Annotated in this window: 110 protein-coding genes, 2 tRNA genes and 2 pseudogenes (2 of these 114 only partly in view); 85 read left to right on the top strand and 29 right to left on the bottom strand. The window is 68.4% G+C overall.

Annotated elements, in window-relative coordinates; all coding sequences use genetic code 11:
- From ACFOWZ_RS19650 to ACFOWZ_RS19625, 6 genes are all read left to right on the top strand, one after another.
- A protein-coding gene (locus ACFOWZ_RS19650; protein ID WP_382374420.1) for an ABC transporter ATP-binding protein crosses the window boundary here: on the top strand, positions 1–5 show its 3' end. Its footprint begins 736 nt before the window's first position; 5 of the gene's 741 nt are visible here — the last part of the coding sequence; the start codon falls outside the window, past its left edge; it ends in the stop codon at positions 3–5.
- The gene (locus ACFOWZ_RS19645) at positions 2–982 is read left to right on the top strand and encodes an ABC transporter substrate-binding protein (RefSeq protein ID WP_382374417.1); all 981 of its coding nucleotides are present in this window, start codon (positions 2–4) and stop codon (positions 980–982) included. Before ACFOWZ_RS19650 ends, ACFOWZ_RS19645 begins: the two co-directional genes overlap by 4 nt.
- A gap of 19 nt (positions 983–1,001) precedes the next feature.
- A complete protein-coding gene (locus tag ACFOWZ_RS19640) occupies positions 1,002–1,340 on the top strand; it encodes a hypothetical protein (protein WP_382374415.1) in 339 nt (112 codons plus the stop codon).
- A 240-nt stretch (positions 1,341–1,580) separates the two neighbouring features.
- Positions 1,581–3,173 (top strand): citramalate synthase, encoded by a 1,593-nt coding sequence (cimA, locus tag ACFOWZ_RS19635; protein WP_382374413.1) that lies wholly within the window; start codon positions 1,581–1,583, stop codon positions 3,171–3,173.
- Positions 3,174–3,182: 9 nt separating this feature from the next.
- Complete coding sequence (locus ACFOWZ_RS19630) at positions 3,183–3,941, top strand: fumarylacetoacetate hydrolase family protein (protein ID WP_030467916.1); 759 nt, start codon at positions 3,183–3,185, stop codon at positions 3,939–3,941.
- Positions 3,942–4,008: 67 nt separating this feature from the next.
- Positions 4,009–4,668 (top strand): LuxR C-terminal-related transcriptional regulator, encoded by a 660-nt coding sequence (locus ACFOWZ_RS19625; protein WP_382374411.1) that lies wholly within the window; start codon positions 4,009–4,011, stop codon positions 4,666–4,668.
- A 6-nt stretch (positions 4,669–4,674) separates the two neighbouring features.
- Here the strand turns inward: ACFOWZ_RS19625 and ACFOWZ_RS19620 are convergent, their stop codons facing one another.
- The gene (locus ACFOWZ_RS19620; RefSeq protein ID WP_382374409.1) at positions 4,675–5,931 is read right to left on the bottom strand and encodes an FAD-dependent oxidoreductase; all 1,257 of its coding nucleotides are present in this window, start codon (positions 5,929–5,931) and stop codon (positions 4,675–4,677) included.
- A gap of 382 nt (positions 5,932–6,313) precedes the next feature.
- Between ACFOWZ_RS19620 and ACFOWZ_RS19615 the strand changes: the two genes are divergently transcribed.
- The 3 genes from ACFOWZ_RS19615 to ACFOWZ_RS19605 all read left to right on the top strand — a co-directional run bounded on the left by ACFOWZ_RS19615 (position 6,314) and on the right by ACFOWZ_RS19605 (position 7,485).
- Positions 6,314–7,051 carry an HAD family hydrolase gene (locus tag ACFOWZ_RS19615; RefSeq protein WP_382374407.1) on the top strand — a complete coding sequence of 246 codons (738 nt, stop codon included), beginning with the start codon at positions 6,314–6,316 and terminating at the stop codon, positions 7,049–7,051.
- Positions 7,052–7,212: 161 nt separating this feature from the next.
- A tRNA-Gln gene (locus ACFOWZ_RS19610) sits at positions 7,213–7,284 on the top strand.
- Between the two features lie 128 nt (positions 7,285–7,412).
- Positions 7,413–7,485 (top strand) — tRNA-Glu (locus ACFOWZ_RS19605).
- 681 nt (positions 7,486–8,166) lie between these two features.
- On the opposite strand, the gene ACFOWZ_RS19600 is transcribed toward ACFOWZ_RS19605, so the two are convergent.
- Positions 8,167–8,868 (bottom strand): IclR family transcriptional regulator, encoded by a 702-nt coding sequence (locus tag ACFOWZ_RS19600; protein WP_051783466.1) that lies wholly within the window; start codon positions 8,866–8,868, stop codon positions 8,167–8,169.
- A gap of 73 nt (positions 8,869–8,941) precedes the next feature.
- Between ACFOWZ_RS19600 and leuC the strand changes: the two genes are divergently transcribed.
- The 3 genes from leuC (at position 8,942) to ACFOWZ_RS19585 (ending at position 11,789) form a co-directional block, all read left to right on the top strand.
- A complete protein-coding gene (leuC, locus tag ACFOWZ_RS19595) occupies positions 8,942–10,348 on the top strand; it encodes a 3-isopropylmalate dehydratase large subunit (protein ID WP_382374404.1) in 1,407 nt (468 codons plus the stop codon).
- Positions 10,349–10,350: 2 nt separating this feature from the next.
- Complete coding sequence (leuD, locus tag ACFOWZ_RS19590; RefSeq protein ID WP_030467922.1) at positions 10,351–10,953, top strand: 3-isopropylmalate dehydratase small subunit; 603 nt, start codon at positions 10,351–10,353, stop codon at positions 10,951–10,953.
- A 185-nt stretch (positions 10,954–11,138) separates the two neighbouring features.
- On the top strand, positions 11,139–11,789 hold the full coding sequence (locus tag ACFOWZ_RS19585) for an HU family DNA-binding protein (protein ID WP_382374402.1): 651 nt from the start codon (positions 11,139–11,141) through the stop codon (positions 11,787–11,789).
- Positions 11,790–12,423: 634 nt separating this feature from the next.
- Here ACFOWZ_RS19585 and ACFOWZ_RS19580 read toward each other — a convergent pair.
- From ACFOWZ_RS19580 to ACFOWZ_RS19570, 3 genes are read right to left on the bottom strand one after another with little or no spacing between them, the layout of a single operon-like run.
- Positions 12,424–13,341 carry an NUDIX hydrolase gene (locus ACFOWZ_RS19580; RefSeq protein ID WP_382375099.1) on the bottom strand — a complete coding sequence of 306 codons (918 nt, stop codon included), beginning with the start codon at positions 13,339–13,341 and terminating at the stop codon, positions 12,424–12,426.
- Positions 13,341–15,632 carry an RNA degradosome polyphosphate kinase gene (locus tag ACFOWZ_RS19575; protein ID WP_382374400.1) on the bottom strand — a complete coding sequence of 764 codons (2,292 nt, stop codon included), beginning with the start codon at positions 15,630–15,632 and terminating at the stop codon, positions 13,341–13,343. Before ACFOWZ_RS19575 ends, ACFOWZ_RS19580 begins: the two co-directional genes overlap by 1 nt.
- 59 nt (positions 15,633–15,691) lie before the next feature.
- Positions 15,692–15,883: a hypothetical protein gene (locus ACFOWZ_RS19570; protein WP_382374398.1), complete on the bottom strand. Its 192-nt coding sequence runs from the start codon at positions 15,881–15,883 to the stop codon at positions 15,692–15,694.
- A 158-nt stretch (positions 15,884–16,041) separates the two neighbouring features.
- Here ACFOWZ_RS19570 and ACFOWZ_RS19565 point away from each other — a divergent pair, with 158 nt between their 5' ends.
- Positions 16,042–17,478, top strand: a complete 1,437-nt coding sequence (locus ACFOWZ_RS19565; protein ID WP_382374397.1) for a hypothetical protein — start codon at positions 16,042–16,044, stop codon at positions 17,476–17,478.
- Here ACFOWZ_RS19565 and ACFOWZ_RS19560 read toward each other — a convergent pair.
- From ACFOWZ_RS19560 to cofC, 3 genes are all read right to left on the bottom strand, one after another.
- Positions 17,400–18,578, bottom strand: coding sequence for an acyltransferase family protein (locus tag ACFOWZ_RS19560; RefSeq protein WP_382374395.1), 1,179 nt, complete (start codon positions 18,576–18,578; stop codon positions 17,400–17,402). The two genes, ACFOWZ_RS19565 and ACFOWZ_RS19560, sit on opposite strands and share 79 nt — an antisense overlap.
- Positions 18,579–18,715: 137 nt before the next feature.
- Positions 18,716–19,681, bottom strand: a complete 966-nt coding sequence (locus tag ACFOWZ_RS19555; RefSeq protein WP_382374393.1) for a hypothetical protein — start codon at positions 19,679–19,681, stop codon at positions 18,716–18,718.
- Between the two features lie 53 nt (positions 19,682–19,734).
- Positions 19,735–20,358, bottom strand: a complete 624-nt coding sequence (gene cofC, locus ACFOWZ_RS19550; RefSeq protein WP_382374391.1) for a 2-phospho-L-lactate guanylyltransferase — start codon at positions 20,356–20,358, stop codon at positions 19,735–19,737.
- 135 nt (positions 20,359–20,493) lie between these two features.
- Between cofC and ACFOWZ_RS19545 the strand changes: the two genes are divergently transcribed.
- The 4 genes from ACFOWZ_RS19545 (at position 20,494) to ACFOWZ_RS19530 (ending at position 23,798) form a co-directional block, all read left to right on the top strand.
- Positions 20,494–21,141 (top strand): lysophospholipid acyltransferase family protein, encoded by a 648-nt coding sequence (locus ACFOWZ_RS19545; protein WP_382375097.1) that lies wholly within the window; start codon positions 20,494–20,496, stop codon positions 21,139–21,141.
- A gap of 5 nt (positions 21,142–21,146) precedes the next feature.
- A complete protein-coding gene (locus ACFOWZ_RS19540) occupies positions 21,147–22,157 on the top strand; it encodes an NAD(P)H-dependent glycerol-3-phosphate dehydrogenase (protein WP_382374389.1) in 1,011 nt (336 codons plus the stop codon).
- A complete protein-coding gene (locus ACFOWZ_RS19535) occupies positions 22,154–23,221 on the top strand; it encodes a cystathionine gamma-lyase (RefSeq protein ID WP_382374387.1) in 1,068 nt (355 codons plus the stop codon). Before ACFOWZ_RS19540 ends, ACFOWZ_RS19535 begins: the two co-directional genes overlap by 4 nt.
- A 118-nt stretch (positions 23,222–23,339) precedes the next feature.
- Positions 23,340–23,798 (top strand): cysteine dioxygenase, encoded by a 459-nt coding sequence (locus ACFOWZ_RS19530; RefSeq protein ID WP_030467934.1) that lies wholly within the window; start codon positions 23,340–23,342, stop codon positions 23,796–23,798.
- On the opposite strand, the gene ACFOWZ_RS19525 is transcribed toward ACFOWZ_RS19530, so the two are convergent.
- On the bottom strand, positions 23,779–24,423 hold the full coding sequence (locus ACFOWZ_RS19525) for a pyridoxamine 5'-phosphate oxidase family protein (protein WP_382374385.1): 645 nt from the start codon (positions 24,421–24,423) through the stop codon (positions 23,779–23,781). The two genes, ACFOWZ_RS19530 and ACFOWZ_RS19525, sit on opposite strands and share 20 nt — an antisense overlap.
- A gap of 67 nt (positions 24,424–24,490) precedes the next feature.
- On the opposite strand from ACFOWZ_RS19525, the gene pdxR reads away from it, so the two are divergent.
- Entirely contained in the window at positions 24,491–25,861 is a 1,371-nt protein-coding gene (gene pdxR, locus ACFOWZ_RS19520; protein ID WP_382374383.1) for a MocR-like pyridoxine biosynthesis transcription factor PdxR, read from the top strand.
- A 51-nt stretch (positions 25,862–25,912) separates the two neighbouring features.
- Here the strand turns inward: pdxR and ACFOWZ_RS19515 are convergent, their stop codons facing one another.
- Positions 25,913–26,080: a hypothetical protein gene (locus ACFOWZ_RS19515; protein WP_382374381.1), complete on the bottom strand. Its 168-nt coding sequence runs from the start codon at positions 26,078–26,080 to the stop codon at positions 25,913–25,915.
- A 56-nt stretch (positions 26,081–26,136) separates the two neighbouring features.
- Between ACFOWZ_RS19515 and ACFOWZ_RS19510 the strand changes: the two genes are divergently transcribed.
- A complete protein-coding gene (locus ACFOWZ_RS19510; protein ID WP_382374379.1) occupies positions 26,137–27,186 on the top strand; it encodes a D-alanine--D-alanine ligase family protein in 1,050 nt (349 codons plus the stop codon).
- A gap of 77 nt (positions 27,187–27,263) precedes the next feature.
- On the opposite strand, the gene ACFOWZ_RS19505 is transcribed toward ACFOWZ_RS19510, so the two are convergent.
- Together ACFOWZ_RS19505 and ACFOWZ_RS19500 are read right to left on the bottom strand one after the other, a co-directional pair.
- Positions 27,264–27,827, bottom strand: coding sequence for a DUF3515 domain-containing protein (locus tag ACFOWZ_RS19505; RefSeq protein ID WP_382374377.1), 564 nt, complete (start codon positions 27,825–27,827; stop codon positions 27,264–27,266).
- Between the two features lie 19 nt (positions 27,828–27,846).
- The gene (locus tag ACFOWZ_RS19500; RefSeq protein ID WP_089925682.1) at positions 27,847–28,080 is read right to left on the bottom strand and encodes an Lrp/AsnC ligand binding domain-containing protein; all 234 of its coding nucleotides are present in this window, start codon (positions 28,078–28,080) and stop codon (positions 27,847–27,849) included.
- Positions 28,081–28,177: 97 nt separating this feature from the next.
- On the opposite strand from ACFOWZ_RS19500, the gene ACFOWZ_RS19495 reads away from it, so the two are divergent.
- From ACFOWZ_RS19495 to ACFOWZ_RS19475, 5 genes are read left to right on the top strand one after another with little or no spacing between them, the layout of a single operon-like run.
- Positions 28,178–29,146, top strand: a complete 969-nt coding sequence (locus ACFOWZ_RS19495; protein WP_382374375.1) for a thiamine-phosphate kinase — start codon at positions 28,178–28,180, stop codon at positions 29,144–29,146.
- Between the two features lie 56 nt (positions 29,147–29,202).
- Positions 29,203–29,613, top strand: coding sequence for a GNAT family N-acetyltransferase (locus tag ACFOWZ_RS19490; RefSeq protein ID WP_382374373.1), 411 nt, complete (start codon positions 29,203–29,205; stop codon positions 29,611–29,613).
- A gap of 10 nt (positions 29,614–29,623) precedes the next feature.
- A complete protein-coding gene (locus ACFOWZ_RS19485) occupies positions 29,624–30,145 on the top strand; it encodes a gamma carbonic anhydrase family protein (protein WP_382374371.1) in 522 nt (173 codons plus the stop codon).
- Positions 30,146–30,161: 16 nt separating this feature from the next.
- Positions 30,162–30,836, top strand: a complete 675-nt coding sequence (locus tag ACFOWZ_RS19480; RefSeq protein WP_030467943.1) for a uracil-DNA glycosylase — start codon at positions 30,162–30,164, stop codon at positions 30,834–30,836.
- A 43-nt stretch (positions 30,837–30,879) separates the two neighbouring features.
- The gene (locus ACFOWZ_RS19475) at positions 30,880–32,097 is read left to right on the top strand and encodes an MFS transporter (RefSeq protein ID WP_382374369.1); all 1,218 of its coding nucleotides are present in this window, start codon (positions 30,880–30,882) and stop codon (positions 32,095–32,097) included.
- Between the two features lie 13 nt (positions 32,098–32,110).
- Here ACFOWZ_RS19475 and rpmB read toward each other — a convergent pair whose 3' ends face one another.
- A complete protein-coding gene (gene rpmB / locus ACFOWZ_RS19470) occupies positions 32,111–32,302 on the bottom strand; it encodes a 50S ribosomal protein L28 (protein ID WP_030467945.1) in 192 nt (63 codons plus the stop codon).
- A gap of 148 nt (positions 32,303–32,450) precedes the next feature.
- Here rpmB and ACFOWZ_RS19465 point away from each other — a divergent pair, with 148 nt between their 5' ends.
- From ACFOWZ_RS19465 to ACFOWZ_RS19450, 4 genes and pseudogenes are all read left to right on the top strand, one after another.
- Positions 32,451–34,061, top strand: a complete 1,611-nt coding sequence (locus ACFOWZ_RS19465; protein WP_382374367.1) for a DAK2 domain-containing protein — start codon at positions 32,451–32,453, stop codon at positions 34,059–34,061.
- Between the two features lie 14 nt (positions 34,062–34,075).
- Positions 34,076–34,573: pseudogene (locus ACFOWZ_RS19460) on the top strand (OB-fold nucleic acid binding domain-containing protein); the annotation flags it as partial.
- 1,365 nt (positions 34,574–35,938) lie between these two features.
- Positions 35,939–37,201, top strand: a pseudogene (locus tag ACFOWZ_RS19455) (ATP-dependent DNA helicase RecG); the annotation flags it as partial.
- Between the two features lie 548 nt (positions 37,202–37,749).
- Positions 37,750–38,883: a sialidase family protein gene (locus ACFOWZ_RS19450; RefSeq protein ID WP_382374365.1), complete on the top strand. Its 1,134-nt coding sequence runs from the start codon at positions 37,750–37,752 to the stop codon at positions 38,881–38,883.
- A gap of 2 nt (positions 38,884–38,885) precedes the next feature.
- Here the strand turns inward: ACFOWZ_RS19450 and ACFOWZ_RS19445 are convergent, their stop codons facing one another.
- On the bottom strand, positions 38,886–40,106 hold the full coding sequence (locus tag ACFOWZ_RS19445; RefSeq protein ID WP_382374363.1) for a hypothetical protein: 1,221 nt from the start codon (positions 40,104–40,106) through the stop codon (positions 38,886–38,888).
- A 317-nt stretch (positions 40,107–40,423) separates the two neighbouring features.
- Between ACFOWZ_RS19445 and ACFOWZ_RS19440 the strand changes: the two genes are divergently transcribed.
- The 3 genes from ACFOWZ_RS19440 (at position 40,424) to ACFOWZ_RS19430 (ending at position 45,760) form a co-directional block, all read left to right on the top strand.
- Positions 40,424–43,801 carry a pyruvate carboxylase gene (locus tag ACFOWZ_RS19440; protein ID WP_382374361.1) on the top strand — a complete coding sequence of 1,126 codons (3,378 nt, stop codon included), beginning with the start codon at positions 40,424–40,426 and terminating at the stop codon, positions 43,799–43,801.
- A 121-nt stretch (positions 43,802–43,922) separates the two neighbouring features.
- Entirely contained in the window at positions 43,923–44,996 is a 1,074-nt protein-coding gene (locus ACFOWZ_RS19435; protein ID WP_382374359.1) for an MBL fold metallo-hydrolase, read from the top strand.
- Between the two features lie 80 nt (positions 44,997–45,076).
- Complete coding sequence (locus tag ACFOWZ_RS19430) at positions 45,077–45,760, top strand: SDR family NAD(P)-dependent oxidoreductase (protein WP_382374357.1); 684 nt, start codon at positions 45,077–45,079, stop codon at positions 45,758–45,760.
- Here the strand turns inward: ACFOWZ_RS19430 and ACFOWZ_RS19425 are convergent.
- Complete coding sequence (locus tag ACFOWZ_RS19425) at positions 45,732–46,157, bottom strand: TFIIB-type zinc ribbon-containing protein (protein ID WP_382374355.1); 426 nt, start codon at positions 46,155–46,157, stop codon at positions 45,732–45,734. The two genes, ACFOWZ_RS19430 and ACFOWZ_RS19425, sit on opposite strands and share 29 nt — an antisense overlap.
- A 31-nt stretch (positions 46,158–46,188) precedes the next feature.
- Between ACFOWZ_RS19425 and rsmD the strand changes: the two genes are divergently transcribed.
- Both rsmD and coaD read left to right on the top strand, forming a co-directional pair.
- Positions 46,189–46,743 (top strand): 16S rRNA (guanine(966)-N(2))-methyltransferase RsmD, encoded by a 555-nt coding sequence (gene rsmD / locus ACFOWZ_RS19420; protein WP_382374353.1) that lies wholly within the window; start codon positions 46,189–46,191, stop codon positions 46,741–46,743.
- 53 nt (positions 46,744–46,796) lie between these two features.
- Positions 46,797–47,279, top strand: coding sequence for a pantetheine-phosphate adenylyltransferase (gene coaD / locus ACFOWZ_RS19415; RefSeq protein ID WP_030467954.1), 483 nt, complete (start codon positions 46,797–46,799; stop codon positions 47,277–47,279).
- On the opposite strand, the gene ACFOWZ_RS19410 is transcribed toward coaD, so the two are convergent.
- Entirely contained in the window at positions 47,276–47,716 is a 441-nt protein-coding gene (locus ACFOWZ_RS19410; RefSeq protein WP_382375095.1) for a GNAT family N-acetyltransferase, read from the bottom strand. The genes coaD and ACFOWZ_RS19410 overlap by 4 nt on opposite strands.
- Before the next feature lie 100 nt (positions 47,717–47,816).
- Between ACFOWZ_RS19410 and ACFOWZ_RS19405 the strand changes: the two genes are divergently transcribed.
- The 6 genes from ACFOWZ_RS19405 to mutM all read left to right on the top strand — a co-directional run bounded on the left by ACFOWZ_RS19405 (position 47,817) and on the right by mutM (position 51,325).
- Positions 47,817–48,533 carry a DivIVA domain-containing protein gene (locus ACFOWZ_RS19405; protein WP_030467956.1) on the top strand — a complete coding sequence of 239 codons (717 nt, stop codon included), beginning with the start codon at positions 47,817–47,819 and terminating at the stop codon, positions 48,531–48,533.
- 137 nt (positions 48,534–48,670) lie between these two features.
- Positions 48,671–49,252 carry a YceD family protein gene (locus ACFOWZ_RS19400; RefSeq protein ID WP_382374350.1) on the top strand — a complete coding sequence of 194 codons (582 nt, stop codon included), beginning with the start codon at positions 48,671–48,673 and terminating at the stop codon, positions 49,250–49,252.
- Between the two features lie 2 nt (positions 49,253–49,254).
- Complete coding sequence (gene rpmF / locus ACFOWZ_RS19395) at positions 49,255–49,437, top strand: 50S ribosomal protein L32 (protein WP_030467958.1); 183 nt, start codon at positions 49,255–49,257, stop codon at positions 49,435–49,437.
- A 16-nt stretch (positions 49,438–49,453) separates the two neighbouring features.
- Complete coding sequence (gene rnc, locus ACFOWZ_RS19390) at positions 49,454–50,257, top strand: ribonuclease III (protein WP_382374348.1); 804 nt, start codon at positions 49,454–49,456, stop codon at positions 50,255–50,257.
- A gap of 8 nt (positions 50,258–50,265) precedes the next feature.
- Positions 50,266–50,466 (top strand): hypothetical protein, encoded by a 201-nt coding sequence (locus ACFOWZ_RS19385; protein ID WP_030467960.1) that lies wholly within the window; start codon positions 50,266–50,268, stop codon positions 50,464–50,466.
- A 1-nt stretch (position 50,467) separates the two neighbouring features.
- Complete coding sequence (mutM, locus tag ACFOWZ_RS19380) at positions 50,468–51,325, top strand: bifunctional DNA-formamidopyrimidine glycosylase/DNA-(apurinic or apyrimidinic site) lyase (protein ID WP_382374346.1); 858 nt, start codon at positions 50,468–50,470, stop codon at positions 51,323–51,325.
- Here the strand turns inward: mutM and ACFOWZ_RS19375 are convergent.
- Positions 51,315–53,174, bottom strand: a complete 1,860-nt coding sequence (locus ACFOWZ_RS19375) for an AAA family ATPase (RefSeq protein WP_382374344.1) — start codon at positions 53,172–53,174, stop codon at positions 51,315–51,317. The genes mutM and ACFOWZ_RS19375 overlap by 11 nt on opposite strands.
- A 188-nt stretch (positions 53,175–53,362) precedes the next feature.
- On the opposite strand from ACFOWZ_RS19375, the gene ACFOWZ_RS19370 reads away from it, so the two are divergent.
- Positions 53,363–53,689 (top strand): PadR family transcriptional regulator, encoded by a 327-nt coding sequence (locus ACFOWZ_RS19370; RefSeq protein ID WP_030467969.1) that lies wholly within the window; start codon positions 53,363–53,365, stop codon positions 53,687–53,689.
- The gene (locus ACFOWZ_RS19365) at positions 53,686–54,783 is read left to right on the top strand and encodes a DUF1700 domain-containing protein (protein WP_382374341.1); all 1,098 of its coding nucleotides are present in this window, start codon (positions 53,686–53,688) and stop codon (positions 54,781–54,783) included. The genes ACFOWZ_RS19370 and ACFOWZ_RS19365 overlap by 4 nt, the downstream gene beginning before the upstream one ends.
- Positions 54,784–54,816: 33 nt before the next feature.
- On the opposite strand, the gene ACFOWZ_RS19360 is transcribed toward ACFOWZ_RS19365, so the two are convergent.
- Entirely contained in the window at positions 54,817–55,257 is a 441-nt protein-coding gene (locus ACFOWZ_RS19360; RefSeq protein WP_030467971.1) for a MarR family winged helix-turn-helix transcriptional regulator, read from the bottom strand.
- Between the two features lie 303 nt (positions 55,258–55,560).
- On the opposite strand from ACFOWZ_RS19360, the gene ACFOWZ_RS19355 reads away from it, so the two are divergent.
- The 4 genes from ACFOWZ_RS19355 (at position 55,561) to ACFOWZ_RS19340 (ending at position 59,918) form a co-directional block, all read left to right on the top strand.
- Positions 55,561–58,077, top strand: a complete 2,517-nt coding sequence (locus tag ACFOWZ_RS19355) for a DUF4118 domain-containing protein (RefSeq protein ID WP_382374339.1) — start codon at positions 55,561–55,563, stop codon at positions 58,075–58,077.
- Positions 58,074–58,754 (top strand): response regulator, encoded by a 681-nt coding sequence (locus ACFOWZ_RS19350; RefSeq protein ID WP_382374337.1) that lies wholly within the window; start codon positions 58,074–58,076, stop codon positions 58,752–58,754. Before ACFOWZ_RS19355 ends, ACFOWZ_RS19350 begins: the two co-directional genes overlap by 4 nt.
- Before the next feature lie 7 nt (positions 58,755–58,761).
- Positions 58,762–59,262 carry a hypothetical protein gene (locus ACFOWZ_RS19345; RefSeq protein WP_382374335.1) on the top strand — a complete coding sequence of 167 codons (501 nt, stop codon included), beginning with the start codon at positions 58,762–58,764 and terminating at the stop codon, positions 59,260–59,262.
- Positions 59,263–59,447: 185 nt separating this feature from the next.
- The gene (locus ACFOWZ_RS19340) at positions 59,448–59,918 is read left to right on the top strand and encodes a hypothetical protein (RefSeq protein ID WP_382374333.1); all 471 of its coding nucleotides are present in this window, start codon (positions 59,448–59,450) and stop codon (positions 59,916–59,918) included.
- Here the strand turns inward: ACFOWZ_RS19340 and ACFOWZ_RS19335 are convergent.
- Positions 59,891–60,613: a CAP domain-containing protein gene (locus tag ACFOWZ_RS19335; protein ID WP_382374331.1), complete on the bottom strand. Its 723-nt coding sequence runs from the start codon at positions 60,611–60,613 to the stop codon at positions 59,891–59,893. The genes ACFOWZ_RS19340 and ACFOWZ_RS19335 overlap by 28 nt on opposite strands.
- 81 nt (positions 60,614–60,694) lie before the next feature.
- Between ACFOWZ_RS19335 and ACFOWZ_RS19330 the strand changes: the two genes are divergently transcribed.
- The 4 genes from ACFOWZ_RS19330 to smc are packed head-to-tail and all read left to right on the top strand — an operon-like array spanning position 60,695 to position 65,817.
- Positions 60,695–60,967, top strand: a complete 273-nt coding sequence (locus tag ACFOWZ_RS19330) for an acylphosphatase (RefSeq protein ID WP_382374329.1) — start codon at positions 60,695–60,697, stop codon at positions 60,965–60,967.
- Positions 60,968–61,000: 33 nt separating this feature from the next.
- Positions 61,001–61,507, top strand: coding sequence for a sigma-70 family RNA polymerase sigma factor (locus tag ACFOWZ_RS19325; protein WP_382374327.1), 507 nt, complete (start codon positions 61,001–61,003; stop codon positions 61,505–61,507).
- Positions 61,504–62,094 (top strand): anti-sigma factor family protein, encoded by a 591-nt coding sequence (locus ACFOWZ_RS19320; protein WP_382374325.1) that lies wholly within the window; start codon positions 61,504–61,506, stop codon positions 62,092–62,094. Before ACFOWZ_RS19325 ends, ACFOWZ_RS19320 begins: the two co-directional genes overlap by 4 nt.
- A gap of 60 nt (positions 62,095–62,154) precedes the next feature.
- Entirely contained in the window at positions 62,155–65,817 is a 3,663-nt protein-coding gene (gene smc, locus ACFOWZ_RS19315; protein ID WP_382374323.1) for a chromosome segregation protein SMC, read from the top strand.
- Between the two features lie 104 nt (positions 65,818–65,921).
- Here the strand turns inward: smc and ACFOWZ_RS19310 are convergent, their stop codons facing one another.
- The 3 genes from ACFOWZ_RS19310 to ACFOWZ_RS19300 all read right to left on the bottom strand — a co-directional run bounded on the left by ACFOWZ_RS19310 (position 65,922) and on the right by ACFOWZ_RS19300 (position 67,499).
- Positions 65,922–66,635, bottom strand: a complete 714-nt coding sequence (locus ACFOWZ_RS19310; RefSeq protein ID WP_382374321.1) for a lysophospholipid acyltransferase family protein — start codon at positions 66,633–66,635, stop codon at positions 65,922–65,924.
- A 24-nt stretch (positions 66,636–66,659) separates the two neighbouring features.
- Positions 66,660–66,998: a hypothetical protein gene (locus tag ACFOWZ_RS19305; protein WP_030467982.1), complete on the bottom strand. Its 339-nt coding sequence runs from the start codon at positions 66,996–66,998 to the stop codon at positions 66,660–66,662.
- A gap of 75 nt (positions 66,999–67,073) precedes the next feature.
- Positions 67,074–67,499, bottom strand: a complete 426-nt coding sequence (locus ACFOWZ_RS19300; RefSeq protein ID WP_382374319.1) for a hypothetical protein — start codon at positions 67,497–67,499, stop codon at positions 67,074–67,076.
- 66 nt (positions 67,500–67,565) lie between these two features.
- Here ACFOWZ_RS19300 and ACFOWZ_RS19295 point away from each other — a divergent pair, with 66 nt between their 5' ends.
- Complete coding sequence (locus ACFOWZ_RS19295) at positions 67,566–68,489, top strand: GNAT family N-acetyltransferase (RefSeq protein WP_382374317.1); 924 nt, start codon at positions 67,566–67,568, stop codon at positions 68,487–68,489.
- Here the strand turns inward: ACFOWZ_RS19295 and ACFOWZ_RS19290 are convergent.
- Both ACFOWZ_RS19290 and ACFOWZ_RS19285 read right to left on the bottom strand, forming a co-directional pair.
- On the bottom strand, positions 68,439–69,998 hold the full coding sequence (locus tag ACFOWZ_RS19290) for a sodium:solute symporter (RefSeq protein ID WP_382374315.1): 1,560 nt from the start codon (positions 69,996–69,998) through the stop codon (positions 68,439–68,441). The genes ACFOWZ_RS19295 and ACFOWZ_RS19290 overlap by 51 nt on opposite strands.
- Entirely contained in the window at positions 69,986–71,107 is a 1,122-nt protein-coding gene (locus ACFOWZ_RS19285; protein ID WP_382375093.1) for an anhydro-N-acetylmuramic acid kinase, read from the bottom strand. Before ACFOWZ_RS19285 ends, ACFOWZ_RS19290 begins: the two co-directional genes overlap by 13 nt.
- Before the next feature lie 120 nt (positions 71,108–71,227).
- Between ACFOWZ_RS19285 and ftsY the strand changes: the two genes are divergently transcribed.
- Positions 71,228–72,526: a signal recognition particle-docking protein FtsY gene (ftsY, locus tag ACFOWZ_RS19280; RefSeq protein ID WP_382374313.1), complete on the top strand. Its 1,299-nt coding sequence runs from the start codon at positions 71,228–71,230 to the stop codon at positions 72,524–72,526.
- A 253-nt stretch (positions 72,527–72,779) separates the two neighbouring features.
- Here the strand turns inward: ftsY and ACFOWZ_RS19275 are convergent, their stop codons facing one another.
- Complete coding sequence (locus ACFOWZ_RS19275; protein ID WP_382374311.1) at positions 72,780–73,520, bottom strand: IclR family transcriptional regulator; 741 nt, start codon at positions 73,518–73,520, stop codon at positions 72,780–72,782.
- Positions 73,521–73,597: 77 nt separating this feature from the next.
- Between ACFOWZ_RS19275 and aceB the strand changes: the two genes are divergently transcribed.
- The 4 genes from aceB (at position 73,598) to ACFOWZ_RS19255 (ending at position 78,108) form a co-directional block, all read left to right on the top strand.
- Positions 73,598–75,082, top strand: a complete 1,485-nt coding sequence (aceB, locus tag ACFOWZ_RS19270; protein WP_382374309.1) for a malate synthase A — start codon at positions 73,598–73,600, stop codon at positions 75,080–75,082.
- Entirely contained in the window at positions 75,082–76,251 is a 1,170-nt protein-coding gene (locus ACFOWZ_RS19265) for a DUF6986 family protein (RefSeq protein ID WP_382374307.1), read from the top strand. Before aceB ends, ACFOWZ_RS19265 begins: the two co-directional genes overlap by 1 nt.
- Positions 76,252–76,326: 75 nt before the next feature.
- Positions 76,327–76,794 carry an Imm1 family immunity protein gene (locus ACFOWZ_RS19260; RefSeq protein WP_382374305.1) on the top strand — a complete coding sequence of 156 codons (468 nt, stop codon included), beginning with the start codon at positions 76,327–76,329 and terminating at the stop codon, positions 76,792–76,794.
- 30 nt (positions 76,795–76,824) lie between these two features.
- On the top strand, positions 76,825–78,108 hold the full coding sequence (locus ACFOWZ_RS19255; protein ID WP_382374303.1) for an FAD-dependent oxidoreductase: 1,284 nt from the start codon (positions 76,825–76,827) through the stop codon (positions 78,106–78,108).
- Here the strand turns inward: ACFOWZ_RS19255 and pucL are convergent.
- Positions 78,035–78,913, bottom strand: coding sequence for a factor-independent urate hydroxylase (gene pucL / locus ACFOWZ_RS19250; protein ID WP_382374301.1), 879 nt, complete (start codon positions 78,911–78,913; stop codon positions 78,035–78,037). The two genes, ACFOWZ_RS19255 and pucL, sit on opposite strands and share 74 nt — an antisense overlap.
- Before the next feature lie 5 nt (positions 78,914–78,918).
- Entirely contained in the window at positions 78,919–79,440 is a 522-nt protein-coding gene (uraD, locus tag ACFOWZ_RS19245; RefSeq protein ID WP_382374299.1) for a 2-oxo-4-hydroxy-4-carboxy-5-ureidoimidazoline decarboxylase, read from the bottom strand.
- Between the two features lie 85 nt (positions 79,441–79,525).
- On the opposite strand from uraD, the gene ACFOWZ_RS19240 reads away from it, so the two are divergent.
- From ACFOWZ_RS19240 to ACFOWZ_RS19185, 12 genes are all read left to right on the top strand, one after another.
- Positions 79,526–80,272: a hydroxypyruvate isomerase family protein gene (locus ACFOWZ_RS19240; RefSeq protein WP_382374297.1), complete on the top strand. Its 747-nt coding sequence runs from the start codon at positions 79,526–79,528 to the stop codon at positions 80,270–80,272.
- Positions 80,269–81,126 carry an NAD(P)-dependent oxidoreductase gene (locus tag ACFOWZ_RS19235; protein WP_382374295.1) on the top strand — a complete coding sequence of 286 codons (858 nt, stop codon included), beginning with the start codon at positions 80,269–80,271 and terminating at the stop codon, positions 81,124–81,126. The genes ACFOWZ_RS19240 and ACFOWZ_RS19235 overlap by 4 nt, the downstream gene beginning before the upstream one ends.
- Before the next feature lie 3 nt (positions 81,127–81,129).
- Positions 81,130–82,842, top strand: coding sequence for a glyoxylate carboligase (gene gcl, locus ACFOWZ_RS19230; protein ID WP_382374293.1), 1,713 nt, complete (start codon positions 81,130–81,132; stop codon positions 82,840–82,842).
- Between the two features lie 58 nt (positions 82,843–82,900).
- The gene (locus ACFOWZ_RS19225; protein ID WP_382374291.1) at positions 82,901–83,914 is read left to right on the top strand and encodes a glycerate kinase family protein; all 1,014 of its coding nucleotides are present in this window, start codon (positions 82,901–82,903) and stop codon (positions 83,912–83,914) included.
- A gap of 5 nt (positions 83,915–83,919) precedes the next feature.
- Positions 83,920–85,209 (top strand): allantoinase AllB, encoded by a 1,290-nt coding sequence (gene allB, locus ACFOWZ_RS19220; protein WP_382374289.1) that lies wholly within the window; start codon positions 83,920–83,922, stop codon positions 85,207–85,209.
- A complete protein-coding gene (gene alc, locus ACFOWZ_RS19215) occupies positions 85,206–86,198 on the top strand; it encodes an allantoicase (RefSeq protein ID WP_382374287.1) in 993 nt (330 codons plus the stop codon). Before allB ends, alc begins: the two co-directional genes overlap by 4 nt.
- Positions 86,199–86,572: 374 nt before the next feature.
- Positions 86,573–88,081 carry an alpha/beta hydrolase gene (locus tag ACFOWZ_RS19210; protein WP_382374285.1) on the top strand — a complete coding sequence of 503 codons (1,509 nt, stop codon included), beginning with the start codon at positions 86,573–86,575 and terminating at the stop codon, positions 88,079–88,081.
- A gap of 351 nt (positions 88,082–88,432) precedes the next feature.
- Positions 88,433–89,722 carry an ammonium transporter gene (locus ACFOWZ_RS19205; protein WP_382375091.1) on the top strand — a complete coding sequence of 430 codons (1,290 nt, stop codon included), beginning with the start codon at positions 88,433–88,435 and terminating at the stop codon, positions 89,720–89,722.
- On the top strand, positions 89,719–90,057 hold the full coding sequence (locus tag ACFOWZ_RS19200) for a P-II family nitrogen regulator (protein ID WP_030468004.1): 339 nt from the start codon (positions 89,719–89,721) through the stop codon (positions 90,055–90,057). The genes ACFOWZ_RS19205 and ACFOWZ_RS19200 overlap by 4 nt, the downstream gene beginning before the upstream one ends.
- Positions 90,058–90,076: 19 nt before the next feature.
- The gene (locus tag ACFOWZ_RS19195; RefSeq protein ID WP_382374282.1) at positions 90,077–92,401 is read left to right on the top strand and encodes a [protein-PII] uridylyltransferase; all 2,325 of its coding nucleotides are present in this window, start codon (positions 90,077–90,079) and stop codon (positions 92,399–92,401) included.
- A gap of 302 nt (positions 92,402–92,703) precedes the next feature.
- Entirely contained in the window at positions 92,704–93,264 is a 561-nt protein-coding gene (locus ACFOWZ_RS19190) for an AAA family ATPase (RefSeq protein WP_382374280.1), read from the top strand.
- Positions 93,261–93,875 carry an HAD family hydrolase gene (locus ACFOWZ_RS19185; RefSeq protein ID WP_382374278.1) on the top strand — a complete coding sequence of 205 codons (615 nt, stop codon included), beginning with the start codon at positions 93,261–93,263 and terminating at the stop codon, positions 93,873–93,875. Before ACFOWZ_RS19190 ends, ACFOWZ_RS19185 begins: the two co-directional genes overlap by 4 nt.
- Here ACFOWZ_RS19185 and ACFOWZ_RS19180 read toward each other — a convergent pair.
- Positions 93,868–97,467 (bottom strand): nSTAND1 domain-containing NTPase, encoded by a 3,600-nt coding sequence (locus ACFOWZ_RS19180; protein WP_382374276.1) that lies wholly within the window; start codon positions 97,465–97,467, stop codon positions 93,868–93,870. The two genes, ACFOWZ_RS19185 and ACFOWZ_RS19180, sit on opposite strands and share 8 nt — an antisense overlap.
- Positions 97,468–97,492: 25 nt before the next feature.
- Here ACFOWZ_RS19180 and ACFOWZ_RS19175 point away from each other — a divergent pair, with 25 nt between their 5' ends.
- From ACFOWZ_RS19175 to ACFOWZ_RS19165, 3 genes are read left to right on the top strand one after another with little or no spacing between them, the layout of a single operon-like run.
- Positions 97,493–97,957 carry an NUDIX hydrolase gene (locus ACFOWZ_RS19175; RefSeq protein WP_382374274.1) on the top strand — a complete coding sequence of 155 codons (465 nt, stop codon included), beginning with the start codon at positions 97,493–97,495 and terminating at the stop codon, positions 97,955–97,957.
- A gap of 26 nt (positions 97,958–97,983) precedes the next feature.
- On the top strand, positions 97,984–99,543 hold the full coding sequence (gene ffh, locus ACFOWZ_RS19170) for a signal recognition particle protein (RefSeq protein ID WP_382374272.1): 1,560 nt from the start codon (positions 97,984–97,986) through the stop codon (positions 99,541–99,543).
- Between the two features lie 2 nt (positions 99,544–99,545).
- Positions 99,546–100,601 (top strand): amidohydrolase family protein, encoded by a 1,056-nt coding sequence (locus ACFOWZ_RS19165; protein ID WP_382374270.1) that lies wholly within the window; start codon positions 99,546–99,548, stop codon positions 100,599–100,601.
- On the opposite strand, the gene ACFOWZ_RS19160 is transcribed toward ACFOWZ_RS19165, so the two are convergent.
- Positions 100,598–101,077 (bottom strand): carboxymuconolactone decarboxylase family protein, encoded by a 480-nt coding sequence (locus ACFOWZ_RS19160; protein WP_382374268.1) that lies wholly within the window; start codon positions 101,075–101,077, stop codon positions 100,598–100,600. The two genes, ACFOWZ_RS19165 and ACFOWZ_RS19160, sit on opposite strands and share 4 nt — an antisense overlap.
- A 149-nt stretch (positions 101,078–101,226) precedes the next feature.
- On the opposite strand from ACFOWZ_RS19160, the gene ACFOWZ_RS19155 reads away from it, so the two are divergent.
- The 15 genes from ACFOWZ_RS19155 to dprA form a co-directional block, all read left to right on the top strand.
- The gene (locus ACFOWZ_RS19155) at positions 101,227–102,105 is read left to right on the top strand and encodes an RNA polymerase sigma-70 factor (RefSeq protein WP_382374266.1); all 879 of its coding nucleotides are present in this window, start codon (positions 101,227–101,229) and stop codon (positions 102,103–102,105) included.
- A gap of 555 nt (positions 102,106–102,660) precedes the next feature.
- A complete protein-coding gene (locus tag ACFOWZ_RS19150; RefSeq protein WP_382374264.1) occupies positions 102,661–103,437 on the top strand; it encodes a CPBP family intramembrane glutamic endopeptidase in 777 nt (258 codons plus the stop codon).
- Positions 103,437–104,168 (top strand): LamB/YcsF family protein, encoded by a 732-nt coding sequence (locus ACFOWZ_RS19145; RefSeq protein WP_382374262.1) that lies wholly within the window; start codon positions 103,437–103,439, stop codon positions 104,166–104,168. The genes ACFOWZ_RS19150 and ACFOWZ_RS19145 overlap by 1 nt, the downstream gene beginning before the upstream one ends.
- A 122-nt stretch (positions 104,169–104,290) precedes the next feature.
- Positions 104,291–104,746, top strand: coding sequence for a 30S ribosomal protein S16 (rpsP, locus tag ACFOWZ_RS19140; protein ID WP_030468016.1), 456 nt, complete (start codon positions 104,291–104,293; stop codon positions 104,744–104,746).
- Complete coding sequence (locus ACFOWZ_RS19135) at positions 104,743–104,982, top strand: RNA-binding protein (protein ID WP_030468017.1); 240 nt, start codon at positions 104,743–104,745, stop codon at positions 104,980–104,982. Before rpsP ends, ACFOWZ_RS19135 begins: the two co-directional genes overlap by 4 nt.
- Positions 104,983–104,999: 17 nt before the next feature.
- On the top strand, positions 105,000–105,515 hold the full coding sequence (rimM, locus tag ACFOWZ_RS19130; protein ID WP_382374259.1) for a ribosome maturation factor RimM: 516 nt from the start codon (positions 105,000–105,002) through the stop codon (positions 105,513–105,515).
- Positions 105,505–106,251, top strand: a complete 747-nt coding sequence (gene trmD, locus ACFOWZ_RS19125) for a tRNA (guanosine(37)-N1)-methyltransferase TrmD (RefSeq protein WP_382374257.1) — start codon at positions 105,505–105,507, stop codon at positions 106,249–106,251. Before rimM ends, trmD begins: the two co-directional genes overlap by 11 nt.
- Positions 106,252–106,402: 151 nt before the next feature.
- Complete coding sequence (gene rplS, locus ACFOWZ_RS19120) at positions 106,403–106,762, top strand: 50S ribosomal protein L19 (RefSeq protein WP_030468020.1); 360 nt, start codon at positions 106,403–106,405, stop codon at positions 106,760–106,762.
- A gap of 99 nt (positions 106,763–106,861) precedes the next feature.
- The gene (lepB, locus tag ACFOWZ_RS19115; RefSeq protein ID WP_382374255.1) at positions 106,862–107,506 is read left to right on the top strand and encodes a signal peptidase I; all 645 of its coding nucleotides are present in this window, start codon (positions 106,862–106,864) and stop codon (positions 107,504–107,506) included.
- Positions 107,507–107,510: 4 nt separating this feature from the next.
- Positions 107,511–108,374: a signal peptidase I gene (gene lepB, locus ACFOWZ_RS19110; protein ID WP_382374253.1), complete on the top strand. Its 864-nt coding sequence runs from the start codon at positions 107,511–107,513 to the stop codon at positions 108,372–108,374.
- Complete coding sequence (locus ACFOWZ_RS19105) at positions 108,371–109,162, top strand: ribonuclease HII (RefSeq protein WP_382374251.1); 792 nt, start codon at positions 108,371–108,373, stop codon at positions 109,160–109,162. Before lepB (ACFOWZ_RS19110) ends, ACFOWZ_RS19105 begins: the two co-directional genes overlap by 4 nt.
- Positions 109,162–109,485, top strand: coding sequence for a DUF2469 domain-containing protein (locus ACFOWZ_RS19100; RefSeq protein ID WP_030468024.1), 324 nt, complete (start codon positions 109,162–109,164; stop codon positions 109,483–109,485). The genes ACFOWZ_RS19105 and ACFOWZ_RS19100 overlap by 1 nt, the downstream gene beginning before the upstream one ends.
- A 156-nt stretch (positions 109,486–109,641) precedes the next feature.
- Complete coding sequence (locus ACFOWZ_RS19095) at positions 109,642–110,013, top strand: YraN family protein (RefSeq protein ID WP_051783525.1); 372 nt, start codon at positions 109,642–109,644, stop codon at positions 110,011–110,013.
- Position 110,014: 1 nt separating this feature from the next.
- Positions 110,015–111,538, top strand: coding sequence for a YifB family Mg chelatase-like AAA ATPase (locus ACFOWZ_RS19090; protein ID WP_382374247.1), 1,524 nt, complete (start codon positions 110,015–110,017; stop codon positions 111,536–111,538).
- A 1,010-nt stretch (positions 111,539–112,548) separates the two neighbouring features.
- Positions 112,549–112,866, top strand: partial view of a DNA-processing protein DprA gene (gene dprA, locus ACFOWZ_RS19085; RefSeq protein ID WP_382374245.1) — the start only. It continues 816 nt past the right edge of the window; the window shows 318 of its 1,134 coding nt (coding positions 1–318); its start codon is at positions 112,549–112,551; its stop codon lies beyond the right edge, outside the window.

The following is a 112,866-nucleotide window of genomic DNA, read 5'->3' as shown; positions in this document are numbered from 1 at the left end:
CTTGAGAACCGCACTCGTCACAGCCGCTCTGCTGCTCGTCTCCGGCTGTGGCGCCACGGTCGCGCAGGACGCCTCGAAGACCGACCCGGTCACCGTCACGAACTGCGGCCAGCAGGTCACGTTCGACGAGGTTCCGTCCAAAGTGGTCACGAACGACACCGGCATCACCGAGCTGATGTTCGCGCTGGGTCTCAAGGACCGCATGGCCGGGTACGTCGTGAACGGCGACAACACCGCCGACCTCAAGACCTCGCCGTGGAAGGCCGACTTCGACAGCACCCGCAAGCTCGCCGACAAGATCTCCAAGGAGGTCGTGCAGGGCGCCAACGCCGACCTCGTCTTCGCCGGCTGGAACTACGGTTTCAGCGAGAGCACCGGTTTCACACCGGACGCGTTGAAGCAGCTCGGGATCGGCACGTACCAGCTCACCGAGGCGTGCCGGAACGGCGTCGGCAAGCAGCGCGGCATCATGCCCGCCCTGGACGCGTTGTACACGGATCTCCGCAATCTGGGGAAGATCTTCCGCGTCGAGGCGAAGGCGGAGGAGCTCATCAAGGGCTACCAGCAGCAGATCGACAACGCGGCCGAGCTCATGGAGGGCAAGCCGCGCCCGAAGGTGTTCCTCTACGACAGCGGCCAGGACCAGCCCTTCACGTCCGGGAAGAACGCGGCCCCGCAGGACGTCATCGGCAAGGCCGGTGGCGACAACGTCTTCGGCGACCTCAACGACAGCTGGACCACGGTCAACTGGGAGGCCGTCGTGCAGCGCAACCCCGACGTGGTCCTGATCGTCGACTACGCGGACGGCGACTTCAACACACCTGAGCAGAAGCAGAAGTTCCTGGAGGGCTTCGCGCCGCTCGCGAATTCCCCGGCGATCAGGAACAAGCGCTTCTACGCCCTTCCGTACGCGGCGCTGGTCGAGTCGCCGCGCAACCCGGCGTCGATCGAGGCCTTCGCGAAGTACCTGGCTTCTGCGTGACCTCGGGGCCCTGCTTGTGATGTGGGCCACTGGCCTCAACGTGACCTACGAGGTGAAGAACGTCGGCGCCATCGCCTGTCAGGGTGACGTTCTGCTCGGCTCGGCTCCGATCGAGCACTCGGAGCGGATCGGTGAAGTCGGATCTGGGAAGTGGTTCGGCATCGGCATGTCCGCCTCCCCGCAGACCGCCTACGTACCGGGCGTGGTGCCGGACGTCGCCTGCATCCTGGACCTGTACGCCAATGACCACCTCCAGTGGATCGACCGGAGAGGCACCGTCGACCGGGAAGTCTTCCTCTCCGTGCAGAACCGGGCCGCCAAGCCCTGCGACGGGAAGTTCGTCCTCTCGTCCATCTGAGATGCCGTGCTGAGTACTGCCAGGCGTGCGGCAGTACTCAGCGTAACCACATAGTGGGAGATTTCCTCCCGGCGCTTGGTACGTCGTGCTGAGCTGTGGCAGCATCCGCTACATGGCTCAGCACCTCGCCATCATTATCGACGAGCGCGTCGGGTAGTTGCCGCCCCTGGCACCCGACGCGCAGACCTCTCGCATCCCGCGGGGGGTCTTTTTGTTTGTCCGGATGAGGAGATGACCCCGATGGCCGGCCCTACCGACGAGTTCCACGTCTACGACACGACGTTGCGCGACGGCGCACAACGTGAGGGCATTTCGTACTCCGTCACGGACAAGCTCGCGGTGGCGCGGCTGCTGGACGGGCTCGGCGTCGGGTTCATCGAGGGCGGCTGGCCCGGCGCTCTGCCCAAGGACACGGAGTTCTTCGCCCGTGCCGCGGCCGGTGACCTGGAGCTCAAGCACGCCAAGCTGGTCGCGTTCGGAGCGACCCGCAAGGCAGGGGTGAAGGTCGAGGAGGACCTGCAGGTCAAGGCGTTGCTGGACTCCCAGGCGCCGGTGATCACGCTGGTTGCCAAGTCCGACCTCAGGCACATCGAACGCGCGTTGCGCACGGACACCGACGAGAACCTCAGGATGGTGCGCGACACCGTCCGGTTCCTCAAAGACCACGGAAGGCGCGTCTTCCTCGACGCCGAGCACTTCTTCGACGGATATGCGTTCTCCCCGGACACCAGCCTGCGCGTGCTGGAGTCCGCTGTGGAGGGTGGCGCGGACGTCGTCGTGCTGTGCGACACGAACGGTGGTCAGCTGCCGTTGGGTCTCGCTGAGACGGTCGCGGAAGTCGTCAAGAAGACCGGCTTCCGAGTAGGCATCCACTGCCAGGACGACACGTCCTGCGCCGTGGCGAACACCATCGCGGCCGTGCAGGCGGGCGCGACGCACGTTCAGTGCACCGCCAACGGATACGGCGAGCGAGCAGGCAACGCCGACCTGTTCGCCGTCGTGGGAAACCTCGTGACCAAGCTCGGCGTGGACGTGCTCCCGACCGGGGCACTGGCCGAGCTCACCCGTGTCTCCCATGCGTTGGCCGAGATCGCGAACATCGCACCCGACACCCACCAGGCCTACGTCGGGTCGTCAGCATTCGCTCACAAGGCGGGTCTGCACGCGAGCGCGATCAAGGTGGATCCGGAGCTGTACAACCACATCGATCCGGACATCGTCGGCAACGACATGCGGGTGCTGGTCACCGAGATGGCCGGCCGGGCGAGCATCGAACTCAAGGGACGTGAGTTCGGGCTCGACCTGGCCGGCCGGTCAACCGAGGTCGGCAGCGCGCTGAAGCGCGTCAAGGAACTGGAAGCGAAGGGCTGGTCGTTCGAGGCCGCCGACGCCTCCATGGAACTGCTGCTGCGCTCGGAGCTGTCCCAACTGGACACTCCTCCGTTCACGCTGGAGTCCTACCGGGTCGTGCTGGACCACCGCTCGGACGGTGAGATCGTGTCCGAGGCCACGGTGAAGGTGCACGTGGCGGGGGAGCGGGTCATCGCGACCGCCGAGGGCAACGGTCCCGTGCACGCGCTGGACGCGGCCCTGCGCAAGGCGTTGCTGCCGCACCTGTCGTGGTTGGACACGGTGGAGCTGGCCGACTACAAGGTGCGCATCCTCACCGAGCACCCCGGCACGGACGCCGTGACGCGCGTGCTCGTCGAGTCGACCGACGGTGAGCGCGAGTGGACGACCGTGGGCGTGCACGGGAACATCGTCGAAGCCTCGTGGCTCGCGCTGTGTGATGCGCTCGTGCACAAGTCGATGCGGAGTTCCAAGCCCGTCTAAGGTTGGAACGTGCGTATCGCCCGGATTGCTCACCCCCAAGGCGTGGCTTTCGTCGCCGTTCACGGCGACGAGGCCGCGGAAATCGCCGAACACCCCTTCGGCACGCCCACGTTCACCGGCCGCAAGTGGCCGCTGGCCGACGTCAGGCTGCTGGCGCCGATTCTGCCGACCAAGATCATCGGCATCGGCCGCAACTACGCCGACCACGCCGCCGAGCTCGGCAACGAGGTGCCGGCCGAGCCGTTGGTGTTCCTCAAGCCCAACACGTCGGTCATCGGCCCGAACGTCGAGATCAAGATCCCGGCCGCGTCCGAGCGCGTGGACTTCGAGGGCGAGCTGGCCGTCATCATCGGCCAGCCGTGCCGCGAGGTCTCGAAGGCCAAGGCGATGGGCGTCGTGATGGGGTACACCATCGCCAACGATGTCACCGCGCGCGACCTGCAGAAGAAGGACGTGCAGTTCACGCGTGCCAAGGGTTTTGACACGTTCTGCCCGATGGGTCCCTTTATCGAGACGGAGTTCGACCCGTCCGACGTCCGCGTCGTCACCGAGGTCGACGGGGAGGTCAAGCAGGACGGGCGTACTTCGTTGATGGTGCACGACATTCCGTCGCTCATCGAGTACGTCTCCGGGATCATGACGCTGCTCCCCGGCGACGTCATCCTGACCGGGACCCCGGCGGGCGTCGGGCCGATGACGGCCGGACAGACCGTTTCCGTGACTGTGGACGGCCTTGGCACGCTCACCAATCCGGTCGCAAATAGGTAGCCGTACGGAGCAATCCGGCGTTCGGCAGGTTACGCACTCGGGTACCCGCGAGTAACTTCCCGGTGTCATGACGGACCTGGCGTCCACCCGTGTGCTGCTGGTCGACGGTTCGCAGCTCCTCACCGAGGGACTGCGGCTCTCGCTGCACCGCACGCACTGCTTCCGCGTTGTGGGCATCGCCCACACCGTGGCCGATGCCGCGCGCAGTCTGCGCAGCACACCGGTGGACCTGGTCGTCACGGACTTCGACGTGCCGGGCGCCGGTCCGCTGCGCACCGTGCGCGACACGGCGCAGTACCGGCCGAGCGCCCGTGTCGTCGTCCTGTCCAATGCGGACAGTCCGAGCTGGGCCCGCGCGGCGCTCGACGCCGGCGCGGTGGCCTACCTGCTCAAGACCTCACCCGTGGCCGAGCTGCTGCCGCTGATCGCGGCCGCCGTGCGGGGTGCTCCCGCCACGATCGACGCACGGGTGGGGTCGCTGGCACGTCTGCCGGCACGGATGCCTCCGCCCGCCTCCCTCGCCCAGCTGTCGGCGCGCGAGTTCGACGTGCTGGCCGAGATGGCGAAGGGCATGGACAACGCGCGCATCGCCCAGCGGCTCTTCATCAGCAACGACACCGTGAAGACCCACGTGAAGGCGATCCTGCGCAAGCTGGGCGCCCGGGACCGCGCCCACGCCGTGGCGATGGTGCTCGGCGAGTCCTCCGAGGCCTTCGTCACGACCTAGTGGTCGTCACGACCTGGCGATGGTCTGCGGTGCTCGGCGGGCGAACTCCGGCGCGTGCTCCGGGCGCGGCCCGATCGCGATCACGTACGCCGGCACCACCTGCAGGAACGGGAACCGCTGGGCGAGCCTGAGCGGCAGCGGCACGCCGGGGTTCGAGACCGTCTCCGTGCTGTTGAGCTTGCGGCCGAGGAACAACCGGTGGATGACCCGCTGCAGGGTCTGGATCACCACGGTCGGGAACAACCGCCGCCGGCGCACCTTCGCGAGCGCCGCGGGTGAGACCGTGCCCTGCCGCAACGGCTTCGCGAGCAGCCTGGCGGCCGCCACGGCGTCCTGCACGGCCAGGTTGATGCCGACGCCACCGACGGGCGACATCGCGTGCGCCGCGTCACCGATGCACAGCAGACCGTCGACGTGCCAGCGCCGCAACCGGTCCAGCTTCACGTCCAGCAGCTTCGCCTCGTCGAGGGACTTGATGTGGTCCACCCGGTCGGCGAGCCACGGGACGAGCGTGACCACGCGCTCCCGGAACTTCTCGACGCCCTCGGCGCGGAGCTTCTGGTCCGTGCCCTTGCGGATCAGGAAGGCGCACTGGAAGTACTCGCCGCGCGGGATGAGGACCATGGCACTGCCCGCGCTGAACCGGCCACCGCCGCCCTTGACCGGGTCGTCCTCGTTGCGCGGCAAGCGGAACCACCACACGTCCATCGGCGCGCCGAAGCTGTACACGGGCAGGTTCACCGCGTCGCGCAGGATCGAGCTGCGCCCGTCCGCGGCGACGACGAGGTCCGCCGCGATCTCGCCCTCGTGCCCGTCGACCCGGTCCCGGTACTTCACGCCGGTGACCCTGTTGCCGCTCCTGGTGATCGCCGTGACCTCGGTGTTCATCCGCAGCGTGAACGTCGGTTCGAGCTTGCCCGCGTCCGCCAGCAGGTCGAGGAAGTCCCACTGCGGCACCATCGCGATGCGCTTGTTCGGGCCGGGGAGCTTCCTCAGGTCGGCGATCGTGGCCGTGGCGTTGCCGTCGAGCAGCGCCTCCATCCTGTCGATGTCCTGGTGCGGCACCTGTGCGAACGCGGGCCCCAGTCCCAGCTCGTCCATCAGTGTGAGCGTCGAAGCGTGCACCGTGTCGCCGCGGAAGTCGCGCAGGAAGTCGGCGTGCTTCTCCAGCACCGTGACCTCGACACCACCGCGCGCCAGCAGCAGCCCCAGCACCATCCCCGCAGGTCCGCCTCCGACGACGAGGCAGGTTGTCCTCTCCATGTCGATCCCCTCTTTTCAACCACTGTTGAATAAACTCAGCATGCTCTTGATCGCCACACGCGTCAAGCCGAGTTCCGTGTGACGCGGCTCGCCGGGCAGGGTCGAGTACTCTGTAGACGGTCTGGGAAACCAGGCCCCGAAACGGTTGCGGCAGATGCGGAACGTCCTTGTGCGAGCTAAGGTGTCGCGCTCGCGGAACAGCCCGTTCGGGCAGGCGTCGTTGCGTCGCCGAACAACACTCGACCGGGGGATTGCAATCGGCGCCTGGGCGAGCGTCACTGGTTCGTTCGGGGCCTCAAGGTCCGCTTGATCGTGCAAGGACCTATAGGAATCACCTCGTTAGCCGAATCGGACGAGGCCCCCTCGCACCTAACCTTCCGGGGTGACAACTGCGTCCCCGACTTTCACGCGTAAGAGAACCGGCGAGATCCGCGCTGTCTGCCTGGACGTCGACGACACACTTGTCGACTACAGCACGTCTTCGCGCGCCGCGTTGGCCTCGATGGTCGGTAACGCCGACGCCTGGTCGTTGTGGCAGCGAATCACCGACGACCACGTCTCCCGCCAGCTCGCCGGCGAGCTCCAGTACGAGTCGATGCGCAACATCCGCACCCAGGCCTTCTTCGCCGCGTTGGGCGAGGAGTTGACCCTGGAGGAGGCCACCCGCCGCGAGCTGGGCCGCCAGGAGGTCCTCACCGCGGGCTGGTGCCTGTTCCCCGACGTGATCCCGATGCTCGACTGGCTGCGTGCGACAGGCCTGCCCATCGCCGCGATCAGCAACGCCTCCGGCCGTCACCAGCGCGTGAAGATCGCCCAGCTGGGCCTCTCCGAGTACTTCGACGCAGTCCTGATCGCAGGCGAGGTCGGCTGCGCCAAGCCGGAGCGCGTGATCTTCCACACGGCCTGCCTCGCCCTGGGTGTCCCGCCCGGCGACACCGTCCACGTGGGAGACAGGCTGCACGCCGACGCCATCGGCGCGCGTGACGCCGGGATGCACGGCGTTTGGATCAACCGCACGGGCCCGACCGGGGGAACGCTGCCCGCCGGCCTGTCGTCCATCACGTCGCTCGCGGAACTGCCGGAGCTCCTCGTGTGCGAACTCTCCGCCGCAACCGCATGAGATAGACCCCGAGACCGGCCTCTACCTGCGTGTTTGCCTGCGGGTGGGGGCCGATTTCACTTCTGGTGGGGGCGTGGTCTAGTATTTCTCCCGGCAGCAACGAGGGCCTCGGAACTCCCAAGAGACAGCACAGGGACAACGAAGTCGATCGTGAAAGCCAATGGGGTATGGTGTAATTGGCAGCACGACTGATTCTGGTTCAGTTAGTCTAGGTTCGAGTCCTGGTACCCCAGCTGCGAAGGAAGAACTGCCCTCGGGTAAGCTTCCGGAGCTGCTGAAAATAGCAAGAAGAAGAACTGAATAGCCGGATTTGGACCGGACAGAACGATCTGATAAGGTTCAAACCAGCAAGAAGTTCTAGGGCCCCGTCGTCTAGCGGCCTAGGACGCCGCCCTCTCAAGGCGGTAGCGAGGGTTCGAATCCCTTCGGGGCTACAGAGGTGGGAGAGGCCTGTCAGCGGAAAGCGCTGACAGGCCTCTTTCGCATTGTCTTCTGGGGGCCGAGCCCCCAGACCCCCAGCCGGCGGGGCTTCGCCCCCCGGACCCCCCGTAGGTTGCCTGCGTTGTGTGGTGAGGGCGTCGCTTCGCTCGCCATCTTGGGGGCTTCGCTTCGCTCGCCAGTGGATGGGGGCTCGCTTCGCGTCGCCAATGCGCTCGGTGGGGCTTCGCTTCGCTCGCCGGAAACTGGGTGAGGCGGTTTAGAGGCGCCGTTTCTTGGATTGGAACTCGTCGGCGAGGAAACCCGTGACGCCGTAGTCAGAGTCACATCGGAACTTGAGCTCCTGTGTGTTCTGAATCGCCGAACCGGTCGAACTGACGCCGCCGGCACCCTCACTGGCACCATCGCGCAGAATCCCGCACTGGGCTGCACACTCCGCGGCAGACGTCACAGGGCTTCTTCCCCGTGTGGTGCGGGTAGAGGTTCGCTTGGGCTGTTGTCTTGCCGCTCCTCGTCGTCCTTGGCGATCTTCTTCGTGGTGTGGCGGTCTCGGGAGCGGCGTTCGCGTGTTGAGACAGGGGTTCCGCGTGTCGCGTTGGAAGGTGCGGCGTGTCGCGGGGCACAACGGCAACGGCCGCCCTCCCGTGGGAAGGCGGCCGTGTGTTTGCGTTGGTGCGTTAGAGGCGGCTTTGGAGGGCCTCGGCCGCTGCCAGGAGGTCGGCTGCCCAGCGGGCGCCAGGGCGGCGGCCCATTCGGTCAATCGGGCCGCTGACTGAGACCGCAGCCACTACTGCGCCCGAAGAGTCGCGGACCGGGGCCGAGACCGAAGCCACGCCTGGTTCTCGTTCGGCGACGCTTTGTGCCCAGCCGCGGCGGCGGACCTCCAGGAGAGTGCGTTCGCCGTACACGGCGTCGGCCAGGACGGCGCGCTGGGTGCCGGGGTCCGACCACGCGGCGAGGACTTTGGCGCCGGAGCCCGCCGTCATCGGGAGGCGCGCGCCGATGGGCACGGTGTCGCGCAGGCCCGACGGCGGTTCGGCCGCCGAGACGCACACGCGTTGCATGCCGTCGCGGCGGTAGAGCTGCACGCTCTCGCCGGTGATGTCGCGCAGGCGTGGCAGGACGGAGGAAGCCGCGTCCAGCAACGGGTCCGTCGCGCCACCGGCGAGCTCGGCGAGAGCCGCGCCAGGACGCCAGCGGCCGTCAGAGCCTCGGCGCAGCAACCGGTGCACCTCGAGGCCCACGGCCAGGCGGTGCGCGGTTGCCCGCGGCAGGCCGGTGCGATTGCACAACTCGGCCAGGCCGCACGGATCTTTTGCTACGGCGTTCAACACGGCCACTGCCTTGTCCAGCACGCCGATCCCGCTATGCTGTCCCACAAGCCGATACTAACTTCCCAGACAGTGAGAAGTCCAGATCTGTCGGCACGTCCATACTGTGGGAGATGTCGCGATGAGCCGCACGCTCGCGGAGAAGGTGTGGGAGGCACACGTTGTGCGCCACGGCAGTGGTGCGGAGCCGGACCTCCTCTACATCGACCTCCATCTGCTCCACGAAGTCACCAGCCCCCAGGCGTTCGACGGGCTGCGCCTGGCGAACCGGAAGCTGCGCAGGCCCGACCTGACGATCGCGACCGAGGACCACAACGTCCCCACGGTCGACATCGACAAGCCGATCGCCGACCCGGTGTCGCGCACGCAGGTCGAGACGCTTCGCCGCAACTGCGCGGAGTTCGGTGTGCGGCTGCACCCGATGGGAGACCTCGAGCAGGGCATCGTCCACGTGGTGGGCCCGCAGCTCGGCCTCACGCAGCCCGGCATGACCGTGGTGTGCGGTGACAGTCACACGTCCACGCACGGTGCGTTCGGTGCGCTGGCGTTCGGCATCGGCACGTCCGAGGTGGAGCACGTGATGGCGACGCAGACGTTGCCGTTGCGTCCGTTCAAGACGATGGCCATCAACGTCGACGGCGCGCTCAAGCCCGGCGTCACGGCGAAGGACATCATCCTCGCGGTCATCGCGAAGATCGGAACCGGTGGCGGGCAGGGCTACGTGCTCGAGTACCGCGGCGCGGCGATCGAGAACCTGTCGATGGAAGCGCGCATGACGGTCTGCAACATGTCGATCGAGGCGGGCGCGCGCGCCGGCATGATCGCACCGGACCAGACGACTTTCGACTACATCGAGGGGCGTCCGCACGCACCGTCCGGCGCGGACTGGGACGCGGCCGTCGAGTACTGGAAGACGCTGCGCACCGACGACGACGCGACGTTCGACGCCGAGGTGCACATCGACGCCGACGAGCTCACCCCGTTCGTCACGTGGGGCACGAACCCGGGGCAGGGCCTGCCTCTGGGCGCGAACATCCCCGACCCCGAGCAGATCGTGGACGAGAACGAGCGCGTGGCCGCCGAGAAGGCGCTGACGTACATGGGCCTCGAGCCCGGCACGCCGCTGCGCGACATCCGCGTGGACACCGTCTTCCTCGGCTCGTGCACGAACGGACGCATCGAGGACCTGCGCGCCGCCGCGGACGTGCTCAAGGGCAAGCACGTCGCTTCAGGAGTACGGATGCTGGTCGTTCCCGGTTCGATGCGGGTGCGCAAGCAGGCCGAGGAAGAGGGCCTGGACAAGGTCTTCCTCGACGCGGGCGCCGAGTGGCGGCAGGCCGGCTGCTCGATGTGCCTTGGCATGAACCCGGATCAGCTCGCCCCCGGTGAGCGCAGCGCGTCGACCTCGAACCGCAACTTCGAGGGCAGGCAGGGCAAGGGCGGCAGGACGCACCTCGTGTCGCCGCTCGTCGCCGCCGCCACGGCCGTGCGCGGCACCCTCTCCGCCCCCGCAGACCTGGAGAACTGACCATGGATGCCTTCACCACCCACACGGGCGTCGGCGTGCCGCTGCGCAGGTCCAACGTGGACACCGACCAGATCATCCCGGCCGTCTACCTCAAGCGCGTGACCCGCAGCGGGTTCGAGGACGGCCTCTTCGCCGCCTGGCGCGGTGACGAGCACTTCATCCTCAACCAGGAGCCCTTCAAGGCGGGCAGCGTCCTCGTGGCGGGTCCCGACTTCGGTACCGGTTCCTCCCGCGAGCACGCCGTCTGGGCGTTGATGGACTACGGCTTCCGCGTGGTCGTGTCGTCACGTTTCGCAGACATCTTCCGGGGCAACGCCGGCAAGCAGGGCCTCGTGGCGGCGCAGTGCAGCCAGTCCGATGTCGAGCTGCTGTGGAAGTTGCTGGAGTCCGAACCCGGCACGCCGGTCACCGTGGACCTCACCGACAAGACCGTTCGCGCCAAGGACTTGGTAGCCCCGTTCGAGATCGACGACTACACCCGCTGGCGCCTTCTGGAGGGCCTCGACGACATCGCTTTGACGCTCCGCCACGAGGCCGAGATCAGCGATTTCGAGGCCAATCGCCAGACTTGGTTGCCCACAACGGATCCGCTTCAGGCGGTCTGAGAGGGGGCCGGATTCTCCCCTTGAGAGGGGCGAATCCGGCGCCTCCTGTCCCTCGAAGGGGCGCAATTAGCCACGCCACAACGAAAATTTTGGCGTGGCGATTGGTATTTCTTGCGATTTGGGCCTACCGTTGCGTTCTAGTCGGCCCGACGCTAGGGCCGTGAGCGTCCTGGGAGGGACTGAAGGTGAACAAGGCCCAGCTCATCGAGGCGCTCGCCGAGCGCCTGGGAGACAAGAAGACCGCGGGTGCTGCTGTTGACGGCATCGTCGATGTGATCGTGCGTAGCGTCAACAAGGGCGAGAAGGTCAACATCACGGGCTTCGGCGTCTTCGAGAAGCGTGCCCGTGCGGCTCGCACCGCGCGCAACCCGCGCACGGGCGAGACCGTGAAGGTCAAGAAGACCAACGTGCCCGCGTTCCGCCCCGGCTCGACGTTCAAGGACGTCATCAGCGGTGCGAAGAAGCTGCCGAAGGCTGTTGCCGCCAAGGCTGCTGCCAAGCCGGCCGCTGCTGCCGCTGCGAAGCCCGCGGCTGCGAAGGCGCCCGCCACCAAGGCGGCGACCACCCGCGCAACCACCACGCGCACCCGCACGGCCGCGGCCGCCACCAAGGCGCCCGCGACCCGTCGCACCACCACGGCCGCCGCGAAGCCCGCTGCTGCCAAGGCGCCCGCGAAGGCGACCGCCACGAAGACCGCCGCCGCCAAGACGACGGCTGCGAAGGCCCCCGCGGCCCGCAAGACCGCTGCCGCCAAGACGACGGCTGCGGCCAAGCCCGCTGCGAAGACCACGGCTGCCAAGCCGGCTGCTCGCAAGACGGCTGCCAAGAAGAAGTGAGACGGGCCTCCTGAGGGAGGCTGCGTCACTTCAGCAACTACGCGGAAGGCCCCGGTGTGCGCACACCGGGGCCTTCGTGTTTGTCTGCTGTGCTTGTTGGCCGCTGCTTCGCAGGCGGCGGCGAGTTCGCCCTCAGTCGGTCGTCCGGCCACCGCTTCGGGCCGAATCGCCTTCGGCGGTTGACCCGAAGAGGCGACCGGACGACCGACGCGAACTCGCAGATCCGAGGCGCGGCCCTGGAGCCGTTGGCCTGGGAGAGAAGGTCGCCCGCACGTGTTCGGCGCCCCGAAAAGACCGGCCCTCGATTGTCGAGAGCCGCCCGCTGTCGAACCAGAGCCCAGGGCAGGCGCGCCTGGAGCCGTTGAGCCTCCAGGCAACGCGGGCCGACGTCTCGAGCCCCGGAAAGACCGGTCCGCAATTGTCAGCCACCACCGCTGTCGAACCGTCCGCCCACCCAATACGTATAACGTCCGAGAAGGCCGGGAAACGCCCTGCCCGCCAATAGAAATAACGCCCACACGCCTGCGAACGCCTCCCGGACAAGCGAAACCGCCGCCTCCCGGCCCGACTTGGTTGCCAGAGGCGAACTTTCGTCGAGCGGGGAGACGGCGGCTGAAAACGTCTGCAACAACCCTCAGGGGCGGGGCAGTGCCGAGGCCAGGTAGTGCGCCGACACCAGCGTTGGCCAGCGCGAAGGCGAGTCCGAAGTGGACCACGTGCCGAACGGCCGCGTGAAGGCGAGCACCCACACGCTGCCCTTCTTGCAGGGGATTTCGTCGAGCCGCAGCCCGCCCAGCTCTGCCAGCGACTGCACGACCGACGGGATGACGCCGCCCTGGGAGCACACGACGGCCCTGCCCTCGTCGGTCGCGACCTCCAGCAGTCGCACGAGACCCGCGTCCGGGTCGGGCCAGAAGCCCTCCTCGGACAGTCGGGGCTCCTCCGCGATCTCCACCGCGAGGTCCTCGGCCACGCCTCGCACGGTGTCCACACAACGCACCCTGGGAGCCGTGTGGACGCGCGTGGGCGACCACAGGGGCAGCAACGAGCGCAGCGCCGCGGCCTGCCGCCAGCCGGCGTCTGAGAGGGGACGAAGGTCATCGTCGTCGTCCCACTCGGACCGCTTTCCCGCCTTCGCGTGCCGCACCAGCAACACCAGCAACAGGTCGGCGGGCAGCCGGCAGAACTCCTTCAGCACCGCGCGGTCCGGTTCGTAGGTGAGCAACGCCGAGGCCTCTTCGACCGGCAGCCAGCGGAGTTCGTCCACCTCCTCATTGGGTTCGAAAGAACCGGAGACGGCCTCGGCGGCGTAGTAGTCGACCGTCTTGGGCACGCCTCGCACCGAGTACGAGACCTGCCGCAAATGGCGGCCGAGCACGCAGGAGAATCCGGTTTCCTCCTCCACCTCGCGCACCGCGCAGGCGGGAATCGTCTCTCCTGCGTCGAGTTTGCCCTTCGGCAAGGACCAGTCGTCATAACGCTGGCGGTGCGCGACCGCGACTTCGACGTCACCGTCGGCATCGCGCCAGAGCACCGCCCCAGCAGCTTTGATCACCCAAGAGCTCCGTGCTCGTGCAGCAGTTCCATTTGGTGGTCGCGCACCGACGAACCGTCCGACGGTGACGCGTCCCATTCCCCGTCCGAGCGCAGCACCCAGCAGCGCGTCTGCGGGTCGAGCGCCGAGGTGAAGACCTCGTCCAGCTGCTTCTTCAGGCGTGGCGTGTTCACGCGCACGGCGACCTCGACGCGGCGGTCGAGGTTGCGGTGCATCATGTCCGCGCTGCCGATCCAGTACTCGTCGCAGGCGACGAAGTGGAAGATCCGCGAGTGCTCCAGGAACCGGCCGAGGATCGAGCGCACCCGGATGTTCTCCGACAGGCCCTTGATGCCCGGCTTCAGGCCGCAGATGCCGCGCACGACCACGTCCACGGGCACACCGGCCTGTGATGCTCGGTACAGCGCGTCGATGACCTGCTCGTCCACGAGCGAGTTCACCTTGATGCGCACACCGGAGGTCTCACCCGCCTGCGCGCGCTCGATCTCGAGGTTGATGCGCTCCACGATGCCCTTGCGGACGCCGTAGGGGGCGACGAGCAGCGAGCGGTACTCGTCCTGGCGCGCGTAACCCGTGAGGACGTTGAAGAGGTCCGTGAGGTCCGCGCCGATCGTCGGCTCGGCGGTCAGGATGCCGACGTCCTCGTAGAGCCGCGCGGTCTTCGGGTTGTAGTTGCCGGTGCCGATGTGGCAGTAGCGCCGGATCGTCGAGCCCTCCTGGCGCACCACGAGAGAGGTCTTGCAGTGCGTCTTCAGGCCCACCAGGCCGTAGACCACGTGCACGCCGGCCTTCTCCAGCGTGCGGGCCCACTTGATGTTCGCCTGCTCGTCGAAGCGCGCCTTGATCTCGACCAGCGCCACGACCTGCTTGCCCGCCTCGGCCGCGTCGATCAGCGCGTCCACGATGGGCGAGTCGCCGGAGGTGCGGTACAGCGTCTGCTTGATGGCGAGCACGTGCGGGTCCGCGGCGGCCTGCTCGATGAAGCGCTGCACCGACGTGGAGAACGAGTCGTACGGGTGGTGCACGAGGACGTCGCCCTCGCGCAGCGTCGCGAACACGCTCTTCGGCGTCTCGCGCTCCCCGAACGCCGGGTGCGTCGCCGGCACGAACGCCGGGTCCTTCAAGGTCTTGCGGTCGATGCCGTAGAGCTGCCACAGGCACGACAGGTCGAGCAGGCCCGGCACGGTCACGACGTCGTGCGGGTCCACGTCCATCTCGCGCAACAACAGTTCGAGCATGTGCTCGGTCATGTCGTCGGCGACCTCCAGGCGCACCGGCGGGCCGAACCGGCGGCGGGCGAGCTCACGTTCCAGCGCCTGCAACAGGTCCTCGTCGCGGTCCTCCTCGACCTCCAGGTCCGCGTTGCGCGTCACCCGGAACGCGTGGCACTCGATGACCTCCATGCCGGCGAACAGCTCGCCCAGGTGCGCGGCGATGAGTTCCTCCAGCGGCAGGAAGGTCGCCGACGAGGACGACCGGTCCGCCTCGACGCGGACGAGCCGCGGCACGTTGTCCGGCACCTTCACGCGGGCGAACCGCTCGCCGCCGCCCTCGGGGTCCCGCACGGTCACGGCGAGGTTCAGGGACAGCCCGGAGATGTAGGGGAACGGGTGCGCCGGGTCGACGGCCAGCGGCGTCAGCACCGGGAAGACCTGCTCGCTGAAGTAGTTCGACAGCCTCAGCCGGTCGTAGTCGGTGAGGTCGCCCCACGCCACGATGCTGATCCGGTGCTCTTCCAGGCCAGGCCGGATGTGGTCGAGGAACGCGCGGGCGTGCTGCTCGACGAGTTCCTGCGAGCGCTTGGAGATCGCCACGAGCTGCTCGAGCGGCGTGAGCCCGTCCGCACTGCGCACCGTGAGGCCGGTCTCCGCGCGCCGCTTCAGGCCCGCGACCCTGACCATGTAGAACTCGTCCAGGTTCGACGCGAAGATCGCGAGGAACTTCGCGCGCTCCAGCAGCGGCTGCGAGGAGTCCTCGGCCAGCGCGAGCACGCGGGAGTTGAAGTCCAACCAGGACAGTTCCCGGTTGAAGTACCGGTCGTCCGGGAGGTCCGTGGGCAGGGCGCTCGACGTCACCGCGGGCGGCGCCGAGGGGACGCTGCGCACCGGCGTCGCCACCGGCTGGGTCGGCTGGGTCTTCGTCCGCGGAGGGTTGGAGGCCCGCCTGGTCGCCGCGCGAGGCTGCTTGCGCGGGGTCGCCGCGGGCGGAGGCGTCGCCTTGCTGCGCGTCGAGCGGCGTCGGGAGGGTGTCGCCTTGCCGTCGTTGTCGTCCGTGCTCACGCCCCGCATTGTTCCGCACTATCGCCGCGCGCGCCCCTAGCCAGAACGACCGACTGGTGAACTCCTCGTCACAGAACAGGCCTGCGCAGGGCGGTGACGACCCCGTCGGGACTACGTTCGAGGGTCACCCGCTGACCCGGACGCAGCATTCGCCAGCCACCCGCGGTGACCGCCTCGGCGCTCACGTCGACGAGAACACCGTCGTCCCGGAGCACAGTGGCGGAACCGTCACTGTTGAACGTGGATACGGTCGCCTGCACGGAGCAGAAGCCTAGACGTTCGGACCTACACGTCTCATTCGAGCCGCTGCCAGGGTCGATCCATGAAGGTTATAGCCACAATCACTGCGGCGACCCTGTTGGCCTTCACCACGGCAGGACTGGCAACGGCTGCGACGGCCGAACCCAGGACTCCGAAGGTGGACAAACCACGGCTGCAGGCGGCGGCCAAGAACGTGCGCCTGAAGGCCTCACTTCCCGGCACCGAACGGGCCATCTCGATCGCGTTCGCCCAGTACGGGCCTCGCGACGTCGCGTTCGTCAGCATGGAGACCGGGCTGAAGACGTTCGACGTCACCGATCTGGACCAGCCCAGGCTCCTCGACCACCTCACCAAGGAGGAGATGGCGCTGCCGGGCGACGACCCGACGAAGCGCTTCTGGGAGAACGAGGACATCAACGTCGACCCCAAGCGCAAGCTCGCGTTCCTGGCGCGCGAGGTCAACTCGTTCGGCCGCACGCTGCCCGGCGACCGCCCGACCGGCAACTACATCGTGTCCGCTGTGGACCCGGCCGACCTCAAGATCCTGAGCTTCCACCGGCAGAACACGGGTCACACGAGCACCTGCATCAACGACTGCCAGTTCCTCTGGACGGCGGGGCTCGACCGGTCGGACGCCAGGACCGGGCGGATCTTCGTCACCGACATCCGCGATCCCCGGACGCCGAAGGAGCTGCCGGTCTCGGTCGACGTCCGCGGCAAGGCGGGCGAAGGCAAGATCACGCACGACGTCCAGGTCGACGCCCAGGGCATCGCGTGGGTGGCGGGCGACGACGGCACCCGCGGCTACTACACCCAGGGCTGGCACCGCGACCCGTTGAGCGGCAAGTACCGCGAGGCGAAGGCGTGGGACCCGGTCGCCTACGCGGGCGGCACCGTGCCCAAGGCGGACATGCCGACCTCGTTCACGCACAACTCGTTCCGCCCGGTCGGCCGCACGCTCGGCGACGGTCCCGCGCCCACGCGTGAGAACCCGGCCGGTTCGCTGCTGCTGCACACCGAGGAGGCGTTCGGGTCACCCACGTGCAAGACCGAGGGCCGGTTCGTCATCTCCTCACTGCAGGGCACGCACAACGGTGAGGGCTGGGGCGAGAAGCCCGAGGAGATGAGGACGGTCGGCATCTGGAGCCCCGACGACCAGGAGGGCACGATCCCCGGCAACGTCACGTGCTCCGCGCACTACTTCGACGTGCAGAAGCGGATCGTGGCCTACTCCTGGTACAACCAGGGCACCAGGCTCCTGGACATCTCCAACCCCGCCAGGCCGATCCAGATCGGCTACTGGCGCCCGGACACCGCGACGTCGTGGGCGCCGTACTGGCACCGCAACACGGTGTTCGTCGCCGACATCTCGCGCGGCGTCGAGATCCTGGAGCTGGAGAAGGGCGCGTACGACGCGCAGGCGAGCGGGACCCCCGTGACGCTCACCACGCAGCACGCCACCGAACTGGCCAGGGAGAGCGACTCCGAACCCGTGCCGCTCGCTCCGAACCCGTTCTACGGCTGGGCCTGCCCGATGGTCGCCAACCGCGACGACTCGGACTGCGGCGTGGGAGCCTGCGGCGCACCCTGCTGAGTTCCGTTCTGGGCAACGGCCGTCTTGACGGCGGCCGCGGCACGCTGGCGAGTGATCACCCGACGGCCGACGTTGATCATCGGGATCTCGACGGTCACGTAGAGGACGCTCGCCAGCACCAGTCCCAGCGCCGTGACCACCACGGACTGTCCGATGCCCGACAAAGCGGGCCAGAAGAACGCGATGACCGTCGCGGCGATCGTCTGCACCAGGTAAAGCGAGTACGAGCGTTCGCCGACGAACTGCATCGGCTTCGTGGACAGGAAAGTGGTGGCCGGTCCCGGTGCGATCAGCGAGGTGAGCAGCACCGCGGTCGCGAGCGCGTAGACCGGAATGACCAGCACGTGACCTGGAATTCCGTTGAGTCCGTCGAGGAGTGCGGCGATCGGCTTCACGCTCAGGTGCACCGCGACGAATCCGAGCGAGACGATGATTTGCGCCACCGGATTCGTGAGCGGGCGAAGCAGCGCGAATCCGCGCGGGCTGTGCAGCGCGATCGCCAGCAGCACACCGGACAGGATCGAGAAGTAGTGCAGCGGCCAGCCGGGGTTGCTGTGCGACACGGTGAAGTTCACGACCACGAGCGCGAGCAGCATGCCGAGGGCGGTGGCACCGGCGCGGCGCTTGAGCACGACGGTGCCCAGCGCGATCGCCACCAGCGGCCAGACCAGGTAGAACTTCTGCTCGATGCCCAGTGACCAGGACTGTCCGTACGGGCTGGACCCGGCGAACTCGTTGGTGAAGGTCAGGAAGTACTTCAGCGCCGGGCCGATGCCGTTGCTGACGAACGTGCCCGCGACCGCCGAGCCGACGGCCGTGACGAGCAGGATCACGAAGTAGACGGGCAGAATCCGGAACGCCCGCCGCAGGTAGAACTCCTTCAGCGAAATCCGTCCGGTGCCGCGCTCCTCGCGCAGCATCAGGGTGGTGATGAGGAATCCGCTGAGGACGAAGAACATCTGGACCCCCGCCCACCCCTGCAGCCAGTCCGGGCCCCCGTAGTGGAAGAACACCACCAGCACCGCGGCAATGGCCCTCAGGCCGTCAAGAGCGGGAAAGCGGCGCAACGCCAGGTAGTCGGCGTGCGTCAACGACTTCATGCAGGAACACCTCGGGGCAAGCGTCGGGGTACGGCGCCGGGGGCTACGCCGTTCGCATCAGGGGATACGGATGTAAAGGTGCTGGGGTTTCCCGCCGCGTTGCTCGAAACAACATTTTCGTGGCGTTCGTCACTGTTTCAACAGCGCGACAACGGTGACAGCGCGGACAGGGGAGCGACCGCCGCAACACGCCACCCCTGCTGCGTGAGCGCGCCGCCGTGGACCTCCAGCCAGTAGCCGCCTTCTGTCGTGTGCATGGTCGCGCCACTGCGGATGTCCGTGACGTAGGACGACTCCGACTGCCACGACACGAAGTCGCCGCTGACCCGCGGGAAGACGATCCCCTCGGTCCTGGGCTTGATCTCCGCGAGCTCACGCGCTTCGGTCCAGCCCTCCCGCCAGCCGTGCAACGCGTCGCCCTGGGTCCACACCACCGTGCGCCCGTCGGACGTGGCGGTCCCGGGTCTCGCCTTGGTCAGCTGCTCCGGCAGCGCCCCTTCGGCGCGGAACCTCCCGTCCTGCAACCACAGGACCGCGTCGCCGAGGAACACCGGCTCCTTGCCTTGACCGATGATCCTGTCCTTCTTCTTGGCGAGGTCGTAGACGTGCACACCGGAACCGTCGGACCAGGCGGCCTTGCCGTTGTGCACCACGGCACCGCTCTCACCGATCCGCACAGGCGCGCCGTCGTTGCGCGCGTCCCACGCGTACGTCGTCATGGTGCCGTCGGACGGGCCCTGTTTCGTCGAGAACGTCACCCAGCGCCCGTCGAACTCGACGTCGAAGAGCTGCGCGTCGTTCTGCACGGCCATGACCTGCTGACGCTTCTTGCTGTCGCGCAACACGAGCTCGGTGGTCCTGTTGCGCGTGGTCTTGACCAGCGTGACGTCGGCGTTCTCGTTCGCGGCGACGACGGTGACCTTCTCGTGCGAGCCGGTCTCCGTGGTGTTGCGGGACAGCTGGTCCTTCCAGTCCTGGGGCAGGTCCACCCGGCACGAGTTCAGCGTGCTCGGTGCGGTGTAGTCGGACGGCCGGTCGATCGGAACGGCGGCGACACAGCCCGCGACGGCCGTGATCCCCGCCAGCGCGATGAGCGCTCGCATCAGTCTCCCAAGTCGTGATCACCCCAGTGACCCGGAAGACGCGTGAGGACCGCTCAGGTTGTCCAGGCGGGCAATGCGTTCGCGGTGTGCGCGCCGAGCCCGAGGGTGAGCGCGAGCCGCAGGTCTTCTTCCGTGTCCACGTCACAGCGCAGCGACGGCCACGGTCCGATCAACGCGACGGCACCGGAAATCCGGTGGTGGCCGGCGGACCCGACGCCGAACCTCGGGTCGAGCTCACCGCCGGGTGCGGCGAGGAGCAACGTCGTGCCGGTGCCCTGACGGTCGGGAACGAACGCGCGCCGGTTGTTCGCTGCTTGGAGCGCCGCCTGGAGTTCCGCCGGCTTGAGCGCGGGCAGGTCGGCCTGGAGCGCGCCGATGCGGTCGGACCGCAGTGTGCGCGCGCCGTGCTTCAACGCCGCGTTGAGTCCGGGCTCGGCGGGCTCCGGCAACGACTCGACGCCCAGCGCCGCCATCTCGGCGGCGACGGCCGGGTCCGATGTGATCGTCACCACGCGACGGACACCGGGCGTGGCCGCGGCGGCGCTCACCGTGTCCATGGCGAGCGCGAGCGCCAGCGCCGCGTGTGACACCGGATCTCCTCCGGTGGCGCTGGTCAGCCTGGTCTTTGCCCTGTCGAGCGTTTTGACCGGAACCACGAGGTCAACTTCATCCCGCACCTCGCCATAGTCCACGATTCGACGACTAGTGTGCTCATGGGCGCAGTACGTGCTGGTCAGGAGTGAGGAGAGGTCAGCGTGGCCAAGGAGAAGGGCGGCTTCTGGGTCGGAGTCGCCGCGGCGATCGTCTACCCCATGTCGTTCGTGCTGGGCAGGCACCGGATCCTGCACGGCGACCGCATCCCGCGCCAGGGATCGGCGCTGCTGGTGATGAACCACATCTCGCACCTCGACCCGTGCTACGACGCCGTCTTCGTGCACAAGAACGACAGGGTGCCGCACTTCCTCGCCAAGCACAGCCTGTGGAACGTGCCGATCATGGGCGCGATCCTGAAGGGGGCGAAGCAGATCCCGGTCTACCGGGGCACGTCCGACGCGCAGCAGAGCCTGCGGGAGGCGCACAACGCGCTGGCGACCGGTCAGGTCGTGGTGATCTATCCCGAGGGCACCATCACCAAGGACCCGGACGGCTGGCCCGCGAACTCCCGCACCGGCGTGGCGCGGCTCGCGTTGCAGCACGACGGTCCGGTGATCCCGGTCGCCCGCTGGGGCACGCTCGACCTCTACAACCACTACCAGAAGAAGTTCCGCCCGTTCCCGCGCAAGACGATCACGCACGCCGTCGGCGAGCCGATCGACCTGTCCGCCTACCGCGGCAAGGAGGAGACGCTCCCGTTGCTGCGCGAGGTCACCGATCTGCTGATGAACCACGTGAAGGCCCAGCTCGCCGAGGTGCGCCAGGAGCAGGCGCCCGAAGGCTTCTACGGTCCGAGGAAGGCCTGAACACAATGGCGATCGAACGTGTTGCGGTGCTCGGCGCCGGTTCGTGGGGCACGACCTTCGCGAAGGTGATCGCGGACTCCGGTCCCGAGGTCGTGCTGTGGGCGCGCAGGCAGGAGGTCGCTTCGACGATCACCGAGACCCGCGTGAACGCCGACTACCTGCCCGGCATCTCGTTGCCCGCCAACCTCGCCGCCACCTCCGACCCGGCGAAGGCGCTCGACGGGGCGGACGCGGTGGTGCTGGCGGTGCCGTCGCAGACGCTGCGGGTGAACCTGTCGGCGTGGAAGGAGCTGCTGCCGCCGGACGCGACGCTCGTGTCGCTGTCCAAGGGCGTCGAGCTCGGCACGCTCAAGCGGATGAGCGAGGTGATCCGCGAGGTCGCCGGCGTCGACGAGTCGCAGGTGGCCGTGGTGTCCGGGCCGAACCTGGCCAAGGAGATCGCCGTCGGCCAGCCGACCGCGACCGTCATCGCGTGCACGGACCACGACCGCGCGGTCGACCTGCAGCACGCGTGCTCCAACTCGTACTTCCGCCCGTACACCAACACCGACGTCGTGGGCTGCGAGCTCGGCGGGGCGTGCAAGAACGTCATCGCGCTGGCGTGCGGCATGGCGGCGGGCATGGGCTTCGGCGACAACACGATGGCGTCGATCATCACCCGCGGCCTGGCCGAGACCGCGCGGCTGGGCGCGGCGCTCGGTGCCGACCCGCTGACGTTCGCCGGCCTGGCGGGTCTGGGCGACCTGGTGGCGACCTGCGCGTCGCCGTTGTCGCGCAACCGGACCTTCGGCGAGCGGCTCGGCAAGGGCGAGACCCTCGCGCAGGCGCAGGAGGCCGCGCACGGTCAGGTCGCCGAGGGCGTGAAGTCGTGTTCGTCGATCCGCGAGCTCGCGGCCGCGCACGGCGTGGACATGCCGATCACCGAAGGCGTGCACCAGGTGTGCCACGACGGGCTGAGTGTGCGCGAGCTCGGTGTCGCGCTGCTGGGCCGCGACCGGAAGCACGAGCGCCAGTGAACGACTCCTACGGTGACGGCACCCGAGTGGTGCATTCGGTTTCGGGTGGGCCGGGAGAGCCTTACGGCGCGCAGCCGGTGTTCGCGTCGGCGTACCACCTCGGAGGCGACGACTTCTACGGCCGCGTCGGCAACCCGACCTGGCGTGCGCTGGAACAGGCGCTGGGGTCGTTGGAGGGCGGGGAGTGCGTGGTCTTCCCGTCCGGCATGGCCGCGATCATGACGTTGCTGCGGTCGGTGCTGTCCACAGGGGACACTCTCGCGGTGCCGTCGGACGGTTATTTCCTCACCCGGCGCGTTGTGTCCGAAATGGACGTCAAGGTGATCGAGGTGCCCACGGCCGGGCCGTACCCGTCCTTCGAGGGCGTGCGGCTGGTGCTGCTGGAGACGCCGTCGAACCCCGGTCTCGACGTCTGCGACATCGCGGCGTTGGCCGACGCGGCACATGCGGCGGGTGCGTTGCTGGCCGTGGACAACACGACCGCGACCCCGCTCGGGCAGCGGCCGCTGGAGCTGGGCGCGGACATCGTGGTGGCGTCGGACTCCAAGGCGGTGTCCGGGCACAGCGACGTCCTCTTCGGACACGTGACGGTGGCGTCGCCGGAGCTCGCCGCTCGGGTGCGGGAGCTGCGCACGTCGAACGGCGCGATTCCCGGGCCGTTCGAGACCTGGCTCGCGTTGCGCGGCCTGGCGACCCTGGACCTGCGGCTCGCGCGGCAGGCTGAGAACGCGGCGGCGATCTACGAGTTGCTCAAGGGGCGCGTCGACGGGCTGCGCTGGCCGGGTGCGCCTGAGGACCCCGCCTACCTCGTCGCGGCACAGCAGATGCGCCGGTTCAACGGCGTGCTGACGTTCGAACTGCCGTCGGTCGAGGCGGTCGACGAGTTCCTGTCGCGCCTGGAGGTGGTGTCGGCGGCGACGTCGTTCGGCGGCCTGCACTCCACCGCGGACCGGCGCGCCCAGTTCGGTGATCCGGTGCCCGAGGGCCTGGTGCGGTTCTCGGCCGGCTGCGAGGACACCGCGGACCTGGTCGCGGACGTGTCCCAAGCTCTGGGCCTGGTTTGACAGAGGGTCCCGGTTCCGGGACCCTCTGGCACATGTCCTTCAGCGCACTGTGTTGTACCTGGCGATAGTCCCGCGTCCTCTTTTCGCGCACTCGCCATGGTTAGGACTGTTCTTCCCGATGTTCGCCGTTCCCGAGAACACCGTCGTACTGCCTGAAAACTCCGCGCTGCTGCACCCCGTCCGGGTGGCGCTGTCGTGGGCGGCCGACCGCGACCGCTGGAAGCACCTGCTCCGGTACGACCCGGAGGAGCGTTTCTCGGCGTTGGTCGACAAGACCGACGACCAGGAGATCTGGCTGATGAGCTGGCTCCCCGGTCAGACGGCCTCGCTGCACGACCACGCCACGACCTCGGGTGCGTTCACCGTGGTCAGCGGCCTGCTGACCGAGGTCGTCACCACGAAGATCCAGGTCGTGCACTCCCTTCACGCCGGTCAGTCGCGCGTGTGGGGGCCGGGCTACGTGCACCAGGTGCGCAACGACGGCGTGGATCCGGCCGTGTCGATCCACGTCTACCGTCACGGCACACGCGCCATGAACCCGTACCGCTACGACCCGGTCAACGGGCCCGTGCGCTGACGTGCGGCGGGATGGCCTTGTCCGTCTCGTGTGGCACCGGCGCACCCCACGTCTGCACGAGCGGCATGTGTCCTGCCCACACGAGGTTCGCTTCGAGGTCCGACGGTTCCTCGCCCGGACCGCCCTCGCGCACCTTCACGCTCGCCTCGGTGAGATCGATCTCCAGCGCGACGGTCTGCGCGAGCTCCTTCTTGGACGGACTGCGCGCGTAGTCCCAGCTGCCCGGCGTGACGTGCTCGACGATTACCCTCAGCGCGTGTTCGGGGTCCTCGGCGACCTTCGCGGTGCCGTGAATGATCGCCGACCGGTAGTTCATCGAGTGGTGGAACACCGACCGCGAGTACACGACGCCGTCCACGAGCGTGACCGCGACGCAAACAGGCTTGCCTTCGATCATGCTCCTGATGGACCGTGAGCCCGTCGACCCGTGCAGGAAGATGCGGTTGCCGTCCCGCCCGTACGCGGTGGGGATGAGGAACGGCGCCCCGTCGACCTCCACGGCGAGGTGGCAGACCAGGCCCGCGTCGAGGATGTCGTAAAGCACCTGGCGGTCCTGGACGGCTCGCTTCTTGCCGCGGACGACGGTGCTGCGCGGGGTGGGGGAGAGCTGCACGTCAGTGGTCATGCTTCTACTGTGTCGGTCCAAGTGGCATCATTGAAGCGCCAGTTCTGATCGATTTGAGAAGGCCACTTTGGCTGAGACCGCGCTTCCCGTGGCGCTGGACCGCGAGTCCGCCGAACCGCTCGCCGTCCAGCTCGCCGACGCACTCCGTTCCGCTGCGTCGGAAGGTCGCCTGCGCGCGGGCGACCGTTTGCCGTCAACGCGCGCGTTGGCCGAGTCGCTCGGTGTGTCCCGCACGGTCACCGCCGCCGCCTACGAACAGCTCCACGCGGAGGGCTGGATCGCGGGCCGTCACGGTTCCGGCACCTACGTCACCACGACCCCGCCCGGCCCGCTGCGCAAACGTTCGCGCAAGCCTGTCGTCCCGGCGATCACCGACTTCGTCGACCTCGGGACCGGGGCACCGTGGGCGGGTGGCCTCGACCGCGCGGCCTGGCGGCGGGCCTGGCGTGCCGCGGCCGACGCGCCCCCGTTGTCCCGCCCCGAACGCGCGGGCCTGCCCGAGTACCGCGAGGCCATCGCCGAGCACCTGCTGCGCCACCGCGGTCTCGCCGTCAACGCCGATCCCGTGCTGGCCACCGGCGGCACCACGGCGGTGCTGACGGAGATCGCGGTGGCCGTGCTGCGCCGCGGGGACGCCGTGGCCGTCGAGGAACCCGGTTACCAACGGGCGGTGGGCGTGTTCCGCGCGGCCGGGCTCCGGGTCGTCCAGGCGGCCGTCGACGCGGAAGGCCTGCTGCCGGACGCCGTTCCGGCCGGTGTTCGCGCCGTCTACTGCTCGCCGGCGCACCAGTACCCGTTGGGCGGCCGCATGTCGGCGGGCCGGCGGGTCGCGCTGGTCGAACGGGCGCGCCGCGACGGCTGGCTCGTCATCGAGGACGACTACGACGGCGAGCTGCGCTACGACGTGGCCCCGCTGCCGTCGCTCGCCGCGCTGGCGCCGGACGTCGTGGTCCACCTCGGCACCACGAGCAAGATCCTCACCCCGACGCTGGGCGCCGGGTGGATGGTCGCCCCCGAGCACATAGCCACGGCCGTGCTGGAGCACCGCGACCTGACCGGCACCAGCCCGGCGGCCGCGGGGCAACGGGTCGTCGTCGAGCTGGCGCGGACCGGTGACCTCGGCCGGCACCTGCGCAAGCTGCGGCGCGAGCTGTCCGAACGGCGCGCGCTCATCATCGACACGTTCGCGGACGCGGGGATCAAGGTGCTCGGCGACGACGCGGGCGCGCACGTCGTCGTGCTGCTGCCCAACACCGAACTGGAGCGCGACCTCATGCGGCAGGCGCTCGAACGCGGCCTGCGGGTGGACGGCCTGGCCCGGCACTACGTGAACCGGGCCAAGCTCCACGGACTGATCATCGGGTACAGCGCGTGCTCGCGAGAACAGCTCGTGAGCGCTCTGCCGGTGCTGACCGAGCTGCTCAGCACGAGCGGCTGACGGTCACGGTCTTGCGGGCGGTGACGCAGCCGAGCTGCTCGTTCACCCGGATCACGGGGAGTTCGCCGCGTCCGTGGTGGTGTCGATGCGCCCGAGCTCCTCACGGTCTCGGAGCCTGCGCTCCCCGGCCGGTGCCGGTGCGTCGACGGGTTCGGCCGCGATCAGCACGCCGGCGCAGCCCATCAGCTCGGCGTCGTCGAGCGGTTCGATCTCCAGCACCGATCGAGGCCAACTGCGCAGTAGGCACAATCGCCCAAACGGGTAGGGTCCCCGGCATGACGCAGCGCAAGAAGAGGGTGGCCGTGGTGTTCGGCGGCCGCAGCTCCGAGCACGAGGTCTCCTGCCAGTCAGCCAAGAGCGTCCTGCCCTACCTGGACGCCGACCGCTTCGAGGTGGTGCCGGTGGGCATCACACCGCAGGGTCAGTGGGCGCTCGGCACGGACCCGAACGCGCTGGAGGCAGGCGCCGGCAACCTCCCCACGCTGCGCAACGCGTCAGTGGCCGCGATCGAGCCCGGTCAGGCGTTGAAGGACGTCGACGTCGTCTTCCCGCTGCTGCACGGCGCGTGGGGTGAGGACGGCACCATCCAGGGCCTGCTCGAACTGGGCGGCGTCCCGTACGTCGGTCCCGGCGTGTTCGCCAGCGCCGCCGCCATGGACAAGATCTTCGCGAAGAAGATCCTCCAGGCCGAGGGCCTGCCCGTCGGCAAGTTCGTCGCGCTGGACCGCGCCGCCACCACGCTGACCCTCGACGAGCGCGAGCACCTCGGCCTGCCGGTGTTCGTGAAGCCGTCGCGCGCCGGCTCGTCCGTCGGCATCTCGAAGGTGAGCGACTGGGCCGACCTCGACGCCGCGATCTTCGAGGCGCGCCAGCACGACCCCAAGGTCATCATCGAGGCCGCCGTGCCGAACATGCGCGAGATCGAGCTCGCCGTGCTGGAGTTCCCGGACGGCCGCGTCGAGGCCTCGCTGCCCTGCGAGCTGCGTCCGGTCGGCGAGCGCGTCGAGTGGTACGACTTCGACGCCAAGTACGTCGACGACTCCTACGAGGCCGACATCCCGGCGAAGCTCGACGACGACATCGCCGCGCAACTGCGCGAAATGGCCGTCACCGCGTTCAAGGCGCTCGACTGCCAGGGTCTGTCCAGGGTGGACTTCTTCCTCACCGAGCAGAACGAGCTCATCATCAACGAGCTCAACACCATGCCGGGCTTCACCCCGATCTCCATGTACCCCAAGGCGTGGGAGGCGACGGGCATCGACTTCGCGACGCTGCTGACCACGTTGATCGAGACGGCGATCGCCCGCGGCAGCGGCCTCCGCTAGCCCCCCGTTTTTGGCGCGAAAAGCACGTTCGGGCCGATAGATCGCCCGAACGTGCTTTTCGCGCCAATCAACTATGGCTAGGGAGAGGTCTTGACCGGTTGCTTGGGCAGCAGGTCGCGCACCGTTGTCGAGATGTCCTGCAACGGTCCGGTGCCCGCGTCGTCGGGCACCGTCAGCGCCACGTACACACCGCGGTCCACGATCACCCACGTCGAGCTGCCGGAACCGGGCAGTTGCAGCCACTGGACGTCGGAGATCACCCGCAGCTGCGAGGTCGCGTTCAGCTCGTTCGGCCGCGGCAGGCCGCAGCGCAGGACCACCGGATCGTGTTTGGCGTCACCCCACGCGACCGTGGCTGGCGGCGCCGGCGAGGCGAGTTCCCTGCGCGGCAGCATGTCCTTCCCGGACGGCAGCCCGACCGGGAGCTTCTCGACCAGGGAAGCGCATTCCGGTGCTTCCGCCGACGGTGCGTCGATCGAGACCAGCGCGAGGGGACCCGTGCGACCGGGCACGTCCTCCGTCTGGTTTCCCGTGCCCAGCACCAGGCCGAGCCCTGCGACACCGATGGCGAGCAGCACGGCGAGCCCGACCGCCGCGAGCAGCGGCCGGGACAGCGCCGACGTGGATTCCTGCTGAGTCACCCAGCTATGGGAACACGAGCTAGAGATGCACCACCGGGCAGGTCAGCGTCCGAGTGATGCCTTCGACGTTCTGGATGCGCGCGACCACGAGCTGGCCGAGCTGGTCGACGGTGTCGGCTTCGGCGCGGACGATGACGTCGTAAGGACCGGTGACGTCTTCGGCGGTTGCTACCCCGGCGATCCCGGAGATCTCGGAGGCGACTGCAGCGGCCTTGCCGACCTCGGTCTGGATGAGGATGTATGCATGCACCACGGCGTGCCCCTTCGTCGCGACAGGTTGGGTCGAGGTAGGAACGTGTCACGCAACGTACCCCAGTTGGGGTTCCGAATGCTCAGATTGGGAGGCAACTTTGCGTCCGGAGCCGCCGCACGACGCGGAGACGGTCGCCGATGTGGGTGAGTTCCATCTCATCCACCGGGTGACGACCGGTCGGGCGCAGCCGGAGACGACCATCCTCGGTCCCGGGGACGACGCGGCCGTCGTGGCGGTGCCCGACGGACGGGTCGTCGCCTCGATGGACGTGCTGGTCGAGGGTGTCCACTTCAGACTCGACTGGTCCAGTCCCGAGCAGGTGGGCCGAAAAGCGGCCGCGGTGAACCTCGCCGACGTCGTCGCGATGGGAGCGTTGCCGTCCGCTCTGCTCGTCGGTTTCGCGTGTCCCGCGGACACCCCCGCGTCGGTCGTCGAGGGGATCATGTCGGGCCTCTGGCAGGAGGCGGCCAAGGCCGGCGCGGGCATCGTCGGCGGCGACATGGTCAGCTCCGCCACACTGGTGATCTCCATCACCGCCATGGGTGACATGAACGGGCTCGAGCCGATCACGAGGTCCGGAGCGCTCGTCGGCGACGTCGTGGCGGTGACGGGACGGCTCGGCTGGGCGGCCGCCGGGCTGGCCGTGCTCGGCCGCGGGTTCCGTTCGCCGGTCGGCATCGTGAACGCCCAGCGCACCCCGGAGCCGCCGTACGAGGAGGGCCCGAAGGCCGCGGAGGCCGGCGCCACGTCGATGATCGACGTCTCGGACGGACTGCTGCAGGACCTCGGCCACATCGCCGACTCGAGCGGGGTCGCGATCGACATCCGCACCGAGCTGCTGCCGTTGCACCCGCGCCTGCTGGACGTGGCGTCGGCGCTCGGCGGCGACGCGCGGCACTGGGCGCTGACCGGCGGTGAGGACCACGCCCTCGCGGCGACGTTCCCCGGCCCGAAGGCAGTGCCCGAGGGCTGGACGACCATCGGCACGGTCCGCGCGGGCGAAGGAGTGACGGTCGACGGCAGGATCTACGAAAAACCTGCTGGCTGGGAGCACTGGCGCGCGTAGAATTCACCTCTGTGGAACTATGCACGAGAGCGTATGACCATCCAGACTCGGTCAAGATGATCGCCGACCTCCAGCAGGTCTACGTCGAGCGTTACGGCGACGAGGACGTCACGCCGGTCGACCCGGCGCAGTTCGCCGCACCCCTCGGCTACTTCGTGATCGGCTACCTGGACGGCGTGCCCGTCGCGTGCGGTGGCTGGCGCGTCAACGACGAGGTCGAGGGCGCCGCCGAGATCAAGCGGATGTACGTCGTCGACTCCGTGCGCGGCAAGGGCCTCTCCCGGCTCGTGCTGGCCCACCTGGAGGTGACGGCGCGCGAGGCAGGGCTGGAGCGGATGATCCTGGAGACCGGACTGCGCCAGCCGGAGGCGATCGGGCTCTACACCTCCAGCGGGTACGAGCGCATCGAGAACTTCGGCGTGTACCGGGACCACCCGGAGAGTCGCTGCTTCGGGAAGCCGTTGTAGGTTCGGGCGCATGGCCATCTATGCGTTGGGGGACTACACGCCGCAGATCCACCCGGACGCGTACGTGCACCCGGACGCGACCGTGATCGGCGACGTGCGCATCGGCGCGCATTCGTCGGTGTGGCCCCAAGCCGTGCTGCGCGGCGACTACGGCCGCATCGTCGTGGACCAGCGGACGTCGATCCAGGACGGGACCGTGATCCACTGCACCGAGGTCCACCCGGTGCACATCGGCTCGTCGTGCGTCATCGGCCACAACGTGCACATCGAGGGCGCGACCGTGGCCGACGAGTGCCTGATCGCGTCGGGTTCGGTGGTGCTCAACGGTTCCATCGTGGAGAAGGGTGCGATCGTCGGCGCCGGAGCCGTGGTGTCGTTCGACGGCCACGTCCGCGAACGCACGATGGTGCTGGGAGTTCCTGCTCGCGAGCGTGCTGGATATGTTGTGCCAGAACAGGCTTGGGCTTTCATCGTCGAGAAATATGTGCAGAACATCGGTTTGTACCGGGAGAAGCTGCGTCGTCTCGACTGAGATAGGGTTCACAGCCGTGGCTCGTCCCCTCAACGAAGTTGTCGAAGCCGGTTGGGCTGAAGCTCTCGCCCCCGTTGCTGACCAGATCGCCGCCATGGGTGAGTTCCTGCGCGCGGAGGTCGCCGCCGGCCGCACCTACCTGCCTGCGGGCGAGAACGTGCTGCGCGCGTTCAAGCAGCCGTTCCACCAGGTGAAGGTGCTGATCGTCGGGCAGGACCCGTACCCGACGCCCGGCCACGCGGTGGGCCTGTCGTTCTCCGTGGCGCCCGACGTGCGGCCCATCCCGAAGTCGCTCATCAACATCTACAAGGAGTACGCCGAGGACCTGGGACACCCGATCCCGTCCAACGGCGACCTGACCCCGTGGTCCGAGCGCGGCGTGCTGCTGCTCAACAGGGCGCTGACCGTGCAGCCCGGCAAGGCCAACTCCCACCAGGGCAAGGGCTGGGAGGCCGTGACGGAGCAGGCGATCAAGGCGCTCGCCGCCCGTGACGCACCCCTGGTCTCGATCCTGTGGGGCCGCAACGCGCGCAACCTGCGCCCGTTGCTCGAACCGTTGCCCGCCATCGAGTCCGCGCACCCGTCGCCGCTGTCGGCGCACTCCGGGTTCTTCGGCTCGAAGCCCTTCAGCCGGGCCAACGAACTGCTGGAGAAGCAGGGCGCGGAGCCGATCGACTGGAAGCTCCCGTAATTCGGATGTCCCCGCACGTCTCGCGCCACTAGCGTCGGGCGGCGTGCGGGGAAATCGTGATCTGACGTTGACGGCCGCGGGAGCGGCCGTCTCCGAGTTCGGCAACTCGTTGTCGCTGCTCGTCCTGGTCTTCTGGGCCACTCCGATCAGCTCGTTGCTGGTCGCCGCCATCCTGATCGCCGAACTGCTGCCGCTCGTGCTCGGAGCACCTCTCGCCGGCGTGCTCGTCGACCGCCTTCCCAACCGCCGCCTGCTGATCGTCGCGCTGCTGTTCCAGGGCGTCGCGATCGCGGCCATCGCCCCGTTGATGGGGCAGCCCGTCTTCGTGGTGGCGCTGGTGTTGCTCTCGGGCTGCGGCCGTGCGGTCGCCCAGCCCTGCATCTCCGCTCTCGTGCCGCACATCGCCGGCGAAGAAGAAGCCACGCGCGGTTACGCGTGGCTCAGCACCGGGCGCAGTCTCGGCAGCATGACGGGTGTCACCGGTGGTGCGCTGCTCGCCGGGTTCTTCGGTCACCCCGCCGCGTTGCTCATCGACGGGGGCACGTTCCTCGCCTACGCGGTGCTGCTGGCGTTCGTGCGCACGGAACGCCGGCCTTCCGGCGAGCACTCGTCGCGCCCCAGTGCGCTCGCGGGCATCCGGCACGTCCGGCGTGATCCGGTGCTGTTCGCGGCGATCATCGGGCTGGCCTTCTGCGTCGGCGCGGTCGTGGTGATCAACGTGGCCGATCCCGCGTTCGTCCGGTACGTGCTGCACGGCGACGAGTTCGTGCTCGGCGCGATGCAGGCGTGCTGGATGACCGGGATCCTGGTCGGCAACAGGCTCGCCGCCCGGTTGGAGACCGTTTCCGGGGTTGCGCACGCGATCGCCGTCGCCGCCATCACCACGGGCATCGGGGTGCTGATCCCGGCGACGTTCCCGTTCGTTGTCGCGGCCGGGACCGGCTGGGTCATCGGTGGCATCTCGAACGGTGTGCACAACGTGGCCCTGAACGCCATCGTGCGGTTGCGCACGCCCGAGGAGATGCGCGGGCGGGCGTTCGCCGCGGTCGGGTCGATGGTGATCGGGGCGAACCTGCTGGGCACGGCTGCTGCGGGCGGGTTGTTGCTCGTCATCGGGCCGCAGGCGGTGTTCGCGCTGGGTGGTGCCGGGGCGTTGCTCAGCGGTGTCGCCTGTCTGGTGTTCGTGCACCGGGCCCTGAAACGCGCAGTGTTCGACAAAAAAGAAGAGAGCCCGGCTTCCGCCGAGCTCTCCTCGAGTTGATCCTGTGGCGTTATCAGCCGCGCACGACCTTGCCGGCCTTCAGGCACGAGGTGCACACGTTGATGCGCTGGCGCTGCGAGGCCGAAACCTTCGCGCGCACAGACTGGATGTTCGGGTTCCAGCGGCGGTTCGTCTTCCGCTGGGAGTGCGAAACCGAATGGCCGAAGCCCGGCCCCTTGCCACAGACGTCGCACACGGCAGCCACGTCAGCCACTCCTTCAGGTTCCTCAAGCGGTAAGTCTCGCGTCCCGGTGGGCGCGCAAGCGTGCACAAGCCTCAACCGGGCACGGCAACCCAGCAAGGGTAGCTGGTTGGTTCACCCGCGACCAAACCGGGTGGATACCCTCGCCGCCATGCAGGTCATGGATGCGGTCGCGGTGCGCAGGTGGGCGGACGCGTGCGTGCGGTCGTTGGACGCCAACCGGGAGTCGATCGACCAGATCAACGTCTTCCCCGTACCGGATGGTGACACAGGTACCAACCTGCTGCACACGATGCAGTCGGCGCTCGACGCGCTGCTGCGCTCGCCCATCTCCACGGTCGGTGACGCGTTGTCCGCGCTGGCCCGCGGAGCCCTGGCCGGGGCCCGCGGCAACTCCGGCGTGATCCTGTCGCAGGTGCTCAGGGGCCTGGCGGAGTCCGTGCAGGAGGTCTCCGTCGTCACCGGGTCCGCACTGCGCAAGGCTCTCCAACGGTCCGATGAACTCGCCACTGCTGCTGTGTCCAAGCCTGTGCCGGGCACGGTCCTGTCGGTGCTGCACGCCGCCGCCGAGGCCGCTCGCGACTGTCCGTCGGACGAGCTGGACGAGGTGGTGATGGCGGCGTCGCGCGCGGGTGCGATCGCATTGGCCGATACGCCGCGTCAGCTCGCTGTGCTGGCCAAGGCGGGGGTCGTCGACGCGGGTGGACGTGGGCTCGTTGTGTTGTTGGACACACTGGCCGCGGTGATCACCGGGCAGGCCGTGGAAGCGCCGGTGGACGCGCCGTTGCTGCCGCGCACGCCCGAGTCGTTGACGACCGAGCGCGAGGGCGGGTCGTCGGAGTTCGAGTACGAGGTCATGTACCTGCTCGACGACACCTCGGAGGAGGAGGTCGTCGAGCTGCGTGCGTCGCTGAACCTGCTCGGTGACTGCGTGTCGGTGGTGGGTGACGGCGCTTCGCTGTGGACCGTCCACGTGCACTGCAACGACATAGGCGCGGCCATCGAGGCAGGTGTGCGCGCTGGACGTCCACACCGCATCACGGTGGCGCGGTTCGCCGACCAGATCGCCGCTCAGGCGTCCCGCTTCGTGCGTGACAGGGCGATCGTGGTGGTGGTGAGCGGCGCTGTGGACCTCTTCCGTGCAGAGGGTGCCATCGTTTTCGACCTCGCTTCATCTTCGGCGACGCCCACCGACCTGTTGTCGTCCATCGTGTCGACGCGCGCGCGTCACGTCGCCGTGCTGCCTGGTGATCCGGACATCCGTGAGGCGCTAGAGGAGGCCGTGGCCTACGCACAGGCCGCAGGGCAGGACGTGGTGGTGGTGCCGACGTTCTCGCCAGTGCAGGCCCTCGCGGCGTTGGCCGTGCACGACGTGTCCCGGCGCGCTGGTGATGACGTCGTCGCCATGGCCGAGGCCGCTGCCGCCACGCGCCGCGGTGAGCTCTCGATCGCCGCCGACGAGGCCATCACCTGGGTCGGCCGCTGCCAGCCGGGCGACCTGCTGGGCATGCTGGACGGCGAGGTCGTGCTGATCGAACCCGGTCCCGCCACCCCGGAGTTGCTGATGGACCTCTCCTGCCGCCTGGTCGACCGCATGCTGGCCGGCGGCGGCGAACTGGTGACCGTGATTTTGGGCGCCGACAGCCCAGGTGGTTTGGTGGACGTGCTCGAAGACCACCTGCGGGTCACCCATCCGGAGGTGGAAGTGACGGCGTATCCGGGCGGTCAGCCGGACGCGGTCATTTTTGTCGGTGTCGAGTAGTTCAATGGGGCGCGATGATCTCCTTCGACGACAAGCTGCAGCCGTTGCTCGGCAAGAAGACCGCCGACGCACTGGAGACCGGCCTCGGCCTCACGACGGTCGGTGACCTGCTGCGCCACTACCCGCGCCGCTACGACGAGCGCGGGAAGCTGACCGACATCAGGTCCCTGGAAATCGACGAGCACGTGACGGTGCAGGCCGAGGTGCGCAAGTGCACCAAGCGGCGCATGAAGGCCCGGCACGGCCACATGACCGAAGCGGTGATCACGGACGGCACGTCCGAACTGCACCTCGTGTTCTTCGGCAAGGTGGCGTTCGTGGCCGAGCAGGAGCTGCTGCCGGGCACGCGCGCGCTGTTCGCGGGCAAGGTCGGCCGCTACCGGCAGAACCTCCAGCTGGTGCACCCGGCGTTCGAGATCCTCACCCCGGAGCAGGACGGATCGTCGTTCCTGCAGGCCTTCCTGCCCGTCTACCCGGCGTCGCAGCACATCAACACGTGGAACATCGCGAACTGCGTCAAGCAGCTGCTGGAGATCTGGGACGGCGTGCCGGAGGACCCGCTGCCCGCCGACTTCCGCGCCGAGCAGGGCCTGATCGGCCTGGAGGAGGCGCTGAGGGCGATCCACCGCCCGGAGAGCTGGGCGCAGATCTCCGTGGCGCAGCAACGGCTGAAGTGGGACGAGGCCCTGGCCGTGCAGCTGACGCTCGCGCAGCGCCGCAAGGCTTCCAGGGCGCGCCCCGCCCCTTCGTGCGCGCGCCGTGCCGGCGGGATCCTGGACGCGTTCGACGCGCGGCTGCCGTTCGAGCTGACCAAGGGCCAGGTGGAGGTCGGCGAGCAGATCGCCTCCGACCTCGAGTCGGTCGTGCCCATGAACCGCCTGCTGCAAGGGGAGGTGGGGTCGGGCAAGGCTCAACCGCTCGACTCGCTCGTGCTCACGCCGACCGGCTTCCGTCGCATGGGCGACCTCCACGTTGGCGATGAAGTGATCGCACCGAGTGGCGAGGTCACGACGGTGACTGGCGTGTTTCCTCAGGGAGAGCGCGATGTCTACCGCGTCGTCCTTTCCGATGGACGCAGCGTCGAGTCTGATCTCGAGCACCTCTGGGCTGTGAACACGACAGTGCGCCGAGATCGGGGCAATCCGCTCAAGGTTCTGACGTTGCGGGAGATCCGCGACGATCTCACGACCGCGAACGGTGGGCCGAAGTGGCATCTGCCCGTGGTGGAAGCGCCTGAGCTGGACTGCCTGAGCGAACGGCCACTGGACCCGTACGCGCTGGGGTTGGTGATCGGGGCCGGCTCGCTGCTCGACGGCACGTTCACCGGCGCCGATCCGGAGCTGCTGGTCGCACTGGAGGAGGCCCTTCCGGAGGGCGCACGCCTCGCTGAGCCCGACTGGCCGACCCCGGTACTCACCGCGTTGCGGACAGCGGGGGTCCACGGCCACGCCGCCGCCGAGAAGTTCCTGCCGGAGAGCTACCTGGTCGCTCCGGTCAAGGTCCGTCACGCGGTCCTGCAAGGGCTGTTGGACACCGAGGGCACGCCTGACCAGGAGCACGTCACGTTCTTCTCGGCGTCGGCACGGCTCGCCGAGCAGGTCTCCTGGCTGGCGGAGTCGCTCGGTGGCACGGGCAGGGTCCGCCCGGTCGAGATAACGGGAAGCACGTACCACCACGTCAGTCTCCGGTTGCCGAACGAGTTCCCGCCGTTCCGACTGACTCGGAAAGCGGAACTCGTCAAGGAACGCACCAAATACGAGAAGCCCGTGCGGGCGATCCGAGCGGTCGAGTTCGTCGGCCGCAAGCCGGTGCAGTGCATTTCGGTCGCGCATCCGGACCAGCTCTACGTCACCGACCACTTCGTGGTCACCCACAACACCATGGTCGCGTTGCGAGCCATGCTCCAGACCGTCGACGCGGGCCGTCAGTCCGCCATGCTCGCCCCCACGGAAGTCCTTGCGGCACAACACGCCCGTTCGCTGCAGGAGATGCTCGGCGACCTCGCCCAGGCAGGCCAGCTGGGCGGCGCGGAGGACGCGACGCGCGTGACGCTGCTGACCGGCTCGATGAACACGGCCCAGCGGCGCCAGGCGTTGCTCGACATCGTGACCGGCGAGGCGGGCATCGTCGTCGGCACGCACGCGATCATCCAGGAGAAGGTGGAGTTCCACTCGCTCGGCCTCGTCGTGGTCGACGAGCAGCACCGCTTCGGCGTCGAGCAACGCGCCGCTCTTTCCGCGCGGGGCGAACGCGAGAACCCGCACGTGCTGGTGATGACCGCGACCCCGATCCCGCGCACGGTGGCCATGACCGTCTACGGCGACCTGGAGGTCTCGGCCCTGCGCGAGCTGCCGGGCGGCCGCTCGCCCATCAAGACCTCGGTGGTCCCGGTGCGCGAGAAGCCGACGTGGCTGGACCGCGCGTTCGCCCGCGTGCGCGAGGAGGTGGCGGCAGGCCACCAGGCGTACTTCGTCTGCCCGCGCATCGGCGACGAGGAACCCGCGAAGTCCGACGACGAGGACAAGCGCCCGGCGCTGTCCGTGATCGACGTGGCGACCATGCTGGCGCAGGGCCCGTTGCGCGGCCTGCGCGTGGAGATCCTGCACGGCCGCATGCCCCCGGACGAGAAGGACGCCGTGATGCGCGCCTTCGCGGCCAACGAGGTCCAGGTACTCGTCGCCACCACCGTCATCGAGGTGGGCGTCAACGTCCCGAACGCCACCGTCATGGCCATCATGGACGCGGACCGCTTCGGCGTCTCACAGCTACACCAGCTCCGCGGCCGCGTGGGCCGAGGCAGTGCGCCGGGCCTGTGCCTGCTCGTCACCGAAATGCCGGAGATGACGGCCACGATGGAACGCCTCCGCGCCGTCGAGTCCACTCTGGACGGCTTCGAACTGGCCCAGCTGGACCTGGAGCTGCGCCGGGAAGGCGACATCCTCGGCGCCGCCCAGTCAGGCCGCCGCTCGGCCCTGAAGATGCTCTCCCTGCTGCGCGACGAGGACATCATCGCGGACGCGCGGGTGGCCGCCCAGCGCGTGGTGGACGCGGACCCGGACCTGGTGAGGCATCCGGGGCTGGCGGGGATGGTGGCGACGCTGCTGACGGAGGAACGGGCGGAGTTCCTGGAAAAGACCTAGGAGTGCTTCGTTAGGTTGCACTGACCTGCAGGTATGCGAACGGATCGGCTGTTGGACGCGCACCGCGAGCTCTGCGGCGAGGTGGCGCTACCCGCTCTCGCGGCCACTACCAGCAAAGTTGGCAGTAGTTAGCGTGATCAGTAAACGATTATATTCGCCGCTAAGTACAGCCAACTGACGGACACGACACCGTGAGAGCGCGACTACCGGCGCTTTTGCTGCCCAGACTCCTGGTCGACCTGACAAAGCACTACTAGCCGCCCACGCCCGCCGGAAAGGCCGCGGTCTGACCGACCGCGGCCGACCGTCTGCTCTCGGCCGCCGACAAACCTTGCCCGTTCGTCTGCCGACCCACGCCGAGCGCCTGGCCCAGTCGCGCCCGCTCCACCACACCTCGATCGATCGGTTCTTCGCCGATCGGCACCACCCCAGCCAGCCGCCACCCGTGAGCCGCCAGCCGCGCCTCAAACCCTCCCACCTCCCAATCACCTGAAGGTGTACGCGCGCCACCCGCCACCCCACCCCACCCGAGCCGTACGTTCCCACCCGTGCGCCGCCTGATCACCACCACGCTCGTGGCCGTCCTCGCCCTCTCGATCCTGGCCCCACCCCCAGCCGGAGCGAGCCCCAAGGTGCTGACCGGCGAGGAATCCCGCTACCCCCACGCCATCCGCCTCGAACACGGCTCCCGCCGCGGCGCGATCCTCGTGGTGCTCGACCGGTTCCAGGACGTCGATGTCCTGCGCGCCAACCGCAACGGCCAGCGGTTTCGCAAGATCAGCAGGTTCAGCGATCCCGAGGCCTCCCACGCGCTGTGCTGCGGTCACCTCTACGAGCTGCCGCGGCAGGTCGGGGACATGCCCGCGGGCACCGTGTTGTGGGCGGGGTCGGTGGGGCTCAAGTCGGAGGGGTTGAAGGCGCGGATCTGGCGCAGCCGCGACGCCGGTGAGACGTGGGAGTACCTGTCCGAGTGCGCGCGGGCGGGCAAAGGCGGCGGGCTGTGGGAACCGGACCTTTCCGTCGACGCGGACGGCAGGCTGAACTGCTACTTCGCCGACGAGACGGATCCGGGGCACAGCCAGTACATCGGCAGGACGGTGTCCGAGGACGGCAGGAACTGGTCGGCGAAGCAGAAGATCGTCGCGGTCCAGCCCAGGGCGTACCGGCCGGGGATGTCGCAGGTCAAGCGGTTGCCGACGGGCGAGTACTACATGATGTACGAGATCTGCGCGCAGCCGAACCAGTACTTCTGCGAGGCGTTCCACCGGACGTCACCGGACGGCGTGCACTGGGGCGACCCGAAGTGGTTCGGGGAGCGGCCGACGACGAAGGACGGCAAGTACTTCGCGCACACGCCGTCGATCGTGCTCGCGCCCAACGGCACGTCGCGCGGGCGCGTGATCCTCATGGGGCAGATGCTGATGTCCGCCAACGGCAAGGTCGATCCCGGCAACGGCAGGACGGTCTTCGTCTCGGAGAACGGCGGCGCGGACGGCTGGTACGAGGCGCCCGCGCCGGTTCCGGTGCCCGGCGCGCGCGACGACAACTGCCCGAACTACCACCCCGCCGGGGTGGCGTCGCTCGACGGGGCTTCGCTGATCGGGTTCGCCAGCGACTACGTGGCCGAGGGCGTCTGCCACACGAGCTGGGCGACCAGCGGCCTGCCGCCGTTCCCCGGCTGAGGTCAGTTCTGGCGCGGCTTCGGCAGCTGCTCGGTCGCCTGCTCGGCAGGGGCTTCGTCGGCCGAACCGTCCTCCAGCGGCTTCAGCACCGTCATCGCCGCCTCCACCGCCGCCTGGGCCGCGTGGAACTGCGTGGCGAGGTTGTCGTGCGCCGCCCGCAGCGAGGCTTCCTTCTCGGACGCCGCCGCCGCGCGCTGGTCGGCCTCGGCCACCGCGGCGGCCGACTTCTCCTCGGCCTCGCGGACGAGGGCTGACGTCCTGGCCTCGGCGTCGCGCACCAGCGTGGTGGCCTTCTCGTCGGCCTCGCGCACCGTGGTCTCGGCCTTCTCCGAGGCCTCGCGCAGGGTCGTCGCCGCCTTCTCCTCGGCCGCGCTGACCAGGGCGGTCGCCTGCGCGGACGCGTCGGAGGTGGTCTTCTCGGCCTTCGCGAGCGCCTCGGCCTCGAGGTCGGCGAGCACCTTCTCGGCCTCGGCCTGCTTGGCCTTCAGGGCGTCGTCGAGCTTCTGCAACGCCTCGACGCGCGCGACCTCGGACTCGGCGGCGATGCGCTCGGCCTCGGCCCGCGCGTCCGCCAGCACCTTCTGGTGCTCCGCGGTCAGCTTCGCCTCGAGGCCGTCGTACTCCTTGTCCAGTTCGTCGTGGTACGCCTTGTACTTCTGGTCGAGCTCCACTCGGCGGGCGTCCAGGTCGGCCGACTTCTGCTCGAACTCGGCGGCCACGCGCTCGCCCTCCGCGCGCACCTCGGCGACGAGGTTCTCGTGCTCCGAGACGAGCTTGGTGCGCAGCGCCTCGTGCTCGGCCTCGAGCTCCGCCCTGCGTTCGGCGAACTGCTTCTCGAGTTCGGTCGTGCGCTGCTGGTGGGCGACTTCCAGCTGCTTGCGGCGGGCCTCGGTCTCGGCGAGGAGGCGGTTGTGGCTCTCCCGCTGCTCGGCGGCCTGCTTCTCGGCCTCGGCACGGGTCGCGGCGGCCTTGTCGAGGGCGTCCTTGCGGATGTCCGCGATCTCTTCCTCGGCCAGCGACATCATCACGCGGACACGCTCGGTGACGTTCGACGCGCTCACGGGGCTGTTGGCGAGGTTGTGGAGCTGCATCTTGGTCTTGTCGAGATCGGCGCGCATCGAGTTCAGGAGCTTGGTCAGCTCCGCCACCTGCGCGGCAGCCGCGTCTCGGGAGCGGTTCGCGTTCTTGAGGTCGAACTCCAGGCGAGTGACGCGTTCATTCACCTGTCGCTGGTTGTAACCACGAAGGACAACGTCGAAATGCGGTGTGCGGGCAGTAGGCTGCCCGGCTCCATCAGCCCCGGCCATATGGCTCACCCTACCGAGATGGTTATCAAGATCGTCACTCGATCTGGTTAATCCCACTACCGGGTGGAGTCTGACCGGGTGGCTGGTGTTCAGCCAGCCCTCAAACCGCGACAATTCTCACGAGCCGGACCGATCACGATGACACCCATCACGTGAGACAGTCCTCCCAACAGGCAAGAGTCGCACGGTAACGTGCCCGAACTGACCGTCGAGTAACTCCGGGAGGGCAACGGATGTTCCGCAAGGTTCTTGTCGCCAACCGCGGCGAGATCGCGATTCGCGCGTTCCGAGCCGCCTACGAACTGGGCGCTGGAACGGTCGCCGTCTTCCCTCACGAGGACCGCAACTCGCTGCACCGGTTGAAGGCGGACGAGTCCTACGAGATCGGCGAACCCGGACATCCCGTCCGCGCCTACCTCTCCGTCGACGAGATCATCAAGGCTGCCCGGAAGGCCGGCGCCGACGCGATCTACCCCGGTTACGGATTCCTGTCCGAGAACCCGGAGCTCGCGATGGCCTGCCGCGAGGCCGGTCTCACGTTCATCGGCCCCGTCGCCGAGGTGCTGGAGCTCACGGGCAACAAGGCGCGCGCCATCGCCGCCGCCCGCGAGGCCGGCCTGCCGGTGCTGGAGTCGAGCGAGCCGTCGTCGAACGTGGACGAGCTGCTCGAAGCGTCGAAGTCGATGCGGTTCCCCGTGTTCGTCAAGGCCGTCGCCGGTGGTGGTGGCCGAGGCATGCGCAAGGTCGACGACCCGGCCGTGCTGCGCGAGGCCCTCGAAGCCGCGTCGCGTGAGGCGGAATCGGCGTTCGGCGACCCGACCGTGTTCCTCGAGCAGGCCGTGGTCGAGCCGCGCCACATCGAGGTGCAGATCCTCGCCGACGGCCAGGGCAACGTGATCCACCTCTTCGAGCGCGACTGCTCCGTGCAGCGGCGCCACCAGAAGGTCATCGAGATCGCGCCCGCGCCGAACCTCGACCCCGAGCTGCGCGACCGCATCTGCAACGACGCCGTGAAGTTCGCGCGCCACATCGGCTACCGCAACGCCGGCACCGTCGAGTTCCTCCTCGACCCGCAGGGCCACTACGTCTTCATCGAGATGAACCCGCGCATCCAGGTCGAGCACACGGTCACCGAGGAGGTGACCGACGTCGACCTCGTGCAGTCGCAGATGCGCATCGCTTCTGGTGAGTCGCTGGACGACCTCGGCCTGTCCCAGGAGACCGTCCAGCTGCGCGGTGCGGCGCTGCAGTGCCGCATCACCACGGAGGACCCGGCCAACGGCTTCCGCCCGGACACCGGCACGATCAGCGCCTACCGCTCGCCCGGTGGTTCCGGCATCCGCCTCGACGGCGGCACGGCCGGCGCGGGCATGGCGATCAGCCCGCACTTCGACTCGATGCTCGTGAAGCTCACGTGCCGCGGCCGCAACTTCGGTCTCGCCGTCGCCCGTGCGCGCCGTGCGATCGCGGAGTTCCGCATCCGCGGTGTGTCCACGAACATCCCGTTCATCCAGGCCGTGCTGGACGACCCGGACTTCTACGAGGGCCGCGTCACCACGTCGTTCATCGAGAAGCGCCCGCACCTGCTGACCGCGCGCCACTCGGCCGACCGCGGTACGCGCCTGCTGACCTACCTCGCGGACGTCACGGTCAACCACCCCAACGGCACTCGCCCGACCGCGGTGGACCCGCGCGAGAAGCTGCCGGTCGTCGACCTCAACGCCGAACCGCCCGCCGGCTCCAAGCAGAAGCTCGTCGAGCTCGGCCCCGAGGGCTTCGCGCGGTGGATGCGGGAGAGCAAGGCGGTCGGCGTCACGGACACGACGTTCCGCGACGCGCACCAGTCGCTGCTCGCCACTCGAGTACGCACCAAGGACCTGCTCGCCGTAGCGCCGCACGTCGCGCGCATGACGCCGGAGCTGCTGTCCCTGGAGTGCTGGGGCGGCGCGACCTACGACGTGGCGCTGCGGTTCCTCGCCGAGGACCCGTGGGAGCGGCTCGCGGCGTTGCGCGAGGCCGTGCCGAACATCAACCTGCAGATGCTGCTGCGCGGCCGCAACACGGTCGGCTACACGCCGTACCCGGAGGCGGTCACCAAGGCGTTCGTGCAGGAGGCGACGAACACCGGCATCGACATCTTCCGGATCTTCGACGCCCTGAACGACGTCGAGCAGATGCGCCCGGCGATCGAGGCCGTGCGCGAGACCGGGACGGCGGTCGCCGAGGTCGCGCTCTGCTACACGAGCGACCTGTCCAACCCGGACGAGCGTCTGTACACACTGGACTACTACCTCAAGCTCGCCGAGCAGATCGTCGGCGCCGGTGCGCACGTGCTGGCCGTCAAGGACATGGCGGGCCTGCTGCGGGCACCGGCCGCGGCGCGGTTGATCTCCGCGCTGCGCAAGGAGTTCGACCTCCCGGTCCACCTCCACACGCACGACACGGCGGGTGGCCAGCTGGCCACGTACCTCGCCGCCGTCCAGGCGGGTGTGGACGCGATCGACGGCGCCACCGCGTCGATGGCGGGCACGACGTCGCAGCCGCCGCTGTCGTCGATCGTGGCGCTGACGGACCACACCGAGCACTCCACCGGCCTCAACCTCCAGAACGTGTGCGACCTGGAGCCGTACTGGGAGGCCGTGCGCAAGATCTACGCGCCGTTCGAGTCCGGCATCCCCGGCCCGACCGGCCGCGTGTACCACCACGAGATCCCCGGTGGTCAGCTCTCGAACCTGCGCACCCAGGCGGTCGCACTCGGCCTCGGCGAGAAGTTCGAGGAGATCGAGTCGATGTACGCGGCCGCCGACCGCATGCTCGGCCACCTGGTGAAGGTGACGCCGTCGTCCAAGGTCGTCGGTGACCTCGCGCTGCACCTCGTCGGTGCCGGCGTGGCACCGAAGGACTTCGAGGCCGACCCCGGCAAGTACGACATCCCGGCGTCGGTGATCGGCTTCCTGCACGGCGAGCTGGGCGACCCGCCCGGCGGCTGGCCGGAGCCGTTCCGCAGCAAGGCTTTGGAGGGCCGCCCGGCTCCCAAGCCGATCGAGGAGCTGTCGGCAGAGGACGAGGCGGGGCTGGTCGACGACCGCCGCGCGACCTTGAACCGCCTGCTGTTCCCGGCGCCCACGAGAGAGTTCCGGGCTCACCGCGACGCCTACGGCGACACGTCGGTGTTGCGCTCCAAGGACTTCTTCTACGGCCTGCGGCCGGGCGAGGAGTACTCGGTCGACCTGGAACCGGGCGTCCGCCTGCTCATCGGCCTGGAGGCGATCTCCGAGGCCGACGCGCGCGGCATCCGCACGGTCATGGCGACCCTGAACGGCCAGCTGCGCCCGATCCAGGTCCGCGACCGTTCGGTGGCGGCCGACATCCCGGCCGCGGAAAAGGCTGATCGGAGCAACCCGAACCACGTCGCGGCACCGTTCGCGGGCGTGGTGACGGCGGCGGTGGCCGAGGGCGACAGCGTCGACGCGGGCCAGACCGTCGCGACGATCGAGGCCATGAAGATGGAGGCCGCGATCACCGCCCCGAAGGCGGGCCGCGTGCAGCGCCTGGCGTTGCGCGGCGCCCAGCAGGTCGAAGGTGGAGACCTGCTGATCGTCCTGGAGTAGCTGATGTTGTGCGAAGGGCCCGGCCTCGGTGGCCGGGCCCTTCGTGCTGCGAGGGGCGAGGAACTCGACGACGATTCCGTGCGTTGCACCGAGCACGGGGTCAGGGAGAGGGAATCGCATCATGAAGAAGGCGTTGGCCGGGCTGCTCGGACTGGCGGGCGTGGCGTGGGCGCTGCGGGACGTGCCGAAGCAGCTGGGAGGAAGGCCGGACCCGGCGCAGATGGCGCGGTCGCCGCGCTACCGCAACGGCAAGTTCCACAACGACAAGGAAGTCCGCACGGTCCCGGACCGCGACTCCTTCTCGTTGCGCGACTTCATCTCCGGCGGTGAGGACCGCAAGCCGTCCGTGGCGGTTCCGCTCGTCGGACCCTCCGCTCCTGTCGGCTCTGGGCTGCACATCACCTGGTACGGCCACGCTTCCGCGTTGATCGAGATCGACGGGGCCGCGGTGTTGGTGGATCCCGTGTGGAGTGACCGGGTGTCGCCGTCTGCGCACGTCGGGCCTCGGCGGTTGCACCCAGTGCCGCACGAGTTGTCGGATTTGCCTGCTTTGAGTGCGGTTGTGGTGTCGCACGACCACTACGACCACCTGGACATGCAGACGGTTCGGGAGCTGACTCGGGTGTCGTCGGCGGTGTTCGTGGTGCCGTTGGGGTTGGGGGCGCATCTTCGGCGGTGGGACGTGCCTGGCACGCGGATTGTTGAGTTGGACTGGGACGAGTCGTTCTCCGTTGACGGGTTCACGCTCACTTGTACTGCGGCGCAGCACTTTTCTGGGCGGTCGGTGCAGCGGAACGTCACCTTGTGGGCTTCTTGGGTGATTGCTCGTGGTTCTCGGTCTGTGTTCTACAGCGGGGACACTGGGTACTTTCCTGGGTATTCGGCTATCGGGGCTGCTCATGGGCCGTTTGATGCTGTGTTGATGCAGGTTGGGGCGTACAACGATGCTTGGCCTGACATCCACATGACGCCTGAGGAAGGGGTGCAGGCGTTTGAGGATCTTGGGGGTGGGTTGTTGATTCCTGTCCACTGGGCGACTTTCAACCTGGCGCTGCATCCTTGGACTGAGCCTGTGGATCGGGTTTGGCGGGAGGTCAAGGCTCGGGGGATGCGGGTTGCGGTGCCTCGGCCTGGGGAGCGGGTTGATGTGGATTCGCCTGGTGAGGTGGATGGGTGGTGGCAGGGGCTCGTTTGAGTTTTCTGGTCGCGCCGGTTGCGCAGGCCGTCTCGCTTGATCACCAGGCGTACGTTGGGGTGTAGTCGATTTGGGGAGCAATGCGTACAGCAGTGGTTACTGGTGGTGGCACTGGCATTGGGCGGGCCATCGCGCTTGAGTTCGTCAAGCAAGGGATGGACGTCACGATCACCGGGCGGCGGGCAGAGGTGCTCGCTGAGGTTCCTGGTGTTCGGCACGTTGCCTTTGATGCCACCGATCCGGATGCGGTCGCTGGGGCGCTGTCGCGGCTTCCGTCCAAGGTGGACGTTCTCGTCAACAACGCCGGTGGCAACGTCAGTCACGAGGACACCAAGACTCGATGGCTTGCCAACTACGAGGCGAACGTCGTCAGTGCTGTGTTGGTCACGGAGGCTTTGGCTCCGCGGCTCGCCGACAACGGCCGGGTGATCACCATCGGGTCGATCGCCGGGCGGCGGGGTGGTGGGAGTTACGGGGCCGCGAAGGCTGCGGTGGAGGCGTGGACTGCTGATCTTGCTGGGGAGCTCGGTGGGCGTGGGATCACCGCCAACGTCGTGTCGCCCGGGTTGATCGTGGACACCGAGTTCTTCGGGGAGTCGATGACTGAGGAGCGGCTGGAGATGCTGATCTCGCAGACGAAGAACGGGCGGGCTGGGACGCCTGAGGACGTGGCTGCGCTTGTCGGGTTCCTCGGGTCGGAGGCTGCTGGGCACATCACGGGGCAGGTGCTGGCCGTCAACGGTGGGGCGCACCTGGGGCGGTAGCTCGCAGGCGGCGGAGGGCCCGCTGGACCTCGTTGCGGTGTTTGGCCGACTTCAGCCACGTGGGGAGTTTGGCCAGGACGGTCATTCGCCGCGTTGAAGAAGAAGGTGGGTCCTCGCGCAGTTTTGCGGTCACGTAGGACTCCAGCAGGTCCAGGTGTGCGGTGTTCAGTGCCCACAGCGTGTGGCCGGCGCAAGGGGTTCGCAGCCACAGGTCCGGTACGAAGCGCTGGTCGTCCCAGCACCAGGTTCGGGCGTAGGGGCGCGTGTGGGCGCAGGTTGGGCAGACCAGGCGGCCTGAGGTGATCAGGGCCTGGGCCGTGCAGGACGGGCACACCGCCAGGACCGGGTGGTCGGCCAGTGCGCAGAGGCAGTCGCCGGAGTCTTGGTGGCGGGTCATGCGCACAGGATGCACCTGGGACGATGGAGCGGTGACGCGAATTGTTGCCGGGACTGCCGGAGGTCGGAGGCTCAAGGTGCCGCCGAAGGGGACTCGGCCCACGTCCGAGCGGGTGCGGGAGGCGCTGTTCAGTTCCCTCGAGGCCATGATGGATCTCGAGGGGGCGAAGGTGCTGGACCTGTACGCGGGGTCGGGGGCGCTCGGGTTCGAGGCGTTGAGTCGAGGGGCCGGGCACGCGACGTTCGTGGAGTCGGACAAGCGGGCCGCTGAGGTGCTCAAGGGCAACGCGCGGGAGCTCGGGTTCGGCAACACGACCATTGCGAACCGGACGGCTGAGGTCTTCGTCACCGGTGAAGGGGACAAGTTCGACGTCGTGTTCGCCGATCCGCCGTACGCGGTGAGTGATGACGAGCTCGCGAAAGTTCTGAACGGGCTCGTGCCTCGGCTCGCCGGGGATGCGGTGCTGATTGTCGAACGTGCTTCGCGAAGTGGCGAACCTGCTTGGCCGGACGAGGTGGAACCCTTGCGTGCCAAGCGATATGGGGACACCGCGGTCTATTGGGCGCAGGTGCGTACTGATGGGTGACGAGAACCACGGACACGCCTGGAGGCGTCCGATCGGGTGCTAACGTCCGATCCATGACGCGTGCCGTGTACCCCGGCTCCTACGACCCGGTAACCAACGGCCACCTGGACATCATCGGGAGAGCCGCGCACCTCTTCGACGAGGTCGTCGTCGCCGTGCTCATCAACAAGAACAAGCGCACCCTGTTCTCCGTCGAGGAGCGCCAGGAGATGCTGCGCGAGGTCACCGCGCAGTGGGACAACGTGCGCGTCGACTCCTGGCACGGGCTGCTGGTCGACTACTGCCGCGAGAACCACATCAAGGCCATCGTGAAGGGCCTGCGCGCGGTCAGCGACTACGACTACGAGCTGCAGATGGCGCAGATGAACCACCAGCTCACGGGCGTCGACACGCTGTTCATGCAGGCCAGCCCGCAGTACTCGTTCCTCGCGTCCTCGCTGGTCAAGGAGGTTGCGACGTACGGCGGTGACGTCTCGACGCTGCTGCCGGCCTCCGTCGAGCAGCGGCTGCAGCAGCGCCTCGCGGAGACCCGTTAAAGAGGCAGCTTCATCCCCACGTGCGACGCGGTGAAGCCGAGCCGCTCGTAGAACCTGTGCGCGTCCACCCGTGACGCGTCCGTCGTGAGCTGCACCAGACCGCAGCCGCGTGCGCGGGCCTCGTCGATCGCCCACCTCATCAGGTGCTCGCCGAGGCCGTTGCCGCGCTGGTCGGAGCGCACGCGCACGGCCTCGACCGTGACGCGGGTCATGCCCAGGCGGGACAGGCCGGACGTGAACGTGAGCTGCAGGGTCCCCACGACCTCCCCGCCGGCCTCGGCCACGGCCAGGTACTGGTGCGGGTCGGCGTCGATCACCTCGAACGCCTTGAGGTAGGAGGGGTCGCCGGGCTTCTCGCGCCGGGCTCCGAGCGGGTCGTCGGCGAGCATCGCCACGATCGCGTCGACGTCGGCCGCGGTGGCCCGCCTGATGCTGATGGTCACGGCAAATCCTGACACGCCCTGCCGATCTCCCTCTTTCGGGGAGATCGGCAGGGCACACTTGTGGGTGGGAGCCACAGGGGTTAGGGAGTGAGACGTGTACCGGGTGTTCGAGGCACTCGACGAGCTCGTCACGATCGTCGAGGAAGCGCGCGGAGTTCCGATGACCTCGGGCTGCGTGGTGCCGCGCGGTGATGTGCTCGAACTGCTCGACGACGTGCGCGACGCGATCCCCGCGGAGCTCGACGACGCGCAGGACGTGCTGGACCACAAGGACGAGCTGGTCGGCAAGGCCAAGCACGACGCGGAAGCGGGCGTGTCGAAGGCGCGTGCGGACGCCGACCGCATGCTCGCGGAGGCGCAGGCCGAGGCCGAGGCGATGCTGTCCGACGCGCGCGCCCGCGCCGAGCGGATGATCGCCGAGGCGGAGGACCAGGCGGAGCGGACCGTGGCCGCCGGCCGGCAGGAGTACGACGACCTGGTGGGCCGTTCGCACGCCGAGGCCGAGCGGATGATCCAGGCGGGCCGTGCCAACTACGAGCGCGCCACCGAGGACGGCCGCGCCGAGCAGGCCCGGCTCGTCAACGAGCAGGAGGTCGTCCGGGCGGCGCACGCCGAGGCTGCACGCGTGCTCGACGCCGCGCAGAGCGAGGCCATCAGGCTGCGTTCGGAGTGTGACGCGTACGTGGACGGCAAGCTCGCGGACTTCGAGGACCTCCTCGCGCACACGCTCAGGTCGGTCGGCAAGGGCCGGTCGCACCTGCGCGGACCGGCCGTCGCGGGAGCCTCCGCGCCGTTCGACTACGGTGCTTAACGAACCAGCGCGCCTGAACGTGTGATTCGCACTACTACGAGCAGGTGCGATCACCTGGGGATTTCACGCGTGAGGCCGTCGTCCCGTACCCTGGACCGGCTGGACGTGGTAGGTCCCCGCCGGCAACCAATCTGATCATGACTGAGCATCGTCACGCGTCCACGCGTCCCACAGCATCCGGTCCCTGGGTCATCGACACCAGGGACATCGGCCGTCGCGCCGGTTCCAGCCGACCCTTCGTCAGGTCGGTGCCCGCGGCAGGTGTGGGGTTGCTCGGTGTGATCGCGGTGCCGGAAGGCGGAGAGGTAGAGCTCGACCTCCTGATCGAATCGGTCGTGGAGGGCGTGCTCGTCTCGGGGACGGCGTCCGCCAAGGTCGAAGGCGAGTGCGCGAGGTGTCTCGAGCCCATCGCCGACGAGGTCGAGGTCCGGATCACGGAGCTGTACGCGTGGCCGGACAGCACCACGGACGAGACCACTGATGAAGACGAGGTCAGCCGGATCGAGAACGATCTGATCGACCTCGAGCCTGTGGTGCGGGACGCCATCGTCCTCGCACTGCCGCAGGCGCCGCTCTGCGAGCCGGACTGCAAGGGGCTTTGCTCCGAGTGTGGTGGCAGGTGGGCGGAGCTCGGGCCCGACCACGGGCATGAGACGATCGACCCTCGTTGGGCCGCGTTGCAAGAGCGGTTCAGCGATGACAACAACGAGGAGAAGTAGTCGTGGCCGTCCCGAAGCGGAAGATGTCGCGCTCGAACACCCGTGCGCGCCGTTCCCAGTGGAAGACGTCTGCCGTGCACCTGGTGGCGTGCTCCAACAAGGCTTGCCGCCAGCCGAAGCCGCAGCACGTCGCCTGCCCGGCCTGTGGTCAGTACGCTGGCCGCCAGGTCGCTCAGCCGGCCTGATCTCCTCGGTTACGCAGTGGGGGGAAAGCCGCCGCGCGCTCCGCAAGCTGACCGCGCGACTTTGACCGAAGCGCTCGGCGTCCAGTTGGACGCCGAGCTGCTCGGGCTTGCACTCACCCACCGGTCGTACGCGTACGAGAACGGCGGTCTGCCGCCGAACGAGCGTCTCGAGTTCCTGGGAGACGTCGTGCTGGGGCTGGTCGTCACCGACCACCTCTACCGCACCCATCCCGATCTTCCCGAGGGTCAGCTCGCGAAGCTCCGCGCCAGCGTGGTGAACATGCACGCACTGGCGGGCGTGGCGCGTGACCTGGGACCGGGCGGGCTGGGCGCACACCTGCTGCTCGGGCGCGGCGAAGAGCTGACCGGCGGCAGGGACAAGGCGAGCATCCTCGCCGACGGCCTCGAGGCCGTCATCGGTGCGGTGTACCTGCAGTTCGGTATCGATACCGCACGAACGTTCGTTCACCGGCTGTTCGATCCGCTCTTGGCCAAAGCTCCGCTTTTGGGTGCTGGACTGGACTGGAAGACAAGCCTGCAGGAGCTCACCGCTCAAGCCAGTCTCGGCGTCCCCGAGTACCGCGTGGACGACCAGGGGCCGGACCACCGCAAGGAGTTCACCGCCACGGTGCTCGTCGGGGGCCAGCCTCACGGCAAGGGTGATGGGCGCACCAAGAAGGAAGCCGAGCAGAAAGCCGCCGAAGCGGCTTATCATGTTCTGTCGGAGCGGGTCAAGGCCGAGCAGGAGTCGGTCCGATCCGCGAACGGACAGAACGGCGCCTCGGTGACGCCAGGGACCCTCCCATCCGAGGAAGACTGAGACACGCAATGTATGCGACCAGGAACCGCACGAACCGCCGCACCCGCACCGTCCGCGGGCCGGTGAACACCTCCCGCAGCGGAGGCATCCAGGGACTTGTGCTGGTCAGGGACACGAGCCGCGCGGGTGTGTGGGTGCTCAAGCCCACCAAGCCGCAGGCCGCCGTGATCGAAGCGCAGCCCGTCGACGAGGGCAAGTCCGAAGCCTGACGTGCCCGAACTCCCAGAGGTCGAGGTAGTACGCCTCGGCCTCGAAGCCCACGTCGCCGGCCGGGTCATCTCCTCGGTTGAGGTGTTGCACCCACGCGCAATCCGCCGGCACGACCTGGGTTCCACGGACTTCTGCGCGCGCCTGGCAGGCCAGCCAATGGCCGCCGCCAGGCGCCGCGGCAAGTACCTCTGGGTGGAACTGGCCGACAAAGCCGCCATGCTCGCGCACCTGGGCATGAGCGGCCAAATGCTCGTCCAACCCTCGTCGGCCCCCGACGAGAAGCACCTGCGCGTCCGCTTCCGGTTCGAAGACGACGGCCCAGAACTCCGTTTCGTGGACCAACGAACCTTCGGCGGCCTGGCCTTGGCCGAGCTGGTCGAGGTCGACGGCACTCTGGTGCCCGACACGGTCGCGCACATCGCCCGCGACCCCATGGACCCTCTCTTCTCCCGTGATGCTGCCGTGCGCGCGTTGCGCCTGCGTCACACGGAGGTCAAGCGCGCCCTGCTGGACCAGACCCTCGTGTCCGGCATCGGCAACATCTACGCCGACGAGGCCCTCTGGCGCGCCCGCCTGCACGGCACCCGGATGACGGACAAGCTGACCAAGGTGAAGGCCGCTGAGCTGCTGGATCACGCCACCGACGTGATGCGTGAGGCGCTGGGGCAGGGTGGGACGTCGTTCGACGCGCTCTACGTCAACATCAACGGCCAGTCCGGGTACTTCGACCGGTCGTTGAACGCGTACGGGCAGGAGAACCGGCCCTGCAAGAGGTGCGGTGCGGCGATCGTGCGTGAGCCGTTCATGAACCGGTCCTCGTACTCCTGCCCCCGCTGCCAGCCTCGTCCTAGAGCTTGAGGACGTCCGTCAGCTTGAGGTGGAGGTCCTTCAGGAACGCCACCGCCACCGGCTCGAGGCTGATCTGATCCGGGTTGTTGACCAGCTTGTTCGCGATCACCGTCTTGCCGGGCGGCGTGATCCCCCGCTGAGCGCACCACTCGCTGACCGCCTTGCCGCGGGTCTTGCCCTCCGCGAGGTCGGACTCGGTGATGCGATCGGTGTGACTGCACTCGGTCAGATGGGCGTTCACGGCTCCGAGGTACGAGTCAGCGGTCAGCAGGTCCTCGATCGCATTACCCTCGGGAAGCGAGAGCACGTGGCTCTCCATCACCCCGGCCTTGACGAGCTGGTTCTTCAACGTCACCCCGCCGGCGTCCCCGTCCACCAGGTACGCCGTCTTCGCGGCGACCTCCTGCAGCTCCGGGTCGCGCGCGGACGAGTTCGAGAGGCCCGGCGCCACCTGGTAGAGCAGGTTCTGCTGGCCGGTGGCCATCTTGATCAGTGTCGGGAGCAGGATCATCTCGGTCGGACCCTCGGTGATCACCGCGTGCCGGCACGCCGAGAACGCCGCGGCTCCCGCGCCCATCTTGAACAGCAACGAGCTGAACCCGGGCCGCTCGTTCGTCCAGAAGTCGTTGCGCAGCTCGCTCGTGCCGGGGTTCTTCCTGCTGGCTGCGACCAGGCGGATCCCGGTGCCGAGGTCAGGCGGCAGGCAGCCGGGCGAATGCGTCGTGTAGAGGACCTGACTCGCCTCGGTCAGCCCGTGCAGGACTTCGACCAGGTCGGCCTGAGCGTCGAGGTGCAGGTGGGTCTCCGCCTCGTCGATCATGAGGATCGGTGGGACTTCCCGGCCGGCCGAGTAGAGAAAGCACAGGAGAGCGATGAACGTCCGCAGGCCTTCGCTGCGTTCGTCGAGGGTCGTGATGGCACCGGTCTCGTGCAGTTCCTTCAGGAGCACGTGAACGGTCGAACCGCTGCACGAGAGCTGAACGGAGATCCGTGACTGGCGCCAGCTGCCCTGCAACCGAGCCTGCAGCGCGGTGTTGACCCGCAGCAGGTAGGTCTCCCTGGCTGCGATGTCAGCACTGGTGATCGCCGCCTTCAGGTCGTCGACCGTCGTGCCCGCGATGCCCAGCAGGTCGGCCAGCGGGTCAACGAACTCGTTCGCGTCGAGGTCGTAGCTCGCCTTCAGTCGTTGCTCCGCTGCGTTGAAGAGGACGAAGCGTGGGATTCGCGGAGCCAGGAGGTTGATCACCTTGCGATCGGCACGACCGGCCTTGAGCTGGCGGTGGAGCGCATCGGCAGCGGATCTTGCTTGAGGAACGACGGGCCCAGGCAACAGAGGAAGGGCCTCGCGCAGGCTGATGAGTGCCAGAAGATCGTCGTCTGACCACGGCTCATCCGTGCTGGCGAGTCTCCGGCGGACCCGGATGATCAGCTGCTTGTTGGCGTTGGACAGGTCCGTGCGCTCCGTCAGCAGCATGTCGAGTGCACCGGACAGCAACTCGAACGCGTCGGTGCCCCATCCGACCGGTGGATCAAGGGTGATGCGCCTGCTCCCGTCGGGCCGCTTTTCCAGGACGGCCTTCGTAGGCAGGGTGGGGAGCTGCAGGTCCGCGAGGACCTCGTGGTCGTGTTCGTCGAGCACGAAGGTCGCGCGGACAACCGGCTCGCCGGTGGTGCGTCTTCCTCTGGTGAGGGCGCTTTGTGGGAGTTCGTCCTTGCTGTGCAGCCAGAGGAGGGCGTCGAGGATCGACGACTTGCCCGCTTCGTTCGGGCCGACGAACGCGATCAGCTTGCTGTCGACGTTGACCGCCGTGTCCGCGAGTCGCTTGTAGCCCTTGAACTCCACCTTGGTCAACCGCACCAGCGAAGTTCTAGCACAGAGGTTCGGTGTCGAATGACCGATTTGAGACTCCCGCGTTAGACAGTACTGCGCAGTGCGTAGTAGTGTTCACGGCGCAACAGTGCTGACGCTCCGGAAAGACGGGGTTCGTTTGGTGGTCGAAATGGGCTTCGCCGATTTCGACCACCAAGCCGAGGGCGGGAGAAACCATGGACACCAGTCAGCTGCTCAAAGGGGTGCTCGACATGGCCGTCCTTGCGGTTCTGCGCAAGGACGACGGGTACGGGTACGACGTGGTGCGCAGACTGCGCGCCGGGGGACTGAACGACGTGGGGGACGCGTCGGTGTACGGAACGCTGCGGAGGCTCTACAACGCGGGGATGCTGACCTCGTACGTGGTGCCGAGCGAAGAGGGGCCGCACCGCAAGTACTACAGCATCAACGAGACCGGGCGGGTGCGCCTGGCTGAGTCGAGGGAGACGTGGAGGTCGTTCGCCAGCACGCTGGACGGCCTGCTCGAGGAGGTCGCGGCATGAACACGCAAGCGCTCGGCATCGAGCACTACCTGGCGGGGATGCGTGCGGCCCTCGACGACCTGCCGCCCAACGAGGTCGCCGAGATCATGGAGGACGTCGAGGCGCACGTCGCCGAGCTGTCCACTGAGCTCGGGGAGAACGAGACGCTCGAGCAGCGGCTGGGGTCGCCCGAGCAGTACGCGCAGGAGCTCCGGCAGGCCGCCGGGTATCCGCCGCGGACCGAACGGTTGCCGGTCACGACCAAGAAGCAGTTGCTCACCAGGCCGCGGGCGGCGGCGTGGGGGCTGGTGATCGCGACCGGTGTCACGCTGCTCGCGGGGGCCGCGGCGTTGAAGGAGCCCGCGATCCTGCTCGTGCCCGCGGTGATCCTGGTGCTGAGCCTCGCGCTCGTGCACGACCGCGGGGCCGCTCAGCAGGAGATCATGAACCTGCCGGAGACGCACAGGCTGCAGAAGTGGCTCAGCCCGGAGGCGGGAACGCCGGCGGACCGGGCGATCACCTACCTGAAGTCGCTGCAGCCGGCGTGGTGGCTGGTGCGGGCCGCTCTGCTCGGGCTCGGTGCCGTGCTGCTCGCCGGGCGCGACATCCTCGGGTTTCTCGTGATCGCCGCGGTTGCGGTGGTGTCGGTGTTCGCCGGGCCGCGGGCCAAGGTCGACCGGCGATGGCTGTGGTTCAGCCTGCCGGCCTCGGCGCTGGCGGTGGGGCTGCTGTTCCAGATGATCGACGTGACGGCGGACCAGCTGGGGTACAACACGTCGCGGTCGTCCTACCCGACGCCGATCGTGGAGACGTACCAGAACATCTACGCGTATGACGAGAACGGCAAGTTGCTGACCAACGTGTTGCTGTACGACCAGGACGGCAATCCCATCAACGCGCCGCAGCAGTACTACGGCTGCCGTGGGAGTGACCCTCAGCCGATGATTCCGGCTAACAGGTATCCGCGGCCGAAGATCGACTACGAAAACGGCACCTGCTACACGGTGGCACCGAGCGAGGACGCTCCGTCATCAACGCCGAGTACGCCGTCGTCGAGTTCTGGAAGCGCGACTTCGAGCTCGGTGCCACCTACTTCCGTGTCACCCAGCAAGTAATCCTGGAGCGGGACCTGTCGGGGGGTCCCGCTCCTACTTGTTCTCCTGCGGTTCGGCCAGGTGGCGCAATACCGGCATGGCCGAGCGCAGGTGTTCTCTGTCTTCTGGCGAAAGTTCGGCCATTCTTTCACTCAATAGTTCGGCCTCGCCGTGAGCCAGCGACAGGATCGTCTCGCGACCGACTTCGGTGAGCACGACTATCGTCGCCCTGCCGTCGGCGGCGTCGGGCTCCCGACGCACGAGACCGGTGGACTCGAGGCTGGTCACGACGGTTGTCGCGGTCGGCTGCGAACACAGCGCGCGCACCGCGATCTCGCCGATCCGCATCGGGCCGTGGGCGCTCAGTTCTGACAGCACCAATAACTGGGTGGGTTGCAAACGACGGGCCGGAGCGGCCTGTCGAAGACTTCGCACCAGCCGGTGCACGGCCACCACGAGTTGAAGAGCCTCGTGGTTGGTGACGGTGGTGGGCATCGTTTCTCCGCGCGCATGTGATTGTCCGAATTCGGACACGAACCCTGGCACTTTCCCTCATTCACGCTCTGCGCGCTATCCGCCAACTGCCGATAACCCATTCGGCCGTTGTGGTTACGCGGGGTGTCACCGCGCGCGTCCGGCACACTTAAATGTGCTGGTAAACGGCGTAAAAAGCGCAGCGAAGCTCACTCGAACGGTCGCCGTGCTGAAGGATGATTCAACGAGACAGATCCGCGGTCAGAACTGTGGGAAGGCGCACGTGCGTGACCGTGTGGCGCAGCGCATACCCCCGAACAGCCCATGCGGGGCCAGGGGCAGACTGGTCCGGTGAGTGCGAAACCCAGGCGTGGCGAGCTCCGCATCTACCTCGGTGCTGCTCCCGGTGTCGGCAAGACGTTCGCCGTGCTCGGCGAGGCGCACCGGCGGCGGGAACGCGGTACGGACGTGGTCGTCGGATTTGTGGAGACCCACGGCCGTGCGAAGACCGCCGAACTGGTCGAGGGCCTGGAAATCGTGCCGCGCGCACACTCCACGCACCGCGGTGTGGAACTCACGGAGATGGACGTCGACGCGGTGCTGGCCCGCGCACCGGAGCTCGTCGTCGTCGACGAACTGGCGCACACCAACGTGCCCGGATCCCGTAATGCAAAAAGGTGGCAGGACGTCGAGGAACTCCTCGACGCCGGGATTGACGTGCTGTCCACCGTCAACGTGCAGCACCTGGAATCTCTCAACGACGTCGTTCACCGCATAACGGGCGTTCCGCAGCAGGAAACCGTGCCGGACGAGGTCGTGCGCAAAGCCGACCAGACGCAGCTCGTCGACCTGACCCCGGAAGCGCTCCGCCGCAGGCTCGCCCACGGCGACGTCTACACCGCGAACAAGATCGACGCGGCCCTCGGCAACTACTTCCGCGTCGGCAACCTCACGGCGTTGCGCGAGCTCGCGCTGCTGTGGGTCGCGGACCAGGTCGACGTCGGGTTGCTGCGCTACCGAGCCGAGCAGCAGATCACCGACACGTGGGAGACGCGCGAACGCGTCGTCGTCGCGATCACCGGAGGCAAGGAGAGCGAGACGCTCATCCGTCGCGCGCGTCGCATCGCCACGCGCGCGGGTGGCGACCTTCTCGTCGTGCACGTTCTTCGGGGCGATGGCCTGGCAGGTGCCGATCCGCACGCGTTGACGAAGTACCGAAAACTCGCCGATGACGTCGGTGCCACCTTTCACACCGTTGTGGGCGATGACGTGCCGACGGCGCTGTTGGAGTTCTCACGCGGCGTCAACGCCACTCAGCTCGTGGTCGGCACATCGCGCCGTTCACGGCTCGCGCGCGTGTTCTCCGCCGGTATCGGCTCCACGGTCGTGCAGGAGTCCGGCGCGATCGACGTCCACATGGTCACGCACCCGGCGACGACCAGCGGCTGGCGCGCACGGGCCGCGGGAAGTCCGCTCAGGCCGGGCAGGCTCGCGTGGGGCTGGGTCCTCGCGCTGGCCGGACCCGCGCTGGTGACGGCGGCCGGCGCGTCGATGCGCGGCAGCCTGAACTTCTCCACGAACGTCATCACGTACCTGCTGGTCACGCTCGTCGTCGCGATCGTCGGCGGACTCGGGCCGTCGATCGTCACCGCGCTGATCAGCGCGTTGTTGCTCAATTTCTTCTTCACCGAGCCCTTCTACACGTTCACCATCGACGCGCAGCAGAACGTGCTGACCTTCTTCGCGATGATCGTCGTGGGCGTCTCCACGGCGTTGGTGGTGGACCGCGCCGCGCGCCGTGCGACACAGGCAGCGCGCGCTCGGACCGAGGCGACGCTCCTCGCGTCGTACGCGCGCACCGTGTTGACGAACCCGTATCCGCTCGCACGGCTGTTGGAGAAGGTGAAGGAGAACTTCGGCCTCACGTCCGTCGCGTTGCTGGAACGCGTCGACGGCGACTGGGCGCGGGTGGCGTGCGTCGGCGCGAGCCCGTGCGACGAGCCCGACGAGGCGGACGTTGACATCGCGGTGACTCCCGACGTCCACCTGGCACTGCGCGGCCGCTCGCTGCCCGCCTCCGACCGCCGTGTTCTGGAGGCCGCCGCCGGCCAGGCGTTGCTCGCGTTGAGGCAGCAGCGGATGGCCGAGCAGGCCCTCGAAGCCCAGCGCCAGGCCTCCCGCTCCGAGCTGCGCACGGCGTTGCTCTCCGCCGTCGGCCACGACCTCCGCACGCCGCTGACCTCGATCAAGGCGTCGGTGGGCTCCCTGCGCGACCCGGAACTGACGCTCTCCGCGTCCGACACGGCCGAACTGCTGGAGGCGGTCGAGGAGTCGGCGGACCGCCTCACGGCCCTGGTCGACAACCTCCTCGACTCGTCACGACTGGCCACCGGAGCCGTCGAGCCGCAGTTCCGCGCAGTCGGCTACTACGAGGCGGTGGCACGAGCCCTGAGCGGCCTGACCGGCGACATCGAGGTGGACGTCCCAGAGTCGCTACCGCCCGTGCGCGCCGACGTGGGCCTGCTCGAACGGGTGATCGCGAACGTTGTCGGCAACGCCCTGCGCTACGCAGGCGCCGTGGCGCTGTGGGCCTCCGCGCACGGCGACGAGGTGGAACTGCGCGTCGTCGACCACGGCCGAGGCCTGCCCAAGGGCACCGCGGACGAGGTCTTCGCCCCGTTCCAACGCCTGGGCGACCGCACACCGGGCGGCGTCGGCCTCGGCCTGAGCGTGGCGAAGGGCTTCACCGAGGCGATGGGAGGCACGATCACCATGGAGGACACACCCGGCGGCGGACTGACCGTGGTGATCTCACTCCCGGCCGATGAGAGGGTGGCGTGACGAAGGTACTGGTGGTCGACGACGAACCGCAGATCGTGCGCGCGCTGCGGATCAACCTCGCGGCCCGCGGCTACGAGGTCCTGACGGCCCACGACGGCGCCACGGCCCTGCGCCAGGCCGCCGACGGCAAACCGGACGTGGTGGTCCTCGACCTGGGCCTGCCCGACATGGACGGCACCGACGTCATCGCGGGCCTGCGAGGCTGGACCACCCTGCCGATCATCGTCCTCTCGGCCCGCACCAACTCGACCGACAAGGTGGACGCCCTGGACGCAGGCGCCGACGACTACGTCACCAAACCCTTCGGCATGGACGAACTGCTGGCCCGCCTGCGCGCCGCAGTCCGCCGCTCGGCCGTCACGGGCCCCGAGGACGAACCGGTCGTGCAAACCTCGTCCTTCACCGTGGACCTGGCGGCCAAGCGTGTGCTGAAGGACTCCGCCGAAGTCCACCTCACGCCCACCGAGTGGGGCCTTCTGGAACTCCTCGCCCGCAACGCCGGGAAGCTGGTGGCCCAGAAGCAGCTGCTGCGCGAGGTGTGGGGCCCCGCCTACGAGAAGGAGACCCACTACCTGCGGGTGTACGTGGCGCAGCTGCGGCGGAAGCTGGAACCGGAGCCCGCGCGGCCGCGGCATCTGCTGACGGAGCCGGGGATGGGGTACCGGTTCGAGCTGTAGTGCCGAGGTGAGGCGCAACCCCGACGAGCCCTACGGCTTCGGCTCCGGCGCAACCGAACTCGACGACGAGGACGACGTCGGCGCAGCCGTGGACGAGGACGAAGAAGTAGAAGGAGACGTCGGCGTCTCACTCCAAGACGTAGGCGGGTTGCTCTGCGTCTGCGAAGTAGCCGGCACGTTGGTAGTCACCTTCGGCTGCTCCGGCGGAGCCGGCTTCGGCTGCTCCTGCGGCCGCGCCCCCTGCTTCCGGTCCGCCACAGACGACTTCGGCGCACCCGAGGAGACCGTGACGACGACCGTGCTGGTGCTGCCGTCCGGTGCCACGCTCGTGAGGGTCTCGACGACGTCCGCGGACGCCCGCTCCGGGGTCGCCTCCTTGCCGGACGCGGCGAGCATGGACGCCACCGTGGCGAACAGGGTTGCCACGACCACGCCGCCCGCAGCCAGCATCACTGCCGTGCCCACTCGCTTCTTCGGGGGCACCGGTTCGGTCGGTGACTGCGGATGATCTTCCTCGAACACACCCATCTCCTCGTGGGAAACCCGGTCGGATGGACTTGCGTTCGAGTTATCGGCGGAAACGCACCAAAGCCTCAGTCAGGCCACACCTTCGTGTAGCTCTGCGTCACTTGTTGGTGACTGGCGTAACCCTACGGACTCGTCGTCGTTGTCGTCGGGTCCACGGTCGTGGTGGTGGTCGTAGTTGTAGTCGTGGTCGTCGTGGTGGTGGTCGTCTTGGACGACGTGGTCACCGGTGGCGGGTCATCGGTCGTGACGGTGGTCGTGGTGCCGTCGGGCCGTGTGATGGTCGTGATGCGCGTCGGCTTCTTCGTCGTCGTCGTGGTGGTGGACGTCGGCGTCTCGGAGGAGGACGACGACGTCTGCTCGACGGTCGTGGTCGGGGAGGACGTCGGCACGATGCTCAGGGCGTCCTTCACGGCCTCCTTGCGCGGCGGCTGGGTCGACGGGGTCTCGGTGGCGGTGTCCGAGCCCGCGGCGAGTGAGGCGACGGCGGCGAAGACGGTCGCCAACACGACGCCGGACACGGCTAGGACGACCTGCGGCGCACCTTTGAAGAAGCGCGAGCGCGAGTCCGGTTCCGGGCTCTCGTACACGAAGTTTCCCCTGCTCAAGCGTCAGCGACCGAAGTTCTGGGTCCAGTAGTTGCCACGGGTGTCGAGACCCAGGCCCATGGTGGTGAAGGTGCAGTTCTCGATGTTCTCGCGGTGGCCCGTGGAGTTCATCCAGCCCTGCATGACCTGCTCGGGCGTGGTGTAGCCCTTCGCGATGTTCTCGCCGCCGGGCCTCGGGTAGCCCGCTTCCTTCATCCGCACGTCGAAGGTCCTGCCGTCCTTCGAGGTGTGCGAGAAGTAGTTCTGGGTCGCCATGTCCGTGCTGTGGGCCTGGGCCGCGGTCGTGATGCGGTCGTCGATCACGAGCGCCTTGCAGCCCTTCGCGGAGCGAGCGTCGTTCACGAGCTCCAGCACCGCCTGTTCCGGGGTCTTGTTGCCCGGCTGCTGCGGGGGATCGGCGGGCGGCTTCGGCGCTTCGGGAGGCGTCGTCGTGGTGGTGGGAGCCGCTGACGAAGAAGAGGTGGAGGTGGCCGTCGTCGACGACGTGGTGGGAGCTGAGGAGGACGACGATGCCGTGGGGGTGCCGACGCCTGTGTTGTCGGACGACGTCTGTCTGTTGTTGGGTGCCGCGGCGTTGCCTGTGCCCAACTGGTTCGCTGCGTCGGTGGTCTCCTGCTGTGCGGCGTTGGTGAAGCTGATGCCGAGAGGAGAGGTACCGGAGAAGGCCAGACCGCCGACGCCGGTTGCACCGATCAGCAGGCCGAGTAAGAGGCTGCGGGCACTCACGAGTCGGCACCGTACCACTAATGGGTGACAACCCCAGAGTGCGCTTTCAGTCACCTTGGGTCACTACGCAACCATTCGGGGGTGGACGTGCGACTGAACGCGTGGGTGCGTGGACGAGTGCAGGGCGTTGGTTTCCGCTGGTGGACGCGGGCGAGGGCGCTGGAACTGGGCCTGGTCGGCAGCGCTTCGAACAGGCCGGACGGCAGGGTCGAGGTCGTCGCCGAGGGTCCTCGGGAGAAGTGTGAAGAACTGCTCAATGCTCTCCGTTCGGGTGAAACTCCCGGACATGTCGAATCTGTCGGTGAGCAATGGACCGACGCCAGGGGCGACCTGAACGGCTTCGTCGAGCGCTGAACCTTTCCGGAAGAGGTGGCGTAGTAAGGGAGCGTGGACTCCCCGGAAGACGTCCTCATCCAGCTGTACGACCGCTGGCGAGGCCCGCTGCTGCACTACGTGTTGCGGCTGGTCGACGGCGACTTCCAGCAGGCGGAGGACGTCGTCCAGGAGACCCTGCTCCGCGCGTGGCGGCACCACGAGGAGCTGAACCCGGACGACGCCGCGCCGTGGCTCTACACGGTGGCCAAGAACCTGGTGATCTCCGGTTACCGCCGCCGCAACGCACGTGCGACCGAGGTGCCGCTCGAACCGGTGGACCTGCCACCGGTCAACGACCAGGTCGAGCACGTGCTGCAGACGTGGCAGATCGCGTCGGCGCTGCGGGCGCTCACGCCCGAGCACCGGACGGTCGTCATCGAGCTGTACTACCGCCGCCGCACCGTCGCGGAGGCCGCCAAAGCGCTCGGCATCCCGCCGGGCACGGTCAAGTCGCGCTGCTTCTACGCACTGCGGGCGCTGCGCGACGCGCTGGAGGAAAGAGGGGTGACCGAGGCGTGAACTGCCAGCACACCGTCGACGTCGGCGCCTACCTCTTCGGGTCGCTCGACCTCAAGGAGCGGTCCGCGTTCGAACGTCATCTCGGCTCGTGCGACGCGTGCCAGGCCGAGATGCTGCGACTGGCTCCGCTGCCGGGTCTGCTCGGCCGGCTGAGCCTGGACGACGTCGAGAACCTCGACGAGATCCCCGAGTGTCCGCCCGAACCGAACCGTCACCGCCGCGTGCTGGTCCTGTGCGCGGCCGTGTTGCTCGTCCTGGCGCTCGCCGGCGGCGTCCTGCTCCTGACGCCTCCACCTGCACCGACGTGGGCGTCGCACGACCAGAGGACCGGGGTCGACGCCAGCGTCTCCATGGTCACGAAGTCCTGGGGCACCGAGATGTGGTTCCAGCTCGGCAACGTCAAAGCGGGCGCGCGCTGCAAGGTGATGGTGTTCGACCGGGCCGGTCAGCGCGAGATCGGTGGCTGGTGGGGGTCGAGCCACGCCGCTGACGAGCGGATTCCCGGTTCCACGTCGTTCCGGGTAGATCAGATAGATCGCCTGGAAGTGTCTGACGAAACAGGGCTCCTGGTTACTCTCCGTCCCTAGAAACGCAGGTCACGGCACGCCTAACGCATCTAACGCAAGCGTTTGGGTACTCTGCCCGGCGTGCATCTCAAGAGCCTGACGCTGAAGGGCTTCAAGTCCTTCGCCTCGGCTACCACGCTGCGCTTCGAGCCCGGCATCACCTGTGTGGTCGGCCCCAACGGGTCCGGCAAGTCCAACGTGCTCGACGCGCTGCGCTGGGTGATGGGCACGCAGGGTGCCAAGGACCTGCGCGGCGGCAAGATGGAGGACGTCATCTTCGCCGGCACGTCCGGCCGCGCGCCGCTCGGTCGCGCCGAGGTGACGCTGACGATCGACAACTCCGACGGCATGCTGCCGATCGAGTACACCGAGGTGTCGATCACCCGCCGCATGTTCCGCGAGGGCGCCACCGAGTACGAGATCAACGGCAACTCGTGCCGCCTGATGGACATCCAGGAGCTGTTGTCCGACTCCGGCATCGGCCGCGAGATGCACGTGATCGTCGGTCAGGGCCAGCTCGCCGCGATCCTCGAGTCCAAACCGGAGGAACGCCGCGCCTTCATCGAAGAGGCCGCCGGCGTCCTGAAGCACCGCAAGCGCAAGGAAAAGGCGCTGCGCAAGCTCGAGGCGATGCAGGCGAACCTGACGCGTCTCACCGACCTCACCGCCGAACTCCGCCGCCAGCTCAAGCCGCTCGGCAAGCAGGCCGAGATCGCCCGCCGCGCACAGGTCGTGCAGTCCGAGGTGCGAGACAGCAAACTCCGCCTGCTCGCCGACGACCTCGTGACGCAACGGGAAGCCATTGCGCAGGAGGAACACGACGAGGCGAAGGCCCGCGAGCGCCGCGCCGAGGTCGAGAAGTCGTTGCAGGCCGCGCAGTACCAGCAGAACGAGCTGGAAGAGCGCGTCGCCGCCGACTCGCCGAAGCTGCAGGCGGCGCAGGACACCTGGTACCGGCTGTCTGCTTTGGAGGAACGGCTGCGCGGCACCGTCCGCCTCGCCGCCGAACGCGCGCGGCACCTGTCCGCCGAGCTGGACGCGCCGTCCCGCGGCCGCGACCCCGACGACCTCGAGCGCGAGGCCGAGGAGACCGCCGAGATGGAGCTGGAGCTCCAGGAAGGCGTGACCGAGGCGAGGATCGCTCTGGCCGAGGCCGTGGAGACGCGGTCCGAGCTCGAGCGCATGGTCTCCCAGGCCGAGAAGGCGCACATCGCCGCCGTCCGCGCGATCGCCGACCGCCGCGAGGGCCTGGCGAGGCTGTCCGGTCAGGTGGAAGCGTTGCGCAGCAAGACGAACGCGACCGCCGAGGAGATCGAACGACTTTCCGGCACGCTCGCCGAAGCCTCCGAACGCGTCGAGTTCGCGTCGATCGAACTCGCTGAGGCGCAGGCGGTCACCGGCTACGAGGACGAGGGAGACAACGACCTCGACGAACGTCACCGTCACGCCGTGCAGTCCAACGACGCGGCACGGCAGCGCGTCGAGGAACTGGTCAAGGCCGAACGCACCGCAGAACGCGACATCGCGTCGTGGCGCGCCCGCGTGGACGCTCTCTCGTTGGGCCTGACGCGCAAGGACGGTGCGGGCGCGCTGCTCGCGTCCGACGTGCCGGGCCTGCTGGGTTCGGTCGCTGCTCTGCTGACTGTCGAACCCGGTTTCGAGGTTGCCCTGGCGGCCGCACTGGGCCCGATCGCGGACGCTGTGGCGGTTTCTTCCGGCGACGGGGCTTTGCAGGCGCTGAAGCTGTTGAAGGAGAAGGACGCCGGTCGCGCAGGCGTGCTCATCGGCTCGTACGGCTCCACTGCGGACACCTCGCAGTGGGGGTACCTCCCGCACGGCGCGCGGTGGGCGATCGACGTCGTGCACGCGCCCGAGGCGTTGCGTCCGGCACTGGCGCGCGCGCTCGATCGTCTTGCGGTGGTGGACGATCTGGACACCGCGGCCCGCCTGAACGTGCGCGCGGTGACCCGTGACGGCGACGTCTTCGGCACGGACTGGGCGATCGGTGGCTCGGGATCGCAGGGCCAGAGCGTGATCGAGGTGCAGGCGGCCGTCGACGAGGCCCAGGAGCAGCTGGCGACCGCCGAACGCGCGCTGGAGCACGCCTCGGCCGCGCTGGAAGGCGCCCGCGCCGAGCAGCAGGCCCGCCGCAAGGTGCTCGACGCGGTCAAGGAGGCCGTGCAGGAGGCCAAGGTCCGCCAGGCCCGCTCCGGCGAGCGGCTGAACCGGATGGTCGCGGCAGTGCGGTCCGCGGAGGCCGAGGTCAGCCGCATCACCGAGCAACGCGCCAAGGTCGAGCGGTCGCGCGAGGAAGCCCTGCTGAAGCTGGGCGAGCTCGAAGAGCGGCTGCTGATGGCCGAGGAGGAGCAGACGCTGGAGGACGAGCCGGACACCGACCAGCGCGACGCGCTGGCCGCCGAGCTCGCCCAGGCGCGCCAGGCCGAGATGGACGCACGCCTTGTGCAGCGCACCGCAGAAGAGCGCGCACGGGCGTTGCAGGGCAAGGCAGACGGTCTGCGTCGTGCCGCGCGCGCCGAGCGTGAGGCTCGTGAACGCCACGCGCGCGCAACGCAGCACCGCGCGCGTGGAGCCCAGGTCGCGAAGGCAGTTGTCCGCGGCGGCGAGCAGGCGTTGGAACGCATCGAAATTTCGCTGGCCCGCGCCGCCCGTGAGCGCGATCTGGCTCAGGAACGCCGTCAGCAGCACGAGCTCCTGCTCACCCAGGTGCGCAACCTCGTCCGCGAGATGTCCGGCGAGCTGGAGAAGCTCGTCGACGCCGTGCACCGCGACGAGGTGCTCAGGGCCGAGCAGCGCCTGCGCATCGAGCAGCTCGAGACCAAGATCGCCGAGGACTTCGGCATCGGCCTCGACGACCTCGTCAACGAGTACGGCCCCGACTGCCCCGTGCCTCCGTCGGCCCAGGAGATGGCCGAGTACCAGGCCGCCAAGGAACGCGGCGAGCAGGTCTCCGAGCCGCAGCCGATGCCCTACGACCGGGACACGCAGGCCCGGCGCGCCAAGCGTGCCGAGCGCGACCTGTCGTTGCTGGGCAAGGTGAACCCGCTCGCGCTGGAGGAGTTCGCGGCGCTGGAGGAGCGCTACAAGTTCCTCTCGACCCAGCTCGAGGACATCAAGGACACCCGCCGCGACCTGCTGACCGTCGTGAAGGAGGTCGACGACAAGATCCTGGAGGTCTTCACGTCGGCCTACGAGGACGTGGCGCGCGAGTTCGAGATCGTCTTCAAGGTCCTGTTCCCCGGCGGCGACGGCCGGCTGGTGCTGACCGAGCCCGAGGACATGCTGACCACCGGCATCGAGCTGGAGGCCCGCCCGCCCGGCAAGAAGGTCAAGCGCCTGTCGCTGCTCTCCGGCGGCGAGAAGTCGCTGGCCGCCGTCGCGATGCTGGTCGCGATCTTCCGCGCCCGTCCCTCACCGTTCTACGTCATGGACGAGGTCGAGGCGGCGCTGGACGACACGAACCTACACCGGCTGATCGGCCTGTTCCAGCAGCTGCGGGACCGGTCGCAGCTGCTGATCATCACGCACCAGAAGCCGACCATGGAGATCGCGGACGCGCTCTACGGCGTCTCGATGCGCGGTGACGGCATCTCGCAGGTGATCTCGCAGCGGCTGCGGACGTCCGGAGACGAGCCTGCCCGTGCCGCGGCTCCCGTACCGGAGGCGGCGCCCGCCGAGGAGACGGCGCCTGCACAGGAAGCGGCGCCCGAACCGGCAGAGGACTGAGGGTCGCGCCTGAAGGGGTGAAGTCCCCCAGGTCGAACCTCACCACTTCAGGCGCGCACCACCACTGTGCGCGCCCGACCTTGTGAGAATCTTGTATCCGCAGGTCAGTCGCGGATGGCGTCCAGCCGCGCGGCCTCTTCCGGCGTGGGCGCGGTACCACCCAGGTGCGCCGGAGCCCACCAGGCACCCGGCTCGTTCGGGTAACCGGCCTGCGCGGTGTCCAGCAGGTCCTGCATGCGCTTGCGCAGCAGTCCGTCGCCGGAGTCGCCGGGGGAGGGCTCGAACGGCTCGCCGATGAGGATCGTGATCGGCACGTGCCGCTGCGTCAGGTTCTTGGGACGGCCCTTGGTCCACAGGCGCTGCGTGCCCCACAACGCCATGGGAACGAGCGGTACGCCGGCCTCGTGCGCCAGGCGGTTCGCGCCGGACTTGATGTCCTTGACCGTGAACGAACGGCTGATGGTCGCCTCGGGGAAGATCCCGACGACCTCGCCGGTGCGGAGCGCGGACAGGGCCTGCTGGTAGGAGGCCTGGCCCGCGCTCCGGTCGACGGGGATGTGGTGCATGCCGCGCATGAGCGGGCCTGCGATCTTGTTGGCGAAGATCTCGTGCTTCGCCATGAACCGCGTGAGGCGTCCCGACGGGCGCGCGCCGTAGCCCGCGAAGATGAAGTCGAGGTAGCTGACGTGGTTGGACGCCAGCACCGCTCCTCCGGTGCGCGGGACGTGGTGCGCCCCCTCGATGGTGATCTGCAGGTCGAGCACCTTGAACATGAGCTTCGCTGCGGCGATCACCGGGGGATAAACGCGATCCGACATGCTTCCGAACGGTAGCCGGAAAAGCTACTGACCGGTAGCGGCCCCTTCGTGTTCTCGCATGACCTTCGGCACGCCCGCGAGGTCCTCGTCGTTGCACAGCAGCTTGAGGTCGTAGTACGGGTTGCCGTGTGTGTCGTCGTAGTCAAGATGGACTGCGATGACGTCCACGGGCTCGCCCAGCCACTCCTGGGTCTGCCGCAGCCACGCGGCGGCACGTTCCAGAGCAGTGGGCAGGTCATCGTCTCGGAATTCGACCGGCCGGTACGGAACACCCTGGACGCCGTCCCGGTTGTTCGCCGGCAAGGGCAGGTCGACGGCCACCCCGGTTTCGTTGAGATCGAGTTGGATCGTTTCCTCACTCACCGTAGAAGAGTCCCCCACCCTCACCAGCCCTGCAAGCCCGAATCTGGGTGTCCTCCCGGTCGTGTGAGGCGTACCTCAGGTGGATCTCTTCAGGAACGCGATGTCGCGCTTCAGCTTGGTGATCCGGTCGTGAGTGGGCATGAGCACGTGCGACAGCGTCGCCAGCAACTGCTCCAGCTCGCCGGCCGCGCCTTCGGTGTCGCCGGTCTGGTACCGCAGATTGGCCAGCAGCTGTCTGGTCTCCAAGGTGTCGGCGTGCTCGGAGCCCAGCACGCGGACCTGGTCGCGCAGGAGGGGTTCGCAGACGCGGATGGCCTTGGTGAACTGCGATGCGGTGCCGAGCAGCCTCGCGAGGTCCAGCCGGAGGCCGAGGGTCCGGGGGTGATCCGCGCCGACGAGCTCGGTGTGGTCCTGGACCTGTGCCCTGAGCTCGCGCGCCGCTCGTCCGAAATCGCCGGCATGGGCGGCCACGAGCTCTTCGAGTTCCCGCACGGAGGACATCCACGCCATTTTACCCGTCCGAAAACTCCCTCGCGTCCGGCCGCCGCGGGAGCAACCATTCCTTCCATGTACGACATCCGTTTCGCCGAACCTGGCGACCTCGGCGCCACGATGGCGCTGCTGGTCCGGCTCCAGGCCGACAACGCGCATCACATCGGGTACCTCGGTGAGACAGTCGAAGAGCTCCGCGCGGAGCTCGGCGAGTTCGAGCCCAGCTGGGCCGACTGCACGGTGGTGGCCGTCGACGCCGACGACAACATCACCGGCATGCTCAGCGTGGAGATCGACGCCGAGCTGGGCCGCGCGTGGCTGCACGGACCGTTCGTCGACGTACCGGTCAACCACCCGGCGGGCAGCCGCATCTGGGACCAGACCGCCGACGCGATGTTCCGGCGCGCCGCCGAGCTCCTCGCCGGCACCACCGACCTCGAGCTCTACGGGCACACCGCCCACCGGCGGCTGGCGGCGTTCGCCGAACGCCACGGTTTCGCCGCCGGCAAGGCGAGTGCCATCCACGTACTCGACAACGGGGATCTGCGCACGTTGTTGCTGAGGGACGCGAAGTGCCCCAGCGAACGCGAGATGCGCGTCCTCCCGACCGATCCGTTCGTGCACGAGGCCGTCGCGGTCCTGCACGAACGATGTTTTCCCCGCACGTACCTGTCCGGCAAGCAACTCGTCGAGTCCAAGCCGGAGAACCGCACGGTCGTCGTCGCGATGGACGGCCAACGCGTGCTGGGCTACGCCGCCGGCAAAGCCCAGCCCGAGGAGTACTACATCGACTTCGTGGCCGTGGAACCCGACGTCCGCGGTCAGGGCGTGGGCGCGGCACTCGTCACCGAACTGCTCTGGAAACTCGCGGCGGACCACGGTGCACGACCGCAGGCCGCCGCTTCCATCCACTCAGGCAACTCGTCGTCGCAGAACATGTTCGCCCGCCTAGGCTTTCGCCTTCACATCGAGCTCGTCGCCTACCGGCACACCGCGTGAGTGCCGCAGTGACAGCAACCCACCGACAACCAGGGTGACCGCCACCCCCAGGGGCGTGTTCCACCAGCCGGTCAGGGACTTCCGGGTCGCGTCGGCCTTCGCGAAGTCGATCGTCGGCGTGCTGCCGACGAACTTGACCCCGAGAATCACGAAACCGACGACCAGCACCGTCGTCACGAACGCGATGATCGCGTCCACCTGCGTGACGCGCTTGAAGATCAGGCCGAGGAGGAAGGCCCCGAGCAGCGCGCCGTAGGTGTAGCCGGCGATGCCGAGCGCCTGCACCACGATCGGGTCAGCCGTGGTCTTGTTCGAGGAGGCGAACAGACCCGCGCAGACGATGAGCAGTCCGGCCCACACCAGGGTCCAGATCCGCCCGTGGCGCAGGCGTTCTTCGTCGGTCATCGGGGTCTTGCGGACGCGTTCGTACACGTCCGTGACGGTGCTGGAAGCCAAGGCGCCCAACGATGACGACAGCGCGGCCGCGAGGATGCCGGCGATCACGAAGCCGGAGAGTCCCGAAGGCAGGTCGTTGACGATGAAGTGGGCGAAGAGCTCGTCCTTGTTGTTGAGCCCCAGGCCCTTCACCGGGTCGACGCCGTTGTAGAACGCCCACATCATCACGCCGATGAACAGGAAGAACGCGAACTGCAGGAACACCACGAAACCGGAGGCGATCAACGCCTTCTGCGCGGACTTCACGTCCCGCGTGGCCATGAGCCGTTGCACGATCAGCTGATCCGCGCCGTGCGAGGCCATCGACAGCAGGGCGCCACCGAAGAACGCCGCGATGAACGGGTAGGCGCCCGTCAGCGGTGACGAGGTGAAGTCGAAGATCTGGAACTTGCTCGCGTCCGCTGCCTTGCCGAGCCAGCCGTCGGGCAGCTGACCGGCCAGCACCCACACCACGACGACGCCGCCGAGGACGTACCAGAGCATCTGGATGGCGTCGACCCACACGACCGCGCGGGCGCCGCCGAAGAAGCTGTAGAAGACCATCGCGATGCCCAGCGCCACGACGATCGCCCAGTACGACGCGGTGATCCCGTACTCGGCCAGCACGACCTTGATCGGGATCGCGGTCGCGAAGAGCCGGATGCCGTCCGCGAGCAGACGCGTGAAGAGGAACGTCACGGACGCTGTGGCGCGCATGCCGTTGCCGTAACGCTTGCCCAGGAACGCATACGCCGTGACGAGGTCACCGGCGATGTAGCGCGGCAGCAGCACGAAGCTCACGACGATGCGTCCGACGATGTAGCCGAGCGCGAGCGTCAGGTAGGTCATGCCGCCCTGCGCGGGCGTCGCCATGTAGGCGATCACCGGCACGCTCAGGACCGTGAGCGTCGACGTCTCCGCAGACACGACCGACAGGCAGACGACCCACCACGAGATGCTCTTCTCGCTGACGAAGTAGTCGGTGGACGACTTCTGCCTGCCGCCGATCCACGTGCCGAGCAACGGCATGCCGACGAGGAACAGGGCGATGATCGCGAGGTCTAGTCCGCGCACTTCGGTTCCCCCACTTTCAGCTTGGTCACTGCGGTCGTCACGGGTTCGGGCAGCCGGAGCGGCCCGTTGCCGGGAGTGATGCTGCCGAGCAGCCGCGGGCCGGACGCACCGGTCGCGGACGGAGTGTTGCCCGCAACCCCGTGCCACGTCAGGAATCCGAGCAGTGCGGCCAGGTAGGCCTCCTTGCCGTCCCTGGGCAGGCCCAGGGAGTCGCTGATCCGCAGCGGGATCGGGTCGAGGGCGTTTTCCACTGCCTCCACCAGCACCGGGTTGCGCATGCCGCCTCCGGACGCGACGACGACACTCGCATCGTGCGCGCGGCACGCGTCCGCGATGGTGCGGGCGGTCAGTTCGGCGAGCGTGCGCAGCATGTCCTCGGCGGGGACGGTCGGGAACCCCTGGAGGTAGTCCGCGTTGAACAGCTCCTTGCCCGTCGACTTGGGCCAGGGCTTCGAGTAGTACGGGTCGGAGAGGAGCTTCTTGAGGACGTCCTCGCGGACGACGCCTCTTCGCGCGAATTCGCCGTTGGTGTCCTGGCGGCGTTGCCCGTGGGAGATGACCTCCATGACGGCGTCCATCAGCGCGTTGCCGGGCCCCGTGTCGTAGGCGATCGGCGGGCTGTCGGGCCGCACGACGGTGATGTTCGCGATGCCACCGATGTTCAACGCGACCGCGGGGGTGTCGCCGGCCAGCCACAGCGCGTCGAGGGTGCTCGCGAGCGGCGCTCCCTGACCACCCGCGGCGACGTCGCGCACGCGCAGGTCGGCGACGACCGGCAGCCCGGTCCGTTCGGCGATCCACGCGGGCTGGCCGAGCTGCAGCGTGCCGAGGCAGTCGCCGTCCTGCACCTCGTGGTGGACGGTCTGGCCGAGCGAGGAGATCAGGTCCGCGGGCAGGTACCCGGCGGCGACTTCTCCGAAAGCCTGCCCGAGCGACGTGTCGAAGGCGCACACTTCAGCGAGGTCCCGCGGTTTCTCCAGCAGGTCCTTGGGGAAGGGGTGCTCGGCGCACTGCACCGGCACGAGCTCGACGACGTCGCCGTTGATCGACAGGTCGGCGACGGCCACGTCGATGCCGTCCATCGACGTGCCGGAAATCAGTCCGATCACCCTCACGACGTGTGGTCTATTCCACACCGCGTACAGGCGCAAGAGCTTCGGTGAAATTTTCGCCTAATTGAGCAATATCTGGTTGACAGGTCACATGCGGGCCTGTGAAACCATGGTCCCGTGTCGACGTCTTCCCTTGTCCTGATCCTCGTCGTCGTGGCGGTCGTGCTGATCGCCGCGCTGGTGACCGGCGTGGTGCTGACGCGTCGCCGTCGCATCAGCCTCACCCAGAAGGAGGAGGGCCCGAAGTCCGGCGGATACCAGGCCGCGTCCGGGATCTCGCTGGCCCCGGCCGCGCCCGAGGCCTCGGAGGCGGAGGTGGTGGCGACCGTCGAGGCCGTCGCGAACACCGCGCCCGTCGAGCACCCGGTGGCCGACCGGACCGAGGTCGACGGCCAGCCGGGCGTCGGCGACGACGCCTCCGTGCCGCGTGACTCGGTGAAGCGCGGCTTCGTCGAGGTCGACCTGCCGGAAGAGGCGTCCGAGGTCGAGGAGATCGAGCCCACGGCCGGGCGGCTCGAACGGCTGCGCGGGAAGCTGTCGAAGTCGCGCAACGCGTTCGGCTCGTCGTTGCTCGGACTGCTGGGCGCCGGCGACCTGGACGAGGACTCGTGGCAGGACGTCGAGGACACGTTGCTGATCGCGGACCTGGGTGCGGCGACCACGACCGAGATCGTGTCGACTTTGAGGTCGAAGATCGCTGGGGCCGGGGTGCGGACCGAGGCCGAGGCCACTGCGTTGCTGCGGTCGGTGCTGGTGGATGCGTTGCACCCGAAGATGGACCGGTCGTTGAAGGCGCTGCCGCACGCCGGTAAGCCCGCTGTGTTGCTGGTTGTCGGAGTCAACGGTGTCGGCAAGACGACCACCACCGGCAAGTTGGCGCGTGTTCTGGTGGCTGATGGGCGCACGGTGTTGTTGGGGGCTGCGGACACGTTCCGTGCGGCGGCTGCGGATCAGTTGGAGACCTGGGGGAAGCGGGTCGGGGCTGAGACTGTGCGGGGGCCCGAGGGCGGGGATCCCGCCTCGGTGGCGTTCGAGGCGGTCAAGCGGGGGATGGACACCGGGGTGTCCACGGTGCTGATCGACACGGCTGGGCGGTTGCACACCAAGAAGGGGCTCATGGATGAGCTCGGCAAGGTGAAGCGCGTCGTGGAGAAGCAGGCTGTGGTGGATGAGGTTCTGCTGGTGCTGGATGCCACTACTGGGCAGAACGGGCTCACTCAGGCTCGGGTGTTCGCTGAGCAGGTCGACATCACCGGGATTGTGCTCACCAAGCTGGACGGGACTGCCAAGGGTGGGATCGTTTTTCAGGTTCAGCGGGAGTTGGGGGTGCCGGTGAAGCTGGTGGGGCTCGGTGAGGGCGCTGACCACCTGGCGCCGTTCGAGCCGGGTGCTTTCGTGGATGCTTTGCTCGGGTGACGTCGTCTCCCCGTCGGCTTTGAGGCGTCTGCAAGTACTACCAACTCATGATCGAATCACCGGTAACTACACCCAACCTGTTCGGCGCTCGCCGAACAGGTTGGGTGTAGTTACGGGCCTGTTGATGTTGGGTTGGTGGTACTTGCAGACGCCATAGCAGCAATGGCGTGTTGTGTTGGGGCGAGCGTCGGTGAAGTGGGGAACCTGCTGAGCAGGTTGTGATGCAAAGGTCCCGGAGCGGGGGACGCCTGCGTCAGCTCGCGCGGTCCGCCAGGCGCTTCGCCACGGCCATGACCTCCGGCAGGATCCGTGACACGGCCTCCTTCGTCAGCCTGCCCTCCGGGCCCGATACCGATACCGCTGCCAGCGCTGGGCCACCGATCACCGGTACCGCGATGCAGCGCACGCCCAGTTCCTGCTCCGACTCGTCCAGGGCGTAGCCGCGTTCCGCGATCTCGTCCAGCTCGTCCAGGAGTTCGGACGTGTCCGTGATCGTGTTCGGGGTGTAGGCGGGCAGGCCTGTGCGGTCCAGCAGCGACCGGACCTCGTCCCGAGGCAACTGCGAGAGCATCGCCTTGCCCACGCCTGTGCCGTGGGGGAGCAGGCGGCGGCCCACCTCGGTGAACATGCGCATCGAGTGTTTTGAGGGCACCTGTGCCACGTAGACGACCTCGTCGCCGTCCAGGACGGCGAGGTTTGCGGTTTCCTCTACCGAGTCAACTAGTTGGGAGAGGAAAGGCCTGGCCCACGTGCCGTACTGGCGCGAGGCGGTCTCGCCCAGGCGGATCAGGCGGGAGCCGAGGGTGTAGCGCCGGTTGCTGTTCTGACGCACATAGCCCAGCGTGACGAGGGTGCGGATCAGGCGATGGATCGTGGGGAGGGGTAGGCCCGAGCTTTGTGCCAGCTCGGAGAGGGAGGCTTCGCCGCCTGCGTCTGCCAGGCGTTCTAGCAGGTCGAAGGCTCTTTGCAGGGACTGCACGCCACCTGTGGACACGTGCGGCTCCTCTCATTGCAGTTCCGCAATGCAAAAACTATAGTCCACACAGCAAAACCTGAGAGAGGTGGATCCAGGTGCAGGTGCTCACCGAAGAGGCTCTTGAGTTCGTCGCGAAGCTGCACGAGGCGCACGCCGGGCGCCGGGACGAGCTGCTCGCTCTGCGCAAGGAGCGGCGGCCTCTCGGGTTTCTGCCGGAGACTCAGCACGTGCGGGACGGTGAGTGGCGGGTTGCCGAGGCGCCGGATGCGCTCAAGGATCGTCGCGTCGAGATCACCGGGCCCACCGAGCGGAAGATGACGATCAACGCGCTCAACTCCGGGGCCAAGGTGTGGCTTGCGGATCTTGAGGACGCCAACACGCCGCACTGGGACAACGTCGTGCAGGGGCAGGTGAACCTGTACGAGGCGGCGCGCGAGACGATCGAGTACACCTCGCCGGAGGGCAAGGAGTACAAGCTCAAGGGTGGGCCGCACCCCACGATCGTCGTGCGGCCGCGCGGGTGGCACCTGGACGAGCGCAACCTCCAGTTCGGTGGCAAGAACGCCGTTGGCGCGCTGGTCGACTTCGGGCTGCACTTCTTCCACAACGCGTCGTTGGGCAAGCCCTACTACTACCTGCCGAAGATGGAGTCGCACCTCGAAGCGCGGCTGTGGAACGACGTCTTCACCACGGCGCAGAAGCTGCTCGGTGTTCCGCACGGCACGATTCGCGCGACGGTGCTCATCGAGACGATTCCGGCCGCGTTCCAGATGGAGGAGATCCTCTACGAACTGCGGGAGCACGCGTCGGGGCTCAACGCCGGGCGGTGGGACTACCTGTTCAGCGTCATCAAGTACTTCCGGGACGCGGGTGCGGACTACGTGCTGCCGGACCGCAACAGCGTGACGATGACGGCGCCGTTCATGCGCGCGTACACCGAGCTTCTGGTGAAGACGTGTCACAAGCGCGGGGCGTTCGCCATGGGCGGTATGGCGGCGTTCATCCCGAACCGGCGTGATCCCGAGGTAACCGAGAACGCGCTGCGGAAGGTTCGCGAGGACAAGACCCGTGAGGCGAACGACGGGTTCGACGGGTCGTGGGTGGCGCACCCGGACCTGGTGCCGATCTGCCGTGAGATCTTCGACGGGGTCCTCGGGGACAGGCCGAACCAGCTCGACAAGCAGCGGCCCGAGGTCGAGGTGACGGCCGAGCAGCTGCTGGACTTCAAGTCCGCCGGTGGTGCGGCCACGCGGGCGGGGCTGGAGAGCGCTGTCGACGTCGGCGTGCGGTACATCGCGTCCTGGTTGGGCGGCAACGGTGCGGCGGCCATCCACAACCTGATGGAAGACGCGGCCACCGCGGAGATCAGCAGGTCGCAGATCTGGCAGTGGATCAACAACAAGGTCGTGCTCGACGACGGCACACAGGTCACCGCCGATGCCGTGCGGGAGGTCCTGGCGCGTGTGGGCGGCGAGCTGGAGGGTCCGCACGTCGCGGCGGCCGTCGAGCTGTTCGAGCAGGTGGCGTTGTCCGAGGACTTCGTCGACTTCCTGACGCTGCCGGCGTACGAGCGCATCTGATGTACCAGACGTCGCTGTCACCCGAGGACGTCGCGCGGGTGACCGCGCGGCTGTCCACTGTGGAGCGCACCTGGCCGGTGGGTCGTCAGCCCGTGCACACGTGCTATGTGCCCGCCGGCCGCATCATCGGGTCCACGATCGCGGACTGGGGCCGGGAGGCGCTGGAGTCGATAGAGCCGGACCTGTTGCCGGACCTGCCGGACGGCGTGCTCGACCGCGTCGAGGCGAAGCTGCGCAGGGAGCCGGTCGAGGACCTGCGGATCGACTTCGAGGACGGCTACGGCGCGCCCGAGGACGACGTCGAGGACATGGACGCCGAGAGCACGGCGCACATCGTGTCCCGCTGGCTGGAGGCGGGCACGGCGCCGCCGTCGTTCGGGCTGCGGATCAAGTCGTTCGACACCAAGGCGTTGCGCGAACGCGGGTTGCGCACGCTGGACATCTTCCTGACCGCGCTGGGAGAGGTGCCGCCGGGTTTCGTGATCACGTTCCCGAAGGTGACGTCGGTCGACCAGGTCGAGGTGTTCGGGGACGTCCTCGACCTCTTCGGCAAGCCGCTGAAGTTCGAGATCCAGGTCGAGACCACGCAGTCCGTTGTGGACGGTGACGGCCGGTTGGCGATCCCGCAGTTCATCGAGGCGGGCCGCGGCCGGGTGACAGGGCTGCACTTCGGCACGTACGACTACACGGCGGGATGTGGACTTTCCGCAGCGCAGCAGCACTTGGCGCACGGCGCGTGTGACTTCGCACGGCACGTGATGCAGGTGTCTGCTGCTGGAACGGGTGTCCGGCTGTCGGACGGTTCCACCAACGTGCTGCCCGTCGGCGACCAGAAGCAACACGGCTGGGACACGCACTACCGCCTCGTGCGGCGCTCACTGGAGCACGGCTTCTATCAGGGCTGGGATCTGCACCCGGTACAACTGGTGACACGTTATGCGGCCGTGTACGCCTTTTACCGCGAAGGTTTGGACGCGGACGCCGCACGATTGAAGTCCTATGTGCAGCGCGTCTCAGGTGGTGTCCTGGATGAACCGGCCACCGCCCAGGCGTTGTCGTCCTTCTTCCTCCGAGCGGTGGACTGCGGTGCGCTCGATCCGGTGGAAGTGCAGGTCGCGACAGGTCTCGACGAGTCAGCGCTGAGGGGGCTCGCCACCCGTTCGACCTGATCGGGTCATCACCCGTTCGTGTGGTTCTGTCAATGCGTGTCGAATGTTCCCGGCAATGGGTGCAGGGTGGCTCGCATGAGCATGCGTGCTGGTCTTTGGACCGGTCTACCCGACCTCGACGCGGCGGAGCACAAGTACCAGGTCGTCGCGTGCGCAGCGGATGTGGACACGTTGATCGGGCTGCTGGGGCGCCCGGAGTGCAACGACGGATCGCTCGACCACTTCGGCAGGCCGCTCACCGCCGAGGGCGATCCCGACCACAACGTCGTGCTCGCCGTGCGGGGCGGGTGGGGCTACATGTACTACGTCGACAACACCTTCATGGGCTGGCCGAAGGGGTCGGTCGAGGCGCCGTACGTGAACGAGAAGTACACGGACTTCCCGCCCGGTGTCGGCGTTCCACTCGACCTGTACAAGCAGTTGCTGATCGAGTTCATGACGACCGGTGAGCGTCCGACGGGCGTGGACTGGTACTGCGAGGCGGACCTCTTCCACTCATGGCGCGACCAGCAGATGTCGTTGCGAGGCACGGAAAACCGCTGACCCTCAGGCGGGCCCTGGTTGAATGGGCTCATGAAGGCCTTGGTGATAGGTGGGGGAATCGCCGGCTTGCTCGCCGCTCGGGTGCTGACCGAGTCGTGCGACGAAGTGGTGGTCCTGGAACGTGACGAGCTGAAGGACGAGCCCGACTACCGCGCGGGCGTGCCGCAGGGAAGGCACACGCACGGACTGCTGGTGCGCGGCGGTGAACTGCTGGAGGAGCTGTTCCCCGGACTGCGCGACGAGCTCGTGCGCGAGGGAGCGGTGCTCGCGGACGCCGGGGACATGCAGATCCTCAACCCGCTCGGCTGGCTCGCGAAGACCCACCTGGGCATGCCGTTGCTGTCGCTGAGCCGCCCGCTGCTCGAGACGTGCATCAGGCGGCGGGTCACCGCCGAGATCGTGGACGGCGTGCACGTCACCGGGCTCTCGTTCCGCGACGGCGTCGTGAACGGCGTGCGGACGCGGGACGGTCACGTCGGTGCGGACCTGGTCGTGGACGCGTCCGGCCGGTCGTCGAAGCTGCGCGCCTGGCTCGCCGAGGCCGGGATCACCTCGGCGGAACCCGAGGTGGTCGACTCCGGTACCGGGTACGCGACCCGGATCTACGCCGCGCCGGCGGGCTTTCCCGTGGTGTACGCGGAAAGCCCGTCCGCGCCGGACCTGCCGCGCGGCGTCGCGGCGATGCGGGTCGAGGGCGACCGGATCATGGTCACCGCGCAGGGCGCCGGTGGTGATCACCCGCCGCGCGACCTCGACGGCTTCCAGGACTTCCTGGACTCGCTGCGGGTGCCGATCTCGAAGATGCTCGCGGACGCCGACCCGCTCACGCCTGTCTACCTGTTCGCGCGCACGGCCAGTCGCCGCAACGCCTTCGAGGACGTCGCGAACTGGCCGGGTGGGCTGGTGGCGCTGGGAGACGCGGTGTGCGCGTTCAACCCCGTCTACGGCCAGGGGATCACCGTGGCGGCGATGGAGGCGCTGTTGTTCCGGCGGCACAGGGACTTCAGCGCCAAGGGCTGCCGGGAGTTCCAGCGGAAGGTCGCGAGGACCTCGAAGGCGCCGTGGGCGATGTCCAGCAACGCCGACCGCACCTGGGTGGAGGCCCGGCGCGGTGGGCTGCTCGGCTGGTACCTCAAGAAGTGGCAGGCCGGGATCGTCCACGACCCCGACCTGTTCCGCCGCTTCGTCCGGGTCGTGCACATGGTCGCCTCGCCGGCCACCCTGCTCAACCCGGTCGTGTTCAGAAGGCTGGCAAAGTACTCCAGGCAAGACCTGCCTCGGGGGCGTCGTCCCGCAGGATCGAGCCCTCGATGAGGCCGTACGGGCGGTCCGCGGCGTAGAAGACCTCGTTGTCGTTCTCCAGCCCGAACGCGCTGAGGTCCACCAGGAAGTGGTGCTTGTTCGGCATGGAGAGCCGTACTTCTGCGACCTCCGACCGTGCGTTCAGAACAGCCTCGCCCATCGCGTACAACGTCTGCTGCAACGACAGGGAGTGCTTGTCCGCGAACGTCTTCAGCATGATCGAACGGATCTCCGCGAACGACTTCGCCCAATCGACGTCAACACCCGCATAACGCCACCGAGCCGTCACGGACGTGGCCAGGATGCGGTCGTTGGTCTCCTTCAGCGTCGTGTACGGGTCCTTCGGGTAGCCGTGGAACTCCGACCCCGTCGACTTCAGCACCACCAGGTCGCGCACGCCCGACACGACCCACGCCTGTGAGCCCTCGATCGTCACGGCCGTGGTGCGCTTCTCGTTCGACCCCTGCACGAACGAGCGGTCGTGACCGTCGATGCGGTCCCAGGAGTGCTCGTCGATCAGGACGCGCGCGCCCGTGATGGCCTCCTGCGAGGACACGAAGTGCCGGCCCAGGCGCAGCGCGAAGTCCTCGATCTCGCCGACCGGGGCTTGTTTCGCGAACGCGTAGACAGTGTTCTTCTGCGTGTCGGTCGCGAGCACCTTGGCGTTGTCGCCGGTCAGGTGCGTGTCGGCGAGGTCCCCGCGCAGCGAGGTGCTGACCGTCAGGTCCTTGATCGTGTGCACGGAACCGTTGCGCGACACCGTGACGAGGCGGTTCTCCGCCTTGCCGTACTGGTTGGGGCCCAAGACGATGGCCATGTTGTTCAGCTCCCGATCAGCTTCTGCAGCCGCAAGGCGGCGATCTTCGCGAGTTCGTCGTTGACGACGCGGAGCTCGACATCCGGCGGGTTGTCCATCCTGCTGGACAGGTTGTCGAGCATCTCCGCACCGTTCAGGCCGGTCGCGCACACCAGGTAGATGTGCCCGAACCGATCCTCGTACGCGGCGTTCGCAGCCGCCAGGCGATCAGCCTGGGAGCTGTCCACACCGGACTGTTCGGACCGCGACCACTTCGCCGACACCCCACCTGTGGACTGTCGTTCGCCGATGCGCGGGTGCCCGGCGATCGCACCGAGCACCTCCTCGTCGGAAAGTCCTTGTGCGGCAACGTGAGAAGCCGCGAGGAGTGCATCCATCGACGCGTAGGGCCTGCCCGCCACCACCGCGTCGACCCAGCGGGGTACCGCGAGGCACTCGGTGAGCAGAGGTCGCAGTTCGGCCTCCGGGGCGCTGTTGAAGCTGTCCACGGCTCTCCAAGTTTCTGTATCGCGGAATCTAACTTCCACATTCTTGACCCGGGCCAAGTGAGATGTCTAGTGTCTCCATAGAGCGAAATTGAACTTCCGCAATGTGGAAGGAACGGCCAAAGCGATGTTCGACGCAAACCTGTCCATGCTCTTCACGGAACTGCCGCTGCTGGAGCGTCCGCAGGCGGCGCGTGCCGCCGGGTTCGACGCGGTCGAGATCTGGTGGCCGTTCGCGGACGCCGTACCCGAGACGCGCGAGATCGAGGCGTTCGAAGCCGCGATCGGGGACGCCGGCGTGCGCCTGGTCGGCCTCAACTTCTTCGCGGGCGACATGCCGTCGGGCGACCGCGGCCTCGCGAGCTGGCCGGGCAGGGAGACCGAGTTCCGGACGAACGTCGAGGTCACCGCCGCCATCGCGGCCCGGCTCGGCTGCCGCACGCTCAACGCGCTGCACGGCAACTTCGAGACCACCGCGCAGACCGTCGCCAACTACCGCTTCGCCGCCGACGTCGCGGCGGAGATCGGCGCGCAGATCGTGATCGAACCGCTCAGCGGCGCGCCGAAGTACCCGATCAAGACCGCCCACCAGGCGTTCGAGCTCATCGACGAGATCGACCGCGGCAACGTGAAGCTGCTCGCGGACCTCTACCACCTCGCCACGAACGGCGACGACCTCGACACCCTCGCCGACCACGTCGACCGCATCGGTCACGTGCAGATCGCCGACGCTCCCGGACGCGGTGAGCCCGGCACCGGCGAACTCGACCTCTTCGGGCATCTCGCGAAGCTCCGCGCGAACGGCTACAGCGGCTTCGTCGGCGCCGAGTACAAGCCCGTCACCCACTCCTTCGCTTGGAGGGACAACGCATGACCAGGATCGGTTTCATCGGCCTCGGCATCATGGGCAGCCCGATGGCGGCCCACCTCGTAGCCGCAGGACACGACGTGACGGGCTTCGACCTCAGCTCCGCGTCACTGGAGAAGCTCGTTGCCGACGGCGGCACGGCTGCCGCGTCCGCGCAGGACGCCGTCACCGGCGCCGAGGTCGTCATCACGATGCTGCCGAACCACCCGCAGGTGGAGGAGGTCGTCAGCAGCGTCTCGTTCGACGACGGCACCCTGCTGATCGACATGAGCACGATCCGCCCGTCCACGTCGATCGAGATCGCCCGCAAGCTCTCCCACGTCCGCGTGCTCGACGCGCCCGTGTCCGGCGGCCAGACCGGTGCGATCCAGGCCTCGCTCAGCATCATGGTCGGCGGCGAGGAAGCGGACTTCGCCGCCGCCAGGCCGTTCCTGGAAGTCGTCGGCAAGACGATCGTCCACGTCGGCCCGCACGGCGCCGGCCAGGTCGTGAAGGCCGCGAACCAGCTGATGGTCGGCGGCATCTACGCGCTGGTCGCCGAGTCGATCGTGCTGCTGGAGGCGTCCGGCGTCGACCCCAAGGCGGGCCTGGACGTGCTGGCGGGCGGTCTCGCAGCGAACCGGATCCTCGACCTCAAGCGCGAGACGATGATCGCGCGCGAGTTCCAGCCCGGCTTCCGGATCGACCTGCACCACAAGGACATGGGCATCGCACTGGACGCGGCACGCGCCGCCGACGTCGCGCTGCCGGTCACCAACCAGATCGCCGCACTGGTCGCGGCGGCTCGCGCGCAGGGTTACGGCTCGCTCGACCACTCCGCGCTGCTCAAGGTCATCGAGAACTTCGCGGGAAGGGCCTGACACATGCCGAAGATCCCAGTCATGCAAGCGGTCGTCGAGGTCCTCAAGTCCGAGGGCATCGACACCGTGTTCGGCTGCCCCGGCGCCGCGATCCTGCCGCTGTACAAGGCGATGGAGCTGGACGGCTCCATCGAGCACCTCATCGTCCGGCACGAGGAGGGCGCGACGCACATGGCCGACGGCTGGTCGCGCACGACCGGCAACGTCGGTGTCGCGATCGGCACGTCCGGCCCGGCCGGGACGAACATGATCACCGGCCTGTACACCGCGCAGGCCGACTCCGTGCCGATCCTGTGCATCACCGGCCAGGCCGCGGTCTCCAAGCTGCACCAGGAGGCGTTCCAGGCCGTCGACATCGTCTCGATCGCCGCGCCCGTCACGAAGTGGGCGGTGCAGGTCAAGGAAGCCGCGCAGATGCCGTGGATCTTCCGCGAGGCGTTCCGGATCGCCCGCTCGGGCCGTCCCGGTCCCGTCCTGATCGACCTGCCGATCGACGTGCAGAAGCAGGAGATCGAGTGGGACTCGACGATCGACGAGCCGTTGCCGGTGCAGAGAAGCGTTCCGAGTGACGCACGGGTCGAGCGCGCGCTGGAGATGCTGCTGGCCGCCGAACGGCCACTGCTGCTCGCCGGTGGCGGTGTCATCCTCGGTGAGGCGTCCGCCGAACTGCTGGACCTGGCCGAGTTCCTGCAGATCCCGATCCAGGCCACGTTGATGGGCAAGGGCGCGATCGACGAGGACCACCCGCTCTACGCGGGCATGACCGGTATCCAGACCTCGCAGCGCTACGGCAACGCGTCGTTCCTGGAGTCCGACCTGGTGCTGGCGCTGGGCGCACGGTTCGGCGACCGGCACACCGGTGACCTCGCGACTTACCGCGGCTCGCGCAAGTTCATCCACGTCGACGTCGAGCCGACCCAGATCGGCAAGGTGTTCGGACCGGACCTCGGGATCGTCGCGGACACCAAGCTCTTCCTGAAGGCCCTGCTGGACAAGGCGAAGCAGCACGGCCCTCGGGAGAAGGGCGTCTGGGTCGAACGGTGCCAGGAGCTCAAGCGGACGTTGCTGCGGCGCGAGGACTTCGACACCGTGCCGGTCAAGGCGCCGCGGGTGTTCAAGGAGATCAACGAGTTCTACGGCCCGGACACCTACTTCGTCACGGCCATCGGGCTCTACCAGATCTGGTCCGGCCAGCACCAGAAGGCGCACAAGCCGCGCCACTACCAGGTGTGCGGCCAGGCCGGACCGCTCGGCTGGGAGATCCCGGCGGCCATCGGGGTCAAGAAGGCCCTGAAGAAGTCACAGCCGGACGCGGAGGTCGTCGGCATCGTCGGCGACTACTCGTTCCAGTTCCTGGTGGAGGAGCTCGCGGTCGGCGCCCAGTACGACGTGCCGTTCGTGCTGATCATGCTGAACAACGAGTACCTCGGCCTGATCAGGATGGCCGAGGACCACGGTGGCTACGACATGAAGTACGAGGTCGACATCCACTACGACACCACCGGCTCGGACAACGTGAAGATCATGGAGGCCTACGGCTGCTCCGGCGTCCGCGTGGCCGATCCGAGCGAGATCCGCAGCTCGCTCGAGTGGGCGCGCAAGGAGGCCGACCGCACTTCTCGCCCCGTCCTCGTCGAGATCATGATCGAACGCGAGGGCAACACGGCAAACGGCACCTCCATCGCCGCCATGCGCGAATACGAGCCCGTCCCGTGAGTCGCTGGAGTGCACGCGGGGAGCTTTCGTTCACTCTGAGCGCACGGAAGGGCCCCGCGTGACGAAAAACAGGTGCGTGGTTGTCGCGCCGGACAAGTTCAAGGGGTCGCTCAGCGCCCCGCGGGTCGCGGAGGCGATAGCGCGCGGCCTGCGGGAGGCGGTCCCGGACGTGGACGTGCGCCTGCTCCCGGTGGCCGACGGCGGCGACGGCACCGTCGACGCCGCCGTCGCCGCCGGGTTCCTGAAGGTGGGGCGCTGGGTCACCGGCCCGGCCGGCAAGCCGGTGCCCGCGTCGTTCGCGGTGCGCGGCACGACCGCCGTGGTCGAGGTGGCCTCGGCGGCGGGGCTCACGCTGCTCGACGAACCCGCGCCGCTCACCGCCACCAGCCACGGCGTCGGTGAGCTGCTCAAGGCCGCGCTCGACGTCGGCTGCACCACGATCGTCCTCGGGCTGGGCGGCAGCGCGTGCACGGACGGCGGCGCGGGGATGCTGGAGGCGCTGGGCAAGACGTCGTTCGACGGTGTCGACCTGGTGCTGGCCTCGGACGTGGACAACCCGTTGCTCGGTCCTTCTGGTGCGGCGGCGGTCTACGGGCCGCAGAAGGGTGCTTCACCCGAGCAGGTGGAGATCCTCGAAGCGAGGTTGAGGGCGTTTGCCGAGCGGGTAGGCCTGGAGCACGCGGGACGGCCCGGTGCCGGTGCGGCGGGCGGGATCGGGTTCGCCGCGCTCGCGGTCCTCGGCGCGCGGTTCCGGCCGGGCATCGAGGTGGTGCTGGAGCTGGCCGGCTTCTCCGAAGCCGTCCGGGACGCGCGTCTGGTGATCACAGGCGAAGGTTCACTGGACGCGCAGACCCGGCACGGCAAGGCGCCGTACGGGGTGGTCAGGGCCTCGGGTGACGTTCCGGTCGTCGCGGTCGCCGGTCAGTGCTCGGTCGAGCCCGGTGACCTGGGGCTGAAGGCCGCCTACGCGCTGCTGGACGTCGAACCCGATATCACGCGGTGCATGGCGCGGGCAGAGTCGTTGCTCACCGAACTCGGCGGTCGCATCGCCCGCGACTGGGTGTCAGAGTGAGTGCCATGGACCTGGTCTTCCGCGCCCGCAGGGTCGTGACCCCACAGGGTGAGATCGCGTGCGACGTCGGTGTCGCCGACGGCCGCATCGTCGCCGTCGAGCCGTTCATCGACTCGCCGAACGTCGTGCACCTCGCGGACGACGAGGTGCTGCTGCCCGGCCTGGTCGACACCCACGTGCACGTCAACGACCCCGGCCGCAGCGAGTGGGAGGGCTTCGAGACCGCCACTCGTGCCGCTGCCGCCGGTGGGGTCACGACGATCATCGACATGCCGCTCAACAGCATCCCGCCGACCGTCGAGGTCGCCGCGCTGGAGATCAAGCGCAAGGCGGCGGCGAACGTCTCGGTGGACGTCGGGTTCTGGGGCGGGATCATCCCCGGCAACCTCGACGACCTGAAGCCGTTGCACGAGGCCGGCGTCTTCGGCTTCAAGTGCTTCCTGCTGCACTCGGGCGTGGACGAGTTCCCCGCCGTGACGACGTCGGAGCTGGAAGCCGCGCTGAGGCAGCTGGCGACCCTGGACGCGTTGACGATCGTGCATGCCGAGGACGCCCACACGGTCCGCGACTCCGAGCCCGACTACGCGGGGTTCCTCGCGTCACGGCCCCGTGAGGCGGAGAACAAGGCGATCAGCGACGTCGTCGAACTGACGCGCAAGACCGGTGCCCGCACGCACATCCTGCACCTGTCGTCGTCGGACGCGTTGCACGTCATCGAGGGCGCCCACCGCGACCGGCTGCCCGTGACAGCGGAGACCTGCCCGCACTACCTCACGTTCACGGCCGAGGAGATCCACGACGGGCAGACGGAGTTCAAGTGCTGCCCGCCGATCCGGGAGGCCGAGAACCGCGAGGCGCTGTGGCAGGGCCTGCGCGACGGCGTGATCGACCTCGTCGTCAGCGACCACTCGCCGAGCACCGTCGAGCTGAAGGCCGGCGACTTCGCCACGGCGTGGGGCGGCATCGCCTCGCTCCAGCTCGGGTTGCCGGCGGTGTGGACGGGGGCGAGGGAACGCGGCTTCCACCTCACCGACGTCGTCCGCTGGATGGCCACGCACCCGGCGCGCCAGGTCGGGCTGGAGACGAAGGGCTCCATCGAGGTGGGCAAGGACGCGGACCTCGTGGTGTTCGCGCCGGACCAGACGTTCGTGGTGGACAAGAACGCACTCCACCACCGCAATCCCGTCACGCCGTACCACGGTCGGGAACTGCACGGTGTCGTGCGCCAGACGTGGTTGCGGGGCAAGGAAATCGGTCAGACGCAAGGCAAGTTGCTACGCAGAGGAGAAGCATGACGGAGTGGACCCGGCTGCCTGATCTCGCCTCGCGCGCGGTCGGGGGTGGTGTGGTGTGGGCGAACGACGAGCTGTTCGCCGAGCGGGAGAACCTGATCAAACCCGCCGAGCCGGTCTACCAGACCTACACCTTCGGTCACAAAGGGCAGGTCTACGACGGCTGGGAGACGCGCCGCCGTCGTGAGGCGGGCGTGGACCAGGCGGTGGTCAGGCTCGGGATGCCCGGTGTCGTGAAGGGGATCGTCGTCGACACGGCGTTCTTCAAGGGCAACTACCCGCCGTTCTGCTGGGTGGAGGGCGCCCAGGTCGAGGGCTACCCGTCCGGCGACGAGATCACCGACTGGTTCCCGCTGGTCGAACGGTCCGCGCTGAAGGGCGACGAGAAGCACTACTTCGACGTGAGCGAGGGCCGCCGGGTCACGCACGTGCGGCTGACCATCGACCCGGACGGCGGCGTCGCCCGGTTGCGCGTGCACGGGCAGCCGCTCGCGGACCCGCGGCTGCTCGTACCGGGCATCGACCTCGCCGCGCTGGAGAACGGCGCGGTCGTCACGGGCTGCAGCAACATGTTCTACAGCTCGCCCAACAACCTCATCTCCCCCGGACAGGCCACGGTCATGGGCGAGGGCTGGGAAACCGCGCGCCGGCGTGACGACGGCAACGACTGGGTGTCGCTCCGGCTCGCCGCGGCCGGTGTGGTGCAGCTGGTCGAGCTCGACACGAGCCACTTCAAGGGCAACGCGCCGGGCTGGGCGTCGGTGCGCGGCTGCGACGAGCGCGAGGACCCGGAGGCCTGGTTCGACCTGTTGCCGCGCACGCGGTTGCAGCCCGACACGCGGCACCGGTTCGTCGTGGAGGGCCCGGAGGTGACGCACGCCCGGCTGGACATCTACCCGGACGGCGGGATGGCGCGACTCCGGCTGATCGGGACTCCCACGAGCGACGGCCTGGCGCACCTGCGGTCGGCGTGGGCTGAAAGCACCAGCTGAGAGCCGTTTGTTGCCTGTGCTACCCGCTCGATGAAAGCGTTTCTCCTGCAGAACTGAGGAGGAAATTCGGACTGCCGCAAGCAGTCCGGGCCGATCTTCGACCACGCCCCGTCGAGGGAGGCGGCGGACGACATCGACTCGATCCGCCGCGCGCTGGGTGAGAGGAAGATCAGCTACTACTGCGTCTCGTACGGGACGACGTGTGCCGCAGTCGAGCCGTAAGGCACCCTACGATCGTTGTGGGCCAAAAGTAGTCCCTTACGGTGGTTGTACAACTACGGTCTGATTCTTTTCATACCTCGGTTGGTTGTCTGCGTCACACCAACGGTGGAAGCGTTTCCTCCCGCAAGATCGGGGATCTAGGGAGGAAATCCATGCAACCGATGGTGCGCGTCTTTGGGGCCGCGCTCGCGAGTTCTGCATTGATTCTGGGTAGTTCATCGCTCGCGTTCGCGGCTCCGGAAGGGCAGCCGGAGTACAAGGTCGGCGCGATCGACTGGAAGCCGTGCGCGGAGGTGCCGACGATCGACTGCGGCTTCCTCGAGCTGCCGATCGACTACGCCAAGCCCAACGGGGAGAAGTTCCAGCTGGCCGTCTCGCGCCGCAAGGCGAACGACCAGTCCAAGCGCATCGGCGCGATGGTGATCAACCCCGGCGGTCCGGGTGGGTCGGGCGTCGACTTCTCGTTCGGCGCCGACCGCTACTTCAGCAAGGACATCGTCGACAAGTTCGACGTCATCGGGTTCGACCCGCGCGGTGTCGCGCGGAGCCAGCCGATCAAGTGCTCGGCGGAGGTGCTCCAGCGCCAGCCGTCCGACTACCCGACGACCAAGGCCGAGTTCGACAAGCTCGTCGAGTTCAACAAGGAACTGCGCGCCGACTGCCGCAAGGTGTCCGGTGCGATCTTCGACCACGCCTCGACGAGGGATGTCGCGAACGACATCGACTCGATCCGCCGGGCGCTGGGCGAGAAGAAGATCAACTACTACGGCGTCTCGTACGGCACGATCATGGGACAGCACTACGCGGAGCAGTACGGCCGCAACATCCGCGCCATGATCATCGACTCCAACATGGACCACAGCCTCGGCACCTGGAGGTTCCTCGAGACCGAGGCGCGCGGTGCGGAGGACACGTTCAACGAGTGGGTCAAGTGGAGCGACCGCACGCCGTCGTCGCCGTTCTACGGCAAGGACCTGCGCAAGATCTGGAAGGACCTCCTCGCCAAGGCCGACCGCGGTGAGGTGAAGGACCCGCAGGGCAACGTCATCACCGGCCAGCGCCTCGGGGCCTTCGTCGTGAGCATGGGCTACGGCCCGGCGTGGAAGCCGTTCGCGGACTTCATCGCCACGCTGGTCCAGGGCACGCCCGCGTCCGTGACGGCGTTCGCGGCGGGTGAGACGTTCGAGAACCCGTTCGCGGGCATCTTCTGCAACGACTACAACCTGCGCGTCAGCTCGTGGGGCGAGTACCAGGCGCTCTACGCCATGGAGAACCGCGTGGCGCCGAACACGCGCGGTTCGTCGCTCGGCCACGGCGCCATGATGGGCTGCGTCGGGTTCCCGAAGGCCACGAACCCGCAGCGTCCGCTGAACATCAAGCACGCGCCGAAGATCCTCATGACCAACGCCAAGCACGACCCGGCGACGGTCTACGAGTGGGCGGTCAACGCGCACCGGCAGTCCCGTGACACCACCGTCTTCGTGACCTACGAGGGCTGGGGCCACGGCGTCTACGACCGCAGCGAGTGCACGCTGAAGATCAACGACGAGTACATGGTGTCGCTGAAGCTGCCGCGCAGTGGCACGTCCTGTGCCGCGGTCGAGCCGCCTGCCGAGGCGTCGATCCTGTCCGCGAAGCCGAAGATCGCGGGCCCGTTCTAGTTTCACCGGTCACATGACGTGGGGGCGCTTTCCCGGGACCCGGGAAAGCGCCCCTGACGCCCATCGGCCCACGGTGTCCAGCGAGCCCTCCGGTGAGGTCGATTGCCTCGGAAGAGGGAGGGCATGCGTCACTCCTCGTCATCGGCTCGGCACCGTGAGGGTGCCGAATCGTGACCGTGAACCCCGCGAAACGCAGACGTAACACGTCCACGTCGTCAGTTCACCTCCGCGAAACGTTCCACGTAAGCGCGTGAAACAGGACATCTCGATGCTCCCTGCAACCGACGTGCAGTGGAGGTCGACGTGAACACAGGTGACACGGCCTGGGTGCTGATCAGCGCGGCGCTGGTCATGCTCATGACGCCGGGCCTGGCCTTCTTCTACGGGGGCATGGTCCGTTCCAAGAGCGTCCTGAACATGCTCATGATGAGCTTCATTTCCCTGGCCGTGGTCAGCGTCCTCTGGGTGCTCTACGGCTACAGCCTGGCGTTCGGCAACGACCTCGGTGCCGGCCTGCTGGGCAACTTCGACTTCATCGGCCTGAAGGGCGTTCTCGGCACGCTGGGCGGTCCTGCCGACCACCAGTTCCCGACGATGGCGTTCGTGATGTTCCAGCTGATGTTCGCGATCATCACGCCCGCCCTGATCTCCGGTGCGGTCGCTGACCGCGCCAAGTTCTGGGGCTGGACGCTGTTCATCGCCCTCTGGGTGACGATCGTGTACTTCCCGGTCGCGCACTGGGTCTTCGCGTTCTCGAGCGCTGACGGTTCCGTCGTCGGTGGCTGGATCGCCAACAACCTCAAGGCGCTCGACTTCGCCGGTGGTACCGCGGTCCACATCAACGCCGGTGCCGCCGGTCTCGCGGTGGCGCTCGTGCTCGGCAAGCGCAAGGGCTGGCCGAAGGAGCCCATGCGGCCGCACAACCTGCCGTTCGTGCTGCTCGGTGCCGCTCTGCTGTGGTTCGGCTGGTACGGCTTCAACGCCGGTTCGGCGCTGGGTGCCAACGAGACCGCTGCCGTCGCGTTCGCCACGACGACCGTCGCCACCGCCGCCGCCGTGCTCGGCTGGCTGCTGGTCGAGCAGTTCCGCGACGGCAAGCCCACCACCCTCGGTGCCGCGTCCGGTGCGGTCGCCGGTCTGGTCGCCATCACCCCGGCCTGTGCGTTCGTCAGCCCGCTCGGTGCCATCGCGATCGGCGTGATCGCCGGTGCGCTGTGCAGCCTCGCCGTCGGCCTCAAGTTCCGCTTCGGCTACGACGACTCGCTCGACGTCGTCGGTGTCCACCTCGTCGGTGGTCTCGTCGGTACGCTGCTGATCGGCTTCTTCGGCACCACCAGCGTGAACGCGGCCGGTGCGGACGGCCTGTTCTACGGCGGCGGGTTCGGCCTGCTGGGCAAGCAGGCGATCGCGGCCGTCGCGGTGCTCGCCTTCTCGTTCGTGCTCACCTTCATCATCGCGTTCGTGGTGAACAAGACGGTCGGCTTCCGCGCTGCCGAAGAGTCCGAGGTCGGCGGCATCGACGAGGCGGAGCACGCCGAGTCGGCCTACGAGTTCGGCGCGTTCTCCAGCGCTCGCGGTGCCAACAAGGGCAGTGTGACCGCGGGTGCGACCGCGGTTCTCGAGGGGAGCAACAAGTCATGAAGCTGGTCACCGCGATCATCAAGCCGTTCACGCTCGACGACGTGAAGAGCTCCCTGGAACAGCTCGGGGTGCTGGGCATGACCGTCAGCGAGGTGCAGGGCTACGGCCGCCAGAAGGGCCACACCGAGGTCTACCGGGGCGCCGAGTACTCCGTGGACTTCGTGCCGAAGATCAAGATCGAGGTCGTCATCGACGACAACCAGGTCGACAAGGTGCTGGAAGCGGTGGTCGAGGCCGCCCGCACCGGCAAGATCGGTGACGGCAAGGTCTGGGTGACTTCGGTCGACACGGTCGTGCGTGTGCGCACGGGCGAACGTGGATCGGATGCGCTGTAAATAACTGAGGAGACGGCCCGTGGAGAACAACGAAACGGCCGTCGTCACGGCTGACGACCTGGTGCGAGCACGCGAACGGCTGCTCGCGCCAGGTCGTCGTCGCTTGGCCGCCGAACCTCTGCGCGAAGCACTCGTGGACCTGCACGAGTTCTGGTTGACCAAACACGCGGGGGGAGCGGGGATATCCGGATCGGGTGTCGCGCTCGTGGCGGTCGGCGGGCTGGGGCGGCGTGAGCTCGTGCCCTACTCCGACCTCGACCTGGTGCTGGTGCACAACGGCGTCAAGAACATCGACGAGATCGCCGAGAAGCTCTGGTACCCGCTGTGGAACTCCGGCATCGGCCTCGACCACTCGGTCCGCACGGTCGGTGAGGCTTTGAGGGTCGCCGCCGGCGACCTGCGGACCGCGTTGGGGCTGCTGGACATCCGGCACATCGCGGGCGACGCCGAGGTCGCCGCGAAGCTCGCAGAAGGTGCTCGCCAGGCGTGGCGCGGCAACGTGCGCAACCGGCTGGACGAGATCGCCGAGTCGTCGCAGAAGCGGTGGGCCCGCAGCGGCGAGATCGCGCACCGCGTCGAACCCGATCTGAAGCACGGCCGCGGCGGGTTGCGGGACATCACGATCCTGGACGCGCTGTCCATCGCGCAGGTCGTGGACCGGCCGTCGGCCGACGTGGGGGAAGCGCGCAAGCTGTTGCTGGACGTGCGCACCGAACTTCGCCGGGTGGCGCGGAAACCCCGTGACGTGCTGCGGGCACAGGACGGCGACGAGGTGGCCTCCGCGCTGGGGCTGGCGGACCGCTTCGCCTTGGCTCGTTCGCTCTCTTCCGCCGCACGCACCGTCGTCTACGCCTTCGACGTGGCCATGCGGACGGCTCGTGCCGCCGCACCGAAACGCGGTCTCGGGGCCTTCCTGCGCGGCCAGCCGCCGCGTCGGCCGTTGGACGAAGGCGTTGTGCTGCACGGGTCTGAGGTGTCTCTCGCCCGTGACGCGGTTCCCAGTCGTGATCCCGCGTTGTTGTTGCGAGTCGCGACGGCGGCGGCTCGCAGCAAGCACCCGATCGCGTCCGGTACGTTGTCGCGACTCGCGGACTCGGCGCCGGAGCTGCGCCAGCCGTGGCCGCGCGAGGCCCGCGAGGAGCTGCTCGCGTTGCTGGGCAGCGGCACCGGGCTCGTGGACGTCGTGGAAGCGTTGGACCGCACGGGTTTGTGGGGCCGGCTGTTCCCCGAGTGGGGTGCGGTGCGGGACCTGCCGCCGCGCGACGCCGCGCACATGTGGACGGTCGACCGGCACCTGGTGCAGACGGTCGCGCACGCCGCACGGCTCGCGACGACCGTGGCGCGGCCGGACCTGTTGCTGCTGGGCGCGTTGGTCCACGACATCGGCAAGGGGCGTCAGCAGGACCACTCCGAGGTGGGGGCGGCGCTCGCCACCCAGATCGGTGAGCGGATCGGGTTGTGGCCGCAGGACGTCGAGACGTTGTCGATGATGGTCCGGCACCACCTGTTGCTGCCGCACACCGCGACCCGGCGTGACGTCGAGGACGAGGCGACCGTGCACCGCGTCGCGGAGACGCTCGGTGGCGACGCGGTTCTGCTGGAGCTGCTGTACGCCTTGGCGGAGGCGGACTCCCTCGCGACCGGGCCGGGAGTCTGGACGGACTGGAAGGCCGCGCTGCTGGCCGACCTGGTCAAGCGTTGCCGCACGGCGATGGCCGGGGAGGCGTTGCCCAAACCGGAACCGCTCGACCCGGCGCACGTGGCCATGGCGGAACGTGTTGCGGCGTCGGGGAAACCGGACGTGCTGCTGGAGAAGCAGGACCACGCTGCGGTCGTGACGGTGCTCGCGCCGGACCGTCCCGGCATGCTGTCGAAGGCCGCCGGCGTGCTCGCGCTGAACTCGCTGGAGGTCCACGCGGCCACGTTGCGCTCGCACGGCGGTGCGACGGTGGACGCGTTCACGGTGTCGCCGCGGTTCGGTTCGCTGCCGGACGCGTCGCTGCTGCGCGAACAGCTGTCGAGGGCGATCGAGGGCTCACTCGTGCTGGCGGACAAGCTCGCCGCCAAGGAACGCGACTACGGCGGCCCGCCGCTCGACCCGCCGCCCGCTCGCGTGCTGTGGTTCGACGACGAGGCGACCGGCGCGGTGGTGCTCGAACTGCGTGCCGCCGACCGCATCGGACTGCTGCACCGAGTGGCCGGCGCGTTGGAGCAGTGCGGTGCCGACGTGCAGTGGGCGCGCGTCTCCACGTTGGGCGCGACGGTCGTCGACTCGTTCAGCATCGCGGGCGACGACCTCGACCGGAAGCGGATCGAACGGGCGGTGCTCGACGCGGCCAAGTAGAGGTTGAGTAGCTCTACGCACAACCACTCAGGGTGCTCACGCTCCTCCGCGCCTCCGGAACACGGCAGTCTTCGTGGTGTCCGGAAAGCGTCCTCGAGGGGTGGACCACTTTCCGGGCTTGTGGACCCGGCCGGGGCAGGCCGGTGGGGAAGCGTTGGCGGCGCCGGGGGAGGCACCGCGCAACCCACCACCGGTTGCCCCGGCCGGTTTTCTGCTGTCTTGTGGGTGTTGGCCCCGTCGTGCATTTCGTGAGAAATCGGACCAAACTGAACGAGAGGGAAGGTCAACACGTCTTCTAGGACATGACCGCCGTGTTGAACACGCAGACCACCGCCGTCCGAGTGCAGCGCCGCTCGCTCGTAGTCCTCGCCGGCATCCCCGGCGCGGGCAAGACGACGCTGCTCACCCGCCTCGACGCGGACGAGCCGGTCACCGTGCTCGACTCCGACCAGGTGCGCCTGTGGCTGGAACCGCGGCTGCGCCTGCCCTACAAGTACTGGCGCGTCCTCGTGCACCTCACACACCGCCTGCGCGTGTTCTGGGCAGCCCTGTTCGGCACGGGCCTGCTGGTCGTGCACGAGCCGTCCACCAGGCCGGGAACGCGGTTCATGCTGGTCCTGGCCGGCCTGCTGTCGGGCCGCTCACGCCACTTCCTGTGGCTCGACGCCTCCGCGGCCCAGGCCCTGGACGGCCAGATCGCCCGCCGCCGCGTGGTGAGGACTCACGCGTTCGAGCGACACGTCCGCCGCGGTTCGTCGATGCGCGCGCAGTTCGAGGCGGGCTGGGTGCCGTTCGGATTCGCCGGCGTGACGCTCCTCACCCGTGCGGGGACCTCGGGTGGTCTGCGCATCATGGTGTCGTGATCAAGGCCGTCCTCTTCGACTTCGCAGGCACCCTGTTCGGGCGTCCCACCTACCGCTGGCTCTCCCCGCAGCACCTCACCGTGCTGCGCGCGCCCGCCCAGTACGTGGCGCGGATGAACGCCGCCGAGCGCGCCGTGTGGGAGGCGCGAGACCTGACTCCGCTGGCCAACCGGTCGGCGTACTGGACCCTGTTCCGGCTGGCCGGGCTCTCGATGCCCGACGACCTGTTCCAGCGCCTGCACAACCCGGCGTTCTGGCTGCCGTACCCCGACACCGCCGCGGCGTTGGAGGTCGTGCGCCCGCTGAAGGTGGGGGTGCTGAGCAACATCTCGTGGGACATCCGGCCGGTGTTCTCGCGGGAGTCGCTGTCCGTGGACGCGTTCGCGCTGTCGTTCGAGATCGGCGTCTCGAAGCCTTCGGTGCGGGCCTTCGAGGCGGCGTGCGTGCGGCTGGACGTCGAACCGGCCGAGTGCCTGTACGTCGGCGACGACCCTGTTGCGGACGGCGCGGCGGTGGCTGCCGGGCTGCGGTTCCAGCAGATCTCGACGGCTCCGGTGGGGCGGCGTGAGCCCGTGTTGCTGGAGGCGTTGGCGCGCCACGGGATCAACTGATCCTGCGGCGGACTTCACTGATGAGTTCGCCGATTTCCATTCCTGTCGCCGCGCCGGACAGCGGATGGGTGAAGCCGTCCAGGACGTTCCACTCGCGCAAGGTGCGGTCGGTGGAGCCGGTGAACACAGTGTCGTTGCCGGCCCACACCGCTCCTGTCACCGGACCGGAATGGCCGATCAACGCAGTGCGCTGAGCACCGGTCCACGGATCCCAGACACGTGCTGTGCGGTCGTTCGACGCGGTGAGAAGGCTGCGGCCGTCCGGCGACCACTCGACGGAGTTGATCTCGTCCGAATGGCCGCTCAGCTCGCCGATCCTGGTGAGCTCACCGGTCATCCTCAGCAGCACGATCGTGCCGTCCGCACAGCCGACGGCGAGCACGTCCTGGTCCGGATGCCAGGCGGCCGAGGTGAAGCGTTTGCCCTCGCGGTAGGCGCACCGGGTGCCGTCCAACGAGTTCACGGTCACCAGGTTGTCCTCCCCCGCGACCGCGAAGATCAGTTCGCGCGGATGCCACGACACCGCACGGAGGAACCCGGAGTGCCGAGTCCACGGCGGAGTCTTGAGCAGGTGGCCCTCGCGGTCGTACACCCTGGGCATCCAGGTCCGGTCTCGTGAGGCGACGGCCAGCAACGCACCGTCCGCCGACCACTGCACGTCGTGGATGCCGTCGGTGGCTTCCCTCATCCGGGCCAGTTCCTTGCCTTCGCGGCTGCGGATGATGACCTCACCGATGGACGTCCCGACCGCGAACCGCTGCCCGTCCACCGTCCACGCGCACGAGGTGTCCGGGCCACTGCTGGTGGTCATGCGGCTGCGCACGGGGTCCCAGGTCAGTGAGGTCACCGCCGATCCCGTGGCTTCCAACTTCTCCTTCGGTTCCGAACCGACCTTCCACACCCGCTGGGTGCCGTCGTCGGCCACCGACGAGAGCCGGTCCCCGCGGTGCGACCAGGCGATGTCGCAGACGCCCTGCTGGTGTCCTCGCAGGCACATGACCTCCGCGCCGCCCACCGCGTCCCAGATCCGCACGGTCCCGTCCGCGGAAGCGGTCGCGAACCGCTGACCGCTCGGAGACCACGCCACCCTCCTGACCTGGTCGGTGTGCCCGGTGAGCACCGTCTGCGCGTGTCTGTGTTGGAGCACCACCGCGTTGTCCTGGCCGCCGCTCGCGAACACGTCCGGCAAGTGAGGGTGGAAGCGAACCGATCGGATCGGCGGCTTCGCCGGCAGCAGACTGAGGTCGGGTGGTCGTCCGCCAGGAGGGGCGACGCCCACCTTCCCGTCGTCCCTCGCCACGGCGATCCGCGTGCCGGAGACGTTGATGTCCGCGTCCCACAGCCGGACGGGGTTTCCCTGCTCGTCCTCGCCTCTCGCCGCCGTGACCAGGTTCCTGCCGAGGCCGTCGACGTTCCACAGGTACGCCCAGCCGTCCGCACAGGCAACGAGCACCTGTTCCCCCGTGCGGTCGAACCGGACGGACCACGGGCGGTCCGGCAGCGGGATCACCTGGACCTCCTGCCGCCTGCCCGCATCCCACAGTCGCAACGTCTCGTCGGTCGCGACGGATGCGATCAGGTCGCTGTCCGGTGACCACGCGACCGAACGCACCCAACCAGGATCGTCGCCGCGGTATTCCTTGCCGTGGGAGAAGACGTGCAGGCACTCGGTGGTCTCGGTGTCCCACAGGCGCACCGTGCCGTCCTTCGACCCGGTCGCGAGCATCGTGTCGTCCGGTGACCAGGCGACGCCCCAGACACCTGCCGTGTGGCCCTCGAACGACCGCAGCCGATGCGTGGAAGCCATGGCAGACAACAAGCTCCGGCTCCAGCCGGACCGGTCTGGTGCGTGCAGCAACAACCGGACTGCGAGGTCATCTCCGGCCAGTGTTCGCAACGTGTCTTCCGGGTCCAGCAGGTTCGCCCGGCGCACCTCGTCGTCCGCGCGTTGCTGCAAGGACAACCGGAACAGCTCGACGGCGTCGGCGGAGAAGTGCAGGCCGGTGAGGGCTTCTTCGAGTTGCGGCCAGCTCGTCTCGTCGTTCGGTGACAACACGGTCAGCAGTGAGGCGAGGCGTGAGGGCGCAATCAGCTGGTCGGGGTGCTTCAACCATTCCTTCGCGATGTCCTCGACCTCACGCCGCGCCCGCAACGCCGCGTGGTCGCGTTCCAGTCCTTCCCTGAGCCGAGGCCAGTGCAGGAACAGGCTCTCGTGCGCCACCTCGACCGTCTGCTGTGTCGCGGTCAGCACACGATTGGTGATGAACGGGTCGAGCAGTTTCCGTTCGTCCGCGGACAGCTCGTCGACCGCCACCGCGCGCTTGGTGAACTTGCCGCTCTCGTCGACCGCCACCAGTCGCCGCAACGTCCGCAGCACGCGCCGCTCGGCTTCTCTGACCGTTGGCCACTGGCCGTCGTCGTCACGCACCAGGTCACGTGCCATGGCGAACGCCTCGTCGGCCTGCCTACGCAGCACATCCATCACACGGCCAGAGGCGATGTACTCAGCCCGTGTGATCGGCCGCGGTGCGCGCAACCCGTCGGGGTTCACGTGACGCCACAGGTTCTCCAGCGCGAACGCAAGCAACGGCAACGACTCGCGGCTCGCGTCCTCCTGGATCAACCCCAACGCGGCGTCGTCCACGCTCCAGCCGAGGGAGCGCAACGGGCCGTTCACGACCACCGGAAGCTCGGCCTTGGTGAGTGGCGTGACCAGGAAGTTGTCGCGGAAGAGCGGCTCGAAGTCCTCGCGTTGCATGAGTTCGTCGAGGAAGTCGGCGCGGACCGTGTAGACGACCCACGCCTCGCCTCGGCTGGCGGCGACCAGGCGTTGCACCAGCTCGGCGGACTCGGTGGCGAGCAGCTCCTCTGCCTGGTCGAGCACCACGAGCCGACGGCCGGGGCCTTCGACGGTGGGCAGAACGCCCTGGGAAGGCGTGATCGGGCCGATGATCGTCCAGCCCTCGCGTCGCAGCAGGGGGATCAGACCGGCGCGGACCAGCGACGACTTGCCCGCGCCGGACGGTCCGATCACGGCGAGGGCGCCGAACTCCCGGCGGCCCAGCAGCGGTTCTGCCAGCCGCTGGATGTCGTCCCCGCGGCCGAAGAAGAGCGATGCCTGGTGCTCGTCGAACGCCTTCAGGCCGGGGAACGGTGACACCAGCCGTCGGCCCTTGGTGACGTCAGCGCGTTCGAGGGTGAGCAACGCCGTACGACGTGCTTCTGCCAGAGAGTCTGCATCGGTGTGGTCGACGCGTTGGGCTTGCAGGTCGTTGAGGATCGCACGGTTCGTGGAGCGTGCACTGAAGAACTCCATGCACGGCGCGTGCGGTTTGCTCTCGCGGAAGACCGACGATTCCCAGGTGCACCACTCGGAGAAGGAACCGGGCGACGTCACGACGATCAGGGCGTCGGCGCCGAGGAGTTCGCGGCGCAGGCTGTCCCTCCACGGCAGTGAGACGTCAGGGCCGGCGCCGGGTGCGGTGTAGGCGTGCACGTCCTCGTAGCCGGAGGCGATCAGCGCGTCGCGCAGGTACAGCGCGATGTCGTTGCCCTCGTCGTGGCCGTGGTAGCTGAGGAAGATCCGTCCCACGGGGAGCATCCTGCATCATTTGGACATGAAGAAGGACTACTTCCGCGACCCCGACGCGCCGCGTGCCAACCGGTTGTGGCCGGTGGTCCAGGTCGCGACGCAGACGGACGAGGGTCTCCTGCTGATCGAACGCGCTGATGACGGCTATTGGGCGTTGCCCGGCGGTTTGGTCGACGTGGGGGAGACGTTCGTCCAGGCGGCCGTGCGGGAGGCCAAAGAAGAGACCGGGTACGACGTGGAGATCACCGGGCTCGTCGGGCTCTACTCGGACCCACAACACGTCACCTCCTACGACGACGGCACGGTCAGTCAGGAGTGCTCGATGGTGTTCCGTGCGCGCGTCACGGGCGGTGCGGCGGCGGCCAGTGACGAGACGACACGGGTGCGGTTCGTGAAGGCTGGAGACATCGAGAACCTCCGGATGCACCCCTCGATGCGGCTGCGGGTGGAGCACGCGCTGACGCTCGTTGGGGAGCCGCACCTCGGGTGAAGGCGCGGTTAGCTAGTCTGGACGGCGTGTTCTCCACGCTTTCCGACCGGCTGACCACGGTTCTCCAGGGCCTTCGCGGCAAGGGCAGGCTCAGCGACGCCGACATCGACGCGACCGCGCGCGAGATCAGGGTCGCCCTGCTCGAGGCAGACGTCGCGCTGCCCGTCGTGCGCGGCTTCATCGCCAAGGTGAAGGAGCGCGCCAAGGGCTCCGAGGTGCACCAGGCGCTGAACCCGGCGCAGCAGGTCGTGAAGATCGTCAACGAGGAACTGGTCAACGTCCTCGGCGGCGAGACCCGCAGGCTGAACCTCGCGAAGAACCCGCCGTCGGTGATCATGCTGGCGGGTCTGCAGGGTGCCGGCAAGACGACGCTCGCGGGCAAGCTGGCCAAGTGGCTGAAGGGCCAGGGCCACACGCCGCTGCTCGTCGCGGCCGACCTGCAGCGCCCGAACGCGGTGACGCAGCTCCAGGTGGTCGGTGAGCGCGCGGGCGTGCCCGTCTTCGCTCCCGAGCCGGGCAACGGCGTCGGCGACCCGGTCTCGGTGTCGCGCCGCGGCATCGAGGAAGCCAAGGCGAAGCAGCACGACATCGTCCTCGTCGACACGGCCGGCCGGCTGGGTGTCGACGAGGAGATGATGAAGCAGGCCATCGACATCCGGGCCGCGGTCAACCCGGACGAGGTCCTGTTCGTGGTCGACGCCATGGTCGGTCAGGACGCGGTCAACACGGCCACGGCGTTCCGCGACGGCGTCGGGTTCACCGGTGTCGTGCTGACGAAGCTCGACGGCGACGCGCGCGGTGGTGCCGCGCTGTCGGTCCGCGAGGTCACCGGCCAGCCGATCCTCTTCGCGTCCAACGGCGAGAAGCTCGAGGACTTCGACGTCTTCCACCCCGACCGGATGGCCTCGCGCATCCTCGGCATGGGTGACGTCCTCACGCTGATCGAGCAGGCCGAGCAGCACTTCGACCAGCAGCAGGCCGAGAAGGCCGCGCAGAAGCTGCACTCCGGCCAGTTGACGCTCGAGGACTTCCTGGAGCAGATGCTCGCCATCCGCAAGATGGGTCCGATCGCGAACCTGCTCGGCATGCTCCCCGGTGCCGGTCAGATGAAGGACCAGCTGGCGATGCTGGACGAGAAGCACCTCGACCGCATCCAGGCGATCATCCGCGGCATGACCCCGGCGGAGCGCGACGACCCCAAGATCATCAACGCCTCTCGCCGGCTGCGCATCGCGAACGGTTCCGGCGTCAAGGTCAGCGACGTCAACGACCTGGTCAACCGCTTCTTCGAGGCCCGCAAGATGATGTCGGCGATGGCCGGCCGGATGGGCTTCGGCGGCGGTGGCGGCAAGGGGAAGAAGGGCAAGAAGGGGAAGAAGGGCAAGGGCGGACGCGGCCCGACGCCTCCGAAGATCAAGGGCGGCTTCCCCGGGATGCTCCCCGGCGGCATGCCCGGTGGCTTCCCCGGCATGCCTTCCGGCGGCGGGATGCCCGACCTGTCGAAGCTCGGCGGCAGCATGAACGAGCTCCCGCCCGGCTTCGACCCGTCGAAGTTCAAGTTCGACGGCGACGACAAGAAGAAGTGACCATGCACCTGCGCGGCGTCGTCCTCCCGGACGGCGAGCCGCGAGACCTGTGGATCGTCAACGGTCGTGTGCGCACCCGGCCGGTGCCGGGTGCGCAGACCGTGGTCGACGGCGGGTTCCTGGTTCCCGGCCTGGTCGACGCGCACTGCCACGTCGGTCTGGGCCCGCAGGGCGGCGTCGAGCTGTCCGAGGCCGTCGAGCAGGCGCTGACCGACCGCGACACGGGCACGTTGCTGATCCGCGACTGCGGTTCGCCGATCGACACCACGCCGTTGCAGGAGCGCCTGGACCTGCCGCGGATCATCCGCGCCGGCCGCCACGTCGCCCGTCCGAAGCGCTACCTCAGGCACATCGGCGTGGAGGTCGAGTCGGACCTGCCGTCCGCCGTGGCCGAGCAGGCCGCGCACGGCGACGGCTGGGTGAAGCTCGTCGGCGACTGGATCGACCGCGGCGTGGGCGACCTGGCTCCACTGTGGACGGACGAGGAGCTGGCCGCCGCCATCAAGGTGGCGCACGACGCCGGCGCCAAGGTCACGGCGCACGTCTTCGGTGAGGACGCGCTGCCGGGCCTGATCAACGCGGGCATCGACTGCATCGAGCACGGCACCGGCCTGACCGACGACACGATCTCGCTGATGGCCGAACGGGGCACCGCCCTCGTGCCCACGCTGATCAACATCGAGACCTTCCCCGGCATCGCGGACAGGGCCGACAAGTTCCCCGCGTACGCGAACCACATGCGCGACCTGCACGCCCGTGTCTCGACGACGGTGGCCTCCGCGATCGAGGCCGGTGTGCCGGTCTACGCGGGCACCGACGCGGGCGGTGGCATCCAGCACGGCCGCATCGTCGACGAGATCATCGCGCTGCACGGCGTGGGCATGAGCCCGCTGGACGCCATCGGTGCCGCGTCGTGGAACGCCCGCGAGTGGCTCGGCTTCCCGTCGCTGACCGAGGGCGCGGCCGCGGACGTCGTGGTCTACGACGAGGATCCTCGCGAGAACCTCGAAGCCCTGCGGACGCCGCGCATGATCATGCTCAGGGGCCGGATCCTCTAGCCGTTGAACTTCGCCATCGCGCCGGTCTCGTACGAACCGCCCTTCTGGTGGGTGATCACGGCCATCCGGTTGGCGGCGTTGATCATCCCGACCAGGCACACGAGCGCGGCGACCTGCTCGTCGTCGTAGTGCTTGCGCACGCTCGCCCAGGTCTCGTCGGTCACGCCCTCGTGCGTGAGCCGCGTGCCCTCCTCGGCGAACGCGAGCGCGGCCTGCTCGGCCTCGGTGAACACGGTGGTCTCGCGCCACCCGGCCACCAGGTGCAGCCGCATCGGGTCCTCTCCGGCCGCCACGGCTTCCTTGACGTGCATGTCGATGCAGAAGCCGCAGCCGTTCATCTGGCTCGCCCGCAGGTTGACCAGCTCGGCCGTGGCGGCGGGCAGCGGCGACTGGTGCAGCGCCATGCCGAGCCCGGCGAACCGCTTCGCGAGCTTGGCGCCGGTCTCGGTGGCGAAGAGGTCGAAGCGCGATTCCATGATTTTTCCTCCCTCGTGGGCCTTGCTTGACGACCACGAGATGCCGGTCGCGCTGCGGTTGTGACAGCTCCTTCTTGTGACCCATGCCACTGTCACAAACCCCGGTCGGCCGGTGTCTCGTGGAGAGACTCGTTTCATGAGGGGGACCAATGCCTGACGTCGCGACCGACACGTTCGTGAGCCACCGCAACCTGCTCTTCACGATCGCCTACGAGATGCTCGGCTCCGCCGCCGACGCCGAGGACGTGCTGCAGGAGACGTGGCTCAAGTGGGCAGGCGTGGAGCACGACATCGTCGAGAACCACCGCGCCTACCTGGTCCGCATCGTCACCCGCCAGTCCCTGGGCCGCCTGCGCACCCTGGGCCGCCGCAAGGAGTCCTACGTGGGCTCCTGGCTCCCCGAACCGCTGCTCACGGCCCCCGACGTCGCCGAGGACGTGGAACTGGCCGACAGCGTCTCCATGGCGATGATGCTGGTCCTGGAAACCCTCACCCCGACCGAACGAGCCGTCTTCGTGCTCCGCGAAGTCTTCGACCTGGACTACGACGAAATCGCCGCCGCCGTCGGCAAGACCCCGGCCGCAGTCCGCCAGATCGCCCACCGAGCCCGCTCCCACGTGGCCGCCCGCCGCCCACGAGGAGTCGTCTCCCAGGACGAGACCCGCGACGCCCTGGCAGCGTTCCAACGCGCCACCGAAACCGGCGACCTCCAGGGCCTGCTGGACCTCCTGGCCCCGGACGTCGTGTTCCTCGGCGACGGCGGCGGCGTGAAGCAGGCAGTGCCACGTCCGGTCGTGGGCGCCTCGAAGGTGGCCCGCATGCTGCTCGGCGGCCTCGCCAAGACGACCGGCTGGACGATGGAACCGGGCCACGCCAACGGATACCCGGCGCTGATCGTGAAGTTCGACGGCGAGCTGGACACGGTGATCGCCCTGCGGATGGACGAGGGGCGGATCAGCGGGCTGTACGCGGTGCGCAACCCGGCGAAGCTCTCGCACATGGAACAGGAGACGGCGCTGCGCCGCTGATTGATCGGCGATCAGGGATCAGGCGACTCGAACCCCGTGCTCCGGCCGACTGGCTGCGGCACGGGGTTCGTCCGCGTAGTGCTCAACGCTCGTTGCCACCCACTCGTCCGCCCACCACACCCGGCCCGACTCGCACCCCAGCCCGACTCGCGTGCAGTCCGGCCCCCCACGCTCAGCCTCGCCAACACCCCACCCAGCTCGCACCCGGCCCGGCCAGCCCACACAACCCAGCCCCACAGGGGTTTAGCCGAAGCCCGCGCACGCCGATCCGTTGACCAGGAGAAGGACATCCGGCGGGGACCCGATCTGACCATCTTTTGGCCAGATGCTTGGCCCGGTTCCGTCAGTGCCGCACAGTAACCTCGGATTCGGGGGCGGCAGCGTCCCCCAAGGGGGATCGCGGTCCCCACTCCAAGCGTATCGCGAGGCACCGACAGTGCATCGGTGCTTCAGAAGCCGTCGATCGCGAGGTGAACCGATCTTGAGAGCGCCACAGATCACGTCACAGCCCGCTGCTGGTCCGCTGGTAGCCGCGGCGTGACTAGATTGCAGAGCGTGAGTGAGCCGGAGTCCCTGAAGCCGAAGCGCGGCTTCATCGAGAGCGTGCGGGACATCAGCCGCAACCCGGAGCCCGAGCGGGTCGGCCAGCGCTGGGGATTCGGCGCGTTCCTGCTGGTGGAAGCCGTCTTCATCCTGAGCGCCGTCTTCATCACGGCGGTGGGGAACAGCTTCGGCGCGACGCTGGAGAGTTCGACCTCGCTCGTGCTGATCGGGTCGCTGGTGCCGATCATGCTCGCGGCCGCGGTCGCCGTCGTGATCACCTACGTGCGCGGCAACGGGCCCGTCGTCGACCTCCGGCTCAGCATGACCAAGGCGGACGTCGTCATCGGTCTCAAGATCGGTGTCGTCGGCCTCGTCTTCACCTACGCCGCCGCGACCGTGTGGGCGAAGATCGTCGGCAAGGAGAACGCCACGAGCGCCGTCGGCGAGCTCTTCAGCCAGGCGAACCTCCCGCTCGCCGCCGCCATCACGATGTTCGTCTACATGAGCTTCATCGGGCCGATCTGCGAGGAGATCATCTTCCGCGGGCTGCTCTGGGGCGCCGTCGAACGTCAGGGCTGGAGCCGGTGGGCCGCCTTCGTGCTCACCACGGTGATCTTCGCGGTCAGCCACCTCGAACCGCAGCGCACCTGGTTGCTCCTCGTGATCGCCATTCCCATCGGCGTCGCCCGCCTGATCACCCGCAGCCTCGGTGCGAGCATGGTGGCGCACGTGATGAACAACTTCCTTCCCGGACTGTCTCTCCTCCTCCTGTCGGCCGGTGTCATCTGATGGACCTCAACAGCGACCTCGGCGAGGGCTTCGGCATCTGGAAGCTCGGCGACGACACCGCGCTCCTGAGCATCATCACCAGCGCGAACGTCGCGTGCGGCTTCCACGCCGGTGATCCGTCCACGATGCGCAGGGTGTGCGAGGAGGCCGCGAAGAACGGTGTCCGGATCGGCGCGCAGGTCTCGTACCGCGACCTCGCCGGGTTCGGACGGCGGTTCATCGACGCCGACCCCGTGGAACTGGCCGACGAGGTGCTCTACCAGATCGGTGCGCTGGACGCGTGCGCACGAGCAGCAGGCACCGAGGTCGTGTACGTGAAGCCGCACGGCGCTCTCTACAACGCCACCGTGCACCACGAGAAGCAGGCGGAAGCCGTGGTCAACGGCGCCAAGGCGTTCAAGGACCTGCCCATCCTCGGCCTCCCCGGCTCCGAACTGCTCAAGAAGGCCGAACGGGCGGGGTTGCGGGGAGTCCAGGAGGCCTTCGCCGACCGCGGGTACACGCCGGAGGGCACGCTCGTCCCGCGCGGTCAGCCCAACGCCCTGCTCACCGACACCGCGCAGATCATCGAACGGGCGACAAGGCTCCAGGACGGCGAGATCGTCGCGGTCGACGGCAGCGTCATCAAGACCCGTGCGGAGTCGTTGTGCGTGCACGGCGACACGCCTGGAGCGGCCGAACACGCGCGAGCCGTGCGGGAAGCGCTCGGCACCGTGACGTCGTTCGCCTAGGCCCGATTCGGATCCAGCGGTCCCCATCTGGCACAATTGCCCGCTGTCCGTCGCGGTCGGCCCCTCTGCCCGGGCCGCGGCTGTGCGAACCATCAACACAGAGCTCTAGGAGTACCAGGCCAATGGCCGTCAAGATCAAGCTTCAGCGTCTCGGCAAGATCCGCCAGCCGTACTACCGCATCGTGGTCGCCGACGCGCGCACCCGTCGCGACGGCAAGGCCATCGAGACGATCGGCAAGTACCACCCGAAGGAAGAGCCGTCGTTCATCGCGGTCGACTCCGAGCGCGCGCAGTACTGGCTGGGTGTCGGCGCGCAGCCGACCGAGTCGGTCCAGCGTCTCCTCGAGATCACCGGTGACTGGCAGAAGTTCAAGGGCCTGCCGGGCGCCGAGGGCACCCTGAAGGTCAAGGAGCCGAAGGCGTCGAAGGCCGACCTGTTCGCCGCCGCTCTGGCCGCCGCGAACGAGGAGCCGATGACCGAGGCCACCACGCCGAAGAAGAAGGCCCCGAAGAAAGACGACGCCGCGAAGGCCGACGCCCCCAAGGCTTCTGCCGAGGCGACCAAGGACGAGGCGTGAGTTTGTTGGCTGACGCCCTCGAACACCTCGTTCGCGGCATCGTCGACCACCCGGACGACGTCCGGGTGAACCTCGTCACGACCCGCCGCGGCCGCACCCTCGAGGTCCACGTCCACCCGGACGACCTCGGCAAGGTGATCGGCCGTGGTGGTCGCACCGCGACGGCTCTGCGCACCGTGATGGCCGGCATCGGCGGTCGTGGTGTGCGGGTCGACGTCGTCGACACCGACCGCTGAACGAACTTCAAGGGCAAATGGACGTCGTTGTCGGCCGTGTGGCCAAGGCGCACGGGATCACCGGCGAACTCGCCGTTGACGTGCGCACTGATTCACCCGAACTGCGGTTCAAGCTCGGAGCCACGCTCCGGGCGAAGCTGCGTGACGGCACGTCCCGAAGCCTCACCGTGTCAGCCGCCCGGCCTCATGCCGGGCGGCTGCTCGTGCGTTTCGAGGAAGTCCTCACGCGCGACGTCGCCGAAGCCCTGCGCGGCACGTTGTTGCTGGGCAGCACCGACGACCTGCCGCCGACCGACGACCCCGACGAGTTCTACGACCACGAGCTCGAAGGGCTCGCGGCGGAGCTCGTCGACGGCACGAAGATCGGCACGGTCAAGGAGATCGTCCACGGACCCGGTGGCGAGCTGCTCGTGATCATCCGTGATCGCGGCGAGGCGCTCGTGCCGTTCGTGCGCGAGATCGTGCCGACCGTGGACGTTCGCGGCGGCCGCGTCGTGATCGACCCGCCAGAGGGCCTGCTCGATGCAGATTGACGTCGTCACGATCTTTCCGGAGTACCTGGCGCCGTTGCGCGCCGCGTTGCTCGGGAAGGCGATCGACAAGGGTCTGATGAGCGTCGGCGTCCACGACCTGCGCGACTGGACCCAGGACGTGCACAAGGCCGTCGACGACAGCCCGTACGGCGGTGGGCCCGGAATGGTCATGAAGGCCGACATCTGGGGTCCAGCGCTCGATGACGTGTGCACGGACGAGACGCGTCTCATCGTGCCGACGCCTGCTGGACGGCCGTTCACGCAGGCAGTCGCGCACGAGTACGCGAACGAGTCGCACCTCGTCTTCGCGTGCGGTCGCTACGAGGGCATCGACCAGCGTGTTGTTGATGACGCCGCACGGCGCGTGCGCGTTGATGAGGTGTCCATCGGCGACTACGTGCTCGTCGGCGGTGAGGTGGCCGTGCTCGTGATCGTGGAAGCGGTCGCACGGCTGCTGCCCGGCGTGCTCGGCAACCCGAAGTCGCATGCGGAGGACTCGTTCCAGGACGGGCTCCTCGAAGGCCCGAGCTACACGCGGCCGGAGGTGTGGCGCGAGCTCGCCGTCCCGGACGTGCTCCGCTCGGGCAACCACAAGCTGATCAACCGCTGGCGACGTGACCAATCGCTCGTGAGGACCTTCCAAAGGCGTCCTGACCTGCTGGAAGCGTTGCCGGAGGATGCGTTCGACAAGCACGACCGCGCCCTGCTCGCGCGCCTGCGCGAGGGCGGGGAGTAGCCCGATTTCATTCCGGAGTGCCTGGTCTGGCACACTGGAGCAGTTGCCGCAGCCGGTGTGCTACCGGCGTGCGCACACAAGCCGACCCCCATCATGTCGTGCACAGTCATGGAACATGCTCTGGGGAGTTCAAGACACGTGAGGAACACCGATGAACATCCTGGACGCACTTGACGCCCAGTCGCTGCGCTCTGACATCCCGGCGTTCCGCGCCGGTGACACGCTGAAGGTTCACGTCCGCGTCATCGAGGGCTCGCGCGAGCGCGTCCAGGTGTTCCAGGGCGTCGTGATCCGTCGCCAGGGCGGCGGCATCCGCGAGACCTTCACGGTCCGCAAGGTGTCGTTCGGCGTCGGCGTCGAGCGCACCTTCCCGGTGCACTCCCCGAACATCTCGGAGATCGAGGTCGTCACCCGCGGTGACGTGCGTCGCGCCAAGCTGTACTACCTGCGCGACCTGCGCGGCAAGGCCGCCAAGATCAAGGAGAAGCGCGAGGCCCGTCCGGTCTCCTGATCGGTGGCTTCGAGCCCAGAAGACGCAGAGGACGCCTCCGCACCGGACGAATCGGAGCGGGGGCGTACTCCTGTTTGGAGAGAAGTTCTCTACGTCGTCGTGACGGCCGTCGTGCTGACGGCGCTGATCCAGGCGTTCGTGGCGCGGGTCTACGTGATCCCCTCGGCGTCGATGGAACGCACGTTGCACGGCTGCTCTGGCTGCGAGAACGACCGTGTGCTGGTCGACAAGCTCACCTACCGGTTCGGCGACATCGAGCCCGGCGAGGTCGTCGTGTTCCGCGGCCCCGAGGCGTGGACGACGCACGACTTCCGCAACGCGCCTTCGACGAATCCCGTCGCACGGGTCGTGCAGAACATCGGTTCGTTGCTCGGTGTTGCGCCCGCGAACGAACGTGACTTCGTCAAGCGTGTCATCGCGCTTCCCGGCCAGACAGTGATGTGTTGCGACGAGCAGCACCGTGTTGTTGTGGACGGCAAACCGCTCGATGAGCCGTATGTGTACTGGCAGCCCGGCAGTTCGCCGGCGGACCACGAGCCGTTCGCTCCGATCCGCGTGCCGGATGGACGGTTGTTCGTCATGGGGGACAACCGGATGAACTCCACCGACTCGCGCAAACAGGGCGGCGGGGGCGTAGCGGGCACAGTGCCGATCGAGAACGTCATCGGCAAGGCGCGGTACGTCGTCTTCCCGAAAGATCGGTGGAGTGTTGTGTCCGATCACAACCCTCAGCCCCTAGGCTGATCTCGTGGTTGACGTCGATCCAGAGCAGACCCCGTCCAGCGACGAGCCCAGTTCGGACGCTTCGGATAAACCTTCGAAGAAGAAGAAAAAGGGCAACTTCTGGAAGGAACTGCCGGTCCTCATCCTGGTCGCGTTCGGCCTCGCGATCGGCATCCAGATCTTCCTCGGTCGTGTCTACATGATCCCGTCGGAGTCGATGGAGACGACGCTGCACGGGTGCACCGACTGCTACGGCGACAGGGTGCTCGTGGACAAGGTCACCTTCCGCTTCACCGAGCCGTCGCCGGGCGACGTGATCGTGTTCCGCGGTCCGCCGTCGTGGCAGAACGACTTCATCACGGAGGGGACGGGCAACCCGATCTCGGAGGGGTTGTCGTGGCTGGGGTCGCTGATCGGGTTGCCGTCGGCGAACGAGGAGGACTTCGTCAAGCGCGTGATCGCCGTAGGCGGGCAGACCGTGAAGTGCTGCGACGAGCAGAACCGCGTGACGGTGGACGGCAAGCCGCTGGACGAGCCGTACAAGCACTTCGACGAGGGCACGCCGGCCGAGCAGGAGTCGTTCGAGGAGCTCAAGATCCCGGACGGCATGTTGTTCGTGCTCGGTGACAACCGCAACCACTCGTGCGACTCGCGGTGCCAGGGGCAGGGCGGGCTCAACGGGCTGGTGCCGGTGGGCAACGTGATCGGCAAGGCGCGCGTGATCGTGCTGCCTCCGTCGAGGTGGGGCGGGGTGTCGGACCACAACCCGCAGGTCGTTTCGATGGGTGCGCCGGGCTGGCAGCAGAACGTTCCGATGGGCCTGGGTATCGTCGCTGCGTGGCCGCTTCTGCTGCTGGGACGTCGAGTGCGAGACCGATTCCGCCGATGACGATGCTGATGCCGCCCCGAGCCGTGGTGAGGGGTTCGTCGGGGAACTGGGCGTTGCAGGGCTCGCTGGAGCGCCGCGGACTGGGGCCGGTCGCCGGTGTCGACGAGGCCGGGCGCGGGCCGTGCGCCGGGCCTTTGGTGATCGCGGCGTGCGTGCTGCGGCCGGGTGACGCGGCGCGGCTCGAGGGCCTGAACGACTCGAAGCTGATGACGGCGCTGGCGCGGGACCGGATGTACGACCTGGTGCTCAAGCGTGCCGTGGATCACTCCGTGGTCGTCGTGTCGCCCGCCGAGATCGACTGGCTGGGCATCCACGTCATGAACCTGGAGGGCATGCGGCGCGCGGTGGCGCGGATGGCGACGCATCCCGGGTACGTGCTGACGGACGGGTTCAAGGTGCCGGGGATGCCCGCGCCGAGCGTCGCGGTGGTCAAGGGCGACCAGGCGGCGGCGTGCGTTGCGGCGGCATCCGTGCTGGCCAAGGTCACGCGGGACCGGATCATGGAGGATCTGCACGCGCGGTATCCCCAGTACGGGTTCAACGTGCACAAGGGCTACTGCACGCCGGAGCACACAGCTGCGTTGATGGAACACGGGCCGTGTGCGGAGCATCGCTGGTCGTATGTAAATGTGGCAGCAGCGGCTTCGAAGCACGGTCTCGCCGCGCCGCACAGGGTGGCGCGCGGTACGACCGCGAACGCCGTGGTCCAGAATGAGGCAGCCCCGGCTGACGTCGGGGAGCTCGCGACGAGGGAGGGCGCGGAGCAGATGACCCGCGCGGAGGCGTAATGAGTGCAGAGGATCTCGAGAAGTACGAGACCGAGATGGAGCTGTCGCTGTACAAGGAGTACCGCGACATCGTCAGCCAGTTCTCGTTCGTCGTGGAGACCGAACGGCGTTTCTACCTGGCCAACTCGGTGGACGTGCAGGTGCGCAACGCCGATGGCGAGGTGTACTTCGAGGTGCGCATGTCGGACGCGTGGGTGTGGGACATGTACCGCCCCGCGAGGTTCGTCAAGAACGTTCGTGTCATCACGTTCAAGGACGTGAACGTGGAGGAGCTGGACAAGCCGGACCTTCGCCTGCCGGAAAGCGGGCCGTTCCCCACATAGCACACCCCACCGACAGTTCCGCCGTTTCAAGATCGACAACGGCCGACTTGTCCACAGCCGCCGAGTTGTCCACAGATTCCCCTCAGCCCGGCCACCCACCCCGCCCCACCCTGCAAGGTCGTACCCAACGACCCACAGAAGGCGAGGGCAGTGGTGGTGGCACAGACGCTGGTCGAGACCAGGCAGCAGGAGCTGGGCCGTCAGGGGGAGGACCTGGCGTGCAGGTACCTGGAGGGGCAGGGCCTGGTGGTCCTGTCGAGGAACTGGACGTGCCGCGACGGCGAGCTCGACGTCGTGGCCGTGGAAGGCGACCGCCTGGTCGTCTGCGAGGTCAAGACCCGGTCCGGTCCTGTGTGGGGCCGGCCGGACGAGGCCGTGGACGAACGCAAGCTCTCCCGCCTGCGCCGAACAGCCCTGCGCTGGCTGGGCGCTCACGGCGTCGGCTGGTGCAACGTCCGCGTCGACCTGATCTCGGTCACCTGGCCGCCTGACGGCGAAGCGCGCCTGCAGCACCTGCGGGGAGCCTGAGGTGGCGCTGGCGCAGGCGTGGTCCGTCGCCCTCTACGGCGTCGACGGCTTGGCCGTCGAGATCGAGGCCGACGTGGGCGTGGGCCAGCCCCGCACGCATCTCCTCGGCCTTCCCGACGCGTCCTTGCACGAGTCGAAGGAGCGGGTGAAGGCCGCCGTCCGCAACAGCGAGGAGGAGTGGCCGAAGCAGCGCATCGTGCTGGGTCTGTCGCCGGCGAACCTGCCGAAGGGCGGAAGCAGCTACGACCTGGCCATCGCCTGCGCCACCCTGGCCGCCGCCGGTTCGGTCCCGTGCGAGCGCCTGGCCACCACCGTGCTGCTGGGCGAGCTCGCCCTCGACGGCCGGATCCGCCAGGTCCGAGGCGTCCTCCCGTCGCTGCTCGCGGCCCGCCGCGCCGGCCTGCGCACCGCGATCGTGCCGGTGGACGCACTACCGGAGGCGTCCCTCGTGGACGGCCTGGAGATCCACGGCGCGCACACGCTCTCCGAGGTCCTCGCCTGGCTGAGGACAGAGAACGTGGAGCTGCTGTCCCCGTCGGAATCGGCCGAACCACCGCTTCCGGAGGTCCCGGACCTGGCCGACGTGGTGGGCCAGCCGGAGGCCCGCTGGGCGCTGGAGGTGGCCGCAGCGGGCGCTCATCACCTGCTGCTGACGGGCCCGCCCGGCACCGGCAAAACGATGCTCGCCGAACGCCTGCCAGGCCTGCTCCCACCGCTGACTCGCCAAGAGGCCCTGGCGGTGACCGCGGTCCACTCGGTGGCCGGCGTCCTGTCGTCCGACTACCCGCTGGTCGCCAGCCCGCCGTTCGTGAACGTCCACCACACGACGTCGATCGCGGCCCTGATCGGCGGCGGCAGCGGAATGGCGAAGCCGGGCGCGGCCTCCCGGGCCCACAAGGGCGTGCTGTTCCTCGACGAGGCCTGCGAGTTCGGCCAGAAGACCATCGACACCCTCCGCACGGCCCTGGAAGACGGCGAGGTCCGCATCCCGCGCCGCGACGGCATAGCCCGCTACCCGGCCCGCTTCCAGCTGATCCTGGCCACGAACCCGTGCCCGTGCGCGCCGCCGAAGGAGATCGACTGCATCTGCACCACCACAGTCCGCCGCCGCTACCAGGCCCGCCTGTCCGGCCCGCTGCTGGACCGCGTGGACCTCCGAGTCCGAATGCGAGCGACCACAGCCATGTCCAACGCCGACGCCGCCCCACCAGAATCCACCGAGGTGGTCCGCGAACGAGTCCTCAAGGCCAGATCCCGCGCCGCCACCCGCTGGTCGGCCCACGGCCACACCTGGCCCACCAACGCAGTGGTCCCAGGCCCGGCCCTGCGCCGCGAATTCGCCCTCCCACGCCCCACCACAGCACTCCTGGACCGAGCCCTCGCGACCGGCGCCCTGACAGGCCGAGGCGCCGACCGCTGCCTACGAGTCGCCTGGACCCTCGCCGACCTGGCCGAAGCCGACCGCCCAACCCCAGACCACGTAGCCGCAGCCCTCAGCTTCCGAGAACGCCGAACCCCAACCTAACCCTGCCCCACGCCCACCCCAGGCCGCATTCCCGCTGGCTCGCCCCGCCGGCTCGCCCCGCCGGCTCACGCCGCTGGCTCGCCACGCCGCCCCCACCGGCCCACGTCGAACACCGCCAGCTCACGCCCCACTCCGTCGACCTGCGCCTGCGTACGCCGCACCCCCGTCTGCCCATCCCCGTCGCCCGCCGCACCCCGCTGGCTGCTGCACCCCGCAGTCCCGCACTCGACCTCGCCGGCCTACACACGACCGGCCGATCCCACGCCGTATCCCTAGGTGCCCCACCCATAGGCGCATTTCCCACCTGCGGCTCACCCGGCCAAGGCTCCTGCCTGCGGCTCAGCGGCCTGGCTGGCTCCCAGGCCATCGACCCAGCACGCCACTGCGGGCCACCGGCCTACCGGCTCACGAGCTGCCATCCCCGACTCCGCGCCTGGCTCCAGCCGAGCAGGCGCTCGTTCACCCCGCGAGCGCCTGCTCACCCACCAGAGCTCAGCCAACCGGCACCGAGTCACTGCCCACCCGCCACAACCCACACGCCAACGGCGGCCAACGTGTCCTGACCCCGGTCGTCCAGAGCTCGACCCCGAAGCCGCCGGGCGCGGAGCCCCACTCCCACTTCGCGCCCGGCACCCATCCCAACCGCGACACCCAAGGCGCCGGACGAAGAGCCTCGAGCCTCGGCTCGCGTCCGGTCATCGAGCGGGCCGCTCGCCCCTTCCCCAGCGGGCGGCCCGCTCACCCCGCGTCCTTCAGCTCACCGGACCGGCTCCCACCCCGTGTCCGGTGTCGAGCGGGCCGTCCGCCCCCAACCGGGCGGCCCGCTCACCTTCCCCATCCCGAACAGGAACCCCGACCATGACCTCACTCCTCGTCCCAGCCGCTGCATCGACCCTTCCAGCGCCGCTGCATCTGCCGTGCACAGTCCGCAGGCGCTCCGTCGGCGCCAGCCCACCGAACCCGTGGCGGCCGGATCCCTGGCATCGCTGGTTGCCCTGGTGGTGGTTCCGGTGACATCGCCCCCGACCGATGCCGTCCGCCTGGCCAGGGCCTACCTCTCTCGCGTGGCCGAGCCCTTCCCCGCGGCGCTTGCGGCTCTGGTCGTTCAGGTCGGGCCGGTCGAGGCCGCGGAGCTCGTGCGGGCGGGTGAGGTGTCGCCATCTGTTGCCAGTCAGACTTCTGCTCGCCGTGCCGAGGAACGCGCTCATGAGGACGTCGAGCGCATTGCCAAGATCGGTGGGCGGCTGGTCATCCCCGAGGACGACGAGTGGCCGCGGTGGCCGTTCGTGGCGCTGGCCAACGCGCGGAGGGCTGGTGGTGAGCCGCTC

Source organism: Lentzea rhizosphaerae, assembly GCF_042649515.1.
GTDB lineage: Bacteria > Actinomycetota > Actinomycetes > Mycobacteriales > Pseudonocardiaceae > Lentzea > Lentzea aerocolonigenes.
This window is presented reverse-complemented; position numbering and strand designations above follow the sequence as displayed.

What these genes read in the sequence shown, in the direction of transcription:
- ACFOWZ_RS19640 (WP_382374415.1), top strand. Translation starts at nt 1,002, where the DNA reads ATGTGGGCCACTGGCCTCAACGTGACCTACGAGGTGAAGAACGTCGGC.
- cimA (WP_382374413.1), top strand. Translation starts at nt 1,581, where the DNA reads ATGGCCGGCCCTACCGACGAGTTCCACGTCTACGACACGACGTTGCGC.
- ACFOWZ_RS19625 (WP_382374411.1), top strand. Translation starts at nt 4,009, where the DNA reads ATGACGGACCTGGCGTCCACCCGTGTGCTGCTGGTCGACGGTTCGCAG.
- ACFOWZ_RS19620 (WP_382374409.1), bottom strand. Translation starts at nt 5,931, where the DNA reads ATGGAGAGGACAACCTGCCTCGTCGTCGGAGGCGGACCTGCGGGGATG.
- leuC (WP_382374404.1), top strand. Translation starts at nt 8,942, where the DNA reads ATGAGCCGCACGCTCGCGGAGAAGGTGTGGGAGGCACACGTTGTGCGC.
- leuD (WP_030467922.1), top strand. Translation starts at nt 10,351, where the DNA reads ATGGATGCCTTCACCACCCACACGGGCGTCGGCGTGCCGCTGCGCAGG.
- ACFOWZ_RS19575 (WP_382374400.1), bottom strand. Translation starts at nt 15,632, where the DNA reads ATGCGGGGCGTGAGCACGGACGACAACGACGGCAAGGCGACACCCTCC.
- ACFOWZ_RS19560 (WP_382374395.1), bottom strand. Translation starts at nt 18,578, where the DNA reads ATGAAGTCGTTGACGCACGCCGACTACCTGGCGTTGCGCCGCTTTCCC.
- ACFOWZ_RS19555 (WP_382374393.1), bottom strand. Translation starts at nt 19,681, where the DNA reads ATGCGAGCGCTCATCGCGCTGGCGGGGATCACGGCCGTCGCGGGCTGT.
- ACFOWZ_RS19545 (WP_382375097.1), top strand. Translation starts at nt 20,494, where the DNA reads ATGTCGTTCGTGCTGGGCAGGCACCGGATCCTGCACGGCGACCGCATC.
- ACFOWZ_RS19540 (WP_382374389.1), top strand. Translation starts at nt 21,147, where the DNA reads ATGGCGATCGAACGTGTTGCGGTGCTCGGCGCCGGTTCGTGGGGCACG.
- ACFOWZ_RS19530 (WP_030467934.1), top strand. Translation starts at nt 23,340, where the DNA reads ATGTTCGCCGTTCCCGAGAACACCGTCGTACTGCCTGAAAACTCCGCG.
- ACFOWZ_RS19525 (WP_382374385.1), bottom strand. Translation starts at nt 24,423, where the DNA reads ATGACCACTGACGTGCAGCTCTCCCCCACCCCGCGCAGCACCGTCGTC.
- ACFOWZ_RS19510 (WP_382374379.1), top strand. Translation starts at nt 26,137, where the DNA reads ATGACGCAGCGCAAGAAGAGGGTGGCCGTGGTGTTCGGCGGCCGCAGC.
- ACFOWZ_RS19490 (WP_382374373.1), top strand. Translation starts at nt 29,203, where the DNA reads ATGATCGCCGACCTCCAGCAGGTCTACGTCGAGCGTTACGGCGACGAG.
- ACFOWZ_RS19485 (WP_382374371.1), top strand. Translation starts at nt 29,624, where the DNA reads ATGGCCATCTATGCGTTGGGGGACTACACGCCGCAGATCCACCCGGAC.
- ACFOWZ_RS19465 (WP_382374367.1), top strand. Translation starts at nt 32,451, where the DNA reads ATGCAGGTCATGGATGCGGTCGCGGTGCGCAGGTGGGCGGACGCGTGC.
- ACFOWZ_RS19440 (WP_382374361.1), top strand. Translation starts at nt 40,424, where the DNA reads ATGTTCCGCAAGGTTCTTGTCGCCAACCGCGGCGAGATCGCGATTCGC.
- ACFOWZ_RS19435 (WP_382374359.1), top strand. Translation starts at nt 43,923, where the DNA reads ATGAAGAAGGCGTTGGCCGGGCTGCTCGGACTGGCGGGCGTGGCGTGG.
- ACFOWZ_RS19430 (WP_382374357.1), top strand. Translation starts at nt 45,077, where the DNA reads ATGCGTACAGCAGTGGTTACTGGTGGTGGCACTGGCATTGGGCGGGCC.
- ACFOWZ_RS19425 (WP_382374355.1), bottom strand. Translation starts at nt 46,157, where the DNA reads ATGACCCGCCACCAAGACTCCGGCGACTGCCTCTGCGCACTGGCCGAC.
- coaD (WP_030467954.1), top strand. Translation starts at nt 46,797, where the DNA reads ATGACGCGTGCCGTGTACCCCGGCTCCTACGACCCGGTAACCAACGGC.
- ACFOWZ_RS19400 (WP_382374350.1), top strand. Translation starts at nt 48,671, where the DNA reads ATGACTGAGCATCGTCACGCGTCCACGCGTCCCACAGCATCCGGTCCC.
- ACFOWZ_RS19385 (WP_030467960.1), top strand. Translation starts at nt 50,266, where the DNA reads ATGTATGCGACCAGGAACCGCACGAACCGCCGCACCCGCACCGTCCGC.
- ACFOWZ_RS19370 (WP_030467969.1), top strand. Translation starts at nt 53,363, where the DNA reads ATGGACACCAGTCAGCTGCTCAAAGGGGTGCTCGACATGGCCGTCCTT.
- ACFOWZ_RS19365 (WP_382374341.1), top strand. Translation starts at nt 53,686, where the DNA reads ATGAACACGCAAGCGCTCGGCATCGAGCACTACCTGGCGGGGATGCGT.
- ACFOWZ_RS19360 (WP_030467971.1), bottom strand. Translation starts at nt 55,257, where the DNA reads ATGCCCACCACCGTCACCAACCACGAGGCTCTTCAACTCGTGGTGGCC.
- ACFOWZ_RS19355 (WP_382374339.1), top strand. Translation starts at nt 55,561, where the DNA reads ATGCGGGGCCAGGGGCAGACTGGTCCGGTGAGTGCGAAACCCAGGCGT.
- ACFOWZ_RS19310 (WP_382374321.1), bottom strand. Translation starts at nt 66,635, where the DNA reads ATGTCGGATCGCGTTTATCCCCCGGTGATCGCCGCAGCGAAGCTCATG.
- ACFOWZ_RS19300 (WP_382374319.1), bottom strand. Translation starts at nt 67,499, where the DNA reads ATGTCCTCCGTGCGGGAACTCGAAGAGCTCGTGGCCGCCCATGCCGGC.
- ACFOWZ_RS19295 (WP_382374317.1), top strand. Translation starts at nt 67,566, where the DNA reads ATGTACGACATCCGTTTCGCCGAACCTGGCGACCTCGGCGCCACGATG.
- ACFOWZ_RS19265 (WP_382374307.1), top strand. Translation starts at nt 75,082, where the DNA reads ATGTACCAGACGTCGCTGTCACCCGAGGACGTCGCGCGGGTGACCGCG.
- ACFOWZ_RS19260 (WP_382374305.1), top strand. Translation starts at nt 76,327, where the DNA reads ATGAGCATGCGTGCTGGTCTTTGGACCGGTCTACCCGACCTCGACGCG.
- ACFOWZ_RS19255 (WP_382374303.1), top strand. Translation starts at nt 76,825, where the DNA reads ATGAAGGCCTTGGTGATAGGTGGGGGAATCGCCGGCTTGCTCGCCGCT.
- pucL (WP_382374301.1), bottom strand. Translation starts at nt 78,913, where the DNA reads ATGGCCATCGTCTTGGGCCCCAACCAGTACGGCAAGGCGGAGAACCGC.
- ACFOWZ_RS19240 (WP_382374297.1), top strand. Translation starts at nt 79,526, where the DNA reads ATGTTCGACGCAAACCTGTCCATGCTCTTCACGGAACTGCCGCTGCTG.
- ACFOWZ_RS19235 (WP_382374295.1), top strand. Translation starts at nt 80,269, where the DNA reads ATGACCAGGATCGGTTTCATCGGCCTCGGCATCATGGGCAGCCCGATG.
- gcl (WP_382374293.1), top strand. Translation starts at nt 81,130, where the DNA reads ATGCCGAAGATCCCAGTCATGCAAGCGGTCGTCGAGGTCCTCAAGTCC.
- allB (WP_382374289.1), top strand. Translation starts at nt 83,920, where the DNA reads ATGGACCTGGTCTTCCGCGCCCGCAGGGTCGTGACCCCACAGGGTGAG.
- alc (WP_382374287.1), top strand. Translation starts at nt 85,206, where the DNA reads ATGACGGAGTGGACCCGGCTGCCTGATCTCGCCTCGCGCGCGGTCGGG.
- ACFOWZ_RS19210 (WP_382374285.1), top strand. Translation starts at nt 86,573, where the DNA reads ATGCAACCGATGGTGCGCGTCTTTGGGGCCGCGCTCGCGAGTTCTGCA.
- ACFOWZ_RS19205 (WP_382375091.1), top strand. Translation starts at nt 88,433, where the DNA reads ATGCTCATGACGCCGGGCCTGGCCTTCTTCTACGGGGGCATGGTCCGT.
- ACFOWZ_RS19200 (WP_030468004.1), top strand. Translation starts at nt 89,719, where the DNA reads ATGAAGCTGGTCACCGCGATCATCAAGCCGTTCACGCTCGACGACGTG.
- ACFOWZ_RS19190 (WP_382374280.1), top strand. Translation starts at nt 92,704, where the DNA reads ATGACCGCCGTGTTGAACACGCAGACCACCGCCGTCCGAGTGCAGCGC.
- ACFOWZ_RS19175 (WP_382374274.1), top strand. Translation starts at nt 97,493, where the DNA reads ATGAAGAAGGACTACTTCCGCGACCCCGACGCGCCGCGTGCCAACCGG.
- ACFOWZ_RS19165 (WP_382374270.1), top strand. Translation starts at nt 99,546, where the DNA reads ATGCACCTGCGCGGCGTCGTCCTCCCGGACGGCGAGCCGCGAGACCTG.
- ACFOWZ_RS19160 (WP_382374268.1), bottom strand. Translation starts at nt 101,077, where the DNA reads ATGGAATCGCGCTTCGACCTCTTCGCCACCGAGACCGGCGCCAAGCTC.
- ACFOWZ_RS19155 (WP_382374266.1), top strand. Translation starts at nt 101,227, where the DNA reads ATGCCTGACGTCGCGACCGACACGTTCGTGAGCCACCGCAACCTGCTC.
- ACFOWZ_RS19145 (WP_382374262.1), top strand. Translation starts at nt 103,437, where the DNA reads ATGGACCTCAACAGCGACCTCGGCGAGGGCTTCGGCATCTGGAAGCTC.
- rpsP (WP_030468016.1), top strand. Translation starts at nt 104,291, where the DNA reads ATGGCCGTCAAGATCAAGCTTCAGCGTCTCGGCAAGATCCGCCAGCCG.
- rimM (WP_382374259.1), top strand. Translation starts at nt 105,000, where the DNA reads ATGGACGTCGTTGTCGGCCGTGTGGCCAAGGCGCACGGGATCACCGGC.
- trmD (WP_382374257.1), top strand. Translation starts at nt 105,505, where the DNA reads ATGCAGATTGACGTCGTCACGATCTTTCCGGAGTACCTGGCGCCGTTG.
- rplS (WP_030468020.1), top strand. Translation starts at nt 106,403, where the DNA reads ATGAACATCCTGGACGCACTTGACGCCCAGTCGCTGCGCTCTGACATC.
- ACFOWZ_RS19105 (WP_382374251.1), top strand. Translation starts at nt 108,371, where the DNA reads ATGACGATGCTGATGCCGCCCCGAGCCGTGGTGAGGGGTTCGTCGGGG.
- ACFOWZ_RS19100 (WP_030468024.1), top strand. Translation starts at nt 109,162, where the DNA reads ATGAGTGCAGAGGATCTCGAGAAGTACGAGACCGAGATGGAGCTGTCG.